The sequence below is a fragment of the Parasphingorhabdus pacifica genome (assembly GCF_054779195.1).
Genome location: NZ_BAAGYS010000007.1, coordinates 170,448 through 285,790 on the forward strand (window position 1 = coordinate 170,448; position 115,343 = coordinate 285,790).

A 115,343-nucleotide genomic window follows, 5' to 3' on the forward strand; every position below is an offset into this window, starting at 1 on the left:
CCCGGTCCCGCACCGGGCTCCTTCACCGGAGCTGGCCCGAGACCGATTCCGGACCGGTCCCGGGGCCGGTCCCGGGCCGATCTGCGACCACCCCGGGACCGATCAGCGGCCGAATCCGCGGATGCACCACCCGCTCGACTCGGTGACCGAACGCCCGATCGGCGGTTCCTGAAGCCGTTTTGGAGCGGAATCCTGGGACAACGAGCCGCCCGGAAAGATCGTTGAGGTTCGGCCGGGCCGAACTTTCGGCGTTTTTGGAACCCGTTTTTCGTTCTGCGAAAATCTGACCTTGTCGCCGAACGGTCATTCGCGCTCGGCGAGCTGTTGCCCCGAAGGGCTCCTGAGTCCCGCCAGCCGGTGCATCGCGGCATTCCCGCGATGCTCGAGCTCGTGCCGCGAGATCCATCCCGCCGCGAAGTGGCGGTACACCTGCGCCAGCATCACCAACTCGGCGAGGTAATCGGCCGACTCCCGTCGAGCCTCGGCCGACAGGTGCGGAACCAACCTGAGCTGGGAATTCACCACATCATCGAGCACCTGCGCCGAGCGCAGGGCCCGGCGCCCACGCCATCCCGGCCTCGACCGCGTCCGCTTCGCTCTCGCGCTCCTCATCGGCCCACCCCGTTGCCGTTTCACTGACGCTTGGCTGCTGCCCATATAGATACATCGTGCAAGGGGTTCTAGTCACGAAGAATGACGAAACCACGGCAGCACGTTGAGTATTTTCGCCCGATCGTTGGCATCAAGTCATCCGTCGCGGCAGGAGCGACACCCAAGGTCGGACGACCTTCCCGCGCCGCCATCCGACCCCGCAACCCGGCGCGACCTGCCGCAGCGCCGGTACTCCACGGTTGCTGTGCTCCACCGACGGCTCCACGGCACGGCACCACGGGCACGGCTCTCCACCAGGACCACCGAGCTCACCGCCGGACGCCCGCGGCGGCTCAGTTGTACGGCGCCCACTGGGCCGCGGTATCCCCTGCGCGCATCGACCGGAGCCTGCGCCCCAGCTCGTCCTTGACTCGGGGATTGCTGCCCAGGATCGGCAGCACACCCGCCGTGATCTTCAGTTCCCGCAGGTCGCGGAGCACCTGAAAACCGGGCCACGCGGTGATGTCGAACCCGTAGAACTCCGCCAGCTGCTCATAGCGCTCCGGCGGATGTCCCATCCGCAGCCTGCCCACCGCCATCGGCGTCAGGTCCCACTCCGGGGGCCCCACGCACAACGAGTCGAGATCGCACAACAGGACGCCATCCGGACCCGCGATCAGGTTTCCCAGGTGCGCGTCCCCGTGCACCAGCGAGCGGGGCAACGGGAACGACAGGTCCTCGAGCCTGCGCTCGATGTCGTCGCAGCGCTCCTCCAGGAAGTACCGATCCTCCGAGTCGAGCTGCTCGGCATCGACCAACTTCCTGCGCACGTCCTCCATCGGCTGCCATCCGGGCAGCGTCGCCGGAATCGGCAACGAGTGCACCTGACGCAGCAACCCGGCGAGGTCCCGCCCGGTCGGAGCAGGCCCGGAGTCGTCAACGGCCTCCCAGAGGGTCGCCAAATGCCCCCCGGCGTGCACCGGTTGTCGCACCCCCGGTAGCAGCCGAACCGCCGGAACCTGGTGCTCGGCGAGGCAGCGCGCCGCTTCGACCACGTTGACCGCGCGGTACGAGAAAGAGGGCGCGAGCACGATGCGCACGATCACCGGATGCTCGCGCAACCAGAAGACCCCGTTGTTGACGAACCGGACAAGACGCGCGCCACGGGAATCGAGCCCCACCGCCGCACATACCTCGTCCAGTGCCGTGGCCAGCTTGGGCTTCGTGTACCGGCCGTCCGATACGGGGCGCGTGGAGAAAGTCATGTTCTGTCAGCCTGAAACTCCGCTGGGCACAGCCGATGATGCCGAAGGCGGCAGGATCCGGTCCGGACCGCGCTGCGCCGACCCGACTCGGAAGGTTCGGCGCCCGGCAGTGCACAGCTCACGCCTCGCGGAACCGCCGGATCTGTTCGGACAGATCACGAGCATCGGAGTTCATCCGGTGCCGTCCTGCCTCCAGCTGCAGCGGCTTCAACCGGTCCGCCACGCGCGCGGACTTGACCTTCTCGCCGATCTGCAACGCGTTGCGACCCACCTTGATGCCCTGCTGCAGATCGCCCGCCCGGATGTGGTTGGTCGCTTGCAGACTCAGCCCGAACACGTGCGTGCGCTGCATGTCGGCGCCGTAGGCCTCGTTGCACTTGATGGTTTCGGCCACCGCGATCGGCGCGTACCGGTCCGGCTCGAAGACCGCCAGCGCGTCGTGCGCCGAGCCGATCATCCCGTGCAGGTCGTTCTCGTTGAAGAACCGCACCCAGTCCGGGGCCTCCGCGACGTCCGCCCGAGCGAACTCGTCCTTGGTCCGTCCGACCATCTTGAGCACCTGGTCGGGCTTGTTGAGCATGCCGTAGGCCCACGCCTCGTTCGCGCAGAGCACCGCGACGGTCAACGCCGAACCGGAGTCCTGCGCGGCGATCTGTCCCAATTGGAACAGCTTCAACGCCTCGTTCGGCTCCTGGTAGTGCAGGTACACGCGCCCCATCCGGTAGAGCACGCTCGCGACGAGGCTGTCGTCCTCGGCCTGCTTCGCGAATTCCAGCGCCTTGCCGAAATGGCCGCGTGCCGGGTCGAGCAGACCCGTGTCGAACGAGGTCCAGCCCGCGAGGCTGTGCATGTCGGCCAGCGACACGAACAACTTGCGTTTGACCTGTTCGCTCGCCCCCGCGTCCAACAACTGCTGTGCCCAGGAAAGCTGGGCTACGACCGCATCGCGGCAGGTACCGCCGCCGTAGCGGTAATCCAGGTCCCGCAACGCCTTCGTCGCGGCCTGGATCTGCTGCACGTCGGTCATACCGATGCGAACCGGCGCCGGAGTTTGGACGCTACTCGGCACCCATGATGTGCCTTCTTCCCCAAAAACCGCCGCACCCATCGTGACCGCCGCGGCATGCGACAGAAACTTCCGACGCTTCACCGACTCGTCCTCCTCAGCCTGGGGGTCGTCATCCGTTGTCGCGACCCTCATTGCCGTGGCCCCGTCGTAGGCGAGGCCCATGTAACCCCTCGGAATTCCGAGGCCATCGGCGATGCGGGCGAGCACGTCATAGGCCATGACCTGCCGACCCTTCAAGATCTCCGATACCTCGGATTGCGACTGCCCCGTCGAAGCAGCGATCTGGCGTTGCGAAACACCTATCCGCCGGAGCTGCCGGTAGATCTCGCTGATGTTCCGGTTGGCCAGTGCCTCCCGCATCTCCTTGCTGTTCCAGGCGTCGGGTGTAACGGGCGAGCCGTTGGAACCGATGGTGTTCATTTGGGCCCCCTCACGCTCTCCACGGGCGTCGGTCGCAGAGTAAGGGCAGCCTCGCGAGCCGGTGAAGTGCGAATCGGTAGAGGTGATCGGCAGGGGTGAAGTCCGCCGACCGTTCGTCGTTGCGGTCGGCCCGGTCATCGCCTGACGACTAGGCGAACCGGGTCTTGGCATTCCAATCTAGTCATGTAAGCAACCGAGCACGGAGAGGAACCCGGAAACCGTGGACTTCATCGACCAGGCGAGCCCGAGCAGGGCAGCGGCGCGTACCGACCGGGTTGGTCCGGTGCGTCGCTCGGCCGATTCGCGGCCGATGCCCGGCGATGGCCGCCGCTGGTGGCACGTCGATTGCCACGACGTGAAGAACACGCGCCGGACCCTCACCGTGCTGGCCAACCGGGACAGGGTGGTTCTCGTCGGACCGCCGGGCGATTCCGTTGCGCTGCCGACCGGCGGAGTCGGCGTGTTGAGCAGCGCGTTACGGAAAGCCGCTGAGCAGGCGAGAAAGTGACGGTGTCTTACGGTGGACGAGATTCTGGGTCAGGTGCTGCGCGACGCGGTGTGGGAGCGGCTCGATGTGTTGACCGAGCTGGCAAACCGCGCGGACGCCCCAGCCCTTCTCTCCGTAGCGCGATCCGAACTCCCTCGGCTGACCGAGGGGTGGCGGACGCTGCTGACCGCTCACGAACCCGACGAAAAAGGGAACTGTCCGGAGTGCTCGACCCGCTGGCGCCCACGGAAAGCACCGTGTTCGGTGTGGCGTTCGGCGTACGAGCACCTGGTCGCAGGAGCCCTTGCCCCTGATCCCGGACGGCACCCGCGCCCGGCGCACGCTCTGCGCCCGGCCGCGCCGGTGCCGTAAAGCCGGCGGACTCGGTCCCGGAAGAAACACCATCTCCCCGACCCGGAACCAGACCGAGCAACCGCCCGGTGGCCGACGATCGCAGGTCGTGACCCCCGACCGCGACGTGCCGATCGTCGGCCACCACAACAAACCCGACCGGCGGCCCCGCCGCCGGCGACCACAAGTACAGAGTGGACTCGATGCCGTGCCGGGCGAGCACGGCACGAGCAAGAACGTCCGCGGGCCGGTGCTGACGCACTCCCCTCCCCCGACCAGTGCCGGTCCGCGGATCCCAACGACTCCGGTTCCGTAACCCCGAACGGAACGCGGAGTGTGAAAGGCCCCGATACTCGTTTCCCCGGACGAGCATCGGGGCCTTTCAGATGTCCTCAAGTACCTCGTCGCACCGTCGGCAGGTCCGACAGGCCCCCAGTTCGAGAGGCCCCCGGTTGGAGTGACCCCCGGTTGGAGTGACCCGCAGTCCCACATGGTCCGTCGCCTCGCATGGCCGCGGTTCCGCGCGGTCAGCGGCGGGGATTACTTGCGGCGCAGGCGGATCCGGTCCGCGAACTCCTCGTTCAGCCGCAGTTTTCTGCCATGCAGGCGGGTGTGCTGCGCCGGAACCATCAACCACGGTTGACGCGGCCCCAATACGGGCGAGTACACCGGTACGAACCCCTGGTCGAGAAGCGACACCGAGAAGTCGATGGCAAGTCTCCCCCGCGGATCCGCCACTCCGGTGCCCTGCCAGGGGAGCAAACCGGAAGCTCCGAGGTAGGTGAACCCGCATCGTCCGGGCCGTGCCGCGCTCACCGTCAGCCTAACCCGGTCGGGGAACAGGTCGTCGTAGCCCAGTTCCTCATCGACTCGCATGATTGCCATGTATCGGACGACCGCGTGCCAAGCACGACGCAGCACGCCCGCCCGCGCTCGGATCACGTCCGGCGAGACGGTGCGATCGACGAGGTTGTAGAGGTCGGCGTAAACCGTGGTTGCCCAGCCGAGCCGGTCGGCACCGGAAGGCGCGGGCAGTGAAACCGAGTAGACCACCGACATCAGCATCTCCGGGAACAACCGCACCGACGGGGCCCATGGACCTTTGAGTCCCGCGGCATAGCTACTGATCTCGCCGAGGGTGCTCAGTGGAGCCTCGGTGATGTCGAAACGGGAGAGCAGACGGCCGAGCGACAGCCGGTAGCGGGCGATCCGCTCGCTCCGCTCGGTCGGCAGGTGTGGTCCGATCCGTTCGGTTGCGACCGCGTCGATCTCCTCGACTCGCGTGTCGGCCGCGAGCCCGACCATGTCGACGTATTCGCGCAGTTTGCGGCTGTAGGCGCCGGTGATGGCCTCGGGGCGGGGCCGGAAGTGCCTGCCGTCGGTCAGGATGTTGAACCGCAGGCCCGGTGGGTAGACGCCCCGCACCGTGCGCTGCAGTTCGCGCAGCCGCGCGAGCCCCCCGAGTTCGGCGAAGTCGGGCAGAGGCCCGGTGGCCTTCATCCTGTTCAGGCACTGCTTGACCGGAAATCCCAGCAGGACGACGTCGATCGGTTCCTGCTTCCGGACGAACGGCTCGGCATCCCGGCGCATGTCCGGAAGCTGGTAGTGGGAACGTGCTCCCTTGAAGAACTGCTTGCGGGTGAACACGTGGTGCAAAGCCCGGAGCACGTTTTCGGCCCCGTCGCCAGAATCGGACCCGTCGCCAGAATCGGACCCGTCGCCAGAATCGGACCCGTCGCCCCGGGGCGGGGCGTTCCGGCAGCCGTCCGGAACACCGAGGTCGAACTTCGCCCGAGCGTTGCTCGCCGTCCGGTCGGCCGCCCGATCGGTGTCGGCCAACAGGGTGTCCACGATGGACTCGGATTCGGACTCGGTCAGGCGCACCGACCAGCGCTCCGCGGACCGGTTCGGCCGAAGCGCACCGACCTGCAACTCCTCCAGCGAGTGCGCGTACGACAGCCCGCTGCCGGTCTGGTTGCGGCGTCCGGTCCTCGGCGAGGTCTCGAAGGTGGCGATGACGGCCGCGCGGTCGGCGACGGGTTGCTCCGGGTCGCGTTCAGTCGCCATACCGGGAACTTCCACCGCCACGGGACGCGCTCCGAGGAATTCCGCTGTGATCGCGATGCGGTTCTCCACCATGTCGTCGAAGACCGCCACGACGTCCATACCGGATTTCAGCGCGCGCAACCGCTCGACCTTCAGCTCGGAGATCGACCGCTCCCGGTTGTCCGGCATGCACACCAGCTGCGCGTCCGGAACGCCTTCCGCGGCGAGCACTTCCTTCGTGTACTCCCGAACCCGTTCGCGCCTACCGGTGCAGAAGACCACCCGGCCGCCCGCGTCGTGGACGTCCCAGACGAAGCGGGCCAGGCCCGCGTTGACCGTGTCGGTGCGCAGTTTGGACCAGGGCCGGGCGAATTCGCGGAAGAACTCCTCGTGGACTCGCCGCCAATCGACCTCCGGGTACTTCTCCCCGAGCCCGCTGGTCCGGACGAACGTGCGCCAGCCCGATTCCGCGTAGGTCGGCAGAACCGGCAGCGAACCCGGGTCGGCCAGCTCCGGGATGCCGTCGGGCGCTCCCGGCCGAGGGCCCGCGACCGCTCCGGCCGCGTCGAGGGTTCGCTGCAGCGGCACGATCCCGCACAGGTCCAGGTCGATGACCACCGCCGGCTGTAGGACCCGCGAGTTCCACCGGCGCTCGCGAGCCCGTTCCTGGACCGCGTGCAGGACTTCCTTGAGGACCGTGTCCTGCCCGGCCGGAACGGTGTGCGTGAAGTACCGGAGCGGTTGCTCGCAGGAGAGGAGTTCAGCGGTCCGTTCCCGCAGGTAGCGCAGTTCCTCGCCGGTCACTCGATCGACCGCGGCGCGGACCTGGCCCTCTGGGGCCGTCCGGGAACCGAAGTCGATGCCGGTGAAGGCTTCGATCAGCTCCTCGATCGTGCCGACCAGCGCCTCAACGCCTCGCCGCACCTCGTCGGACGTGGCCGACTCGGCGTCGCGGACCTGCTCGGAGTCGGTCACCACGATCCGTCCGGTGGACTGCAGCTCCGGTGACAGCTCGAAGCCGACACCGTGCTCGTCCAAACCGAACAGGCCGATCAGATGGGTGTCCAGCATCGTCCGGAAGCTGCGCAACAGTGGGCGGACCAGGTGCTCGACGAAGTAGTCGAGCTCGTCCTCCCGACGCTCGAAGCGGTTCTCGATCACGTGCCGGAGCAGAGCGGGGGTGCCGTCCGCTCGTGGCCGCACCATGGCAGCCAGGCCTGCGACCACGGTTCCGCCCGGATATGCCGGATGCTTCGGGGCCGGTTCGACGAGTCGGGTGAGCGCGGCCTTCCCGGTCACGCGATGCACCAGCGCGATCGGCTCCGGTCGCACCGCGCAATGCATGCGCAGCAGCGGATCGTTCTCGACGGCCGTGGTGAGCCGGGACGAGTTGTGCAGACGGCGCCGCGCAGCCGTCCGGTTCAGGCCGGTCGTGAGCAGGGCCTGGGGCGCGGCGGAGGCGGTCGGACCCCGCTCGGTCAGCTCGGAGATCGAAGGGGGGTGCGGTGGAGGCGGTTCGCTCGCGGGCAGCAGGACGTGGCCGCTGTCCGTCAATAGGTTCGAAAGCTCCCAGACCTCGTCCGCGGGTACGTTCGGCGCGGCTAATCGCTCCAGCTCGTCGGCGGGGAACCGGTCCCAGGCGAGTTGGTCTCCCGACCGGGCGGATTTCCCGTCCAGAAGATCGGTCACGTGGCGAAGCCAGCCGGGATCGTGCGAGCGACGGGTTCGACGCAGCCGGACCAGCGCACCGTACAGGTCGGCCCAGTTCGGGGCGTTCCCCAGCGGTACGCCGACTCCCGCGCCGCTGCCGACCAGCCGCAGCGCGTGCGAGTCGTCGCGTTCCACTCGCAGCTCGTACTCGCCGTGGTGGAGCAGTCGATTGGCGGCCGGGAGCGTCAGTGGGGACCACAACCCGAGGGCGCATCTCCCGGTGCGCGTCTCACCCGGTCGGTCTTCCGAAACCCTGCCTTCCGAAACCCTGCCTTCCGCCATCCCGTTCTCGGGAATCCGGTGTTCCGGCATCGGGTGTTCCACGCCGTCGGTTTCCGGTGTTCCGCTCGCGGGCCTACCGCCCTCCCGCTGTGCGTCGTTCCGCTCTTCGGCGGCTCGGTTACGCGGGGACGCCGTGGCCGTCACGCGGCCGGCACGCGGCGGTACGGCCGACTGGGAGCGAACGGTGGCGTGTGGGTTGCTGCGCACGGGGAGAGCACAGCACGCCGAAGAAGGACGTAACAGGAGGCGACGCCGCAGTTGCTCACGATGACCTTTCTGCGCGGATCAAGCCGGTCGCTTTCACGCTAGATAGTGACCGTGAGCGCTGACAACGTGACCGAACGCATATGGACTCGACTTGTCTTCCCGCCGATCCAGTGTTGTAGCGCACCTTCCGCTCGTCATCGGCCCGCGACCTGTGCGCCAATCGCCCCACCGCCACCTCAGCCGACAAGGTCAAGGAGTTCCCTTCAAAAGCACTCCTTCGTGCGACGGATATGTCGGCATGTCAGAAACCGCGTCCGGAAGTTCGCGAGGAGACTGGGACCACACAAGCCAGGACGTGCCGGCAGGCCTGTTCGGTCGACGCCGGAACGACGCGCCTACGGTGTGACGCCACGGCACGGCACCCGGGCCGTCGAACAGATTCGACGACCACCGCGAACGTCTCCCCCGAAAGAGGTTCACGGCCAATCGTCGGCAAGATGGTGCGCGAACATGATCAAGGAGTCGCCTTGCCCACCGAAGTAGCCCCCCTGCGTCGCAGGCCGGTTCAACAACGCAGTACGCAACGGGTCGAGAAGATGCTGGAAGCCTGCGCCCAACTCATCGACGAAGTTGGCTACGACGGCTTGACGACCACGCTCATCGCGGAGCGAGCAGGTGTCGCCGTCGGCTCGCTCTACCAGTTCTTCCCGGACAAGCGCGCCGTCGTGCAGGAACTCACGCAGCGAAACCTGGACCGCTTCGTGCACACGGTTTCCGAGCACTTCGAGCACACCGACTTCACGCACTGGTGGGACGCCGTGGACGCGGTTTTCGACGTCTACATGACCATGCACCGCGAGGTTCCCGCGTTCAGCCGGCTGCACTTCGGAGACGTCGTCGACCTGCGGCTGCTCGACGAGAGCAAGGACAACAACACGGTCATCGCCGAAAAGCTCACCGAGCTGCTCGTCGAGGAGTTCGACCTGGACTCCGCCGATCTGCAGATGCCGCTCTCGGTCGCCGTGGAAGCTGCCGACGCGGTGCTGAACCTGGCGTTCCGCCGCGATCCGTACGGCGACCCCGAGCTCGTCGCCGAAGCGAGGGAGATGGTGCGCGGCTACTTGGCAAACCGGATGCCGGGTGATCAGCCGAAGGATCTCCCCTCACCTCGATAGGTGGGCACGGCGTCGACGACCCGGCCCCGCTCAATCAGGTGATAGTGGGTGAACCGCTCGGCGAGTTCTCCTGCCTTGGCGTGGCGGAACCACACGCGGTCTCCCAACCGCAGTTCGGTGGCAGCGGCACCGGCCACGGGCGTCTGCACCTCACCCGCCGCCTCGGCGGGCAGCAACCGCAGCCCGTTCGGCAGGTGCGGCACCGGGAGCCGGTCCGCCCCGGGCGGGCCGGAGGCGACGTAGCCGCCGCTGAACAAGGTCGCCATCCCGGTTGCCGGTCGATGCACGACCGGCAACGCGAACAGGACCGCGGGGCGGGGCCGGAACGACCGGTAGGCGTCGAACAGCACGGGGCCGATCAGGCCGGACCCGGCTGCTACCTCGGTGACGGCCGACTCGGCGGCGGTGCGCTCCAGACTTCCGGTTCCGCCACCGTTGACGAACTCCAAGGGCGCCAGCGAACGCAGCATCTCGACCACCCGAGAGCGTCGTTCGGCCAGCTCGGCCGCCGAACGGCGTTGCATCCAGCGCAGGAGTGATCCGTGCAGGCGACTTCCGGGGGCGTCGCCGAGCCCGGCGATCTGTCCCTCGTAGGCCATCACCCCCACGAGGCCGCACCCGTTCCGGCGCGCGATCGCTTCGGCCAACCTGCGGGCTTGGCCGGGAGTGCGGACCGGTGAACGCCGAGTACCCACGTGCGGCCCGTACGCACCCAGCGGCCGCCAGGACACGTCGACTTCCAGGCACAACCGCAGCTTCGGCCGGTCGGTTCCGAGGACGGCGTCGAGGAGGTCGAGGTGTTGCGCGGAGTCGACCATCAGGGTGATCGATGCGGCCGCCGCGGCATCGGCGGCCAGTTCGCGCAGCGCGGCGCGGTCGACGGTCGGGTAGGCGACGAGGACGTCGTCGGCGATCCCCTCGCGGTACAGCCAGAGCGCCTCGTCGAGGCTGTAGGCCATCAGCCCGGCGAAGCCGGGCACGTCCAGAGCGCGGCGCAGCAGGTCCCTGCAGCGCACGGATTTCGTGGCGATCCGGATCGGACGGTTGGCGGCTCGGCTGACGAGGTCGTTGGCGTTCTGGTGAAACGCATCGAGATCAACCACGGCGAACGGCGGGTCGAGTTCGCGGGTGGCGGTTTCGAGGTCGGCGAACTCCTCCGGCACCTTCCGTGCGTTACCCATTCGCCCACGATAGGCATCTCGGTCTTGCTATGTGAATGAGATTCACATAATTTGCCCGGCACGCCACCCGAAGGATGCTGTGATGACGCGAGTCACGTGGAAGAACTGGGCGGGAACCACCACCGCCGGTCCCGGCAGCACCGCACGCCCCCGGGACGTCGACGAAGCCGCCGCGGTGCTCCGGGACGCGCGGCACCGCGGTTCGCGAGTACGTCCTCTGGGCAACGGCCACTCCTTCACCAGCATCGGGACACCCGAGAACGTCGGAATCGCGCTCGACCTCTCGCACTGGTCCGGTATCACGCGGGCCGACCAGGACACGGGACTCGTCACCGTCCGGGCGGGCACTCCCCTGCACCGGCTCAACCGCGAGCTCGACGACCTCGGTCTGGCGATGCCCAACCTCGGCGACATCGATCGGCAGACCGTCTCCGGGGCGATCTCGACCGGGACGCACGGAACCGGGGCCGCGCTCGGCGGGCTGGCTACGCAGGTGGAAGCACTGGAAATGCTGCTGGCGGACGGCTCCCTGCTGCACTGCTCGGCCACCGACAACCCCGAGCTCTTCAACGCCGCCCGCGTGGGCCTCGGCGCGCTCGGAGTGATCCACACCGTCACCTTGCGCTGCGTACCCGCGTTCGCCCTCGACGCCGACGAGCGTCCGGAACCGCTCGACCGCGTGCTGGAGAACTTCGACGCGCTCGCCGACCACAACGACCACTTCGAGTTCTACTGGTTCCCGCACAGTGCGAACACGCTGGTCAAGCGGAACAACCGACTCCCGGCCGACGTCGCACCCCGTCCGCTCGGGCGGATGCGCGGCTACCTGGAATACGAGCTGCTGGAGAACGTCGCCTTCGGTGGGTTGTGCCGCCTCGGGCGCGCTGTGCCGGCACTGGTGCGCCCGCTGAACCGGTTGGCGGGCGGAACCTGGTCGGCTCGTACCTACAGCGATCGCTCACACCGCGTCTTCGTCACCCGGCGCGGCATCAAGTTCGTCGAATCGGAATACGCGATCCCGCGCGAAACTCTGCCGGACGTGCTCGCCGAGCTCAGGGCGTCCGTACCCGGTATTGAACATCCGGTGATGTTCCCGGTGGAAGTCCGGGTCGCGGCCGCGGACGACATCTGGCTGTCGACCGCACACCAGCGGTCCACCGCCTACATCGCCATCCACCAGTTCGCCCGGATGCCCTACCGGCACTGGTTCAGCACCTTCGAGTCGATCGTCCGGCACGTCGGCGGCCGACCGCACTGGGGCAAGCTGCACACCCTCGACGCCGATGCGCTGCGCTATCGCTATCCGCGCTTCGACGACTTCAACCGGGTGCGGTCCGCAGTGGACCCGCAGGGGATCTTCCGAAATCCGTACCTCGACCGCGTGCTCGGCACCTGACGCCGAGGCACGCCCGACGTACTCAGCGCACCGCCGCGGGAACCGCACTGGAGATGGCGGTTTCGCCGTTGACGAGTTCCAGCGCGCGCCGTGCCGCCCGCGGCTCGTCGAGGAGTGCCACGAGGACAGCTCCGACATCCGCGCGCGTCACCTCCGCGCGCGTCACCTCCGCGCGAGGCACGGACTCCGCCAACCGGATCTTGCCCGTCGCGGGATCGTCGGTCAGCACGCCAGGACGCAGGATCGTCCAATCCAACGCACGCGCCCGGAGATCCTCTTCAGCCGCGCGCTTGGCATCCAGGTACGCCCCGAAGACCTCACCCACATCGGGCGGATTCGGCTTGGCCGTGCCCATCGAACTCACCTGCAGCAGCCTGCGGACACCGGCTCGCTCGCAGGCGTCGGCAAGCAGTTCGGCCGCGCCCCGGTCCACCGTTTCCTTTCGCGACACACCGCTGCCCGGACCGGCGCCTGCCGCGAACACGGCCGCGTCCGCGCCGGAAAGCCACTCCCGCAAGGTTTCCACGTCGATCGCCTCGAGGTCGGCGACCACGGGTTCCATCCCCTCGGCCCGCAGGTCGTCGGCGTGCTCGGGGTTTCGGATCAATCCCAGCACCGAGTCACCGCGCTCGGCCAGCAGCCGCCCGAAGTGCCGCGCGATCTTGCCATGTCCGCCCGCTACCACCACTCGCATGCGTACAGCCTAAGGAGTTCTCCGGGAACGCGTTCGGTCGCACGCAGCGTGGGGTGGGCAGCGTGGGGTCGGCAGCGTCGGGTCGGGGTCGGCAGCGTCGGGTCGGGGTCGGCAGCGTCGGGTCGCACGTGCACCGGGGCCGGGGTCGAACGAAGCGGGCCCGGCCCCGAGCACGACCACGGCACGACCACCTGCACGGCCGGTCACGAAAGCTCCGGAACACGCCTCACCAAACGGTGGGAGCCGGAACCTCCATCTCGAGCAGCTGCTCGTAGACGACCTCGTCGACCCACCTGGAGATTGCGGTGGGCTCGGCCGGCGGCGCGTCCGCGAAGGCACGCCCGGCCAGCTCCACCCGCACGTCCTCACCTTCCGCGCTCAGCACGGCGATGCCGAACTGGCGGGCTCGGATGAGACAAGTGGAAACGAAGTCCGCCCCTTCGGTGACGCTCCTGGGAATCACGATCGCCGTCGACGTGAACCGGGCGAACGGCACCGCAGCGGTCAATGCGCTGCGCCAGTGCCGCGCAGGCGCCAGCATCCCCACCAGGTTGGTGGCCGACGGTGGCACCCGCCCCTCCATCTCCGGCCACACCCAGGTGGCGATCTCGGTCCGATCCAGCACCGGCGCACTGCCGAAGCAGAGCCGCTCGGCGTGCGCGTCCGAGATGAGTTCGGCCACGGGGACGACATGTCGCCCGAGGAGCTTCACCGGCGGCAACACGCTGCCGCGCCATTCCAGCTGCTTCGCGGACAGTTCCGCGAGCGTGCCGATTGATGCTGGTAAGTCGAGTGAGGATCGAACTTCGGCCGAGCAGACCCGGATTTCGTTTTCCATCACGGCACGTCCCGGCGTTCCGGTCACGGCTTTCCGCCTCCCTCGATGCACTGCCCTCGTTGTCAAGCCCCCAGTACGTGCGTCTCCGACTAAAACAGCTCGACGAGGATTCCACTCCAGGTGACATGCCGCTCTGCGACCGGCGGCGCCGAGGAGTCGGTGACCGGTCGACGAGCGGCAACCCGACTTCAGCCCCGCGGTGCCGCCATTCAGGTGACGTCCGGTGAGCTTCGCAACCTGCTGACCGGCAGCGATCAGCAGTCCGTGTCGCCACCCTCGAGTTCGCGCTCGCCGAGTCGCCGCGAGATACCGTTCGCCGCGGGCAACAGCGGCCGCACCAACTTCCGGGGGTCCGCACGAACGCTGTGGGCCACGACGCCGAGAGCTGCGATGACCTCACCCGAGGCATCCCGGATCGGCACCGCCACCGAGCAGTTCCCGAGGGTCATCTCCTCGGTCGTCTGCGCGAAACCCCGCTCCCGGACGGATTGGAGTTCGCGTGCCAGCCGCCCGGGCTCGGTGATCGTGTACGGGGTCAGGCGCGCGAGACCCGGTCCGCAGTACTCGTGCACCAGGGTTGTCGGCGCGTGGGCCAGCAACACTTTGCCGACGCCTGTCGCGTGCAACGGGAGGCGAGCCCCGCTCCGGGAAACGATCGGCACCGAACGGGGCGCGGTCAACTTCTCCAGATAGACGGCGTTGAAGTCGTCGCGCACCGCCACGTGCACGTTGTCGTGCGTGTTCTCGCACAGCTCCTGCATGTACGGCAGCGCGGTTTCGCGCAGGTCGCGGTTGACCGGAGCGAGCGTGGCCAGCTCCCAGAGCCGCAACCCGATCACGTACCGCCCGTCGCGGTCCCGCTTCAGCGCGCCCCAGCTCTCCAGCTCACCGACGAGGCGATGGGTGGTGGCCAGCGGGACATCCGCACGGTGCGCGATCTCGGTCAAGGTCAGCTTGCGGTGCTCGGCGTCGAAAGCGGTCAGCACGCCGAACGCTCGTGCGATCACCGACCGCCCGGGATCACGACTGTTTCCCGCCATGCCTTCCTCCCACGCGCACCGACCGCTCCCGCCACCCGGCGCGAGATTCGCCTCCACGGTGCCCCGACGTGGCTACTGCCGAGAGATCGCCCGGGCGGCCGGGGCCATCCCGGCGCGGCCCATCCGGGACCGACCGACCGGCGATCACAGCTCGAGCAACGCGTTGAAATCCTCGGCGCTTTCCACATTGGCCAGGTGCGCCACGTGCGCCAGCACCTCGAGCCTGGCGTTGGAGCCGATCCCCGCCACGATCTCCTCCGCGTGCTCGGGCGGCGTGACCGGGTCGTCGGCACCCGCGATCACCAGTGTCGGCACGGAGATCGCGGACAGGTCCGATCGCAGGTCGGCATGCGCGATCGCTTCGGAGCACAATGCGTACGCCTCGTCGTCGGTGCTGGCCATCATGGCCGCGTACCCCGCCGTCTCGGCACCGTGGTGCTCACGGAAGTACGGGGTGAACCACCGCTCGATCGTGGGCGAGACGAGTTCACTGGTGCCGTGCTCCCGGGCGGCCTCCGCGCGCTCCAGTTCGGCGTCGCGATGGTGGAGGCATGCCGTGGTGCAGCACACCGTGAGCCGCTCCACGCGTTCCGGCTCGTGCGCTGCCAACCAGAGCCCGATCATTCCCCCGAGCGCTGCCCCGATGAAGGAGAACTTCCGCACGCCGAGGTGATCGACCAGCGCCAGCACGTCGAAGGCGAGATCCTCCAACAGGTACGGCCCCGGGGGTCGACGAGACCCGCCGTGGCCGCGTTGGTCGTACCGGATGACGCGGTAGTCGGCCTCCAGCAGGTCGAGTTGCGGGTCCCACATGTCCAGCGTGCAACCCAGCGCGTTGGACAGGACGACTACCGGTGCAGCCGCGTCCGCGCGGCCGGATTCGGTCCAGTGCAGACCGAGTTCCTCGCAGCTGGCCACGATTCCCCTTCCTCTCGACATATGCCGGTGCTTTCGGTGTTGTGCCGGTGCTTTCGGTGTTGTACCGGTGCCTTGGGTGTTGTGCTGGTGCCTTGGGTGTTGTGCTGGTGCCTTGGGTGTTGTGCCGGTGCCTTGGGTGTGGCTGGTGCCTGCCGAGGTCCTCAGGAGCTCTTCGGGCGAGTCAGGAACGTCAGCGGTGTTCCCCCGCGACGGACCGCAGCATCTCCAGGCTCGCGGAGGTGTCCAGGGCTTGCCCGACCAACCGGTCGAACACCTGCCCGTAGCCGTCCACCTCCACACCCTTGTCCAGGTACTGCGCTCCGGTCATCGACTCCAGGTAGACGATGTCCCCGCCGTCCTCGAATCCGAGGATCTGGAACTGATTTCCCATCACCGGATGAGCTCCCCCCTCGAACGGCAGAACCCGCAACTCCAGCCCGGGTTCTTCGGCCAGCCGCGCGAGGTGCAGGAGCTGCTCCCGCATCACCCCCGGTCCCCCGACCCGACGGCGCAGCACGGACTCGTCGAGCACCGCGCGCACCCGCGGCCCATCGGGCGCACTGAACAGCCGACGCCTGGCCAGCCGCAACCGCACAACGCGTTCGACGTGTGCCCGCCCGGCGCTCATCGCGCCTGCCTCGACCACGGCGCGTGCGTACTCCTCGGTTTGCATCGGGCCGTAGACGAGGTCGATTCCGAAGTACCGGATACTGCTCGCGGCGTCCTCCAGGCCGATGTACCGACTCGCCCAGGGCTCCACGGCCGAGCCGAACTCCTGCCACCAGCCTCTTTCCCTGGACTCCCGGCACAGCTGCAGCAATCGTTCGCGCTGGTCCTCGTCGTGCACCGCGTACAGGTCGAGCAGTAGCTTGATGTCGTTGGGATGGGAGCTGACCCGGGCGGTTTCGACATTGCTGACCTTCGCCGAGGACCACTCCAGCTGAGCCGCGACCTCGTCACCGGTGAGCTCGCAGGCTCGCCTCAGTCGCCGGAGCGCAGCACCGAGCTGGCGCTTCCGGCCCGTGGGACTGGCCTTGCGCACTCGCCACCTCCTTGCCCCGCCGGCCGCAGTCTGCCAGCGGAGCCGTCCCCTCCCGGCAGCATTCACACCAACGATATCTACTCAGCGTGAAATTTCATCAGTAATCTTCGTCTGCCCGGTTCTCGCGGCTTGTTGGAGGCGTGATGCGACAAACGGTGTACTGGCTCCTCGGGCCGGGTGCGCGGGTCCGGCACGCGGTGGAGTTCGGTCCCGGTTCGTTTCCCGGCGGTCAGCTGCTGCCGACAGTGTGCAACCGGTGGATCAAGGTTCCGTTCGGCGCGCCGAGCGGTGGCGAGGACATCAGCCGAAAGATCAACGAGCGGTGCGGTGAATGCACCGAGGCCATCACCCCGCACAAACCGTCGGAGGTGGTCTGGGACGCGTGATGCCCGGCCGCACGACCGCCCGGACTTCGCGGGAGATTCGCCGGGGCTTGCCGACCAATGCGATTCGTGGCAACCATCACGTTCGATCACGGCATTGCGCTCGTCACAACGTCGGCGTGTTCGCCAACGGCGATACCGGCCGATTACCTACGACGAACCGGACATCGAGCATCGAATGCCCCACGAAACGTTCGGGTGACTCGAATACTGCCGCGGAGAGTGAGCGATGCGCATCACGTCATTCGAACGCTGAACTCGACGACCGCTAACCAGCACCGAACGAGGATCTGAATCCGTACAAAACGAAAAATCCCCCCGGTTGAACCGAGGGGATTTCGAGTGGGCGAGGAGGGAGTTGAACCCTCACGTCCTTACGGACACACGGACCTGAACCGTGCGCGTCTGCCATTCCGCCACTCGCCCGTGGCTTGCTGAAACTCTATCCTGCCCGTTTTCAGCGCGAACACCGGGGGTCCGACTCGGATCCGGCTCTCGCCTTCACGCGTGTCCACCGGATTCTCCGGCCCCGCCGTTGGTCTGGCTCGTAAAGATTAGCACCCCACGAGACGCTGCCTACGTGGGGGGCACGACTTGTTGGGAACTAGGCGATGTCCCGGCCCGTTGGCACAGATACGATGGGGCACAGGAGTCGGACGTGTGGAGGGGATTGTCGTGGGCCTCGTGCAGCGCTTCGAGCGCAGGCTCGAAGGCATTGTTGGCAACAGCTTCGCACGCGTGTTCGGCGGAAAGGTCGTCCCGCAGGAGGTCGCCCAGACACTCCAGCGAGAAGCTGAGCTGCAGCTCCGTGAACTCGCCGGGGGTCGACTGCTCGCGTGCAACCATTATGTGGTTGAACTGAGCCCGTCGGATCACGAACGACTCACCGGCGAGGAAGTGCAGGTGACAGACCTCCTCGCCGACTGCGTTCAGGAGCATCTCACCGAGCAGGGGTGGGACACATATGGTGACGTCGTAGTCTCCCTGGAGCGCTCTGAAACGCTGCACACGGGACAGTTTCGAACCAGATCGACCGTCGACCCCGACGTAAATCGACGGTCGGCAACCCCTCGTACCGCAGGAGACCGACCCATGAGCCAGCCACCAGGCCACTATCCCCAGGGAGATCCGTACGGCCAGCAGGGGCAGTACGGCTACGACCAGGGCTACGGCCAAGGCCAGTACGGGCAAGACCCCAACTACGGCTACGCCCCGCAGCCGGGCTACGACCAGGGCTACGGCCAGCCTCCCCAGCCGGGATATGACCAGGGCTACGGCCAGCCGCCGCAGCCGGGCTACGGCCAGCCCGGTTTCGACCAGGGTTACGGTCAGCCGCCGCAGCCGGGCTACGACCAGGGTTACGGCCAGCCGCCGCAGCCGGGCTACGGCCAGCAGCCGGGCTACGACCAGGGCTACGCCCAGCAGCCCGGATATGGTCAGCCGGCCTACGACCAGGGCTACGGTCAGCCACCGCAGCCGGGCTACGACCAGGGCTACGCCCAGCAGCCGGGCTACGGCCAGCAGCCGGGTTACGACCAGGGCTACGCCCCGCCCCAGCCGGGATATGACCAGGGCTACGCCCCGCCGCCGCAGCCGGGCGGCGCCTACCCGCAGTCGGGTGGGTTCCCGGATCAGGGCTACGGTCAGCCGCCGCAGCCGGGTGGCGCCTACCCGCCGAGCGCTCCCGGTGGCTACCCGGACGCGATGCCCCGCCAGCTCACCGCGACGCTGCAGCTCGACGACGGTTCGAACCGCTCCTACACGCTCCAGAACGGTTCGAACGTGATCGGACGCGGCCAGGAGGGGCAGTTCCGCCTTCCCGACACAGGTGTCTCCCGTAAGCACATCGAGATCACGTGGGACGGCCAGAGCGCGATGCTCGCAGATCTCGGTTCTACAAACGGCACCACAGTCAACGGCACTCCGGTGCAGACTTGGCAGCTGGCGGATGGCGACGTGATCCGCGTCGGCCACTCGTCGCTGGTGTTCCGCAGCCAGGGCTGAGCATCACCACGGTCGGCGATCGACCGTGAGGTGCCGCTCGATAACGAGTAGGAGCGTTCACAACAAGTGCCAGAGCTGGTAATTCAGCTGACCAGAGCAGGGTTCGTTGCCCTGCTCTGGTTGTTCGTGCTGGCCGCGCTTCGCGTGGTTCGTTCCGATTTGTACTCCGCGTCGGGTTTGCGGGTTCCGATGCCCGGTGGCAACAAGGCACCGGCCAAGCCCGCCCGTGGCAAGAGCAAGTCACCACGTCAGATGGTGGTGACGCACGGTGCTCTGGCGGGCACTCGCATTTCGCTCGAAGGCCGGCCAATCACGATGGGCCGGGCGGATGACTCCACGTTGGTGCTCGACGACGACTACGCGTCGACCCGACATGCCAAGTTGTCCATGCGGGGCAACGACTGGTACGTGGAGGATCTAGGCTCCACTAACGGCACATACCTCGATCGGGCGAAGGTCACGGGGCCGACCAAGGTCCCGCTCGGCGTTCCGATCAGAATCGGCAAGACGGTGATCGAGCTGCGCTCATGACCCTCGTCCTTCACTACGCAGCCCGCAGCGACCGCGGCCTGGTGCGCTCGAACAACCAGGACTCGGTCTATGCCGGCCCAAGACTCCTCGCCCTCGCGGACGGCATGGGTGGCCATGCCGCCGGTGAGGTGGCCAGCAAGGTCGTCATCGCGGCGCTCGCGCCGCTGGACGACGACGAGCCCGGCGACGACCTGCTCGGGCAGCTCCGCGAGTCGGTGCTGTCCGGCGACAGGGCGATCTCCGAGCTGGTAGCCAGCGACCCTGACCTGGACGGGATGGGTACGACGCTGACCGCGGTCCTGTTCGCGGGTAGCAAGCTGGGGCTGGCCCACATCGGTGACTCCCGCGCCTACCTGGTCCGCGGCGGCGAGCTTTCCCAGATAACCCACGACGACACCTTCGTCCAGTCGCTGATCGACGAAGGTCGGATCACCGAGGAGGAGGCCGCCAACCACCCGCAGCGCTCGTTGCTGCTCAAGGCGTTGACCGGCCAGGAGCTGGAACCCAACCTCGCGGTGCGCGAGGCACGGGCCGGCGACCGCTTCCTGCTGTGTTCCGACGGCCTCACCGGCCCGGTCAGCGAGGAGACGATAACCGAGGCGCTGCGGATCCAAGACCCGCAACAATGCGCCGACCGGATGATCGAGCTAGCCCTCAAGGGCGGTGGCCCGGACAACGTCACGGTGATCATCGCCGATGTGGTCGACGTCGAATTCGGCGAGAACGCACCGATAGTTGGTGGTGCGGCGGGAAATGGCGATGAGGTCCCGCAGCCTGACTCCTCGGCTGCGAGGGCCTCTGCCGCGACCCGGCCGACAACACCGCAATCGGAGCGGTTCGAGGCCACCTCGCCACCGGCCGACGAGCGCCCGAAGCGCCGCTGGTTACGGGCACTGCTCGTCACCTGCGGCGTGCTGATCGTGCTGGCCGGGCTGGGCCTGGTCGGCCGCTGGTGGGTGCTCAGCCAGTACTACATCGGGGTCAACCAGGCCGACGATGTGGTCATCTACCAGGGCGTGCAGGGCAAGACCCTCGGCCTCTCGATGAGTTGGCAGGTCGAGGACTCGTGCCCGGCCGACGCATCCGCCGACTGCGAGACGATCGGGGTCAAAGACCTCCAGGAAGCACAGCGGAGCGATGTCATCAACGGCATCACCGATGTGAACGGCCTTGAGTCGGCTCGGGAGGCCATGCACCGGTTGCGCATGACCGCACTGCTGCCCAAGTGCGAGCCGAAGGAGGAGAAGCCGGGGAACGAGCCGGCGACTTCGGAACCGAGGAATCCGGATTCGCCGCAGGGTGACGCTCCCCCGCCGAACGGCGACCAGCCGCCCCCGCCGGGTGATCCGAGCGCGCCCGGTGACCCGAACGCGCCGAGTGACCCGAACGCGCCGCCGAACATGGACGATCCGTTGCCTCCCGAGGAACCGCAACCCCCGCGTGAGAACGCAACACCGTTGCACTCGGAGGAACAGACGCCGGGTGTCACTTGCCGGACGGTGAGCTGATGTCTCGACCGGCGCCCGCCGGAGAGCCTTCGACCAACTCCGCGAAATCCCCCCGGATCACCACCCGCCGGGGGACGGAGCTGTTCATGCTGGTCTTCTCGGCGGTCATCGTCACTGCCGCGCTCATGCTCGTGGAGATCAGCCAGGAGCAGACGCTCACGCGGCAGTTGCTCTACTACGGGTTCGCCTACCTCGCCGTTTTCGGAGCCGCGCACGCCGCGGTGCGGCGCTGGGCCCCGTACGCGGATCCGCTGATCCTGCCCATCGTGGCGTTGATCAACGGCCTCGGGCTGGTGATGATCTACCGCTTGGACATCGCCGAGGAGAGCGCCTTCACCCCGCGGCAGATCGCCTGGCTGACGGTGGGTTTGGTTCTGTTCATCACCGTGCTCGCCCTGGTCAAGGACCACCGCACGCTGGCGAAGTACGGGTACACCAGTGGCTTCGTGGGGCTTGCCCTGCTGGCCCTGCCCGGTTTGCTGCCGAGCGCGATCTCCGAGACCAACGGCGCCAAGCTGTGGATCAAGTTCGGCTCGCTCGGCCAGATCCAGCCCGGCGAGTTCGCCAAGATCCTGCTCCTGGTCTTCTTCGCCTCGTTCCTCGTGTCCAAGCGGGAACTGTTCACCACGGCCGGGCGACGCTTCCTCGGCGTCGACCTGCCTCGCGCGCGGGACATGATGCCCGTGCTGGTGGCGTGGGCACTGTCGATCTGCGTAGTGGTCCTGGAGAAGGACCTGGGCACCTCGTTGCTGTTCTTCGGAATCGTGCTGGTGATGCTCTACATCGCGACCGAGCGCGCGGTGTGGGTCGTCCTCGGTCTGCTGCTGTTCGCCGTCGGCATCGGCGTGGTCCTGGCGTTCAACCTCTTCGGCCACGTGCAACAGCGGATCAACGCCTGGTTGGACCCGTTGCACCACGAGGACGCCTACCAGCTCAAGCAGGCCCTCTACGGGATGGCTTCCGGCGGTATCGGCGGGAGCGGTCTCGGTTCCGGCCAGCCGTCGATCGTTCCGTACGCCAACAGTGACTTCATCATCGCCTCCATCGGCGAGGAGCTCGGTCTTCTCGGGCTGATGGGCGTGCTGATGCTGTACCTGCTGCTGATGATGCGTGGTCTGCGCAGCGCGTTGGCGGTGCGGGATTCGTTCGGCAAGCTCTTCGGCGGCGGGTTGTCGTTCACCATCGCCCTGCAGCTGTTCGTGGTCGCGGGTGGCGTCACGGGCCTGATCCCGCTGACCGGCCTCACCGCGCCGTTCCTTGCTTACGGGGGCTCGTCGCTGCTGGCCAACTACATCCTGGTTGCTCTGCTGCTGCGGATCTCCGACGCCGCGCGTCGACCGCAGACACCTGCGGCGCCGAAGCCGAAGCAGGCTCCGATCGCCGAAGCACATACCGAACTGGTGGAGCGTCCCCGATGAACAAGCCCTTACGTCGCGTGGCCATCGCCATGATGGCCATGGTCGTGCTGCTGATGGGCAACGCGACGTACGTTCAGGTGATCAACGCCGACACGCTCCGGAACGGTCCGGGCAACCAGCGCACGATGGACGACGAGTACTCGCGTCAGCGCGGTCAGATCATCGCCGGTGGCCAGTCGCTGGCCAGCTCCAAGGAGGTCGACAGTCCGCTGAAGTACAAGCGGATCTACTCGAACGGTCCGATGTACGCGCCGGTGACCGGCTTCTACTCGTATTCGTACGGTTCCAACGGCATCGAGCGCGCCAAGGACAAGATCCTCAACGGCACCGCGGACAGCCTGGCCTTCGACCGCATCTCGGACCTGCTCTTCGGGAGGGAGCCCAAGGGCGGCGACGTCGAGCTGACGATCGACCCGGCGATGCAGAAGACCGCCTACGAGCAGCTCACCAGCAAGGGTTTCGAGGGTTCGGTCGTGGCGTTGGACCCGTCGACCGGCGAGATCCTCACGATGGTCAACTCCCCTTCGTACGACCCCAACGGGTTGGCCTCGCACGACAACAACGAGCAGGCAGCGACGTGGAAGGAGTTCGAGAACGCCGAGGGCAACCCGATGCTCAACCGCGCGGTCTCGGAAACCTATCCGCCCGGCTCCACGTTCAAGCTGATCACGGCGGCAGCGGCACTGGACAACGGCTACAACGCGAACAGCAAGGTCACCGATGCCGCCTCCATCACGTTGCCGAAGACGAGTACGCCGCTGCCCAACTACGCCGGAAAGGTCTGCTCGGGCGACACGCTGACCGCCGCACTGGCCCACTCGTGCAACACCGCGTTCGCCGAGATCGCCGGGGATGTGGGGCCGGACAAGCTCAGGCAGACCGCCGCCGACTTCGGGATCGGCAAGGAGCTGGAAATCCCGATGAGCGTCGCGGACTCGGCTCTCGGGCCGATGTCCAACGAGGCCGCGCTCTACCAGAGCGGCATCGGCCAGAAGGACGTTCGGGTCACTCCGATGCAGAACGCGATGATGGTTTCGGCGATCGCCAACGGCGGCAAGCTCATGAAGCCCGAGCTGGTCAAGAGCACCCGGGCACCGGACATGGAGGTGCTCGACGAGCACGACCCGGAGGAGATGGGCCAAGCCGTCTCACCGGACGTCGCCAGCACGCTGCGCGACATGATGCTCAAGTCGGAGCAGAACACCAAGGGCTCCGGCAAGATCTCCGGTGTCCGGATCGCGTCCAAGACGGGCACCGCCCAGCACGGCGACCCGGAGGACAAGCCGCACGGCTGGTACGTGGCCTTCGCTCCGGCCGAGAACCCGCAGATCGCAGTGGCCGTCCTGGTGGAGAACGGCGGTGACGAGGGCGCGGAGGCGACCGGCGGCTCGATCGCGGCCCCCATCGGACGCGAGGTCATCCGTGCGGGGCTGCAGGGAGGTGGCTGATCCGTGCTGACCTCCGGCCAACTGCTCGCCGACCGGTACCGGTTGGAGCGGCGCGTCGCCGTCGGTGGCATGGGCGAGGTGTGGCAGGCCGTGGACGTTCGGCTGGATCGCACGGTGGCCATCAAGGTGCTCAAACCGGAGTTGTGCGGGGACGCCGAGTTCCTGCACCGCTTTCGGACCGAGGCAAGGATGACGGCTTCGCTCAACCACCCGGGAGTGGCCGCCGTCCACGACTACGGCGAAACGGCCGCGGTCGCCGACGGTCCCCAGGACACCGCCTACCTGGTGATGGAGCTCGTCGAGGGCGAACCGCTCGCGGCGATCCTCGCCAGAGAAGGGCGGATCAACACCGAGCACACCATGGACATGCTGGAGCAGGCGGGCAACGCGCTGCAGGCGGCACACGAGCGCGGTCTGGTGCACCGGGACGTGAAGCCCGGGAACATCCTCGTGACCGCGAACGGGACGGTGAAGATCACCGACTTCGGAATCGCGAAGGCTGCCGATGCGGCACCGGTCACCCGGTCCGGCATGGTCATGGGCACGGCCCACTACATCGCACCGGAACAGGCGCTGGGCTCCGAGGCGACCCCGTCCAGCGATGTGTATTCGCTCGCCGTGGTCGGTTACGAATGCCTCAAGGGTCACCGCCCGTTCCTGTCGGACAACGCGGTGACCGTGGCGATGATGCACATCCGCGAGGTGGCACCGCCGCTGCCGCCCGACGTGCCGCCGGGGCCGCGGGCGCTGATCGAAGCCACGTTGGTGAAGGACCCGCGTCGGCGATACGGCGCCGGAGGTGAGTTCGCCAACGCGGTTGCCAGTGTGCGCGCCGGTCGGCCGCTGCCCACTCCGGCGGCGATGGCTGGACCACTGCCACACCAGCGGCCTCCCCAACAACAACCCCAACAACAGCCCCAACCCCAGCTCCAACCGCAGCAACAGCAACACCCGCAGCAACAGCAACACCCGCAGCAACAGCCGCAGCCGCCCCTTGGCGCTGTGAACAGCGGCGCCCACCCGCTCCCGCCGGTACCACAGCCAACGCCCCCGCCGAGTGGGAATGCGCGGACGGGCAACACGTATCCTCCAGGAGCAGTACCCGCGCTCGCACCGGACGTCCGGCCGCGCCGCGGGAAGCGGGCCGGTTTGTGGGTATTGCTCGCGGTAGTGGTGTTCCTCGTACTCGTACTGGTCGGCGGGGTTGGAGTTTTCGTGCTGACGCAACTTCGCGCAGCCACGCCGACGAGTGCGGAACCGCACGCGGAGGTACTCGTGGCATCGCCTGTGGCGATCGAACCGAAGTGGGAAGCGGTCGACCGGGTGAACCGGACTGCGATGCGGCCTTCGCCCGCGTTCCCGCACCGCGGGCCCGGAACCGTTCCCGGCAAGAGACCCGTACGCCTGAACAACGAAGTCGGGGGGACCACGCACGCCGGTTGTGTCCACGGACAACGATCGACACAGCACTGCGGGTCAGCATGATGGGACGATCATTGACGAGGATCGGGACGACGCATCGATGAGCGAACCGCGACTTCTCTCCAACCGCTACGAGATCGACGACACGCTCGGCTATGGCGGTATGTCGGAGGTGCACAGCGGCCGGGACATCCGGTTGGGACGGGATGTGGCCGTCAAGGTGCTCCGTGCCGACCTGGCGCGCGACCCCACCTTCCAAACGCGCTTCCGCCGGGAGGCGCAGAACGCCGCGGCACTCAACCACCCCGCGATCGTGGCGGTTTACGACACCGGTGAGACCGACTCGGAAAACGGTCCGCTGCCGTACATCGTCATGGAGTACGTGGACGGCCGGACGCTGCGCGACATCGTCAAGTCGGAGGGACCACTACCGCCCCGCCGGGCGATGGAGGTCATGGCCGACGCCTCGGCCGCGCTCGACTTCAGCCACCGGCACGCGATCGTGCACCGCGATGTGAAACCGGCGAACATCATGATCACGCGCTCCGGCGCGGTCAAGGTGATGGACTTCGGTATCGCGCGGGCGCTCGACGACGGCCAGGCCTCCGTCACGCAGACCGCCGCGGTGATCGGTACCGCGCAGTACCTCTCCCCGGAGCAGGCACGCGGCGAGGCCGTGGATGCGCGCAGCGACGTCTACGCGTCGGGTTGTGTGCTCTTCGAACTGCTCACCGGCGAGCCTCCGTTCACCGGTGACTCGCCGGTGGCGGTGGCCTACCAGCACGTGCGAGAAGACCCTCGCAAGCCCTCCGACGTCACGCCGCAGGTGCCGGCCTCGCTCGATGCCGTGGTGCTCAAGGCACTGAGCAAGAACCCGGCCAACCGGTACCAGTCGGCCGCCGAGATGCGTGCCGATCTGGTTCGGGTGCTCTCCGGGCAGCGCCCGAAGGCTCCGATGGTCATGTCGGAGGAGGAGCACACCTCGATGCTGGAGCAGTCCGCTCCCACCGAGGCGATGGATCCGGGGGGCAGGCACCGGCCGGAGAGCACCGGCTACATCGCGGCCGAGGACGAAGCGCCCCGTCGGAACCGCAAGCACTGGCTCACCGCACTGGTCACGGCTGCCTGCGTCGGGGTGTTCGCCCTGGTCGCCTGGCTGGCCACCGGAATCTTCGACGAGGCGGACAACAAGACAGAGCTGAAGATGCCGGACTTCCGGGGGATGACCAAGGAAGCCGCCGCGCAGAAGGCCACCGCGGACCGGCTGAAGTTCGAGCCCACGACCTGCAACTCTTCCGCGGAGCAGGTCGGGATCGTGGTGGACCAGAAGCCGGCACCGCAGGTCACGATCGTGCGGGAGACGGACAGGGTCCAGATCTGCAGCGGTATCGGCCCCAAGGACGTCCAGGTTCCGGACCTCGCCGGGATGACCGTCGACGAAGCGTTCGCAGCGCTCGACAAGGTCAACTTGAAGATGGCTCCGACCCCCAACACGGTGGAAGTCGACGATCCGTCGCAGTTCGGCAAGGTCGTGGAGTGGGAACACCGCGGCGGCACGATCGGCGAAGGCTCGACGATCAACGTGACGGTCGGGCGCGAGGCCGAGCAAACCTCGGTCCTGAGCGTGGTGAACATGCCTTTCGAGTCGGCCAAGTCGGCGTTGGAGGCCAACGGGTTCACCGTCAAACGCGAGAACGAGGACTCGCACCAGCCGAGCGGAACGGTCATTTCGCAGTCGCCCGAAGGCGGTTCGCAGGTCAAACCGGGCAGCGAGGTCACGCTGGTCGTTTCCAACGGCTCGCAGCTCGAGATGCCCTCGCTGGTCGGCAAGTCGGAGAGCGAGGCGAAGAGCGCGCTCGAGGCGGCGGGCTGGTCCGGCAAGATCGTGACCGAGAAGAAGGCCACCACCAACGAGGCTCACGACAACAAGGTGGTCGAGAGCTCCCCCGCCTCCGGTGAAACGCTCGGCAAGGACCAGACGGTCACGCTCTACATCGGTGACTACGAGTCCACACCGTCGAGCCAGCCGACGGACGGCAGCATCTTCCCGCCGTTCGACTGAGCCTCGACCCCACGCGGAAGACTGACCGGAGGGGTGGGGCGGACCTGGTCCGCCCCACCCCTCTTGTCGTCGGCTGGGTGCTCTCGTCGGCTGGGCTCGTCGGCTGGGCTCGTCGGCTGGGCTTCGAACTCAGCGTCGCGCGGCCGCGGCGACGGCGCGGGTTTCGCGCTCCAGCTCGTCGATCACGTGCGGTCGGACCGGGTGTCCGGCTCCGGTCATCCAGTTGGCCAGCATCCGGTGCCCGCCGTCGGTCAGCACCGACTCGGGGTGGAACTGCACACCCTCCACGGGTTGATCGCGATGCCGCATGCCCATCACGATCCCGGATTCGGTGCGCGCGGTGACCTCGAATTCGTCGGAGACCGTGTCGGCCCGCACGATCAGCGAGTGGTACCTGGTGGCCTCGAAGGGCTCCGGCAAACCGGCGAACACACCGACACCCTCGTGCCGGATTTCGCTGACCTTGCCGTGCAGGAGTTCCGGAGCGCGCTCGACGACACCGCCCCACGCCGCGCCGATCGCCTGCAGGCCAAGGCAGACGCCGAACACCGGCCGGCCTTCGTGCGCACAGCCGGTGACCAGCTCCATCGTGCGACCGGCACGGTCGGGTGTGCCGGGCCCGGGGCTCAGCAGCACACCATCAGCTTCGGCAACGTCCTCGTCGGTCACCACGTCGTTGCGGCGCACCACGCAGTCGGCACCGAGCTGCGCGAGGTACTGCACGAGGTTGTAGACGAAGCTGTCGTAGTTGTCGACGACGAGTACACGCACCCCTACAGCCTATCGCGGCCGGTCGAGCGGGGTGCGCGTGGCGAGAACTCAGGTGGTCGTGACCTCGTTGAAGGGCAGGTTCGGCTCGAACGCGGGGAAGACGACCAACATCAGCAGCGCCACGACGACCACGATGAGAGCGACCGCCTGCGCGACTTTCGCCCCGATCGGTCCGGGCAGGCGACGCCAGATCCACGCGTACATCAGCCTTCCGCCACCTCCTCGGGCCGGAGCTTCGGATGGTCCGGATCTTTCGGGTAGCGCTTGGTCAGGACCCCGTGGACGATCAGCCGCTGTTCGGCCGAGTACCACGGATGGCAGGTGGTGAGAGTGATCAACCTGGTCCGCTGCTGTGCGGGAACGCCTTCACCGACCACGCCGGGAACGGGCATGATCACCTCGCCCTGCTCGGGAGCGACGATCCGCCTGCCCACGGCGTCCTCATACGGGCCACCGATGGGTGCCACACCTCGGCAACGCGGGTCGTCGCCGTGACCGTCCCACCCGTCGACCTCCTCGCGCATCGGCAGCACCCGGTAGACGTACCACTCGGAGGCCGTCTCCACGATCAACGCGTCGCACGCGCGCATCCGGTCGAGGTGCCGGAACGGTGCGCCCTTGCCGATCCGGTGTCCGGCGACCGCGAAGTTACCCCGCTCACCCGGCTGTGCGGTGGCGGAGTAATGCCCCGGCCCGGCCGCGAGCGTGCCCTGGTCGGTGCCCTCGAGGACGGTGAACCGCTGGTCGTTCAGCGCCGGGATGTGCAGGCGGGCGAACTCCTGACCCTCGCGGGGCTCGGCCGGAGTCGGGGCGGAGTCGTTCCACCGCTCTTCGAGGCGGGTGTTCGCCCTGTCCTGCTTGCGGGCCGAGAACCAGTCGGTCACGTAGAGCTCGTAGGCGACGAACAGCAGCAGGACGACACCCGCGGTGATCATCAGTTCACCCACCACGCGGACGGCCGTGCGCACGCGTGCGGCACGCTGGTCGGGCGGTGGCGCCTCGGCCGTGTCGGACGTACCCACGTTCTCCCTCTCACTCCGCGTGGATGTGGCACACCGGCACGAGGGGTGTTCGGTCGGTGCTGTGATTGCGTTAACGTGTTGGGTGGAAAACGAGCCGCATCGAGTCCGGTTCCGCGTCCGCCCGGAGCGACCTCGAACCGTTCGGGTACACGCCGTTCCTCGTTCGATGCGACCACGGCGATCAGCTGCCGATCTCGACCGAACCCACTGGCGAGGACACGATGCCCAAGTCCAAGGTCCGCAAGAAGACCTCCCCAGCTTCGACGGGAGACCGACGCACGCCGGTGAAGGCGAAGGCCGTCGGTCCGTCGCACCCGCTCTACGTCGGCGTGATGCTCGGCATGATGCTGCTCGGGCTGTTGTGGCTGGTCGTGAACTACCTGGCCGGCCAGAAGATCCCGTTCATGGCCGAACTCGGCGCCTGGAACTTCGCCGTCGGCTTCGCTTTCATGATCATCGGTTTGCTGATGACCATGCGGTGGCGTTGATCGCTAACCACACGGGTGTAGTTCATCCCCACTGTGGATAACTCCTGTGGATAACTCTGGGGACGAAAGTGGATGACGCTGTGGAAGGCCGGCGGCAACCCCTCCAGTGGTCCACTCCAGCGGGGGTGGTGACCTGCGGCTGGGGGCTCGCGGGTGCCGCCGCGCTGTGGTGGTGGTTCGCCGACTCGCCGGTTGATCGACTGTTCGTCGGCGTGTTGGTGCTGGTGCTCGCGACGGCCGCCACCATCGGCAGCGTGCTCCGCCCGCGACTGCTGGCCGACTCGCGGGGACTCACGGTGCGAAGTCTGCGCGGGTCCCGGCACTGGCCGTGGGCGGATGTGACGGTCCGGATCGCACGGGGCCAACGGCTCGGCAGAACCGTCGAGTCGTTGGAGCTCGACACCGCCGAGGGCGAGTTGGTCGTGCTCGGCCGAACCGAGCTGGGTGCCGACCCGCGGGACGTCGCCGACGCGCTCGACGAACTACGCGGTTGACGAACTACGCGGTTGACGAACTACGCGGTTGACGAACTACGCGGTTGACCACGCTGCCGTTGGGAAGCGCCGTCTGGAACCACCGCGAGCAGAGCCGCCCAGCGGGTCGTGACCGGGTTTCGCCGGCGCACGCGGGATCAGTCGACCCACCGGGCTCAGCCGGAGAGCACTCCGCAACTCATCTCGGGTCCCTGACCGAAGCACACGACGTTGCCCAGCTGCAGGTCCCGGGTGATCAGCACGACGACCAGCAGCACGAGCAATCCACCCAGCACACCCGCCTGGAACAGCGTCCGTCGCTCGCGCGGGGCGTACACGAGGGCCGCCGTCGACACGGCTCCCAACGCGAGGCCACCGAGGTGCCCGAGCAGGGAGATGCCGGGGATCGTCACGCTCAGCACCACGTTCAGCACGATGACGACGAGAACCGGGCGCAGGCTGACCTTCAGCCGCAGCGCGGCCACCGCGATACCGCCCATCAGGCCGTAGACGGCCCCGGACGCCCCGGCAACCGGCCTGGTCACCTCTCCGAAGAGGAAGATCGCGGCTGATCCGCCGAGCAGCGACAACACGTACACCGATGTGAAGCGCAGCCGCCCCAGCAGCATCTCGAGATCGCGACCGATGACCCAGAGGGCGATCATGTTCATGGCCAGGTGAACCAGCCCGATGTGCAGGAAGCCCGAGGTGAGCAACCGCCACCACTCGCCGCCGGCGACCAGGATCGGCCACAACGCGTAGGACGAGAAGGTCGCCGAGGCGTGGTTGGTCGAGGTGCTACCCGCCTGCACCGCGGTCAGCACGAAGATCAGGACGTTGATCGCGATCATCACCGGAACCACGACCGGCTTGGAGCCCAGTCGGGCCCCGGCGATCGTCACCGGGTTCCGCATGCCCCGCTGTCCTTCCGCGACGCAGTCGACGCAGTGATACCCGACCGAGGCTTCCCGGAGGCAGTCCGGGCAAGCCGGACGGTCACAGCGCGTGCAACGCAGTCCGGTCGGCCGGTCCGGATGCCGCACGCAGGCCGGTAAGGCCTGCGGCTCCTGGGGTGACCCGGACGTATCTGTCACGTCAGGACTCGCCGCGCTCCACGCTGACCTTCTCGATCACGATGTCGCTGACCGGACGGTCCATCTGGCCGGTTGCCGTGCTCGCGATCGCGTCGACCACGTCGCGCGACTGCTGGTCGGCCACCTCGCCGAAGATGGTGTGCTTGAAGTTCAGGTGCGCGGTGCGCGCCACCGTGATGAAGAACTGCGAACCGTTCGTGTTCGGCCCCGCGTTCGCCATCGCCAGCAGGTACGGGCGGTCGAACTGCAGCTCCGGGTGGAACTCGTCCGCGAACTGGTACCCGGGACCACCGCGACCGGTACCGGTCGGATCACCGGTCTGGGTCATGAAGCCTTCGATGACACGGTGGAAAATCACCCCATCGTAGAACGGGCCGGAGTGTTCTCCCCGGGCGTTCGGCCCGGTGTATTCCTGCGTGCCCTCGGCAAGGCCAACGAAATTGCCGACGGTTTTGGGCGCCTGGTTCGGGAACAGATTGACCCTGATGTCGCCCTGCGAGGTGTGCAGGGTGGCGGTCAATGTCGTCCCGACGAGCGATCCGTTGTCTTCAGCCACGTCGACCATCCTCCCATCGAAAGGCGCGAACGCCGTGTTCGGGTGCAGTATGGATGTGATCGTCCCGCAACGGGTGGCACCCGTTCGTCGAACGGGTGCCGCGGACGAGGACCACGACCGGCGAACGTCGGCCAAGGAGGCACACGATGGACGAGGTGAAGGCGATGGCCCGAGCTGGTGAGAGCGTGGGCAAGGCGGTCGGTACCGGAATGCGCACAGCGCGGAAGGGTGCCACCCGGGCGAGCCACGCGGGAGTCGAGATGTCCCGCCACGCCACGGCACGCGCAGAGCAGGAACTCGCGAGCCACGGCATCTCCGCCGACGAACTCCAGGAACGGCTCGCGCAGCGGGCCACCGGCATGTCCCGGGCGGACATCGCCAAGAAGGGCAAGCGGGCACGCAAGCGGTGGGAGAAGAAGGCCGAGAAGTCCCGCAAGCAGCTGTCGAAGAACACCGAACTGGCGCGGAGGGAACTCGCCGCCAAGATCGAGCCCATGCCGAAGAAGCGACGCAAGTGGCCGTGGTTGCTGCTCGTGCTCGCCGGACTGGCCGCAGTGGCGGCGGTGGCGCTGTCCCGGCGCCCGGAAGAGCTTCCGATCGCGGAAGCGGAAGAGGACCCGTTCGCGCCGAACGGTCGCCACTCGCACAACGGCAGCGCCCCGGCCGGGAGCTCCGGGGTCTCCGGTCGCTCCACCCAGCTGAACGCCGACTGGGAGGGGTGAGGACCCGAGCGGAGGGAGTTCCGGAGGCGGCTCGGCCCCGGGGCGGTGGCGCGGATCGGTCCGCGCCGCGAGCGGCCGCCACCGCTTCCGGAACTCCCCGTCTCCCGTCAGGATCCCAGCACCGGCCGTCAGCGCCCAGCTGCTCCCGTCAGGAAGCCAGCCGGGCCTGTTCCGGTTCCGCTGCCTCCACGGGCAGGGCCGGAAGCTGACGGCCGGTGCTGGGATCCACCGCGAGGGCATCGGTCTCGGCGGCCACGATGCGCGCGATCGTGTAACCCCGGTAGAGCGCGCGCAACGCCGTCACATCCGCGTAGCCGAGCGGGATCCGTACCGCTACCCGCTCGTGCGAGTAGCTCAGCGTCACGTCCGGTCCCTCGACGCTCAAGGTCGCCCGGTCGGGCAAGCACTCCGCGATGGGCGGCGCGACCTCGCTGCGCACCCTCGCCACGATTCGGTCCCAGTTGCTCAACTCGTCGTCACTCAGTTCGGCGGGCGGCCACTCCGGATGGTCACCGCCGCTGACCTGCTCGCCGAGAACATCCCGCCAGTGCCTGTCGGGGTCGACGGGTAAGACGTACAAATCGTAGGTCACGAGAACGTGACCTTATGGTGCCTGTGCCCCACAGGCGAGCCCCGGCACGGAATTTTCAAAAAGATCACATCGAGGTAGTTGACATGAGCACTCGCCCGACCGCTTCCAGCGCCGCGGCGCACCCCTTCTACGACATCCACGCCTCGACCCACATCGCGGCGCAGCCGTCCCACGTGTACGCGCTTGCCAGCGACATCACGCGGATGGGCGAGTGGAGTCCGGAGAACACCGGCGGTGAATGGACCTCGGACTTCCCCGGCGCCGTGGGGGCGCGCTTCCGTGGGCACAACGAGGCCGGCGGGCGGACGTGGACCACGGAGTGCGAGGTCGTCGCGGCCGAGCCGGACCGGCGCTTCGCTTGGGAGGTGCTGGCTGACACCCACGCGACCGGCACTGCCGTGTGGTCGTTCGAGGTCGAGGAGGACGCGGACGGCGCCCGGCTCACCCAGCGCTTCGTTCTGCAGGAGGTCACCGAAGGCTTCGCATCGGTCCGGGACCAGTTGCCACCCGAGCACGCCGAGAACTTCTTCGAGAACCGCGAGGCCGCACTGCGGAAGGCGCTGCAGCACACGATCGCGGGGATCAAGCAGGCCGCCGAGAACTGACGGGCGATCGCCCCGCCGTATCGAACCGACGTCCAGGGCCGCGAACCGGTGCTCGGTGCCGAACATCGATTCGCGGTCCCCGGCTCGCCGGGGTTCAGACTCACCGGGGTTCAGACTCGCCGGGATTCGTGCTCCGGATTCGAGGTCGCCGCTTCGTCCATCTCGCCAGGATCCTTCTCGCCAGGGTCTCCCTCGGCAGGGTGCCGTACGGCCGCCACGCCGAGCACGCCCAGCGCTCCGATCACGGCGAACGCGTAAAAGCCCCACGGGTGGGCGACGCCCGCGCTGAGCATCGCGCCACCCAGCAGCGGGCCGCAGATCGCACCGATCCGGCCGACGCCTGCCGACCAACCCAGCCCGGTGGCCCGGTTGCTCGCCGAATACACGCGGCCGATGTAGGCGTAGACCAGCACCTGGGAGCTGAACACGAAGCACCCGGCGATCAGCACCGCGACGTACACCCCGATGCCGGGCAGCTTGATGCTCAACAGCGCCAACGCGATCGCGGAGGCGGTGAACCAGCCGAGGGCCGCCGGGCGCACCCCGACCCGGTCGGCGACCGCACCGGCGACCACCAAACCGATTACCGCACCGACGTTCAGCGTCAGCAGCAACCCCAACGCCGTGCCCAGCGGGTAGCCTGCCGCCCGCATGATCTCCGGCAGCCAGGTGTTGAGGCCGTAGACCAGCAGCAACCCCATGAACGAGGTCACCCAGAACGCCAGGGTGGAACGCGTGAGGCCACCGCGGAACAACGAGGCGACCGTGCGGAGACCACCACTGAGATTGCGATCGGCGGTGCCGGCGTTCAGGAAGGACACCGATTCCGGCAGGTAGCGCACCATCAGCGGCACCAGCACCAGCGCCGGAAGGCCCCCCAGCACGAACATGCTCTGCCAGCCGAGCGAGGACAGCACCACGATCCCGAGCAGCGCGGTCAGCACCGCACCGACGTGGTAACCGGTCATGATCGTGGTGGTGGCGCTGCCATTCCGGCCCGGCTTGGCGAACTCGTTGACCAGTGCGATCGCAGTCGGCAGGCAACCGCCCAGGCCGAGCCCCGCCAAGAAGCGCAGCACGCCGAACACCAGCAGCGACGGCGCCACCGCGCACAACGCGGTCAGCAGCGAGAAGCTCGCCACCGCGAAGATCAGCGCCTTGCGGCGGCCGATGACATCCGTGACGGTGCCGATCGCCAGCGCCCCGATCGTCATACCGACCAAGCCGGCCGTGGATGCCACCGAAGCACTGGCCGGAGTGATTCCCCACTGGCCCTCGTCCAGCAGGACCGGCAGCACGCTGCCGAGCACCACCAGATCGAATCCGTCCAGCAGCACAGCGGCCCAGCACAGCGGCAGAACCCATCTGTTGTGCCGGGAGACGGCTTCACGGGTCGACATGACACCTCCGTTGGAGTCATCGGGTCGTGCCGGTGGACACGAAATTTCGCGGCCGCAGCGCGACTGCGCGTTGCCGGAGAATCGTGCACGCGCTAGGTCGCCACCCCGATGGCTTCGCTTCTGCTCAGTGGAAGCCGTTGCAGTTCCGGTACGCGGTTCCGTAGTGCCCGGCAGCTCGATGGGCTCGGTGCTCAGGACCAGCCATAGGTGAGCCGCCCGAACCTGGGATTCAGGACGAATCGGGTGGTTCCGCTGCAGATCAGTTCCTTGAGCAGCGCGCCGGACCGCCCGGTCACGGTCGCCGTGGTCGGCCGGTCCGCGAAATCGGTTCGCTGCCACAACGCTGATCGCCGCCCCAGACTGATGCACTGGCTGACGAACTTGGGACGCACCGGCGCGGGAACTGTTCGGTTGATCAGGTGCAGGACGGTTTCCGCAGCATGTGTGCCGAGCGGGATCGCGGCCTGACAGCTCATCCGCAACGAATGGGTGCGGATCCGCGAAGCGTCGCCCGCACCGACGATCGCGGGGACGCTCGTGCTGATCAGAGATGGGTGCAGTTCGAGCGCGCCGTCGACGTCGACGTTCAAACCGCTGTCGCGAGCCAGAGCAGGCACCTCGAACGTCGTCGTCGCGACGGACAAGTCGCTGGCGAGGGTCCGGCCGTCCTCCAACAGCACTTTGTCCGCTCGGATCTCGGTGACCGCGGTGTTCTCGATGAGCCCGACCCCCAGTGCGGTGAGGCGGCGCCGGATGTAGCGGCGTCCCTTGTCGCTCACTCCGCGGGCGATCGGTTCATCAGTCACCAACCGAACGCTCCGGTTACCGAGCTCGGCGAGTTCGGACGCGACTTCCACACCGCTCGGCCCTCCGCCGATGATCGTGATCGGCGCGCCGTCGGGCAGGCGGCGGAATCGTTCCCGCGCGGTGGCCGTGCTCTCGAGGTCTCCGACGGTCACCGCGTGTTCGCGCGCTCCCGGAATCCGGTCGAGTCCGGTGCGGCTTCCGACCGCGTAGACGAGGTGGTCGAACTCGAGGGACTCACCGCCCGCGAGCGTCACCACGTGGTCCTCGGCATCGATTCTCGTGGCCGAGTCCCGGACGAGGGTGGTCGATCGCGGCAGCAGCGACGGGAGCGGCACCGTCGCGGGATGATTGCCCGCCAGCAGCTGGTGCAGGCGAATGCGCTCGACGAAGTCGGCGCGTGGGTTGACGATCGTAACTTGCGGTGTACTCCGGGCAAGCCTCTTGGCAACACTCACCCCTGCATAGCCCGCTCCGATGATGACGACCCTCGGACTCATGGCCTTCCTCCTCTTCGCCCGTGCATGTCACCAACCTGACGAGGCAGCGTTCCGGAACGTGACCGGCGGCGCGGAGCAGCGCGGTTCGCCGGGGAAGGCGCCGAGCGCGCTGCGGCAATCACCGGGCGCGGAGAGTTGGCGGGTACGAGGAAGAACCAGGTGGACACAAAAAAAGACCAGGCCGTGTGACCTGGTCTTTCAGGGTGGAGACGAGGGGAATCGAACCCCTAACCCCCGCCTTGCAAAGGCGGTGCTCTGCCAATTGAGCTACGTCCCCGGCTCGATGCCGGCGACATCGCACCGGCCTTCTCGGCCGACGACGAAGCCGGTCATCGCTCCGCCCTCACAATTGAGCGGAAAGCCTGGTCCGGCTCAGATCTCGCCTGCGGTCGCCTCGCGCCAAAGGTCGGCTTCCGCCTTGGCAGCGCGATTACGCCGGACGACAAACAGAACGGCACCAGCAACTACAGTGAGTGCAAGCAGCTTCTTCACTTCCGGTCGCCTCCTAGCACGGCTGGATCCCGTGTGCACACGTTCAGATTAATCGTACGGGATTGTGGGCCTAGAAGGACTTGAACCTTCGACCTCTTCGTTATCAGCGAAGCGCTCTAACCGTCTGAGCTATAGGCCCGTTGCTGCGGTGACTCAAATACTACATGGACCTGACCGCCGTCCCGAAACGGGGGTGGCCTCCGGTGGTGATCGACTCCGTGCCGGGGCCGATCACCACCGAGGGATCACTCGCGCTCGGAGAGCGTGACCTCGACACCACCGGCGAAGTCGGCTGCCACGTTGTAGATGAACGCGGCGACCGTCGCCAGCGCGGTGAACAACACGATGTTGATCGCACCCACGATCGAAGCAACGCCGAACACCCGACCCGCACTGATGATCGGGTCACTGGCCGTGTTCTGGGGTTGGGTCAGATCACTGAACGTGCCGTTGAGCTGATCCCAGACGCCCATGCCGTCCAGCACTCCGTAGAGGACCGCGACAGCGATCATCCACACGAAGAACAACGCCACGCTGAGCACCAGTGCGAGCTTCAGAACCGACCACGGGTCCAGCCGTTTGATCTGCAGGCTGGCCCGGCGCGGCCCCCGGCTGGGTCGGCGTCCGGTGGTCGCGGACCCCGAGGCACCGGAACGCGCGCCCAGCCCGAAGTTCACCCGGCCGTCCTGGCCCGACGGCTGCTTGGGCAGCTCCGTGCGGACCGTCTCCGCATCCTGGCCCTGCTTCGGAATCGTCTGGGTCTGCTCGGCGTCGGCCGGGGACTGTCTCTCGGACTCCGCACCCGGGTACTGGGCGCCCACGGATTGAGCACCCGAGACCCGGGTACTCGACGAGGATGCCGGGTCGGTGCTGCCCTGCGGAGTCGACGGGGACTCGCCATCGGTCGTGACGGCGGTCCGCTGCCAGGGCGGAGGAGCCTCGGCTTGAGCGGTGTCGTCCCCGTCGGAGGCCGACGACGCACTGGTCGTCGTGTCGGCCTCCGATTCTCCGTTTCCGTCGGCGGCCGACGTGTCGGCCGACCGGGTGTCGGTGCTGTCCTCGGTCGATTCGGTCATGACCGAGGCCTGGTTCGCTTCCTGCTGCTGCGGAGACGAATCCGAGCGCTCCGGCTTGTCGGAAGGTGTCACGAGCGATCCTTCAATTGATCGTCGGCCTGTGGCTACTTCTGCTGCTGTTCCGGTCCGGCTGCATCCGGGTTGCCGGCTTCATCGGCGTTGCGCGCGACGGCCACCACCGATGGCCCATCACCCAGGTTCATCAGGCGGACGCCCTTGGTCTGCCTGCCTGCCTTGCGGACCTCCTTGGCGGTCGTCCTGATGATGCCGCCGGTGGAGGTGATCGCGTAGAGCTCGTCGTCGATCTCGACGATGAGCGCACCGACCAGCCTGCCACGCTTGTTGTCCTGCTGAATGGTCAGCACGCCCTTACCGCCCCGACCCTGGACCGGATAGTCCTCGATCGGGGTGCGCTTCGCATAGCCGCCGTCGGTGGCCACCAGCACGTAGCGATCGGGGCGGACGACGCCCATCGAGAGGAGCTCGTCGCCCGAGTTGAAGCGCATGCCCTGAACACCGGAGGTGGCACGGCCCATCGGGCGCAGCGCGTCGTCGGTCGCGTGGAACCGGATCGATTGGCCCTCGGCCGAAACGAGGAGCAAGTCGTCATCCGCCGAGCACAACACAGCTCCGACGAGTTCGTCGGAATCCTTCAGGTTGATGCCGATGAGACCACCCGAACGATTGGAGTCGAAGTCCGTGAGACGAGACTTCTTCACCATTCCGCTCTTGGTGGCGAGCACCAAGTACGGGGCGGCGGTGTAGTCCTTGATCTGCATGACCTGCGCGATGTGCTCGTCCGGCTGGAAGGCGAGCAGGTTCGCCACGTGCTGACCGCGCGCGGTCCGGTTCGCCTCCGGCAGGTCGTAGGCCTTCGCCCGGTACACCCGTCCCTTGTTGGTGAAGAACAACATCCAGTCGTGGGTCGAGCACACGAAGAAGTGCGAGACGATGTCGTCCTGCTTGAGCTGCGCCCCCTGCACGCCCTTGCCGCCGCGCTTCTGCGCGCGGTACAGGTCGGTGCGAGTTCGCTTCGCGTAGCCCGTACGAGTGATCGTCACGACGACGTCCTCGTCCGCGATGAGGTCCTCCATCGAGACCTCGCCCTCGAACGGCACGATCCTCGTCCGGCGGTCGTCGCCGTGCTTGTCGACGATGGCCATCAGCTCGTCGCGGACGATCCGGCGCTGCCGCTCGGGCTTGTCCAGGATGTCCTTGAGGTCCTCGATCTCGCGTTCGATCTCGGCGAGCTGGTCGACGATCTTCTGCCGTTCCAGGGCGGCGAGCCTGCGCAGCTGCATCTCCAGGATCGCGTTCGCCTGGATCTCGTCGACCTCGAGTAGCTCGATCAATCCCGACCGGGCGTCGTCGACCGTCGGCGAGCGACGGATCAGCGCGATGACCTCGTCGAGCGCATCCAGCGCCTTGACCAGACCGCGCAGCACGTGGGCCCGCTCCTCGGCCTTGCGCAACCGGTAGCGGGTGCGCCGGACGATGACCTCGATCTGGTGCTTGACGTAGTACCGGATGACCTGGTCCAGCCGCAGCGTGCGCGGCACGCCCTCGACCAGGGCCAGCATGTTCATCCCGAAGGTGGTCTGCAGCTGGGTGTGCTTGTAGAGGTTGTTGAGCACGACCTTCGGGATCGCGTCCCGCTTCAGCGTGAAGACGATCCGCATGCCCCGACGACTGTTCGACTCGTCGGCGATGTCCGAGATACCGGAGATCTTGCCGTCCCGGTGCATCGTCGCGATGCTCTCGATGAGGTTGTCCGGGTTCACCTGGTACGGCAGCTCCGTGACCACCAGCGAGGTCCGCCCCTTGGCGTCCTCCTCGACGTTGACCACCGACCGCATCCGGATGGATCCCCGGCCGGTTCGGTAGGCGTCGGCGATCGAGTTCGCACCCATGATCAGGCCGTGGGTCGGGAAGTCCGGCCCCTTGATCCGCTCGATCATCGCTTCGAGCAGTTCGTCGTCCGTGCAGTCCGGGTTCTCCAACGCCCAGACGACACCGTCGGCCACTTCCCGCAGGTTGTGCGGCGGGATGTTCGTCGCCATCCCGACCGCGATCCCGCCGCCACCGTTGACCAGCAGGTTCGGGATCCTAGACGGGAGGACGTCCGGTTCCTGGGTCCGGCCGTCGTAGTTGTCGGAGAAGTCGACGGTGTCCTCTTCGATGTCGGCGAGCATGTGCGTCGCCAACGGGTCCAAGCGGGACTCCGTGTACCTCATGGCCGCGGCCGGGTCGTTGCCCGGCGAGCCGAAGTTGCCCTGGCCGTCAACCAGCGGGTGGCGCATCGCCCACGGCTGGGCCAGGCGCACGAGCGTGTCGTAGATCGACGCGTCACCGTGCGGGTGGTAGTTACCCATCACCTCGCCGACGACGCGCGAGCACTTCACCCGGGCGCGGTCCGGCCGGAAGCCGGCGTCGTACATCGCGTAGAGCACGCGCCGGTGCACCGGCTTCAGCCCGTCCCGCACGTCCGGCAGCGCACGGGCGACGATGACGCTCATCGCGTAGTCGATGTAGGAGCGCTGCATCTCCTGCTGGATGTCGACCGGTTCGACCCGATCGCCTTCCGGGGGCAGGGTTTCGGTCATGCCCGTCCTTCTCGTTCGAGTTGAGCCGACCGTGCCGACTCAACGAGGGTGTGTTGGGGTCGCGCGCGGCTCAGACGTCGAGGAAGCGGACGTCCCTGGCGTTGCGGGTGATGAACGAGCGCCGCGACTCGACGTCCTCGCCCATCAGGACGCTGAACAGCTCGTCGGCGGTGGCGGCGTCGTCCAGGGTGACCTGCATCAACAGGCGGGTCGCCGGGTCCATGGTCGTCTCCCACAGCTCAGGGGCGTCCATCTCGCCGAGACCCTTGTAGCGCTGGATTCCGTCGTCCTTGGGGACCTTTTTGCCCTGGGCCGCCCCCTGCTCGAGCAGCGCGTCCCGCTCGCGGTCGGTGTAGGCGTACTCCGCTTCGGCGCGCGGCCACTTGATCTTGTACAGCGGCGGCCGGGCCAGGAACACGTGACCGTTCTCGATCAGCGGCCGCATGAACCGGAACAGCAGGGTCAGCAGCAGCGTCTGGATGTGCTTGCCGTCGACATCGGCGTCGGCCATCAGCACGATCTTGTGGTACCGCAGCTTCGAGAGGTCGAACTCGTCGTGGATACCGGTACCCAGCGCGGTGATGATCGCCTGGACCTCGTTGTTCTTGAGGACCTTGTCGATCCGGGACTTCTCGACGTTGATGATCTTGCCCCGCAGCGGGAGGATCGCCTGGTAGCGGGATTCCCGGCCTTCCTTGGCCGAGCCGCCCGCCGAGTCGCCCTCGACGATGTAGAGCTCGCACTCGTCGGGGCTGTTGGACTGGCAGTCCTTCAGCTTGCCGGGCAGGCCACCGATGTCCATCGCGCTCTTGCGGCGCACCAGTTCCTTGGCGCGCCGAGCCGCCATCCGCGCCTGGGCCGAGCCCACCGCCTTGTTGATGATGTTCTTCGCATCGGCCGGGTTGCGGTCGAACCAGTCGTTGAGCCACTCGAAGGCGGCGGTCTGGACGAACGACTTGACCTCGGTGTTGCCCAGCTTCGTCTTGGTCTGGCCCTCGAACTGCGGCTCGGCGACCTTGACCGACACGATCGCGGCGAGCCCCTCGCGGACATCGTCGCCGGTGAGGCTGCCGTCCTTGTCCTTGAGGAGCTTCTTGTCCTTGGCGTAGGAGTTGACGACCCTGGTCAAGGCCGCGCGGAAGCCCTCCTCGTGGGTGCCGCCCTCGTGCGTGTTGATCGTGTTCGCGAAGGTGTAGACCGACTGGTTGAAGCCGGAGTTCCACTGCATCGCGACCTCGAGTTCGAGACCGCTTCCGGAGGTGGTGAACGCGACCGGCTTCCGGTGAATCGGCTCCTTGGTCGCGTTGATGTGCTTGACGAAGTCCTCGAGACCGCCCGGGTATTGGAAGACCCGTTCCTGGGCGCGTGCCGTCGCACCCGAGGCATCCGCCCCGGCTTCATCCTCCTCGGCGGCCCGCTCGTCACGCATGACGATCGTCAGCCCCTTGTTCAGGAAGGCCATCTCCTGCAGGCGGCGGGCCACGGTCTCCGCGTTGTAGCGAGTGGTCTCGAAGACCTTCGGGTCGGCCCAGAAGGTGATGCTGGTGCCGGACTTCTTGGTGGCCTCACCCTTCTCCAGGGAATGCACGGGCTTGGAGTCCTCGTAGCGCTGGCGCCACACGGTGCCGTCCCGGCAGATCTCGGCTTCCAGCGTCGCCGACAGCGCGTTGACCACCGAGACGCCGACGCCGTGCAGACCACCCGAGACCGCGTACGAGTCACCGCCGAACTTGCCACCCGCGTGCAGGACGGTCAGCACGACCTCCAGGGTGGGCTTCTTCTCCACCGGGTGGTTGTCGACCGGGATGCCGCGGCCGTCATCGCTGACGCGCACGCCGCCGTCGGCCTGCAAGGTCACCTCGACCTTGCTGGCGTACCCGGCCATCGCCTCGTCGATCGAGTTGTCCACGACCTCCCACACCAAGTGGTGCAGGCCGCGTTCCCCGGTCGAACCGATGTACATGCCGGGGCGCTTGCGAACGGCCTCCAGGCCTTCGAGAACGGTGATGGAGGAAGCGCTGTATTCGTTCTTCTTCGATGCCACGGGCCTCGGTGTCTCCTCGACTCTGTGTCTCTGGTGGTCCGGAAATGGGCGAACCCGCGCACGCTGTGGCGGGACCGGGCCACTGCGGGTGCTTCGCGCAGATTCTCCGAACGCCTCGTTCAACGGCGCCGACGGGTGCGCACCCCGACGCGACCTCGCCTCGACGGCTGTCCCCGCCTGCCGGATCGCCGGAGTTCGGCCACCTGTGCCGCACCCCTTCACGCGATTCTACTGGTCGCCCCCGTCAGAAGCGGGGCAAGGACACCCCTGACTTGCTCACAGAGCCATGAAATCGATCCGGGACACCATTCGAGAGGCAAAAGCGGCTCCGGATCGCTTCGAGCGGCGATCGGAGCCGAGGCTAGCCGTAGGTGTCCCTGGGGCCTCGACCAGCGACGTGCCTGGGCCCGTGCCGCCAGCTCGGGGCGGCAGGCCCCTGCACCTTGATTCGACGGACCACGTCGTTGCCGACACCGTCGGCGATCCGCTTGATGATCTGACGTTGCAACAACCGCAACTGGGTCGCCCATGCCGTCGACTCCGCCTGGACGGTGAGCTCACCGTCCTTCAACGCGACCGGCGTCGTGTGCTCGGCGATGTCCCCACCGACAAGCGTCGTCCACCGGCTGAACACATGTCCGCTGGAAAGCTGGTCGGTCCAACCGCGCTGACTGGCGATCCGGGCGGCCAGTCGCCCCAACGGCTGCGGGTCGCGATCATCAACACCTGGCCCGGACCAACCGCGACGTCGCCGTTGACCTGCACCGACCCGACCGCGGCCGGGTTTCGCACGGCGTGATCCCGACTGTTCCTTGGCCGCCTTGAGCGCTGCCCTGGCCAAGTCCGGGCCGCGCAGCACGGCACCGTCCGACCCCACGGCACCGGAGTTCAGGTCCGCGGTTGTCGAAGAGTTATCCACAGGATCCACAGGGTTATCCCCAGATGTGGGGATCTTTCCTGAGACCCCGGTCACATATCGTGACGGGTCGGCAGCTCGCTCCGGACCACCCGACTCACTCGACACGGAGGACCTCCCCTTCCCGCACATCGAGCCGGACGCCCTTGAGCTCCTCCGGCACGTCCTCGGCCACCGCCGCGGTGACCAGTACCTGCTCGGCCCCGGCGACCAGCTCGGCCAGCCTCGACCGACGACGGCGGTCGAGCTCGGCGAACACGTCGTCGAGGATCAGCACCGGTTCCGCGCCATCCTCGGTCAGCAGGTGGTAGGAAGCCAGGCGCAACGCCAGCACGAACGACCACGATTCGCCGTGGCTCGCGTAGCCCTTCGCGGGGAGCTCCCCCAACACCAGTTCGAGATCGTCCCGATGCGGTCCCACCAACGACACGCCCCGCTCGATTTCCTGCGGACGCATCCGTTCCAGCTCCGCGAGCAACGCGGACTCCAGCACCTCGGCATCGGCACGCGGCCCGTCCGGCCGGCCGTAGCCGTCGGGCAACGCATCACCGAGGCTGCTGCGATAACGCACATCGGCCACCCGGCCCGCCGGGGTGCTGTCTCCCGTCGCCGCGACGCTGGCATAAGCACTGGTCACGTGCGGGGACAGATCCGCGACGGCGTTCAACCTGCCCGCCAGGAGTTGGGCCCCGTGCCGAGCCAGGTGTCCGTCCCACACCTCCAGCGTGCCCAGATCCGCGGCACCGGGTCCCTTCCGCGCGACGTTCGCCGATTTCAACAGCGCACTGCGCTGCTTCAACACCCGCTCGTAGTCACTGCGCACACCGGCGTACTTCGGTGCGCGAGCGACCAGCAGCTCGTCCATGAATCGACGTCGCTCACCGGGGTCTCCCCGCACGATCGCCAGGTCCTCCGGCGCGAACAACACCGTGCGCAGGACGCCCAGCACGTCGCGCGGCCTGCTCGCCGCGCCCCGGTTCACCCTGGCCCGGTTCGCCTTGCCCGGCGTGATCTCCAGCTCGACCAGCAGCTCGCGACCGCCGTTGACCACCGCGGCCCGCACGAACGCGCGCTGCGCCCCCTCTCGGACCAGGGGCGCGTCGCTGGACACCCGGTGCGAACCGAGCGTGGCCACGTAACCCACGGCTTCGACGAGGTTGGTCTTGCCCTGACCGTTCGCACCGACCAGCACTGTCGGGCCGGGCTCGAACTCGATATCCGCGAGGGGCCAGGACCGGTAGTCGGTGACTTGCAGATGGCGGACGTACACAGCGGTCCAACGTAGTTCGGGGGGAGGGAGACGGCGTGCGGAGCCGTGCGGAATGCGCTTCGAATCCGGTCCTCGACCTGCGAATCCGCAGCGGACGGGACCGCTCGAACGGTTCGCCCGACGGTGCGGTCGATTTGTCGACAAATCGACCGCACCGTGCGCCAACACCGGGAAACGGGCTGAGCTCGCCCGTATCGGAAGCGCGATGCCGGTGCTCGGCGAGCGGAACCCGCCGAGCACCGACCGAGTCAGTCCTCGCTCTTGTGCACCGTGTGGCCGCCGAACTGGTTGCGCAGCGCAGCGACCGCCTTCATGGCGGGCGAGTCGTCCTGCCGGGAAGCGAACCGGGCGAACAGCGAAGCCGTGATCACCGGTGTGGGAACCGCGTTGTTGATCGATTCCTCCACCGTCCAGCGCCCCTCACCGGAATCACTGACGTAACCCCGCAGCTGTTCCAGTTCGGGATCCTCTTCCAGCGCGTTGACCAGCAGGTCCAGCAGCCACGAACGCACTACTGTGCCGCGGCTCCATGCCTTGATCGTCGCGGGCACGTCGGTGACGACGTCCGAGGCAGCGAGGAGTTCGAAACCCTCCGCGTACGCCTGCATCAGGCCGTACTCGATACCGTTGTGCACCATCTTGGCGTAGTGGCCCGCACCCACGGGCCCCGCGTGCGCGAAGCCCTCGTCGCGGGGGCCTTCCGGGCGCAGGGCGTCGAAGATCGGCATCGCTCGCTCGATGTCCTCGACATCACCGCCCGCCATCAGGCCGTACCCGTTGGTCGCGCCCCACACGCCGCCGGACACACCGACGTCGACGTACTTGATCCCGTCCTCGGCCAGCTGGGCGGCGTGGGCCTGGTCATCGGTGAACTTCGAGTTGCCGCCTTCGATCACGAGATCTCCGGCGTCGAGCTTGCCCGCGAGCTCCTCGATCGTCTGCTGCGTCGGGTCCCCGTGCGGAACCATGACCCACACCACGCGGCCCGGCGCGAGTTTGTTCACCAGTTCGGCGATCGACCCGACGTCGCTGACCTCGGGGTTGCGGTCGTATCCGACGACCTCGTGGCCGGCCGCGCGCAATCGCTCACGCATGTTGAAGCCCATTCGGCCAAGACCGACAAGTCCCAGTTGCACCGGATCTTCCCTTTCGCGCGGTGTTCTACGGGGTTTCACAGCTGCTTCTGCTCAGGTGCCGGGCCGTTCGGCCGTCACGGGTGCGCTGCGGGCGAACCGATCAACCCGGCAATCGAACCGGCATCAGCAGGTAGAGGTATCCCGGCACCACTTCCCCATCTTCCCCGACGGGCTTGAGCAATGCCGGTCGATTGGATGTGGTGAACAGCATCTGAGCCCGGTCGGTCTTCAACGCGCTCAACCCGTCGAGCAGGTAGGCGGGGTTGAATGCGATCGTCAGCGGTTCGCCCGCGAGCTCGACCGGGAGTTCTTCCTCCGCGCTACCTTCGTCGTCGCCGCCCGCGGTCAGCCGCAGCCCCGCGTCGGAGAATTCCAGCCGTACCTGGGTTCCGCGTTCGGCGACCAACGAGACGCGCTTGATCGCATCGGCCAGCGGCGCCACGTCGACGATCGCGGTGGCCGCGCACTCGGAGGGCAGCAGCTGGCGGTACTTGGGGAATTCCGCGTCCAGCAGCCGGGTGGTGCTGCGGCGGCGGTTGCCGGACAACCCGAGCAGCCCGTCGCCCGACGCCAGCGAAACCTCGACCTTGTTGCCTCCGCTGCCCAGCGTCTTGGCCGATTCCGCCAGCGTGCGAGCGGGGACGAGCACGGAGGTGTCGGTGATCGAACTGCCGGGTTCCCAGGTGAACTCCCGCATCGCGAGCCGGAAGCGGTCGGTCGCGACCATGGTCAGCTGATCGTCGTTGATCTCCATCCGCACGCCGGTGAGCATCGGCAGCGTGTCGTCCTTGCCCGCGGCGATCGCGACCTGGGCGACGGCCTCGCTGAACACGTCGCCGGGGATGGACCCCGCGTGTTCGGGCATCGTGGGCAGCTCCGGGTAGTCCTCGACCGGCATGGTCGGCAGGCTGAACCGCGAGCTGCCGCACGTGATCGTCACCCTCGTGCCATCGACGGTCAGCTCCACCGGGCGATTCGGCAGCGCCTTGGTGATGTCGGCGAGCAACCGGCCCGAGACGAGTGTCCGCCCGGTCGAATCGATCGAAGCCTCGATGGTCACCTGCGCCGAGACTTCGTAATCGAAGCCGGAAATGGTCAGCGCTTCACCTGAGCTTGCGTCCAGCAGAACCCCGCCCAGGACCGGAACCGGCGGACGGGACGGCAGGCTGCGTGCGACCCAGGCGACGGCGTCGGCGAGACCGTCACGTTCGACGCGGATCTTCATGGGTGTCCTTTCGGGTTCAGCCGCTGGACGGCTGCCGGAGAACGGTGGCGGAGCCGGAAAGCTCTTGGGTACGGACTTGGCAAAGGTGCTGGCTCGGGCACGTGGTGCCGATCTTGCTCGTGCTTGGTGCTGGTTGCCCGTGCTCGATTTCCTGCACCGGTCAGCTGTGGAACCTGGTCGGTTGCGGAACCGGGTCGGCCGCGGCACCGGGCCGGTGCTGGCCCCACGTGGCTGCCGGGCCACATCGAGGTCCACTGGCATCGGCGGGAGTTCCACCGTAGAGCGTTCGCTGAGCGGCCCGCATCTGGGTCCGGGCATTCGAAGCGTGCTGTCCGGAGCGTTGCGTGACGGAGTTGTCCACTTATCCACCGCCCCTTCTTTTCTTTTTCTTTCTTCTTCAAAGAGAAGAAGAGTCAGACGTAGTAGTAGGTCCTGTGGATACTGTGCACAACCGTTGTCCTCGCAGGTCATACCGCGTGGTGCCATGTGGACGGACACTGGGAGTGATCGGTGGATAGTCCAAGCGATCGGTGGACAACTTCAGGCTCGATCTGATTTTTCCACAACCATCCACAGTTGTGCACATCTGCGTCCACAGTTTTCCCCCCGGTTGTCCCCAGGTGGCGGCCGTTGACCTCCCCACTCGATCAGGTTGTGGGCAAAATTGTGGGGTTCCTGTGGGCAACCGGGGGCCTGCTTGTGGTCAACCGGACCGTACCTGTGCACAGCCTGTGGATGGATTGGGGAAAACCGCTGGTCACCTTTGGGGAGAGCGCGCCTGTGGACATCTCGGCGCCGCGGCGGTTTTTCTGTTGGGGACATGAGGCGAAGGCCACTCTCCGCGACAGAAAAGTTCGCTCCTCGGTGGAGTGAGACCGGCGTGGAAGCGTACTGGCAGAGCTTTCAATGTCCGATAACGCCGTAATGTCCGGTTGTTTAACGGTCGGTGTGACCCATCGACGGCCCGACCGATGCGGAAAGTTTCTGTGGAAGGCCTGCGATCAGGCCGGTGCGGGGCGCCAGAAAGGTCGAGCGGGTCGCGGGAGTGGTGTGGGGTCGGCACTGTCGGTCTCACCGTCGGCCTCGCGGTCGGTGCTCACCTGACCCGCCCGTGCCCGACCCGGCAGGCGCACAGGGCAGGCGCACAGGGCAAGCGCACGGGGCGGGCCCCAGGGCAGGTGCAGCGGGCGGAACCCCGGGCCGAGCTGCACGGCCGGGAGCCACCGCGGTGCCCTCGGCCGCCCTACCGGACGCGAGAACCGGCGCCGGGATTTCTCTCGGAGGAGAGGGACGGGATCGTCGCGCCCCAGCAGAAAGGTTCGCCCGACTCCGGTCGGGCTCGTAGACCGGCCCGTCGGGCTGTGAGTGGGGCTGTGCGTGAAACGGAGTGCCCAGGTGAACAGCACCGCCGATACCGGTGTGCTCGCGGTGTGCGGGCGCCTGCGCCCGGAACCGGCCCGACCGCACGTGGCGGAGCAGATCGTCGGCGGACCGAGGACGCACCCCCACCGGCCCGGACCGGGCTCACCGCGAGCGGAACCTCACGCCGACCGGGACTGCTGCTTGATCCGAGAGGTGAGTTCCTGCACCTGGTCGTAGACCCGGCGCCGTTCGGCCATCTCCTTGCGGATCTTCTTGTCCGCGTACATGACCGTGGTGTGGTCGCGGCCGCCGAAGCTCTGGCCGATCTTCGGCAACGACGAGTCTGTCAGCTCCCGGCACAGGTACATGGCTATCTGCCGCGCTTGGGACAGCGCCTTCGTCTTACCCGGCCCGCACAGGTCGTCGATCGTGACCCCGAAGAACTCGGCGGTCACTCCCATGATGGTGGGCGCGGTGATCTCCGGGGTGGCCGAATCGGGGATCAGGTCCCGCAGGACGATCTCGGCCAACTGCACGTCCACCGGTTGCCGGTTGAGCGAGGCGAACGCGGTCACCCGGATCAGCGCACCCTCCAACTCGCGGATGTTGCGCTCGATACGAGCCGCGATGAACTCCAGCACCTCGGCGGGTGCCGCCATCCGATCCTGCGCGGCCTTCTTGCGCAGAATCGCGATCCGGGTCTCCAGCTCGGGTGGCTGGATGTCGGTGATCAAGCCCCACTCGAAGCGAGTCCGTAGCCGGTCCTCCAACGTGCGCAATCCCTTGGGCGGCCGGTCGGACGAGACCACGATCTGCTTGTTCGAGTTGTGCAGCGTGTTGAAGGTGTGGAAGAACTCCTCCTGGGTTCCTTCCTTGCCCTCCAGGAACTGGATGTCGTCCACCAGCAGCACGTCGACATCACGGTACCGGCGCTGGAACGCGACCTGCCGGTCGTCTCGCAGCGAGTTGATGAAGTCGTTGGTGAACTCTTCGGTGGAGACGTAGCGCACGCGGATCCCCGGGAAGAGGCGCTGGGCGTAATGGCCTACCGCGTGCAGCAGGTGCGTCTTGCCCAGCCCCGATTCGCCCCAGATGAACAGCGGGTTGTAAGCCCGTGCGGGTGCTTCGGCCGCCGCGACCGCTGCCGCGTGCGCGAACCGGTTCGACGCGCCGATGACGAACGTGTCGAAGGTGTACTTCGCGTTCAACCGCGTCTGCGAGGTCGGCGGTGCGTGCTTGGGCGCGGTGAACGGCTGGCCCTGCTGGGGTTCGGGGGAATCGCCGCGACCGAAGGTCGGCCAGATCTCGTTGGCCGCGTCGAGCGCGTCGCCTTCCTCGTCGACGACCTCGGCCTCGTCGTCGGAATCGTTCGGCGCGCCTTCTCCGGAGTCCTGCGGCGCCGTCCGGGGAGCGTCTTCGCGGGTCCGATCCGAATCATCGGGATCACCCACGGGGCGCTCGGGGTGGTCCGGCGCGCGATCGGCACCGGAGGCGTGCCCTATGGGCAACTGGAGTTCGGTGCCCGCGCGGTGTTTCCCCGGGCGTTCCGGAGCGGAGTCGTAGTCGGAGGCGGGTCGGTAGTCCGACGGAGCCGCGAAATCGGACGTGCTGGCGAAGTCGAGGGTGGCCGCCACGTCCGTGGTGCTCGCGAAGTCGGCGTTCGACGGGTACTCGGGATCCGGGTACCCGGAAGGGCGGTAGTTCGGAGCCGGGTAGTTCGAGGCCGGGTAGTTCGAGGGGGCGGGATACTCGGGGTACCCCTGGGACACCGGATGCTGGGACACCGGCTGGTGAGGTGCCGAATAGCCCGGAGCGGGTTGTCCCTGCGATTCCGGATATTCCTGCCCCGGATATTCCTGCCCCGGGTACTCCTCGCCCGACGGGAAGCTGGCCGCGGTTCCGTACTCGGCGTCTGCCGGGTACGGAGCGGAATGTTCGCCGGAGTGCTCCGGGGCGTAGGCGGAGTGCTTGGGGAGGAAAGCGGCGTGCTCGGACGCGTGATCCAGTTGCTCGACCGGGTGGTCGGCCGGGTGCTCGACCGGGTGCTCGACCGGGTGCTCGACCGGGTGCTCGACCGGGTATCCGTTGCCGCGCTGCTGTTCCTCGGGTGCTCCGTAGGTAGTGCGCTGGCGTTCCGCGGGTGGGTCTGCCCTGTCGGCCGGGTCGGCGACGAACGGCCCGGGGCCCGCGAACACGTCCGGGCGGGTGGACTGCGCATGGTTCGCCGGTGACGTCGCGATGTAGGGCGAGGCGTCGTAGGCGATACCGGTGTCGCCGTTCGGCCGCGAGTCGTTGCCTTGGGAACCCGCGACCGGTCGAGTCGGAGCGGGGACCGCTGTGTCCACCTTGACGGCTAGCGAAACGCTGCGTCCGAGTCGACGGGACAGCGCATCCGTGATGGGGTCCCGCAGCGCGCGTTCGATCGCTTCTTTGGCGAAGTCGCTGGGAGCTGCCAACAGGGCGGTCCCGTCCAGCAGGCCGATCGGTCGGGTCACGCGCATCCACGCGCGTTGTTGAGGCGACAACGTGCCCGAGGACAGCTCGTGCACCACCTCTTCCCAAATCCGACCTAGATCGGCTTGGTGGTCGGACACCGCTGGGCTCCCCTCCCCTCGCTGGCACGTGACCCGCGCGGTGGCCCCACACCACGACTGGATCGCGCAGTGGTGAGGTTGGCGTGGGTGATCAGGTACAACCCCTGGAGAACGGCCGTCCGTGCGGCTATCCACAGAGTTGTCCACAACTGTGTATGAAGGTACGACAGAGCGCCGTGGAGTCCCCCCTGGGGCCCCGCAGTACCTCTTGGCTGAGTGTCAGGCCGGTCTCGTCTCCACACGAACCGGTGCCTGGCGCTCTGGGCCCTCCGATCAACCCGGTGACTCCCGAACCGGGCTCGAACGCAGACGGGAACGCTAACAACGCGGGACTGGATCTTACAAGGTGGCCCGGCCGGTGCAGGCCGAAACGTGAATCGCGGCGTGCCGGTGGCGGTCTCACAGTGGCGGTATCGCAGAGGCGGCGTAAGGTGATGGCGGTGCGGGCCGGTCCGGGCCGGTGACCGGGCATTGCCGGAGCACGCCGGTGGGCCCGCCGTGATCGTGAATGTGGCAGGCTGACCGGAGGTCTCCGGTACCCCGGTTTTGAGTTGGTCGAGCGCACTGCGTACCCTCGGACAGTCCCCGCTTGACGAGCGGGCATGTCGCCGCGCTTGATTTCTGGATGATTCCGGGCGCTGTGCAGTGAACACCGGCCCCGGTGTCACCCGCACGAACTGTTCTCCGCCGACCTACGGCCTGGCGGAGGAAGACCACTGCGGCGATATTCGATCGACGAGTGGGACACCTGACCGAGCCATTGTGGCTATCCGTGGCCACTGTGCCTGTAGTAACCGGGAGATTCGACCGTGAGCAAGGGCAAGCGCACCTTCCAGCCGAACAACCGCCGCCGCGCGAGGAAGCACGGGTTCCGGCTGCGCATGCGCACCCGGGCCGGCCGCGCGATCGTTGCCGCGCGCCGTCGCAGGGGCCGCAGCCAGCTGACCGCCTGATCGAAGCGCGGTGCTTCCTGCGACAGCCCGGCTGACCAGGCACCAGGAGTTTCGCCTGGTGGTCCGTCGCGGTCGCAGAGCCGGGCGGAGACGTCTCGTGGTGCACATGTTGCGGCCTGATCCCGCGGCAGATGCCGGCCTCGACGTGGACACGCCCCGGCGCGGAACGCGATCGGGCGAAAACCGAACGTCACCGGAAGCTGATCTGGACACGGCACCCACCCGGGAAACGCCTCAACCGTCCCGGGTGGGTTTTGTCGTGAGCAAGGCTGTCGGGACCGCCGTGGTGCGGCACCGCGTCAGCCGCCGGCTGCGGCATCTCATGCGTGACCGGTTGCGGTTGTTTCCCGCTGGCACACTGGTGGTGGTCCGTGCGTTACCTCCAGCATCCACCGCCTCGAGCCGCGAGCTCGGCGCGGATATCGACGCTGCGTTGCGGAAACTTCGCGTTTTCCCGCCCGAGGGCCACGGTCCGCCTGCGGATTCAGCGTGATGACGAGGGCCGGGATGGCAGCGGATTCGGCACGTGGAACCGAGCGGGGCGAGTCGGCTCGGGTGAGCCCGTTCGCCTGGACTCTGTTGGCGCCGGTGTACGTGTACCGCAAGATCGTCTCACCGTTGTTGCCGCCGATGTGCCGGTTCTACCCGTCCTGCAGTGCGTACGCGGTCGAGGCGCTGAAAGAGCACGGGGCCCTTCGGGGCGGTTGGCTCGCCGCGCGGCGATTGCTGCGCTGCGGGCCTTGGCATCCGGGTGGGCTGGATCCCGTGCCGCCCCGGCGGGGTGCGGTCCCGGAGGCCGACGCCCCCGATCCGGCGGCCAGGACACGCGCATCCGACACCACTGCTGAGGAGTAGCTGTAGTGCTGGACTTCATCAACTACCCGGTATCGGCGATCTTGTGGTTCTGGCACCAGGTTTTCGGTACCGTGCTGGATCCCGCAGGCGGTTACACCTGGGCTCTTTCGGTCGTGTTCCTGGTGTTCACCCTGCGGGCGCTGCTCTTCAAACCGTTCGTGCACCAAGTGCGGTCGATGAAGAAGATGCAGGAGTTCGCTCCGCAGATCAAGGAACTGCAGACCAAGTACGGCGATGATCGTCAGCGCTTGGCGCAGGAAATGCAGAAGCTCCAGAGCGAGAACGGGTTCAACCCGATCAGTGGCTGCCTGCCGATGATCGTGCAGGTTCCGGTGTTCATCGGTCTGTTCCAGGTACTCAACGGTTTCAAACCCGGGGCCGACTCGAACTTCATCTTCGACGCGAACGGGGTCTCCTCGTTCGTGGCCGCCGACCTGTTCGGCGCCAACCTGGCGAACGCGATCGGCGAACCGGCCGAGGTACTCGCCTCGTTCTCCACGGATCGCACCTCGATGCTGATCGTGGGCGTGCCGTTGATGGTCGCTGCCGCCATCGCCACTCACTTCACCGCGCGGCACTCCGTGCAGCGTCAGACCGCTGACGCGGCGAGCAATCCGCAGGCCGCCGTGATGAACCGGATGGTGCTGTGGATTTTCCCGATGTTCGCGATCATCGGTGGCCCGTTCCTGCCGTTGGCGATCCTCATCTACTGGTTGGCGAACAACTTCTGGACGCTCGCCCAGCAGTGGGTCGTCTACCAGCGGATCGACCGGGAGGAAGCCGAGTTGAAGGCCGGCGCGGTGGTGAAGTCGACGTCGGTGTCGTCGAGCGCGGAAGCGCCCACCTCGAGCACCGATGCGCCCGCGCCGAACACCGATGCGCCGAGCACCGACGTCCCCGTTGCGACGGAGCCCGCTTCGAAGCCGGCTCCTGAAGACCAACCCGGTGAGGTCCCCGGGGCGATCGAAGACCGTTCCCGCGATGCCGATGGGCCGGGTGAGTCCCGGTGACGGTGTCGCGTACCCCTGGAGAGGAGCCACTCAGTGTCCGAAACTGTGCAGGAGTCGAGTGAAGCCGAGTCGGCCGTCGAGCCGGCTGTGGAGCCGGAGGGGCCGAGCAACACGGAGACGCTCTTGGTCCAGGAGGGCGATGTCGCCGGGGACTACCTGGAGAAGCTGCTCGACCTGCTGGACTTCGACGGTGACATCGACCTCGACGTCGAGGCCGGCCGTGCGGTCGTGAGCGTCGAAGGCGGTAGCGATCTGGAGAAGCTGGTCGGTTCGCGCGGGCAGGTACTGGAAGCCCTGCAGGAACTGACTCGGCTGGCGGTGCAGCAGGACACCGGTGTGCGTAGTCGGCTGATGCTGGACGTAGCCGGCTGGCGTGCGGGCCGCCGCGAAGAGCTGACGAACCTCGGCACTACGACCGCGCAGGAAGTGCTGGAGTCGGGCAAGTCCGCGCGGATGCGTCCGATGACCCCGTTCGAGCGCAAGATCGTTCACGATGCGGTGGCGGCCGTGGAGGGCGTGCACAGCGAGAGTGACGGCGAGGAGCCGAACCGTAAGGTTGTCGTCTTCAAGTCGGACTGACCGGAGCGATGCTGTTTCGGCAATGGTGCCCCCGTGGTCGCGATGACCGCGGGGGCACCATTGCGTTCGGCCCGTTTCACGTGAAACCCCTCCCCCCGGTTTCACGTGAAACGGGGCTCGCTCGAACTCGCCCGGCGGGGTGCCGGAAAGTAGTTTCACGTGAAACGCGAACATCAGGATGGAAGACTGTGACCGAAGCAGAAGGTGCGTCGAATCGGGTTCCGGACAACGCTGCGGAGGTGTTCGGAGAACGGCTCGCGCTGGCCGAGTCGTTCGCCGCGATGCTTCGGGAGCAGGGTGAGCCTCGCGGGCTCATCGGGCCTCGCGAACTCGACCGGTTGTGGGAAAGACATTTGTTGAACTCTGCGGTTCTCGCGGAGTTGCTGACACCGAATTGCAGCGTTGTCGACGTAGGCTCTGGGGCGGGGCTGCCGGGCATTCCATTGGCGATCGCTCGCCCGGATGTTGAGCTGACCCTGTTGGAGCCGATGGCCCGACGAGTTTCATGGTTGCAGGAAGTTATCGACGAACTCGGACTCGCCGTTGAGGTGATTCGTGGGCGTGCCGAGGAGGGGCCGGTGCGAAAGCAGCTCGCGGGGCAGGACGTGGTCACCGCGCGCGCGGTCGCTCCGATGGCTCGGCTCGCGAAGTGGTGCCTCCCCCTGTTGCGACCGGGTGGCCACCTGCTGGCGTTGAAGGGATCCAGTGCGGCCGAGGAACTCGAACGGGATGGATCGGCGATCAAGGGCGCCGGTGGCGGCCGAACCGAAGTGATTTCTTGTGGAGACGGAGTGCTCGACGTGCCGACGACCGTCGTACAGGTCGAACGGGCGGCCGGCGGCAAGGGAAAGGCTGCGGCCGCTCGGCGTCGTGACGGCGAGCGGCGGACGAGAAAGGATCGTTGACGGTGACGGAGTCGAACGGAGCTGGTCGTGTTCCACGTGAAACGAGGGGGCGTGCCATGGGTGGCATGCGCTTCCCCTCGTCCGGTGAGGAGGACGAGCAGCAGTCGGTGAGCGCTTTCGGCGCGGACGGTGTGGGCTGGACTCCCATCATGGAGGAGGCGGAGCGGGCCACCCGCGTGCTCCATCCCGAGACGATGCAGCTGCCTCGGCCTGATCGGCGCCGTGTCATCACGGTGGCGAATCAGAAGGGTGGGGTGGGTAAGACGACGAGCACGGTGAACCTCGCGGCGGGCCTCGCTCTGCAGGGGTTGAACGTGCTCGTGATCGACCTGGACCCACAGGGCAATGCGAGTACGGCGCTCGGGGTGGACCACCGCTCCGGCGTCGCCTCGGTGTACGAGGTGCTCCTGGGTGAGATCAGCGTCGCGGATGCGGCTGCGGAGAGCACCCAGTCGAGCAACCTGCACTGCGTGCCCGCGACGATCGACCTGGCCGGCTCGGAGATCGAGTTGGTCACGATGGTCGCTCGGGAGGGACGGCTGAAGGAAGCGCTGAACTCCGAAGCGATCGAACAGCTCGCACCGGATTACGTGCTGATCGACTGCCCCCCTTCGCTCGGCTTGCTCACGGTGAACGCGATGGTCGCCGCGCACGAGGTGTTGATCCCGATTCAGTGCGAGTACTACGCGCTGGAGGGGCTCGGGCAGTTGCTCCGCAACATCGAGTTGGTGCAGGCGCATCTGAATCCGGCGCTGTGGGTGTCCACGGTTCTGCTGACGATGTACGACGGGCGCACCAAGCTGGCCGATCAGGTGGCGAACGAGGTGCGGGGCCACTTCGGTGAACTCGCGCTGCGCACGCTTATCCCCCGCAGCGTGAAGATTTCGGAGGCGCCCGGGTTCGGTCAGACGGTGTTGACCTACGACCCGGGTTCACGTGGCTCGATGAGTTACCTGGATGCGGCGAAGGAGATCGCCGAACGTGGTTCCGAGAGGAAGACAGCATGACCGAGCGCAGGGGTGGCTTGGGGCGCGGGCTCGCCGCGCTGATTCCGAGCGGTCCTCAGGCTGAGGAGGGCGCGGAGGAAACCGCGGAGGGGGCCAGTCTTCGTGGGGCCGGGCGGGGGGTGAACTCCTCCCCTGCCGCTGCTTCCGTGGGTACTCGGGAGGATCTCCCCGAGGAGGAGCCCGTTTCACGTGAAACGGGCGGGGCGGTGGCCGGTGCGGTCTACCGCGAGGTGCCGATCGCGTCGATTACGCCGAACCCCCGTCAGCCGAGGCAGGTGTTCGAGGAAGAAGCGCTCGCCGAGCTCGAGCATTCGATCCGCGAGTTCGGGCTGATGCAGCCGATCGTGGTTCGTGAGGTCGGCACCGATCAGTTCGAGCTGATCATGGGCGAACGGCGTTGGCGGGCCTCGCAGCGGACCGGGCTCGACGTGATCCCGGCGATCGTCCGGCAGACGCAGGACGACGACCTGTTGCGGGACGCGCTGCTGGAGAACATCCACCGCGTTCAGCTCAACCCGCTGGAGGAAGCGTCGGCCTATCAGCAGTTGCTCGACGAGTTCGATGTGACGCATGACGAACTCGCCGACCGCATCGGACGCAGCCGGCCGGTCATCACGAACACGATCCGGCTGCTGCGCCTCCCCATGCCGGTGCAGCGCCGGGTGGCAGCGGGCGTTCTCTCCGCCGGCCACGCGCGTGCCCTCCTCGGCTTGGATGATCCGGAGGGGCAGGAGGAACTCGCCTCTCGGATCACCGCGGAAGGGTTGTCGGTCCGAGCGACCGAGGAAGCGGTGACGCTGAAGAAGAGCGACGGTCCGGCGAAGGAGAAGGCGGCTCCGCGCAAGCAGCAACCGGAAGCTCCGGGGCTCGAACGATTGGCCGATCAGTTGTCGGATCGACTCGATACGAAGGTGAAGGTCGAGTTGGGCCGTCGCAAAGGTCGGATCGTGGTGGAAGCCGGCTCGGTGGAAGACCTCGAACGCCTGTTTGAGTTGATGTTGCCGGATGGGCGGAAAAACCCGCTGGAATAGCGTGAACGATCACCCACCGCAGTTATGTCACGGTGACGATCCGGAGTTTCACGTGAAACCGGAACGGAACGGCGGCCTTTCGTGTCCCGGGCGACGCGACCCCTCTCCTCGCTCGGGCGAGTTCCCGGTTGAACCGCCCGACGGGACAACCGCCCGCGCGGCGATCGGCAGCGGCCCACAACAGACCGCTGCCGATCAATACCGCTACCGATCAATAGTCCCGCAGGATGCACCAGGGCGGCGATCAACGCCGACCCCGGTGCCGAACCCCGCGCGAGTCAGGATCGGGCGATCGCGCGTTCCACGAGCGTGCTGAACACCTCGCCGAGCGAGCGGCCGGACGCTTCGACCGCCATCGGAAGCAACGAGGTCTCGGTCAAACCGGGTGACACATTCACTTCGAGGAAGTGCGCCACACCGTTGCGGTCGATGATGGCGTCGGTTCGGGAAATGTCCCGCAAGCCCAGCAGCCGGTGCGCCGCCACCGCGAGGTCACCCGCCGCCGTAGCCGTCTCCGGCGCGAGCTTGGCCGGCGTCTGGTAGCTCGTGAGGCCGGCGGTGTATCGGGCGGCGTAGTCGTAGACGCCGTTGGCGGCTTCGATCTGGACGGCGGGCAACGCCTCCGGACCATCCGGCCCGTCGACGACACCGATCGCGACCTCGGTCCCCTCGATGTACTGCTCCACGAGCACGGTGTCGCCGTAGGACAGTGCACCGACCATCGCAGACGGGAGCTCCGCAGCATCGCGAACCACGTGCGCCCCCAGCGCGGATCCACCCTGGTCGGGTTTGAGCATCAACGGCAGGTCGAGCTTGGTCACCAGTGCGTCCAGCACGGCCTGTGCGCCGAGTTCCCGGAAAGTGGCGTGCGGAAGTACTGCCCATTCGGGTGTGGTCAGCCCGGCACGGGCCACCTCGCCCTTCGCGGTCGGCTTGTCCCAGGCCCGCCGACACGCGTGTGGATCGGTGCCCACATAGGGGATGCCGACCAGGTCGAGCACGGCCTGCACCGCACCGTTCTCCCCTTCGCCGCCGTGCAGCGCGACGACGACGGCATCCGGTCGTTCCTCCGCCAAGCGGGAGAGGAGGCGGGAGTCGGCATCCCACTCCGCGACGGTCATCCCCACCGAACGCAGTGCGGCCGAAAGTCGGCGGCCGGAACGCAAGGACACCTCCCTCTCGTGTGAAAGCCCTCCGGAGAGAACGGCGACCCAGCGATCGGACACTCTGCGAACACCCCTGAAAGTAGTAGTCCACTGAGCACCGGAATCGGCGCGCAGTGGACCGGTTGGAACTGGTTGGGAATATGTCGGTCACGCACTCACGCGGTGTCGGGAGAGGGCGCCTGCGGCCCCGGCACGGCACGCTGCGGCACGGTGCCGAATGTGCGGACCAACTCCATCTCATCGGTGAGCGTGTTGGCCAGCCTTCGCACGCCCTCCCGGATCCGCTCCGGAGTCGGGAAGCAGAACGAAAGCCGCATCTGGCGGCTGCCCAGGTGGTCCGAATAGAACCCGGTGCCCGAGGCGTAAGCGACTCGTTGGGTCACCGCGCGCGGCAGCATGGCCTTCGTGTCCACACCTTCGGGAGTGGTGCACCAGACCATGAACCCACCTTCCGGGTGAGTCCACGAGCACCCTGCGGGCATGTACTGCTCCAGCGAGCTCAGCATGGCATCGCGACGATCCCGGTACTGCTCCTGGAAGGCCTTGATCTGGCCCTTCCAGTCGTGCGTGCTCAGATAGCGGGACACGATCATCTGGTTCAACGTCGGCGGGCACAGCGTCGCGGATTCGGCGGCCAGTACGAGCTTCTCCCGCACCGCGTGCGGTGCGAGGACCCAGCCGACTCGGAGCCCGGAGGCGAAGGTCTTCGAGAACGATCCCAGGTAGACCACGTTGTCCGGGTCCATGCTGCGCAGCGCCGGGTAGGTCTGGCCGTCGAAGCCCAGCAACCCGTACGGGTTGTCCTCAAGCACGAGGATTCCGTTCTCGGCGCAGATTTCCAGCACCTCGGGGCGCCGGTCGACGGCCATCGTCACGCCCGCGGGGTTGTGGAAGTTGGGGATCGTGTAAAGGAACTTGATCTGCTTGCCCTGCTTTTGGACGTCCGCGATGGCCTGCCGCAGAGCGTCCGGCTGAAGCCCGTTGTCGTCCATCGCCACGTGCACGACCTCGGCCTGGTAGGCGGTGAACGAGCCGAGCGCACCCACGTACGACGGTCCTTCGGCGAGGATCACGTCGCCCGGGTCGCAGAAGATGCGGGTGACCATGTCGAGCGCCATCTGGGAGCCGACGGTGACCATCACGTCGTCCGGGTGGGCCGAAATCCCTTCGAGCGCCATGACCTCGCAGATCTGCTCGCGCAGCTCCGGAACGCCGTGGGCCGAGCCGTACTGCAAGGCCTGCTGCCCGTCGGTGGAGATCAACCGGGCCACCTCACCGGCGATCGAGTCGAGCGGCAGGGCGGCCAGGTTCGGCATGCCACCCGCCAGCGATACCACCTCGGGCCGGTTCGCCACCGCGAACAGAGCTCGAACCTCGGACGCCGTCATGCCGGCGGTGCGCTGTGCGTACCTCTCCACGTGGGTGTCGAGGTTGCGTGCCGTCGACTTCTCGATCGACGAGTCGCTGCCGTCGGTGGGCTTGCTGCCTTGGTCGGACATTCCGCCGTGATCGGACATTCCGCGCTCCGTGGCTCGGGTGTGCGCTGTGGTGATCGGACCATCTGCCGACGGGCCGATCGAGCGATTCTATCCGTGGTATCGCACCGAGCTCGCGGCCGTGTAACGGGAACCTCCCCAAAACCGGCCCGACAGTAAGCCATCTCACTCTTTGGAGGGTGCCTGGCGTGGGAGAGCGCCTTTCGGCGCACCGCACCTCGGCATATCCTGACCGCAACACCGCTTTCGCTCGTTGGGGGCGGATCCTTGCTGGTTCCAGGAGGTCAGGGTGTCGCGACGTGTCGTCGGAGTCACGCTGGACAACCTCGACCACCTGCCCCGTGCGTGTCGGCGCTGCGTGTTCTGGGAGCTGGCGCCGCATGTCCGGGAGCAGGCCGAGGAGTTCGGCGAGACCGCGTTGGAAAAAGAAGCCTGGGTTTCCAACGTCCTGCTGGAGTGGGGCTCGTGCGGGCGTGTCCTCTACGTGGACAACACACCCGCGGGTTATGCGCTCTACGCCCCTCCCGCGGCCGTGCCGCGAGCAGCCACGTTCCCCACCGGGCCGGTGAGCGCCGACGCGGTGCTGCTGACGTCACTGCGCATCGCCGCTGAGTTCGAGCACGGCGGGTTGGGCCGGGTGCTACTGCAGAACGTCGCCAAAGACCTCACCAAACGCGGTGTGAAGGCGGTGGAGGCCTTTGGCGACCTGCAGGAGGACGCGGGCGGCTGCGTGATCCCGGCAGGATTCCTGCAGCAGGTGGGGTTCAAAACGGTCCGGGAGCACCCGAAGTGGCCCCGGCTGCGCTTGGAGCTGCGCACCGCGATCTCCTGGAAGGAAGACGTGGAGGCCGCGCTGGAACGCCTGTTGGGCACGGTGTCGGTCAAGACGGCCGAACCGGCCCTGGGCTGACCACCCGACGCTCCCTCCCGGCGGTCCGACCCCAGCAGGAGGCAGGTCGTCGATTCCGCGCGAGGCTCCCGGGAGCCGGTCAGGCGCCTTCGGCCCGGGTGAGCTCGTAGCGCAAGAGGTCGTCGAAGGTGAACGTTCCGGTCGGTTGGTCGTCCTTGCCCAGCAGGTACAGACGCTTGACCGCCACGAGCAGCCCTTCGGCGATGACATCCCGGAATGCCGGGTCGAGGAGCCGGTGCCGGTCCTCCGCGTTGGTCAGGTAGCCGATTTCGACGCGCACCGCGGGCATCCTGGTCAGCCGCAGCACTTCCCACGTTTTCGGATGGGTGCGGCAGTCGCGCATGCCGGTTCGGGCGACGATTTCGCGCTGCAGGAATCCGGCGAGCGCTTCACCGACCGTGGAGGTCGTCCCGTTGCCGGTGCCGAAGTGGAAGCTGGCCACTCCCTGGGCCTGGAGTGACGCGTTCGCGTCCATGTGCAGCGACAGGAACAGATCCGCGTTGGCCTCGTTGGAGAACCCGGCCCGGTCCGCATCCGGCGGGCACGCGTTGGGCCCGCGCGAGATGAGCGCTTCCATGCCGGTGGCGACCATTCGCCCCTCGAGCCTGCGCGCCAGATCCCACGCCAGGTCGGCCTCCGAGACGCCTCCGATGGTCGCGCCCTTGTCGTTGCCGCCGTGACCGGGATCGATCACGATGCGCTTGCCGCGAAGTCGGGGGCCCGAGCGCCGCACCTTCTCCTGTTCGCGGAGGAACACCGGACGGCCCCCGCGCACCTTGGGGGCGAGTTGTTTGAGCGCGCGCAGGGTACTGGGGCCGCAGATGCCGTCGGCGTTCAGCCCGTAGTCGCTTTGGAAGCTGCGCAGCGCCTGTTCGGTCTCGATGCCGAAGACCCCGTCCGGGCGCCCGGCGTCGTAGCCGAGTTCGAGCAGGCGTTCTTGGAGGGCGAAGACGTCATCACCACTGACCGGTTTGGAAACCAGGAACGCCAGTGAGCGGTCACCCAGTCGCCAGCGGGCGTCGGTCAGCGCGCGGTAACTCGCGGGTCCGACGACGCCGTCGGTGATGAGGCCGCGTTGCTGTTGGAAGACACGTACCGCGTGTTCCACCGTTGCGTCGAACGTGGCGGGCCCAGGTTGACTGTTGGGCGTCGGCAGGAGACCAAGAGCGGCCAGCGTGTTCTTGATCTCGGCAACCGCCGGACCGACGTCACCGCGGTGGAGCAGCTGCATGTACTCCTCGCTCGATTCAGGCGCCGGCTGCGGGCCGGCGCGAAGGATGGTTGTCTCCCCCGGTGTCCAATTTCTGGTGACGAGCATTCAGCTGGGAAACCCGTCAATGGCAATTGTGCCTTGCCTTCCGCACTCCGGCGCTGCGGGCTACTGGCAAGTACCGACACCTGCGGCGACGCGTTGTGCCCGGCTGATCGCACGGTGTCCGTTTCGGTCCGGCGCATATACGACAACTCGACCCCACCGCCTTCCGCGTGTGGGGAGGACGGTGGGGCCGAGTTGTTCGGTTGCATCCGGGCGTCCGGCGCTGTTCGTGCGTCGGGCGGTGACCGATCCGGCTTTCGGAGCCGGGGGCGATCAGACGCGCGGTCAGCGCGGACGAGGACTCACCGGCGGCGGTGGAGCTGCCGGTTCACAGGTACTCGGACAGGTCCGAGAGCAGCGCGGCCTTCGGCTTGGCGCCGACGATCTGCTTGACGGGCTCTCCCTGGGAGAACAGCAGCAGAGTGGGAACCGACATCACCTGGTAGTCCCGCTGGAGACTGGGGTTCTTGTCGATGTCGAGCTTGGCGATGGTGATCTTGCCGTCGTGCTCGTCGGCGATCTCCTCCAGCACCGGCGCGACCATCTTGCACGGGCCGCACCAGTCGGCCCAGAAGTCCACCAGCACGGGCTTGTCGCTGTCGAGGACGATGCTCTTGAACGAGTCGGCGTCGACCGTCACGGTGTTGCCAGCCATGTTCATCTCCCTTGTCGTGAGTTGTGCGTCGGTCAGCGAACAGCTGCGGGGTCGGCGGAACCGGCACCGTAACCGCCGCCGACGAACTCGGCCGCGATGTCGGCGTGCTCGGCGGCATCCCGCTCGGCGAGCCACCGCTCGGCGTCGATCGCCGCGGAGCAGCCGGAGCCGGCCGCGGTAACCGCCTGGCGGTAGGTCTTGTCGACCAGGTCACCGGCGGCGAACACGCCGGGAACGCTGGTGTGGGTGGTGGGTTGGCGCACCTGCACGTAACCCTCCGAGTCGACCTCGAGCTGGTCGCGGACGAGCTGGCTGCGGGGGTCGTGGCCGATGGCCACGAACATCGCGTTCACCGGCAGCTCGGAGACCTCGCCGGTGACGGTGTCCCGCACCTTCAGCCCCGACACGGTGCCGTCGCCGACCACCTCGTCGACCACCGCGTTGGTGCGCCACTTGATCTTTTCGTTCGCGCGGGCGCGTTCGAGCATGATCTTGGAGGATCGGAACTCGTCTCGGCGGTGCACGATGGTCACCGAGCTGGCGAACCGGGTCAGGAACGTCGCTTCCTCCATCGCCGAGTCACCACCGCCGACCACGGCGATGTCCTGCTCGCGGAAGAAGAACCCGTCGCAGGTCGCGCAGGAGGACACGCCGCGGCCGAGGAACTCCTCCTCGCCGGGCACGCCCACGTACCGGGGTGCGGCCCCCATGGCCAGGACGACGGCCTTGGCGCGGTGCTCGACACCGTTGACCGTGACCGTCTTGATGTCGCCGGTGAGCTGCATGGCCTCGACGTCCTCGGCCCGCAGCTCCGCGCCGAATCGTTCGGCCTGGGAACGCATCTGCTCCATGAGCTCGGGGCCCATGATGCCTTCGCGGAACCCGGGGTAGTTCTCCACGTCAGTCGTGTTCATCAGCTCGCCACCGAACTGGCTGCCCTCGAACACGAGAGGTTCGAGCTCCGCCCGCGCGGCGTACACCGCGGCGGTGTAGCCGGCCGGGCCGGAGCCCACGATGATCAGGTTGCGGATGTCGTCGGTCACCGCGCCCCTTCCGTTGGTTATCCGCCGCCGCGCTCACTGCGCGCGCTGGTGAGGTCAACGCGATCCTATGCGCGTGTGTTCCCGATCAGTGCGACCCGTCACCGACCACGTCGGATGACCCTTCCGGAAGGACTCGCGGCTCGGGATTCAACCGCCGAACGTGGTGTCGGAAATGGTGGCCGGGTTGCCCGGCCCGCACTCGGGGCCCACGGTCAGGATGCGGAATTCTCCGATCTCGCCGGCGGGAAGGACCAGCGTCTGCCCTGGCCGCCCGTCCACGGTCACCGTCCGTGCCCCCAGCGGTTTGCCCGAATCGATCCCGTTGGCTTGCAGGCAGCCGACGAGTTTCTCCGGGTCGGACAGCGCGCCGAGCTGGTCGGCCCCGAACACTTCGTCGAACTGCTGCTCGCCGAGTTCACCGCCGCTCAATGCGAGCGGGGGCGAACTCTGGGCCGCGGGCGGTGCGGACCGGCCGGGCGGGTCGGCAGCCTGCTCGCCCTGGTCTCCCGGCATGGTCGCCAAGACCACCACCCCGGTGAGGGCGGCCGCGGCGAGAAGTCCGGAGCTCGCGGCCCACCACCGCCTGCGCTTCTTGCGGGCGGCGGCGAGGTCGATGACCTCCGCACCGGACGCGTCACCCCCGGCCGCGTGGCCGGTATCCGCGCGGTACGTAGCCGTGTTGCCCACAGCCGCGCTGTCGGTAGCGGAGTCGTGGAGCCGGCTTTCCCGGTCGTTCGATTGCGCGGGTGCGGTGTCCGCCGCTCGCAGGGTGGAACCGTCGTCCTGCTGTTGTGCCCGGCCCCGCGCTTCCGCGTCCAGCACCGCGTCGAGCCGCGCCGCGACCTCGGGTGGCATGGCCGGTTCCGGGAGGTCGGCGAGATCCTGCCCGACCGCATCGAGTGCCGTCAGGATCGCGTTCGCCTCGGCGTCGTCGCCCACCTGCCGACGGAGCTCGTCGGCTTCCTCCGGGTCCAGAACCCCCGCGTGCAGATCGGCCAGCAGATCGGGGGGCCAGGGTGGCCCCTGCGGCGCTCCGGCGCGCCGTTTCTCGCCACTCATAGTCCCTCCCGTCGACGCGTGGCCATGGCGTCATCTGGGACGTTCGCATCTGCACTCGGGTTCCGCAGGTGGCCCAGAAGTTTCGCGAGCCTCAACCGGCCCCGGGCACAGCGACTCTTCACGGTGCCCTCGGCGACTCCGAGGACAGCTGCCGACTCGGACACCGAATAGCCCTGCACGTCCACCAGCACGATCGCCGCCCGCTGGTCGTCGGGAAGCTCGGAGAGCGCGTTCCGCACGACCATCCGGGTGTCCTGCTCGTCGATCGCGTCGCGCGGTGTCGCGGGTTCGGCCGGACCCGTCTCGGGCAACGGCACGGTCGGTCGCGCCTGCCTCTTGCGTATCCGGTCGAGGCAGGCGTTCACCACGATCCGGTGCATCCAGGTGGTCACCTGAGATTCGGCGCGGAACGACGCGGCGTTGCGGAAGGCGGAGACCATCGCGTCCTGAAGGGCGTCGGCGGCCTCCTCGTGATCGCGCATGGTGCGCAGCGCCACGGCCCACAGCCGGTCTCGGTGTCGGCGGAACAGCTCCGAGAACGCATGCGGGTCTCCGTTGGCGTGCGCCGCGATGAGGTCGGCGTCCGATCTGGCGGGGACAGACACGGGTGCACTCTACTGATCGTGAGTGACCGGACACCCACCACACTGATGACGACCGGCATGGGAGCTGGTCGCAGAGCAGAACCACACGTGACCGGTGAGTGGCCTCAGCCCGCCACTCCCCGAACCGTGATCTCGTTGATCTGCGACTCGAACTTGCCGCCTTGCGGGGTGAGCTTGGTCAGATACACGATCAGATGGCTGCTCGGATCCCGGCCGTTCACCGGGACGGTGGTCGTGCCGTTGGTGAGGGTCGCGCTACCGATCACCGGAGCGGACTCGGGCGCGGTACCGGCACCCTCCGCCGCTCGGATCTCGACCTGGGTGCCCGGACTGGGAGAGTCGATCACGACTTCCCGCACCACGGTGGGTGCCTTCAGGGAGAGGCGTGCGCCGGTACCGGTCGTGATGCCGTTCGGACCGACCTGCTGGAAGTACCCGGCGGTGGTCCAGTAGGTGCCCTTGTCACCGTCGAAGAGGTACTTCACCCGATGCGGGCTGTCCGGTTTGCCGTTCTGGTTGACGGCCTCGCCGCCGGCGATCCCGACCGGTGTGGTCGGTTCCGGCGGTTGCTGCGCGGGCTGCCCGGTCTGCTCGTTGTCCCCGTCGTCGATGGTCAACGGTGGTTCATCCGTCTCGCTGGTGCCCGTGAAGATCCCGATCAGGTTCGCGGTCATCCAGCTGACCACCAGCAGCGTCGCGAGGGCCAGTACTCCGGCGCTGATCATCAGCTTCTTGCGCCGGGTCTGGTCCGGTTTCGGGTCGTCCCGGCTCCAGACTTCGGTGTCGCCGCTGCCCGCTCCCGCGGGTGCCGACTGCATGACCGTGGTGTCGGCCTCGACGGTGGCGTGCTGTTCGAGCACGCGCAGCACGGCCGCGCCGGTGCGCACACCACCATGGGTGCCGTTGGAGTCGGGGTTTCCGAGAGCGCGGACGGCGACAGTGGACAGCTCCAGCGGCACGCTCGGGCGCAGCGTTCGCGGGGCGACAACAGTGCCGTCGGGGCCGGTCGGGGCGACGGACAGGCCTTCCGGGCCGCCGTCGAGCGCCCAACGGCCGGTGAGTAGCAGGTAGAGCGCGGAGCCCAGTCCGCGAACGTCGTCGCTGGAAGTCGACCTGGCCAACGGTCCGGGGAACGCCATCCGGATCTCGCCTTCGGGCGTGACCCTGATCCGCTGCGGATGGTCGGCACCCAGCACCAGACCGGCGTGATGCGCGGCCTCCACCGCGGCCGCGAGCGGTTGCATCAAGCGGGACGCGGAGCCCGGCGGCAGCGGACCATCGGCCACCAGGTCGGTCAGGTCCGTGCCGTGGGTCCACTCGGCGATCACCACACCGAGGATGCCGTGCGGGTCACCGGACGCGGGCGTGACCACGTCCAGGACTCGGGCCACGCCGACGTGGTTGAAGGTGCTCGCGTGCATCGCGCGTTCGAGCGTCCGTCGCGCGTTGCCTGCGGCTTCGGAATCGGCCCGGTCACCGACCAGGATCGTCAGTGCGACGTCGCGGCCGAGGACGCCGTCCTTGGCCCGCCACAGATGTGCGTCACAGCGGCTGTCGATACCCACTGGTGCGAGCAGTCGGTACCTTCCGTGGTCCAACACCGCGCCGGGCGTGAGCCCGTGCTCGGGTGGGTCCTCGTTCACGACGCCGGACTCGTGGCTGTCCGAAACCTGCTTGCTCGGTTTGCTGCTCACCTGCCCTCTCCCACTCCTTCCGCTCCAACCGGGGGGCTCGGATTCCCCCTCCCCCACGGAAAGAGACTTCTCGGTCGAGGGTACGTGACGCGGAAGTCAACCACGACGCAGCAAACCGGTGAGCCGCCCGATCGCGGGTTGCAGTTCCCGCACTCGCAGGAGCCACATCAAGCCGAAGACGGCCAGGAGCCCGATCACGCTGCCCGCCAGGAGCTGCAGCCAACCGGTCCCGCCGCCGGCCGGGCCGGGGATCATCGCGTCGACCCCGACGGTCACCAGCCAGGCGAGTCCCCCGCCGAGTACCGAGGCGACGAAGGTCTTGCCCAGGGTGATCAGCAGCCGCCGACTCGCCAGCGGACCCAGCCGATACCGCAACCACACTTCGCCGACGAGCCAGCCGACGACGAAGCTGAAGGAGTTGATGATCGTGAGCGCGTAGAGCACGTTCGCCGTGTCCTCCAGCGCGAGCGACCAGAACGCCAGCGGCACCTTCACCGCCGTCATCACGATCATGATGAGCGTCGGGGTGCGTGCGTCCTTCATCGCGTAGAACACGCGCATCTGCATCATCGTGATCGCGTACGGCAGCACGCCGAACGCTGACACGGCCAGTCCGACACCGATCTGCTCGGCGCTGCCGCCGCTCTTGCCCAGGGCGAACAGCGCGAGGCTGGTGGGCACGCCGACCGCTGCCATGATCGCGCTGATCGGCAGCAGTGTCACGGTGCACATGCGGTTGCCCAGCGACAGGTCGTCGATGAGCCTGCGGTGGTCGCCTTCCGCTGCCGACGCGCTCATGCGCGGCAGGATGGCGGTCATCACCGAGAAGCCGATGACGCCGTAGGGCAGTTGCAGCAGCATCCAGACGTAGTTGTACTGCGACCAGGCTCCGGCGTCGGTGCCCGCGCGGCTCATCGCCATCAGGCCGAGCTGGCTGATGCCGACGTAGGCGAACATCCACAGGGCCAGCCCGCCGAACTCGCTCAGTCTCGGGTCCCAACCCCATCGCCACCGGAACCGGAAACCGGTCCGGCGCAGGGCGGGGATCTGGATACCCGCCTGGGAGACCACACCGCAGGTGACGCCGATGCCCAACGTCAGTAGATGGGCGTCGGTCATCTCCACCGGGTTGATCGTGATCTCACCGGGAAGCAGGTAGTAGATGCTCAGCGTGGCGATCACGACGAGGTTGTTGACCACGGGTGCCCAGGCCGGTGGGCTGAATATCTGCTTCGCCTGCAGGATCGCGCTGACCAGCGCACTCACGCCGTAGAAGAAGATCTGCGGCAGCAGCAGGTAGGCGAAGGCGGTGGCCAGCGTCCGGTTGGCGACGCCGCTGTCGGGCATGTAGAGCCAGACCAGCGCCGATGCCGCGATGACCGATAGCGCGGTCCCCACCGCGAGCAATACGCAGGACAGGGTCAGCAACCGCTGGATGTAGGCTTCGCCGCCGTCCGCGTCGGACTTCTCGGCGCGGACGAGTACCGGAACGATGACGCTGGTCAGCACGCCACCGATGAGCAGTTCGAAAACGCTGTTCGGCAGGTTGTTGGCGACCATGAACGAGTCGTTGATGACGCTGGTGCCGATCGCCCACGCCAGCATCAGCTTCCACAGGAAGCCGGTGATCCTGCTGGTCAGGGTCGCGACCGCCATCGACCCGGTGGCTTTGAGCAGCGAGCGCTTGCCGCTCGACGACGTGCGTATGACCTGGGTCTGCTCGGCGTCCTGGTCGGCGGCTTGGTCGAGTCCCGGTTCGGGAACGACCGCCGGGATGGGTTGGGTCGCCGCCGCGTGCCAGCCGGACGACTGCCCTTCCGGGCGCCGGATCGGCATCGTCGGCTGGGCGGCGACTCCGGGCGGCAGGTGCGTTCCACCGGCACTGCCGGGACCGGTCGAACCAGGGCGCGGGTGCGGATCTCCGGATGAAGCGGACCTTTCCGGCGTGCCTGGGTCGTTCGACAGGCTTCCGCTCAGTCGTGCGGTCCTGTCGCGGTACCCCGCGGGCCCGTCGTTGTCTCGGTTCACCAACTCATCCTTCGCTCACCCGAGAGGTGCCCGACACCCCTGTACATCGCCGCACAGGATGTCAGCCCCGGTCGTCGTCCCGTCCGTTGGTGGCGTCGTGGGGACCTCTGCCCGGTTCGCCCGTGGGCGGCAGTTCGTTCGTCTCCTCGGCCTCTGCTGCGCGGGGCTCACCGTTGTCGCGGGCAGTGCCGCTGCCGTCGTTGTCCTCGGCCACAGCACTCTCGCCGAGATCGGTGCCGGCACCGTTGTCGGCGGGCCCGGCGGCTCCGGAGGCAGCGCCCGCACCGTTCTTCCGGTCGTTGCGTGCTCGGATGCGTCGGACGATGCGCAAGGCGGACAGCACCACCAGCAGTGCGCCGGCGATGATCGTGAGCACCACGGTCAGCTGTCCGTAGGCGTTGGAATGGACCTGCAGTCGCCGGGGCTCGCCGAGTTGGGTGCCGTCTTCGGTGGTGATGGCGAGGTCGACGGTGAACTGTCCGGCCCGGTGCACCTCCGTCTCCAGCCAGATCGTGCGCCTGCCCTGCGCCGGGAAACGCAGCGTGCCCAGGTCCTTCGGTTCGATGCCGACCGTGCGGGGCACCTTGAGCTCGACCGAAATGGTGACCGGCAGGTTGTTCGTGACGGTCACCGGGATGTAGGCGTTGGACGAGGCCTGCATGATCGGCCGGAATTCGGCGAGCTGCACGTGCGACAGCACGTCTTCGATGGTGTCGCTCGCACGCCCGACCCAGTACCGGGAGGCTCCGGGATCGCCGCGCCAGGCGCTCGATGCGCCTCGGAGCAGCGCGTCCCGCAACGGGGTGGTCAGCTGGGCGGGGTCCCGGTTGACGGCCGGGTCCTTCTCGGAGGATCGGTAGAGGTCGCCGACCTTGAAGTTCTCGCGGGCGAGCTTTTCGAGGATCGGCTGTCTGATCTCGGCGTTCGCGGCGTTGCCCGGGTAGTCGAGGCCGACTTGCGGCAGGTCCTGGTGCGCCGAGTCGTGGTTCTCCCAGCCGTGGTCGGACGAGGGCAGGCCGGTCGGCTGGATGTAGCCGGTGTCGGCGAGGTTGCCCATGCCTTCGAGCAGGGCGCGCATTCCGTCGCCGCCGATGTTCCACCTGCGTGGTGGGGCGATGACGGAGGTGCCTTGGGTGGCGCCCTTGGTGGCGCGGAAGGTGAGGGCGCCGAGGGCGTCCTGCGCCGACAGCGGGCCGTTGTGCGGCGGTGAGAGTTCGGTGGTGCCCGCGACTCCGGACAGTGGATTCAGCGCGCGGGACATCAGCGGGTCGATCGGTTGAGCGATCGGACTGTTCCGGGTGTCGAGGCGGACCGGGCTGAGCGATCCCTGCGGCATCGCGAGTGCGGAGGGCCGCATGAGCATGGTGTGGATGCGCTTGTTGCCCAGGTTCTCGTCGGTGAGCTGGCCGGCTGCGGGCTCGTCGAGAGCACCGGCGATGGGCCACAGCATGTCCCGTCGGGGCTTCACGCCGAGCACTCGTTCGACGATGTCGGATCCGTCGAGCGCGCCCTTGATCAGGTCGGGCAGGTCGGCGCGGCCGAGTGCGGTCACGTCGACGTCGCCGAAGGGCAGCGAGATGACGCATCGTCCCTGGGTGACGGTCTTGAGCTTGTCCAGCCACATCTCGGCGCTCGCCGCGCCGGTGCCGGGTCGGGTGGATCCGTCGCGGTTGCGCACCTGGTAGCCGTCGATCATGGCGTCGACGGTGACGATCAGGTCCGGGTCCACCGCGAAGCACAGTGCGCTGCCCATCGGGGATCCGGAACCGGCCGAGTCGTCGACGGCTTGCAGGAGTCCGTGGAGCCGGCCACCGGGGGCGAGTGAGTCGGCGAGGTTGTCGTCGATGAGCACCGCCGGTTGCCCCGGCGCCGATTGTTGCTGCAGCCGGGGGAAGTCGACGACCGGCACCAGCATGGTGGTGGGAGTCGGTTCCGGTGGTGTGGTGGGCGGTTGTCCCGGGACAGCGGTGACCGGGAGCAGGAATCGCGCTTCGCCGATGCGTGCCCGGGAACCGTTGTTCGGCGATCCGTTGATGTTCAGCAGGATCGGGTGCACACCTGGTTCGGTGATCTGCAGCGAGTTCGCGTCGCCGGTGATTGGGATGCGCATTTCGAACTCGGTCGGTCGGCCGGGCTCGAGCGTGTCGACCAGCGGGTTGAACGACGGTGTGGTCGCGCTCGGCGCGTTCCCGCCGAGCGCTTCGTGGACGTCCGACTCCTCGCCCGCGGGATCGCTGCGCTGAATCCGGGCCTCGACCGCTTCGATCACCTGATCGCCGGTGTTGGTGAGGCGGCCCTTGACCGTCATTTCGGGCGGGGCGCCCGGACCAACCACCGAAGGGGTGACGTTGGTCACATCTACTCGTACTGTCGGTTCGTCGGACTGCGCTCTTGCCGTGGGCGCGCTGATCGATAACGCGCTGACCAGCAATACCGCCATCACGGCGGCTAGCAGAAACCTCACCCCGGCTCCGTCTCCGTTCCATGTGGCCGTGGCCCGACTGGGTTGATTTTCGGGTCTTCGACCTTGGCGTTCGGTGTGGCGCCCGCGCCGCCGAGCAGCGCGATCGCGTGCCGCACCAGCCGACGTTCGTCGGCGTAAGCCAGTACCTCGTCCAGTTCACCAAGTGGCGCCCACGCCACTTCGGTGACCTCCACGTCCTCGTCGGAAAGCTCTCCGTCGACAGCGTCCAGCAGGTAGTGGTGCACGGTCTTGTGCACGCGCCGACTGCCGGCCACGAACCAGTAGTCGATCATGCCGATGGGAGTCACCACTCGTCCGGTGATGCCGGTTTCCTCCGCGATCTCGCGCACGGCGGTCTGGTCCGGCGTCTCACCAGGCTCGATGTGGCCCTTCGGCAGCGACCACAGGAGTCGACCCTTGCGGTCCAGCCTCCCGATGATCGCAGCGGACCTTTTGGCTCTGTCGACCACCAGCCCCCCGGCGGAGGTTTCGTCGACTGTCCGCATCCTGCGGCGCCGGCGCCGGTTTCGGCGCCCCGGCTGAGCACCGCCGGAGCGGCCGGGCGACGGGGGCATGAGGTCGATGGTAGTGCGAGTATCGGTAGGCTCGGCGTTAGGCGAGCTCCGCCGAGGTTTCCGATGGATGTCTCCGCCGGTCGCTCCCGCCGGACGTTCTGCCGGACGTTCTTCCTGGCCGCAGCTGAGCAGCCGATACCCTGATGCATCGTGTCCCCTTCGACCCGCGATTCCGCCGACCGCGACGCCACCGGTAATGGCGTCACCACGAACGACAGCGCTGCCGACAACGTGGCTCGGGAGCGTGAAGCTCAACGCAACGCCGTCGTCGAGCTGGTGAAGGTCGCGCCGCTGGCCGGGGAGCTCGCCGAGCGGTTCGCCGCCGCCGGCCACGGGCTGTACCTGGTGGGCGGCAGCGTGCGGGACGCGTTGCTCGGCAGGTTGGGCACCGACCTGGACTTCACCACCGAAGCACGACCCGACGAGGTTCGGCGGCTGCTCGACGGCTGGGCCGAGACGGTCTGGGACACCGGGATCGAATTCGGCACACTCGGCGCCTACCGGCACGGCACGACCGTGGAGATCACCACTTTCCGGGCCGACAGCTACGACCGGGTCAGCCGCAATCCCGAAGTGGCGTTCGGCGACACCATCGGGGGTGACCTGCACCGCCGTGACTTCACGGTCAACGCGATGGCCGTCCAGCTCCCGGAACGCTCGTTCGTCGACTTGCACGGTGGGATGTCCGACCTGCTCGCCGGCCGGCTGGACACGCCCGCCCCGCCGGAGGAGTCGTTCGCCGATGATCCGCTGCGGATGATGCGGGCGGCCAGGTTCGTCGCGCAGCTCGGGTTCGAACCGGCACCGAGGGTGCTCCAGGCGATGCGCGACATGGCCGACGAGATCGCGCGGATCACCCCCGAACGGGTGCAGGTGGAACTGTCCAAGCTGCTCTGCGGCGCGTATCCCCGGCGCGGCATCGAGCTGCTGGTGGACGCGGGGCTGGCCGACCACGTGCTGCCGGAGCTGCCCGAGATGCGGCTGGAGATCGACGAGCACCACCAGCACAAGGACGTCTACCGGCATTCGCTGGTGGTACTGGACCAGGCGATCGATCTGGAGCGGGCGGACGATCCGGACGCGGAACCCGACCTGGTGCTGCGTCTCGCGGCCCTGCTGCACGACATCGGCAAGCCGGCCACCCGGCGGTTCGAGCCGGGCGGCGGGGTGAGCTTCCACCACCACGAGGTGGTCGGCGCGAAGATGACTCGCAAGCGGCTGCGGGCGTTGCGGTATTCGAAGGAGATCATCAGTGATGTCTCCGGTCTCGTCTACCTGCACCTGCGCTTCCACGGCTACGGAGATGGTCAGTGGTCGGACTCGGCGGTCCGGCGCTACGTGACCGATGCGGGCCACCTGCTGCCCCGGCTGCACAAGCTCGTCCGGGCCGACTGCACGACGCGGAACCGGCGCAAGGCGAACGCCCTGCAGCGCACCTACGACGACTTGGAAGCGCGGATCGACCGGATCGCCGAGGAGGAGGACCTGGCGAAGGTCCGCCCGGATCTGGACGGCAACGAGATCATCCGGTTGCTGGGGGTGGAGCCGGGTCCGGTGGTGGGCAAGGCGTGGAAGCACCTCAAGGAGGTTCGGCTCGACCGCGGACCGATGGAGCGGGAAGAGGCGATCGCCGAGCTCCGGTCGTGGGCCCGTGACCAGGGAATCGATCTTCCGGAGGATTAGCCCGCGGTTCCACTCGTTGTTCGTAGCCGCTAGTCATTTCCAGTATTAATACTGAGTAGTATCCCAGCGACCGCAGGCACGGAAGCTGCGGGCATCCGGCGGTCGGCGCCGTGCGGGGCGGGCACAACCTCGGAGCGTCTCGGCGGAACGGTACCTGCGACCACTACTAATACTCAGTGGCGCGACACCAGTGCTTGCATCGAGTGGTGACCACCTGCCGCCGACCTCGGCCGGATCTCTTTCACGGGTCCACTCCCGACAAGGGGGAAATCGGTGAGATCATGCGGGGGTGGGAACAGACGCGGATGTGGAGCCGGGGACGTTGCTGGTCGCTGCGCCACAGCTGCTCGACCAGAACTTTCGCCGGTCGGTCGTGTTCATCATCCACCACCGGGAGGAAGGCAGTCTGGGCGTGGTGCTGAACCGGCCGAGCGAGGTCCCGGTCGAGGACGTGCTGCCGCAGTGGGCTCCGCACGCCAGCGAACCGCAGTCGCTGTTCGTCGGTGGTCCGGTGGAGCAACGCACGGCGATCTGCCTCGCGGCGTTGCGGGCCGGCGAGAGCGTCGCCTCGGTTGAGGGCATGGTCGGCGTGCGTGGGCCGATCGGTCTCGTCGATCTGGAGAGCGATCCGGAGGAACTGGTTCCGCGCGCTCGCGGCCTGCGGTTCTTCGCGGGCTATGCGGGCTGGGAGGCCAACCAGCTGGCGGGCGAGATCGAGCGCGGTGACTGGATCCCGGTTCCCGCGTTGCCGGACGACGTGATCGTGGTGCCGGGCGCGGACCTGTGGGGACGGGTGTTGCGCAGGCAGGGAACTCCGCTCGCGTTCATGGCCACCCATCCCGGTGACGTCAAGCTGAACTGACCGGAAACTGAACTGACCGGAAACTGAACTGACCGGCCGGACTGCCAGGAGCCGAACTGGCCGGAAGTGGTCAGGCCGCCCCGCAGCAGCCGCCCGCGCAACCGCCGCAACCCCCGGCGGGAGCGGGTTCGGGCACGGTGGCCGCCACCTTGTCGCCGACGACGCCGCCTGCGCCGGTGAGCACGAAGACCCCGATCAGTCCCAGCGCTATGACCAGCACGACGCTGAACGTGGAGGCCAGCACGGGCAGCGAGGCACCGGAGAGCACGCCCACCCCGCCCGCGGACATCAGCGCGGGGGCGGCTGCCCGGTTGGCGAGGGTGAACGCTTCACCACTGCGCATCGCCGCTTCCGTGCGGACGCCGAAGTACCGGTTGACCGGGAGTTGCCCTCGGATCCCCCGCCAGCCGATGAGCAGCAGGGCCGCTCCGCCGAGAACGAGGATCGCGCAGAAGATCAGCTGAACAGCGAACACGAAGACAAGGGTAAGCCTCCATCCGGGCGCTACCTGCCGGACACCCTCGTGAGATGAGCTGTACCTCATGAGAAGACACCTTCTGGGCGCGAGCGCGCCCGCGGTCCTGTGCGTGGCCGCGATGATCGTTCCGGCGACCGCTCCGGCCGAAGCGGCCACCGACCAGCGGGTTCGGCTGCTCGGGTCGACCCGGCTGCCACACGCGATGGAGTTCGAGCAGACCACGGTTGGTGGGCTTTCCGGGATCGACTTCGACCGGCGAACCGGTGAGTGGGTGCTGATCAGTGATGATCGTTCGGAACGTCAGCCCGCTCGCTTCTACACAGCCGACATCCCGGTGGGGCCCGAGGGCGTCGGGCCGGTGGAGTTGACCGGCACCGAACCGCTCCGGCGTCCCGACGGCACGGTGTACCCGCCGTTGGAAGGCGGCGACGGTTCGACCGTCGACCCGGAGGAGGTCCGCGTCGATCCCCGGCACGGTGACCTGTGGTGGACCAGCGAGGGTGAGCGGGACGAGCGGTTGATCGATCCGGCCATCCGCGTCGCGGGAACGAGTGGAACCTTCCGGGACGAGCTGCGGCTGCCGGACAACCTGCGGATGGGTGAGCACGCGGGGCCGAGGCAGAACGAGGTCCTGGAGGGGCTCACGTTCGCGGCGGGCGGTGCGCTCGTGGTCAGCGCGATGGAGGGCCCGCTGATTCGGGACGGCGAGTCGCCGACGACCGAGCACGGTGCGCTCTCCCGGATCACCGTGCAGGAACGTTCCGGTGAGGTGCTCGGCCAGTTCGCGTATCCGCTGGACCCCGTGTTCGCCGAATCGCCCACCGGAGGGTTCAGCAACAACGGGGTGTCGGCGATCCTGGGCACCGCCGATCCCGCCAGGTACCTGGTGCTGGAACGTTCGTACGTGACCGGGGTGGGCAATTCGATCCGCATCTACCAGGCCGACGTGCGGGGTGCGACCGACGTGGCGGACGTGGACTCGCTGGCCGGTGAGCAGGTGCGTCCGGTGCGCAAGCGGCTGCTGGCCGACCTTTCGGAGTTCGAGCTCCGGGTGGGGCCGGTCGACAACGTGGAGGGGATGACCTGGGGGCCGCGCCTGCCCGGCGGCGAGCGCAGCCTGGTGCTGGTCAGCGACGACAACTTCTCCCCCGGTCAGCAGACTCAGCTCATCGCGCTGGCGGTCCGGTGACCCGAGTTTGGTGCCGGTCCGGTCGAGCCGTTGGACTGAGCGAGTGCGGGTTCGGATGTGCCGCCGGACGTGCTCCCGCGTCCGCGCCGCCCGACGTTCGGTCCTCGGCTCACCGGAGGGCGGCCTGCCGAGCCTTGATCGCAGGTCCGGCAAGGGCGGCGGAAAGCCGATTTCCCCAGCGCGTCACACTGGAAGGAGGAATCCGCGCGTTCGCGAGAAGGCAGGGAAGGACCCCAACCGATGAGTGGCCAGGCAGAGGGCTCGAACAACGGGAGCACGGATGAGGCTCCGCAGTTCCGCTACACGGCGGGAACGGCGGCCGAGATCGAACAGCGCTGGCAGCAGCGCTGGGAGGAGCTCGGGACCTTCCATGCTCCCAACCCCGCCGGCCCGCTCCAGGGCGAAGTTCCCGGGGAGAAGCTCTTCGTCCAGGACATGTTCCCGTACCCCTCGGGCGCCGGGTTGCACGTCGGTCACCCGCTGGGCTTCATCGGCACGGACGTCTACGCCCGTTTCCACCGGATGTTGGGGCGGAACGTGCTGCACACGATGGGGTTCGATTCGTTCGGGCTGCCCGCGGAGCAGTACGCCGCGCAGACCGGCACCCATCCGCGGACGACGACCGAGCAGAACATCGAGCGCTACCTGCGGCAGATCCGTCGGCTGGGCCTGGGCCACGACGAGCGGCGCCGGGTGGCCACGACCGACATCGAGTTCTACCGCTGGACGCAGTGGATCTTCCTGCAGATCTTCCACTCCTGGTACGACCCCGAAGCCGACGGAGGCAAGGGGCGCGCGCGGCGGATCAGCGAGCTGGAGGGGCAGTTCGCCTCCGGTGAGCGGGCGACTCCCGACGGCCGGGCGTGGGCGGAGCTCTCCGGCACCGAGCAGCGCGAGATCATCGATTCCTACCGGTTGGTGTACCTGTCTGAGGCGCCGGTGAACTGGGCCCCGGGCCTGGGCACGGTGGTGGCGAACGAGGAGGTCACCGCCGACGGCTTGACCGAACGCGGCAACTTCCCGGTGTTCCGCCGCAACCTCAAGCAGTGGATGATGCGGATCACCGCGTACGCCGACCGTCTGGTCGACGACTTGGACCGGCTGGATTGGCCGGAGAAGGTCAAGTCGATGCAGCGCAACTGGATCGGCCGGTCGCACGGGGCGAACGTGGTGTTCGGCCTGGATGGGTCCGCGGAGAGCATCGAGGTGTTCACCACTCGCCCGGACACGCTGTTCGGCGTCACCTACATGGTGCTGGCGCCGGAACATCCGCTGGTGGACGAGCTGACGGCGACCGAGTGGCCCGCCGACGCACGTGATTCGTGGACCGGCGGCGAATCCACCCCGGTGGAGGCGGTTGCCGCGTACCGGCGGTCGGCGTCGATGAAGTCCGACCTGGACCGTCAGGAGAACAAGGAAAAGACGGGTGTGTTCACGGGCGCGTGGGCCACCAACCCGGTGAACGGAAACCGGATCCCGGTGTTCATCGCCGACTACGTGCTGATGGGTTACGGCACCGGCGCGATCATGGCGGTCCCCGGCGAGGACGCGCGCGACTGGGAATTCGCGCAGGTCTTCGGTCTCCCGGTGGTGCGAACGGTGCAGCCGCCGGAGGACTTCGACGGCGGCGCGTTCACCGGTTCGGGGCCGCGGATCAACTCGGCCAATCCCGATGTCGGGCTGGACATCAACGGCATGGAGCTCGACGAGGCCAAGGCCGCCGTCACCGGCTGGCTGGAGTCGAACAAGCGGGGTTCGGGCACGGTGCAGTACAAGCTGCGGGACTGGCTGTTCGCGCGGCAGCGGTACTGGGGCGAGCCGTTCCCGATCGTCTACGACTCCGAGGGCACCCCGTTGGGCCTGCCGGAGGACCAGTTGCCGGTGGTCCTGCCGGACGTCGCGGATTACTCGCCGCGCACGTTCGACCCGGAGGACGCCGACAGCCGTCCCGAGCCGCCGTTGGCGAAGGCGACGGACTGGGCCGAGGTGGAGCTGGACCTGGGTGACGGGCTCAAGCACTACAAGCGCGACACCAACGTGATGCCGCAGTGGGCCGGGTCCTGCTGGTACCAGCTGCGCTACATCGACCCGAACAACGACGCGGCGTTCGTCGACCCGGTCAACGAGCAGTACTGGATGGGTAAGCGCCCGGAGCAGCACGGCGACGACGACCCGGGTGGGCTGGACCTGTACGTCGGCGGGGTGGAGCACGCGGTGCTGCACCTGCTGTACTCCCGTTTCTGGCACAAGGTGCTCCACGACCTGGGCTTCCTGGCTTCGGAGGAGCCGTATCGCCGGTTGTACAACCAGGGCTACATCCAGGCTTACGCGTTCACGGACTCGCGCGGCGTCTACGTGCCCGCCGAGGAGGTCGAGGAGCGGGACGGCAAGTTCTTCTTCCAGGGCGAGGAGGTTCGCCGCGAGTACGGGAAGATGGGCAAGAGCCTGAAGAACTCGGTGTCGCCGGACGAGATGGCCGATACGTACGGTGCGGACACGTTGCGCCTGTACGAGATGGCGATGGGTCCGTTGGACGCCTCACGGCCGTGGGCCACCAAGGACGTGGTCGGTTCGCACCGGTTCCTGCAGCGGGTGTGGCGCAACGTCGTCGACGAGAACACCGGCGAGCTGCGGGTCAGCGACGAGCAGCCGGACCTGGAGATGCTGCGGGCGCTGCACAAGACGATCGCCGGCGTGCGCGAGGACTACGACGAGCTGCGGTTCAACACGGCGGTCGCCAAGTTGATCGAGCTGAACAACCGGGTGACGAAGGTGTACGGATCGGCGGCGGGCACGCCGCGCTCGGTGGTGGAGCCGCTCGTGCAGATGGTGGCGCCGTTGACGCCACACCTGGCCGAAGAGCTGTGGTCGCGGCTGGGGAACCCGGCGAGCTTGGCGCACGGCCCGTTTCCGGTGGCCGATGAGGAGTACCTGGTCGAGGACACCGTGGAGTATCCGATCCAGCTCAACGGCAAGGTGCGTTCGCGGATCGTGGTGCCCGCGTCGTCGGGTGACGAGGAGATCCGTTCGACCGCGTTGGCCGACGAGAAGGTGTCGGCGGCGTTGGACGGCAAGGAGCCGCGCAAGGTGATCGTGGTGCCGGGCCGACTGGTCAACATCGTCGCCTGATCGGGTTCGCCCCGCGTTCGGCAGGTGCGAGCAAGGGAACCTTTCTGTCACATGTGGAAGGAATGTTCCCTTGCTCCACCCGTGCGCGGCTTCCGGTGGCGCGGTTCCGGGGTCTTCGGCCGTGGTGCGTTCGAGTGCGCGGGCGGGGTGGATGTGTGGGGGTCAGCTCACATGGCAACCCTACTCGTGAGTAACTAGGCTGACGCCCAGCTTTGATCCGCTCTGGAGGCCCCGATGGATACCCCTGACATTTCCGCCGACTTCGACGCGGCAGAACTCGCGAAGGTCCTGGACGGGCGCTGGGCCGACGTTCGTGCCCAGGTCCGCAGGGCTCTGCAGGACACGGACCTCCCGCCGGGGGACCACCTCGACACCGAGCGGCACCGCGCGCAGACGTTCGAGCAGCTGCAACTGCTGACCAAGAGCGGTATCCCCGAACTCGGCTTTCCCGCGGCGCAGGGCGGCCAGGGCGACACGGGCGGTTCGGTGGTGTCGCTGGAGATGCTGGCCGGCAACCTGTCGCTGATGGTCAAGTCCGGTGTGCAGTGGGGACTGTTCGGTGGCGCGGTGCAGGCGTTGGGCACCGAATCCCACCACGAGCGCTACCTCCGGCGGATCATGGACCTGGAGCTGCCGGGCTGCTTCGCGATGACCGAGACGGGTCACGGGTCGGATGTTCAGCGGCTGCGCACGACCGCCGCCTACGATCCGGATACCGGCGAGTTCGTGCTGCACACGCCGCACGAGTCGGCCCGCAAGGAGTACATCGGCAACGCGGCGCGGGACGGCCGCATGGCCGTGGTCTTCGCGCAGCTGATCACTCGCGGCGAGCGCCACGGCGTGCACGCGTTCATGACACCGATCCGCGATGCCGACGGGAACACCTGCCCCGGCGTGCACATCGAGGATTGCGGCCGCAAGGCCGGGTTGAACGGGGTGGACAACGGCCGGATCACGTTCGACCAGGTGCGGATCCCGCGGGAGAACCTGCTCAACCGCTACGGCGACGTCGATGCCGACGGCACCTACCACAGCTCGATCGAGAGCGAGAACAAGCGGTTCTTCACGATGCTGGGCACACTGATCCGCGGCCGGGTCTCGGTGGGCGGCACCGCGGGCAGCACGACGAAGTTGGCGTTGGAGATCGCGCTGCGCTACGGCGATGTGCGCCGCCAGTTCGAACGGCCGGGTACGCCGGACGAGACGGTGGTGCTGGATTACCTGGGGCACCAGCGCAAGTTGCTGCCCGCGCTGGCGAAGACGTTCGCGCTGCACTTCGCGCAGGAGGAACTCGTTTCGACGCTGCACGACGGGCCCGAGGACGAGCGCGCGCAGCGCGAGCTGGAGTCGCGCGCGGCGGGTTTGAAGGCGATGACCACGTGGCACGCGACCGAGACGATCCAGGCTTGTCGCGAGGCGTGCGGTGGCGCCGGTTACCTGTCGGAGAACCAGTTGCCGCAGTTGAAGGCGGACACCGACGTGTTCACCACGTTCGAGGGTGACAACACGGTTCTGCTGCAGCTGGTGGCCAAGGGGTTGCTGACCAACTACAAGGACCAGTTCGACGAGCTGGGCACGGTCGGATTGGCACGGTTCGTGGCCGATCAGTTCGTGGGCACGGTGATCGAGCGGACGGCTGCGCGGTCGTTGGTGCAGCGGCTGGTGGATGCGGCTCCCGGCCGGGACGAGGAGGACGAGGTCTTCGACCGGGGCTGGCAGGTGCGCATGTTCGACGAGCGCGAGAAGCACGTGCTGGATGGCGTCGCCCGCAGGTTGCGCCGCGCCACCGGTAAGGACGCGGACCCGTTCGAGGTGTTCAACAGCGCGCAGGACCACGTGTTGCGCGCGGCGCGGGTGCACGTGGATCGGGTTGTGTTGGAGGCGTTCGTCGCGGCGATCGAGCGGTGCCCGGACCAGGAGACGGCGGCGGTGCTCAACCGGCTCTGCGATCTCTTCGTGCTGGCCAACATCGAGGAGGACCGGGGCTGGTTCCTGGAGCACGAGCGCCTCACGCCGCGCAGGTCGAAGGCGGTGACGGAGGCGGTGAACGCGTTGTGCCAGGGGTTGCGCCCGCACGCGGTGTCGCTGGTGGAGGCGTTCGGCCTTCCGCGCCAGTGGCTCACGGCTCCGATCGCCACCGGAGCCGAGTCCGCCCGCCAGGAGGTGCAGCGGGAGCACGACGCATCGGCTTGATCCCGGGGCGATGGGCGTCACCACACCGGCGATCACCTCTCGGCCGGATGTGGTGACGCCGTCGGGTGCTCGACCGCGATCGGGCTCAGCGTGGGCCGTTCGCGACGCCTGGAACAGGGTTGATTACGCAGTGGAGTTGAACTCCGTGCGTTGAGTCACAGGTCACGGTTTGATCTCACCCAAACGGGTAGCTTACCGCGACATGGCACCTCCCCGTTTGCAACGTTGTGTGATTACCGCAGGTGTGACTGCTCTGTTGTTCGGTGCGGGCGCGGCCACCACGGCGACGTCCGCGCTGGCGGCGGACCCCGCGCAGGAGGCTCGCGTGGTCGAGTTGGTCAACGAGGAGCGCGCCGCCGCCGGTTGCGGTGCCCTCGCCCCCGACGGCCGATTGGCCGAGGCGTCGAACCTGCACAGCAGCGACATGTCCGATCGCGACTACTTCTCGCACACCTCCCCGGAGGGCGACACGTTCGTCCAGCGTGCGGAGCGCGCCGGCTACCCGTCGCCGGGTGCCGAGAACATCGCGCAGGGACACACCAGCGCCGAGCAGGTGGTGGACGGCTGGATGGGTTCGCAGGGCCACCGCGAGAACATCCTCGACTGCTCGCTGCGGACGATCGGCGTCGGTGTGGACCACGACGGCTGGTACTGGACCCAGGTCTTCGGCTACTGATCGCCCCGGCCGCCGGTGCTTCCCCTGGCGGTCGGAGCTCCAACGGATCGGTCGCCGGGCACGATCACGCCCGGCGACCGGTGATCCGCACGGCGAGCCCGTTCTGGTTCACTTGACCCGGTGTTGTCCACCGCAACCGTCCGAACCGGACTGACCGGACATGTGGGAACCGGTCGCGCGCCTGACGACCACATGTCGGCCGACTGGCCGGGCCCGAACCGAGTGCGTGTCCGCCACGCCCTGCCGTGGGCGGTGGCGGGACTGTTTTTCGCGCTGTACAGCGCCGTTTCGATCCGCGAGCACCACCGGATGCGCTCCACCGGATACGACTTGGGGATCTTCGAGCAGATCGTCCGGTCCTATTCGGAGGGTCGCGCTCCGGTCAGCGAACTGCTCGGTCCGGGCGCGAACGCGCTGGGCGACCACTTCCACCCGATCCTCGCGCTGCTGGCGCCGCTGTACCTGGTGTGGCCGTCGGCGGAGGTGCTGCTGCTGGCGCAGGCCGCGCTGCTGGCGTTGGCGATCGTCCCGCTGATGCGGTGGGCGACCCGTGAATTGGGCGTGCGGGCCGCGCTGGTCGTGGGTTTCGGGATGGGCGCTTCGTACGGTTTCCAGGGCGCGGTCGGTTTCGATTTCCACGAGGTGTGCTTCGCCGCGCCGTTGCTCGCGTTCTCGCTGGAGGCACTGGGCGAGCGTCGTTGGCGCAGTGCTGCCGCGTGGGCTTTGCCGTTGTTGTTGGTCAAAGAAGATCTGGGGCTGACGGTCGCGGTGCTCGGCGGGTACCTGCTGTACCAGGGGCAGCGCCGGGTCGGGGCGGTGGCGGTTTCGGCCGGGGTGCTGGGTTCGCTGGTCGAGATCTTCGTGTTGATCCCGTGGTTCAATGCCGATGGTGGCTACCGGCTCTGGGAGAACTTCTCACCGGATTTTTCCGGTTCGCTATTTCGGGTTCCGGTGGAGCTGGTCACGCCGGACATCAAGGCGCAGACCTTGGTGTTGTTGCTCGCGCCGACCGCGTTCGTGGCGTTGCGTTCTCCGTTGTTGTTGTTGGCGGTGCCGACCCTGCTGTGGCGCCTGCTTTCGTCCAATCAGTCCTATTGGGACACCGAACATCACTACAGCGTGGTGCTGATGCCGATCGTGTTCGCGGCGTTCGTGGACGCTCTGACCCGGTTGCGCCAGGTGTCGCCGACCGTGTTGGCGGGTTCGGTGCTGGTGACGACGGTGTTCTTGCCGTCGTTGCCGCTGGCGTCGTTGTTCGAGGCGCAGACGTGGCGCACGGATGCCCGGGTGGTGGCCGCGCGGCAGGTGCTGGACCGGATTCCGGACGGTGCGTCGGTGGCGGCCTCGAACATGTTGGTTCCGCAGTTGACGAGTCGTTGCGAGGTTTCGGTGTTTCCGGGCTATCCGGACGATTCGTTCCGCACGGAGTGGATCGTTTCGGAGGCGGACCCGCCTGCGCGGTGGCCGGTTTCGGCCGACGCGGAGCGCGAGTACCTGCGGAAGGCTCGGGACGCCGGTTATCGAACGGTGGCCGATGAGGGCGGTTTCCTACTGCTGCGCCGGTGACCTCCTGCGCCGGTGACCTCCTGCGCCGGTGACCTGTTGCGCCGGTGACCTGTTGCGCTGCTGACCTGTTGCGCTGCTGACCTGTTGCGCTGCTGACCTGCTGCGCTGCTGACCTATCGCGCCGCTGACCGGTGGCACCGGTGGTGCTTGTGCCGGACATCACTGCGGCATGTGGGGGTTTTTGCCCGGATTCCGCTCCCTCGCGCGGGCCGCTGGGTCAGGGTGGTGCGGCATTTGTTCGATTCCGAGGCGAGAGGCGGATATGCGGTCGTTCGTGGTGGTGTCGTTGTTGGTCGTGGGCCTGGCTGGTTGTGGAACGGTGACGGTCGGCAAGGGCGAGGTGGAGTCGCAGATCTCGGCCCAGCTGGAGCAGAAGGTCGGCCAGGCGCCGGATTCGGTGACGTGTCCCGGAGATCTGCCCGCCGAGGTGGGCGAGACCATGCGCTGCGAGCTTTCGGCGGGTGGCGAGAAGTTGGGCATTTCGACCGAGGTGACCGAGGTCGACGGCACCGACGTCCGTTTCGACATCCAGGTCGACGAGAAGTAGCCCCACCGGCGGCCGGGTGTGTGCTCCCCACCGCACCACGTCCCGGAGCGGTGGGGATTTCTGCGGCCGGAGGCCGGTCGGATGCGGCGCGGATGCGTCCCTCACGGATGCGTGATCGCCGGAGTGGTTGTGGTCACAAACGTTCGAAGGCGATTCGCACCCGAGATCGTCTGTCGCATCATGGCGCGAGGTCCGAGATAGATCATGAACGATCGTGGCGGGGCAGTGTTCGTTCCCGTACGTGCTGATGTGCGGCGAAGGGTTGGGCGTGCCGGGTCTTGATGCTGGTGGGCGGCCGCGTGGTGGAGTCGCCGCCCCGCCGGGGACTCCGTCGGTGTCCGGCGATGGCACGGGTGCCTCCCGCCTGCCGCGCGTGGTGACGTTCTCCGGCACGTTGCTGGAGTCCGGTCCCAGCTCCGCAAACCCCACACCTGACCCGGCCCCCGCGCCCGCGCCGCCCGAGGCGAACCGCCCCGCCGCTACGACGCCGACGCCACCGCAAGGTGATCCGGTGTTGGTTATGGCTGCGCGTCGGTTCATCGATCGGCCCGCTGGGGAGGCTGATCCGCACCTGGTGATGGCGACGTTTCGGCGGTCGTCGGTGTACTTGCTGCCGGATGCGGCCCCGCTGCGTCTGGAGGACGGCGGTGTGTGGCTTCCGGTGTTTTCCACTCCGGCCCAATTGGTGGCTTTTTGCGAGGCCAGTGGGGTGGGCATCGGCGGTGATGGGTCTGTGGATTGGGTGTCGCTTCCGGGAGAGCGGTTGCTGGAGCATTACCTGCCCGCCGGGTGCGGCGTGGTGCTCGATGTGCTCGCACAGCACATGCTGACCATCCCCGGGGTGTCGGTCGAGGGTGAGGACGGTGCGGATGCCTGAGGGTTTTTCGGTCGATTTGGCCAGCATGCAGAAGGTTATTGACGGACATCAGGAGGCCATCGACACGCTGGCCGGCGTGGTTCCGGGCGGCTCGTACATGGCGAAGGGCGGCTCGGCGCAGGGGCTGCGTTCGATGGATGCCTCGCGTGACGATCTCGGTGAGGACCAGGAGCTGCTGGCTGCGTTCACCGGCTTCAACAGCGATTGGATCTATGGGCTGGGCAGTCTGCTCAAGACCGGTGAGGGAATTGTCGAGCAGCTCACCGAGGCGATGCGGTCGTATCAGGGGCAGGAGAGCGCGGTAACCGATCTGTTGCAGGACGCGTGGCTGGCGTTGTGGTCGCCGGATCACACCAAGTCCGGCGAGACCATGTCGTGGAGCGAGGTGGATCGGGAGGTCCAGCCGGATTGGGGCGGTTGGGACCAGATCGATGACGATATCGGCGACTCGATGGGCTCGATCGGCGACGACGTCGGCGGGGTGGTCGATGGCGCGACGGACGTCTGGAACTCGGTTACCGGGGGAGGCCGGTAGTGGGAGTTTTCGGGGGTGAGGAACCTGCGCAGCTGGGCGAGACGGACGATCCCACCGAGCTGATCCGCGGTAAGGCCTCTGGGGTGGCCGACAAGGCTCGCGTTTACCGCGGGATCGCCGAGGGCATCGGTGATGCCGCGGCCGGTTTGTCCAAGTTGGATGATTCGGCGTGGACGGGTGAGGCCGCGGATGCCTATCGCCGCGCCAATGAGCAGGAGACGCCGCGCTGGAAGGAGGCCGCGACCGCGTACTCCGAGGCCGCCCGTGCGTTGACCGACCACGGTCACGTGATCACTTCGGCGCAGCAGGGAGCGGCTCGCGCGATCGAGCTGTGGCGTCAGGCCGAAGCCACCACGAAGCAGGCTCGCGCGCAGCATGAACAGCAACAACGCTCTGCCCCGGCGGATGCGCCGCCGGTGCCGTTCGATGATCCGGGCAAAGCGGGTCGGGCGGAGGCCGAGGCGGTCCTCGCGGATGCGCGCCGCTCGATGAAAACGTCCTCGGCGACCACCGCGGATGCGTTGCGGCGTGCTCGTGACCGGGCGCCGGACCCGTCCATGCTCGAAAGGGCGTGGGGGCTTGTCCAGGACCAGTTCTCGCCGATGGGGGAGGTTGCGGGCAGCCTCGCAGGTGGTATCGGGGGAGCTCTCGGCGAGATGGGCGTGGGGTTGATCACCAATCTGTCGAGGCCGGTCCATCTCGTGACTCATCCGGCCGAGACGATCTCGGCGGGGGCGAACATGGCGGCTGGGGTCGTCAGCATGGCTGCTCATCCGGGTCAGACGTTGACCGGGATCGTCGGGACGTCGGCAGAGTGGCGCAACGATCCGGCTGCCGCGTTCGGCAAGGCGTGGACCAACGTCGGTTCGATGTTCACCGGTGTCGGGACGGCGGGGAAGGTCGGGGCGACCCTCGGCAAGGTCGGACGGCTCACGCCTGATGCCCCGAATCCGGACGCCCCGAAACCACCGAACACACCGAACACACCTGGCAGTCCGAAATCCACGCCCCAGCCGCAGTCGCCCCAGACACCTCAACCGCCCCAGCCCCAGCCGCAGCAGCCACCGCCATCCCCTCCCGGCGGCACGCCCTGGAACCAGCCCGGCGGCACGCCCTGGAACCAGCCCGGCGGGGACGGGCTGGGGAGTTCCCAGTACACGCCGGTGCAAGAGCCGCCAGCTCCGCAGCGCGGTGGGTCGGAGGACGGGTTTGCGCGGCCGTCCGGAGATGCTTCGGGCGGGACGGACACCCGCCCCGAAGCCGCCGAGGCTCCACCTGGTCCGTCGCAGCACCGCGCCCCGGACCGGTTCGGCGACATGGGCGGCCCCGACAGTTGGCTCGATGACGGCACCGGAAGCGGCCCGGACTTCGACGATTGGGACGACGGCGGCCCACTCGGAGACCGGGGCAATGGCCCAGCCTCGGAGCCTGTGACCCGGGAGTCCTCGGAGCAGGTCGACGGGCGTCCCGAACACCAGTCCGACGAGCCGCGCCAGGAGCAGCGGCACGAGGACCCGGCCCCACAGCGGGACCACGACGAGACGCCGGGCCCTGCCTCGCAGACACCCGAGCCGGAATCGCACGGCGAATCCCGCCACGATCTCTCGGATGAGGACCGGCAGACCTATCGGGAGCGTATCGAGATGCGCACCGGCGACCCGTTCGATGAGAGCGTGGCCCGACTCCGCGACGAACACCCCGAACTCGCGCACCTGGACGACGAGGAAGCGATGGGCCTGCGCCGCTATATCGGCGAGGACGCCAACACCCTCAATCGCACCTTGCGCGAGGGGGACGCGATCGATCGTGACTACCTCAGTCCCGATGCCAACGTGCTGCGCAGTGCGCTGGACGACATGCCCCGCGTCGACACTGCCGAAACCCCGAAAGCATTTCGCGACATGGGCGTCAGCGACGAGCAATTCGCGGAGGTGCTGGAGCGCTACCGTCCCGGTGCGACGGTGGAGGAGCCAGCGTTCACCTCAGCATCGAAGGACGTTCCGCCGGAGTATTTCGGTGCCAGCCCCGACAAGCCCAACCATGTCCGGTTCATCATTGAAGAACCCCAGCACGCTCGGGACTTCGAACCCACCAACCCGGACGAGCGCGAAATGTTGTGGCAGGACGGCAACCGCTTCGGCGTGCGTGACCTCGAAGAGGTAGGGGACGTATTGCATATCTACATGCGAGACCTAGGACAAGGAGATTAGGAGCTATGACGCCTGAAGAGCGCAAGGCACTGATCCGCCAGTACGTACCCAAGCGGGAAGACCTCAGTCCCGAGGACCGAGCGCGGACCGAGGACTCGCGGCGGTACACCGACGAGAAGATTGCCCGCGGCGAGGTGCTGCAGTCCTGGAGCAAGGACAACACCCCGATCGGCCTGAACAGCAACTTCGAGCCCTTCCCACTTACCGGCCCGGAGCAGGAACAAGACGCGGGAAATGACGACCAAGCGCAGCGGGATGCGGGCAACGGCGACGCCCGGCAGTGAGCCCGCTTGGTCTCGTCGCAGAGTGGCTCGTGCGTCGTAGCTGGTGCGTCGGGGATCGTTGCATGTTCGGGTGCGGCACGGAGTTCCTGGTGGACAGCCGCATCTGCGACCCGAGTACCGACACGTGGCAAATCACTCTGATTGACCCGCCGAAGTGAGGTTGCAACATGGATCATGACGAACTGGTCAGGAAGTATCACACGCCTCGGGAAGAGCTGGACCCGGAAACACGAGCCAGGCTCGATCGGCAAGACGCCGTGAGGGCGGAGCGGTGGGAGCGCGGTGAAAGGACGCCGGAATCCCTGATACAGCGGCATCTCAGCGAAACCCCCCTCCCTCCAGAGGGGTCGCCGAGAGACCTCGTCCGCCGCGAAGCCCGCGAAGCCCGCGAAGCCCGGCGAGGACCAGCAGGGTGAGGACCAGGAGGGTGAGGACCAGCAGTGAGTGCCCGGCCGCGCCGCACGGTGGTTGGCGGCGCGTAAACCGGCATTTTTGAGTTCAGGCCCCATCTCCACCAACGGAGAGGGGGCTTGGCAGTGCTCCAGCTGGACAGCTAACTGCGCGCCGATTCTTCGTACAGTCGGGCCCGTACCTGCGCATAGGCCATCTCGACAGTCAGGCGGCACACCGTCGTTCAGGTGCCACATCTACATGCAGGGCCAAGGTCAGGGAAGGTGAGCTATGACTCCTGAGGAGCGAAAGGCGCTGATCCGCCAGTACGTACCGAAGCGGGAAGACCTCAGTCCCGAGGGCCGAGCGATGGCCGAGGACTCGCGGCGGTACACCGACGAGAAGATCGCGCGCGGCGAGGTGCTGCAGTCTTGGAGCAAGGACAACACCTCGATCGGCCTGAACAGCAACTTCGAGCCTTTCCCACTTACCGGCCCGGACCAGGAACAAGACGCGGGAATCGCGACGACCTGTTTGAAACCGGAGCCGCGCCGCGGAACCCAGAGAACCTGGACCTTGACGACTACACCAAACACGACACCCCATCAGGCTATGTGTCGTGGTCCCGTGACCAGGACGTCTGGCTGCAGTTCGCCGACCGCCAGTACATGTACGTGACCGACGCGCCGGGCGGTATTGACGTCAACGCCAGCGTTGACAACCACGGATACGCCCGCCAAGAAGAGATTGCGGCGCCCGGTGGGACCGCGGCCGAGCGCATCGTGGGCCGGTATCGAATGATGACGGACCCGACAACCGGCCTGCCGGTTCCTAGCGATGAGTTCGAACCCAACCCGCACTACGGCAAACAGGGGGAAAGATGACCACCATGCACGACGACACCCCTCTGCCGACCCCAGAGATCACCGACGCCATGCGCGAGCAGGCCCGGTCACGTCCGGGCGCACGCGTCTACGTGATGGATCCCGAGTTCGACGCGAACGGCGAGGTGCCGCCGTGGGGCATCCGGGGAGCGTTCCCTGCTGACCCCACTACGGGGGAGCTCGCACACGCGCAGTGGATACCGAACCCCAATTACCGGCCAGGACCGAAGCTGCGCGGGTGGCCCGAGCCAACAAACGCCATCGAGCGCGCATTGGAACTGGCCGCCAGCGGATACAGCCGTGCCGATGGGCTACTGCGCGCCCTGGCGGCAGCCGATGCGCACCTGAGCGTGATAACCGACATGCAGAACCCCAACCAGATACCGGTTGTCGCCGACCAAGACGGGCGGCCCGTCCTTCACGCCTACACCAGCGACAACCGCGTACCACTGCAGGTCACCGCGGGAGGTTCGCGGATGCCGGTGCGTGGCCTGGTCAAGGTACTCGACGCACCGGATATGCAACTGGCGCTCAACACCGACTCTCCGCCGGGCCTTGTCCTGCCCGGTCGGGACATCGTGTCCGCGATGATCGCCATACGCAGGGACGAGGCTCAGCAGTAAGCGCACCGCCCGCTGCAGGTGAGGGGGACTGATGGCCGAGGTGATGACGACTCGCACTCCGGTCGAGGCACTGCCGGAGCTGTTGCGTCGCACCGCTGGCCCGGCCGAGCCATGTCGCCGTAGGCGAGCCATCGGGGACAACCCCGGTCAGCAGCGGTTGCTCGACGAGATCCGCATGTCCAACCCGGGTATTGCACACATTCCGGATGAAGAGCTTGCCGGGATGAAGCGCTATACCGAGATTCATCACCAGGACTGGAACGAGGCCCTGCGTGATGGGGACCCGGCGGGGTTGGAGAAGCACGATGTGGAGATCAAGAACGCTGTCTCGGGCATGAACAGCTGCCAGACTGGCAACCCGAACCAGGACAGCAGCTGTACCGAGGGATCGATGTCGCCCCAGAGGATCTGCCCGCGATGCTGGAGCGGTACCAATCCGGCGAGGTCGTGGAGGAAGCCGCGTTCACCAGCGCGGACAAGGCCAACCCGTTCCCCGGCAACGTGCAGTTCGTCATCAATGAACCACAGCACGCCAAAGACCTGGAGTTTCTCAACCCGTATGGGGGCATGGAAGAAGCAGGATGGATGCCTGGTAATCGCTTTCAAGTCGACGGTGTTGTGCCCAACGCTGACGGCACAGGGTGGGAAATCTACATGCGAGATCTAGGAAGGTAGCGGTAGAGAATGACGCCAGAAGAGATGATCAAGCGGTTCGCCACCAACCTCGACGATCTGCCTCCCGAGCGGCGCGCTCGGATCGAGGCGGCGTCCGAGCAGCTACGCGAGAAGAAGGCGCGGGGCGAGTACGCCACCCCCAAACCGGGGGACAACTTCCCTATCGGCATTGATGACAACTTCAAGCCGTTCCCCGTGCGCAAACGCCCCGGAGAGCAAGGACAAGAGCCGGACGACAGCCATGGGCAAGGGTGAACGACCGAAACCGAGGCAACGTCGAGTTCGTGATCGACTCCGCGCAGGGGCGCAATCTGGGGTCCATGGATGCGGCCCAATCCGAAGTGCTGTTCGGGCGCGGCACGGAATTCCTGGTGAAGGGCGTACCTATGACCCGAGTACCGACACGTGGCAAATCCGTCTAACTGACCCGCCGAAGTGAGGTTGCAACATGGATCATGACGAACTGGTCAGGAAGTACCACACCCCCCGGGAACAGCTCGACCCGGAAACACGAGCCAAGTTCGATCGGCAAGACGCCGAGAGGGCTGCAAAGCGAGAACGCGGTGAGTACGTGCCGGAATCCCTCATGCAGCGGCATCTCAGCGAAACCCCTCTCCCTCCAGAGGGATCGCCGGCAGACCTCGCCCGCCGCGAAGCCCGCGCCGCCCCCGAAGCCCGCGAGGACAACGGCGAGGACCAGGAGTGACCCTCGGGCTCCTGCCATGGCGGTGATCGCGGACGTGGGTTGAGCGCGGCACGCAGGGAGGCCATGGACGGGCACGAAGTGGCATCGGCGGCGGCATGCGTCGGCGCTCGGCTGGGCGGCGGGGGTGACGTTGCTGCTCGGCCTGTTGGACATGGTGGGCCTGTCCCAAGAGCCGCCACTCACCCACGGGCTGTGGTTGTTGTTGGTGTTCGTGTTGGCGGCAGGTTTCTGGGAACTGGTGCATCTGCTTACTCGGGACAAGCTCCTCGGACGCGACTCGAATTCCCGATGAGTGACAACCTGGGCGGCCGTAGTTGTACGAGTCCGGGAACCTGCTGGTCAAAGCCAGTTTGAGTTCCGCTTCGCGGCTGAACGGGATGGCCTGGCGGTCCTTTGATGAGGCCCATTCGGACGTTCGGGTGAGTTGTCGGTCACGTCCTTTTTGCCCTGCTGTTTTCGAGACAGGAGCGGTGCGATCTCGATAGTGTGATCCTTGCTGGTTGGGCGGAGGTCGGTGGCTGCTGGCCTCCGCTCGAAGTGTGTGGTGAGGGGAAGGCACCGACATGCTCGACGACATAGGTTCAGGTTTCGCGAAAGCTCAGGGCGCGCTGGCGGAGGCAAGCAAGCAGACCAGCTGGATCAACGAGCAGGTCAGCTCCGGCCAGCTACGCATGAACCCCGAAGCAGCCGAAGCCGCCGCCAAGCACTGCGAAGACAGTGCCGATGAGGTTGGTCGAATGGCGAGGGACTACAACCAGATTGACCGTGTGCGTGGTCTCGGTGACTATGAGTCTTCTGTATCCCTGACTCATCACTTTGAGCAGAAGGCAAACCAATCGGGTTCTGGCGCGGTAGACCTTCTGCGTGACCTGCAGACGGAGATGCTTAACCAGGCCGACGCTTTCCGGAACGCGGCGAAGGATTACCGTGCGACTGATGAGCAGATCGCGGATGACTTGGGAAGGGGATCTCAGTGAAGAATTTTTCGCGGTCAATCGTGGTCGCGGCAGGAGTGCTGGCTCTCGGCGGGTGCGCCGCGGGCGGATCATCTGACGAGGAAGCGCAACCTTCAGAAGAGCAGCGTTCAGCTTTGGCCGGTGTGGATCCGTGTTCGATCCTCACGGAGGAGCAGGCGACTGCTGCGGGTCTTCCATCCGGCGGAGAGCCTGTTGAGCAATATTCGTTCGAACCTGGTTGTTCGTACCAGGGAGACGAGATGTTGCTTACAGTGTATCGCAATGCCGAACAGACTCTCGACGGCTATGGTACTCAGGATAATTGGGCAGACTTCCGCAAAATGGACGTGAATGGTCGTCCTGCTGCTGAAGCGACCACAAATGCGGCGGCGAATCAGGATATGTGCACGACGATGCTCGCGGCTGGTGGTGGTGTCGTTCTCGTCGATGCGCAGTCTACCGATCCGCGTGAGCCGTTCGACGCGTGTGGTGAGTCGTTGAAGATCGCGGAGCAGATCGAGCCGAGTCTGCCGGAGTGATGAGGAAGGCGCTGACGCGTGAAGATGGTGCTGCGGCCGTCGTTGGTTGCTGTTGTTGCGGGGCTGGCGCTGGCAGGGATGGCGGCGTGTTCGCAGGACGGGTCGGCTGGTGAGGACTCGGACTCCGCTGCACTGCAGGGTTCGGCTCCGGCGGAATTGGATCCTTGCTCGGTTCTGAAGCCGCAGCAGGCAACAAAAGCGGGTCTGCCCGCGCAAGAGGAATTCGAGGACCAGATCTCTTCTGAACCTGGGTGTCGTTACCAGGGTGAAGAAAAGATGATAACGATCTTCCGTAACGCGGAGAAGACGCTCGATGAATATGGGCAGCAGGAAAATTGGGGCGAATTCACGAAAACCGATGTAAATGGGCGTCCGGGAGCGAGGGCGGTCGACTCTGCTGCCACGGATGATATGTGCACGACGATGCTCTCAGCTGCTGGTGGTGTGGTCGTGGTGGACGCGCAGGCTGCTGATCCGCGTGACCCGTTCGATGGCTGCGGTGCGTCGCTGGATATCGCCGAAACGATCGAGCCATCGTTGCCGGAGTGACTAGTTGGGAGGGTTGCCTCGTTGATCAGGGCGACCTCCTAATTCCGGTTGATCGTGATTCTGGGGGCTAACTGGTGAGTGGATTCGCTCGGTCGCTGACGCTTGGTGTCAGCGTTCTGGCGGTGTTGGTGGTGGCCGGGTGTTCCAGTGGATCGGATGCGTCCTCTGGCGAGGTGGAGCATTCCCGTTCAGCGTTGGCAAACCTGAAACCATGTTCGATCACGACACCTGAGCAACTTTCAGCTGGGGGTTTTCAAACTCCAGGTGAGAAGATTGAGCAGTACGAGTCGGAACCTGGTTGCAGCTTCTCGAATGGTGCCGACGGTATGCGAGTTAGCCTCTTTAAGAACCAAGAGGAGACGGTGGACTCCTATCGCCAGAGTGGCCGTTTCGATGAGTTCACCATGATTGACGTGAACGACCGGTCAGGAGCCCAGGCTGTTAGTGCTGGCGCAGCGGCGACAGGTGTCTGCACGACGATGCTCCCTGCTGGTGGTGGCGTCGTTCTGGTTGATGCCATTCCGAATGACCCCAGCGCATCGTTCGATGGTTGTGGCGAGTCATTGAAGATTGCGAAGCAGGTTGAACCCAATCTGCCTGAGTGACGTAGGAAGGCGTTGACGCGTGAATAAGGTGCTGCGGCCGTGGATGGTGGCTGTTGCGGGACTGGCGCTTGCGAGTGTGGCGTCGTGCTCGTCGGGGGGATCAGCTGATAAGGGTGGCGGTTCCGGTTCCCCGGAGCCGCAGGGATCGGCTCTGGCGAACCTGGATCCTTGCTCGATCCTCACGCCGCAGCTGGCCACAGAGATGGGTCTTCCTGCCGAGGGTGAACTTGATGAGCAGATCTCATCGGAACCCGCATGCCTGTACGACTCCGGGCTAGAGGGCGGAAAACTGATCACCATTAATCGCAACGCGGAGAAGACACTCGAGGAATACGGGGCTCAAGACAACTGGGGAGTGTTCAAGCCGATCGAGGTAAACGGACGGTCCGCAGCTGAGGCGATCAATGAGGTCGCAATGGGCCAGGACTTGTGCACGACGATGCTCTCGGCTGGTGGCGGTGTCGTCCTGGTTGATGCGCAGTCAACGGATCCTCGTGAGCCGTTCGACGCGTGTGGTGAGTCGTTGAAGATCGCGGAGCAGATCGAGCCGAGTCTGCCGGAGTAACTGGTTGGGAGGACCTTCAGCGTGTATCAGGTAGGTCTTTCGCAACTTCGGTTGATCGTGAGTCTGGGGGTAACTCGTGAGTGGATTGGTTCGGTTGCTGACCTTTGGTGTCAGCGGCCTGGCACTGTTGGCAGTAACAGGGTGCTTTAGCACATCGGGTGCGTCCTCTGACGACGCTGGCCAGCCACGTCCAGCCTTGTCCGAGTTTGAGCCGTGCACGGTGATGAAGCAGAAGCAGCTCGATGCACTAGGAGTAGAGTCCGAGCCCCGTGTCATCGATCCCGTGGACTCGGAGACGGGGTGTTCCTTCCGTGGTGACACCGTGACAGTGACCGTCTTGAAGAATCCGACGTTGACTTTGGCCGAGTACGGCCAGAAGTCGACGATCGAGAATTTCAGTGCGAGGGATGTCAACGGACGTGAGGGCGCGACCGCGAAAACCGTTGGGGCCACGGATGACATGTGCACGACGATGCTTTCGGCTGGTGGCGGTGTCGTCTTGGTGGACGCACAGGCTTCGGATCCGCGTGAGCCGTTGGACGCGTGTGGTGTATCGCTGGACATTGCCGAAACAATCGAGCCAGCGTTGCCGGAGTGACCAGTTGGCCGCGGGGTGGTCGGCGGAGTCGGGATGGCCCGGTCCTGCGCGAGAATTCCCCCGGTTGAACACTTCGAATGCTCGTGTGGGAGTCCGTCCGCGTCCCCCGCGCCGCTGGTGCTGGTCAGGGCGTCAGGTCGGTGAGGGCTTGCCCGGTCGCGGGGTCGAAGGGGACGGATTCGTGGTCGTGGGTGATGAGCCATTGCCCGTCGGTGCGTTGGCATCCGAGGGTGGCGCGCACCCACATGCTCACTTCGTCGCCGGAGACGAGCGTGCCGCTGACGTGGTAGACGAAGGAGCAGAAGCCGATGTCGCCGTTGGCGGCGATGCGGAGGTCGTGGACTTCGTAGCCGATGTCGCTGCTGTAGGCGTCGAACCAGGCTTGGGTTTTCTGCTCGACCGCGTCGCTGCCGTGGGAGCAGAGGGGCGCCAGCACGTCGAAGGTGACGACCTCGGGGTCTTGGCGTGCCGCCAATGGTTCGGGGTTTTTGGCGTGCACGGCTGTGATGCGTTCCAGCACCACTTGGCGCAGCTCTTCTTCCGCGTCGCTGTGTTCTTGCCCGGCAAAGCTCATTCGAGCACCCCCTGGTCTGCTCGTTTCACCGCGCGACGGCTGCGAGTTTAGGTCCCGCAGCGCTTGTCGGCTGAACTTCGGAGCTGATTTCCGGGCGCTCGGGGCCGGCGAAGATCCCGGTCGGGTCGCTGTCAGACGCCGGTGACGCCGTCGATGCGTTCGCGGACGAGGTCGGCGTGGCCGCAGTGGCGAGCGTATTCGGCGATCATGTGGGTGTAGATCCAGCGCAGGGTGACGTGCCCGTGGGGGAAGGGGCTGGTGTCGTCGAGCGCGTGGGCGGCGCAGTTCTCCCGCGCTCGGTCGATCTCGGCTCGCCAGATGGGCCGCGCCGCTGCGTAGGTGTCTCCCGTGGCCAGAGGGAAACCCTCGTCGGCGCTGCTTTGGCGGTCGGAGTCCGGGTCGAAGATGAACGGGATGTCCTCTTGGACGAGGATTCGCCGGAACCAGGTCCGCTCGACTTCGGCCATGTGTCGGACGAGGCCGAGCAGCGTGATCGGTGATGGTGCCGCGGACGCGCGGCGGAGTTGTTCCTCATCCAAGCCGTCGCATTTCTGGGCGAGGGTGGCGCGGTAGAAGTCGAGCCAACTCTCCAGCGAAGACCGCTCGTCGGAATCGAGCGGAGGCATGGCGCGTTCCGGATCACTCATGGTCGCCATCGTGGCACGGGTGTCCGACAACGCGGCCGCAACCGACCGGGATTTGATCTTGTGGATGTGCGGTTGGTTGTGTTCATTGGGTGGTTGTGGTGTCGCGATCCGTGCCAGGCTGGGTTGATCTTTTTTCGCTTGGTGGGGGTTGAAGTGGGCAACGAGGTCGGGCAGGTCGCTGGGCACAGCGTTCAGGCTGGCGAGGTGCATGGAGGTGTGCATTTCCACGCTCCGGTGGGGCAACGGCTGGTGCCTCGGCAGTTGCCCGGCTCGGTGCGGCATTTCGTCAATCGCAGTGTTGAGCAGGACGCGTTGACGACGTTGTTGGCTGGCGTGCGTCCCGAAGGTGTCGTGTTGTTGTCGGCGATCGACGGCACGGCCGGGGTCGGCAAGTCGACGTTGGCGGTGCATTGGGCGCATCGGATGCGTGATCGGTTCGAAGATGGCGAGTTGTACGTGAACTTGCGGGGGTTCGACCCGGTCGCGGAACCGATGGGTATTTCTGAGGCTTTGGGTGTTTTCTTGGCCGCGCTGGATGTTCCGGCGGATCGCGTTCCTGCTGGGGAGGATGCACGGGCGGCGTTGTTCCGGTCGCTGGTGCACGAGAGGCGAATGCTGATTTTGCTGGACAACGCGCGTTCGGCGGAACAGGTTCGCCCGTTGTTGCCGGGGTGTCCGACGTGCCTGGTGCTGGTGACGAGCCGGAATCGGTTGGAAGACTTGAGGGTTCGGGAGGGTGCTTCGCGGATGACTTTGCGCGTGTTGGATCCGGTGGAGTCGCGTGATCTGCTGGTTCGCTATCTGGGGCGGGAACGGGTTGATGCTGAGCCGGCGGCTGCGGATTCGCTGGTTGCGCAGTGCGCTGGATTGCCGTTGGCGTTGGGGATCGTGGGGGTGAGCGCAGCCGAGGACCCCGATTTGTCGTTGGCGGAGCTGGTGGAGGAGCTGAACGACGAGGCGGAGCGGCTTGATGCGTTGGACGCCGGAGGTGAGACCGGGGTTCGCGCGGTGTTTTCGTGGTCGTACCGCTCGTTGTCGGCGGAGTCGGCGCGGTTGTTCCGGCTGATGGGGTTGCCGACGGGCGCGCATTTGAGCCTGGACGCGGCGGCGGCGTTGGCCGGGCTCCCGAGGCGCAAGGCGCGGACGCTGTTGGTGGAGTTGAGCAAGGCTCACCTGGTGGATCAGCAGGACGGGCGATACGGATTCCACGACCTGTTGCGCGCGTACGCGGCCGAGTGCGCGGGAGCCGACGAGACCAGCGAGGAACGAAAAGCAGCACTACGCCGCCTGTTCGACTTCTACCTGCGCACCAGCCACGCGGCGGACGTGATGCCCGAAGCAGATATAACTGGACTGAGTTTCGATGACGACGACGAAGCGATCAGATGGTGGGAGCGAGAACGTGGGAACCTGCTGGCGGCGATCAAGCAGGCTGATGCTTTGGGGAATCACGCACATGCGTGGCAGCTTCCTCGAAGCCTGTTCTACCTCTTCCATCTTCGTGGTTATACGGAGGATTGGCTCGCAACCTACGACGTTGGAATTCGGGCCGCTCGGCAGCTGAAGGAGCAGGTTGCCGAGGCACACTTGCTGCATGAGCTCGGAATCGCCCATTACGACATGAAGGACTTCGACGCTGCTGCGAGCCACGCGGAGCAAGCCGTCTCGTTGTTCGATGCAGTTGGAGACCGCCGTGGGGTCGGCGAAGTTCTGATCGCTCTTGGGCATGCCTACATGGATGGTGGCCGATACACCGACGCTGTAGACCCGCTGAACCGGGCGCTCGAAGTCGCCCGTGAACTCGGCAATCGCTACGGCGAGGGACTAACGCATGGTGCGTTGGGTTTGCTCCATTCGAAGCTCAAAGACTTCGAGGCGGCATTCCCGCACTTCGAGGAGGCATTGCGCATCGATCGGGAGGTCGGTGAGGAGATCGGCGAAGGGTTCGTCCTGAACAACCGGGCGGATGCGTACGTCGAGTCCGGCCAGATCGAGGCCGCAGTCCATGCGTATCGGGAAGCTTGCGGGTTCCGCCGGAGCATCGGCCACAGGCAGGGCGAGGCCGCGAGCCTACGGGGTCTGGGAACTGCTTTGCGGAAGTTCGGCGATCCCGAAGGCGCTCGGGAGGCTTGGCAACAAGCAGTCGTGATGTTCGACGAGCTTGGCCAACCCGAGGCCGTCGAGATCCGAACTGATCTTGCAGGTCTGGAGTCGCGCTAAACCGGCAATAGGTGCTGGAGGTGATCTCGCTGGGAGAGGGAAGCAAGGGTGGCCCCTCCAGGATTAGGTGTGCTCATCTGTCCCCCAGCGCTGGATCAATCCCGGCTCACTCCTGCGGCAGTTTCGCCGCCACCAGTGGCGCAGCCTGCTCGACCATCTGGCATGCAGTCTCGGTGCCGCTTCTCACACTCGCGTCAATGGCGACGGATTCGGAGGCTCCGACTGCGAGCGCCACTGTGCACACACTGCCCGTATTTCCCGTGACCAATTTCGCATCGCGACCTTCGATCGTGGTCGCTTTCGCCTCCCCATCCGAGAAGTTCAACTCGTTCAGAGACCGATCCGTGTTTAGCGAGATGTTGAGCCGGCCAGAGTCGAGTCGCCAACGACAAGATTCGGCGCCAGCCACGCTCTTCGACTCACCAGCACCTTGAACCCCGAATCCGGAGGCTTCATCAGCCGTCATCAACGCACAAGGATCCGTTCCGACGAGAGACGGTTGACCACCGCCTTGGGTTTCTTCAGTTGCGCTCGTCGGTCCAGCAGTATCTTGCTGGGCCGGAGGGTCCTCGGTGGAACCTCCGCACGCTGACAACGTCAGCATCGACACACCAAACACGACCGCTGCGGCCCGTGTAACCATCCTGCTCACGCTTCCTTCTCCAATCTCACATCTGCACGCCGAAGTTGCTGTTACCGTCATCTACCTCTTGGTAGAGAGCAATGCCCTTCTTTAACGCCTCAATCACCTTCGGAGCACGCTCGCGCAGCTGGATGACCAGCTCTTCGTATGAACGACCGTCTCCGCCTGAAGCAACTTGCTGATTGAAGTCAGAGATGGCTTGCCCAGCAGGGCTATCGCCTAGCGGAGTGCGCTGCTTAATCGACTCTAAGTCCAGCTCCATGTCGTACGTGAAGTCTTCGACTTCTTGGAAGATCTTGATCAGCTCGTCACCCGCTTCGGGCGTGACCTGGAACTGGCCCTTGTTGGCCGAGTCGATGACGCCCTGCATGGCATCGTTCGTGGCAGCGAGGTTGGCACCAGCACTCATCGCTTCGGGCATCCCGACATCTCCCCCAGATCGGACTGCATGTGGCGCCCGGAACATATCACCGAAGAGTGACACTCAGTCGTGAACGAGATATTCTCCGTATTAGGGATTTACATCACGCCCGGACAGCGGTAGTAGTTTGTCCAGTTCCGCGCCACAGCACCGGAATCCGCAGCCCAACCACCCTCCGGCTGCCTTGCTACAACTTCGCCCTACGGCAGCTTCGCCGCCACCAGCGGCATCGCCTGTCCAGCCCGCTGGCAGGCGGTCTCGGTCTCGCGTGCCGTGGTATTTACGGAAACCGAGGAGGTGTCGGCAACCGCTGGTCGCAGGCCACGGCCAGCACGAGGCCGAGCTGCTGGGTTTCGAGCTCGGTGCGTAGGGCGGGGTTGGTGTCGTAGACCTCGTCGGCGGCCACCCACCGGGCGGGCATTCCGGCCTGCACGGCTCGGGTGATCGTGCGGGCGGCCAGTTTGTGGTTTCGTGGCGAAGGCGACCTTGTCGGACACGCCCACAGCCGTGCGACGGTCGGCATTCTCGGTCCAACACCGACAGCGAGATCGCGTACGTCATCACGGATCGCGTCGGCGTCCCAGCGGGCCTTGCGCAGCAGGTGTTGCATCCCGACCGGGGACATATCACTGGCGTGTTCGGCCAGAGTCCAGCAGTTCTTCCGTGGCAGATCAGATACCAGGCCCTGCACCAGCGCCCGCGCGCTGCCGTGTCTCGATGCGGGCGAACTGGCCTGCCACCCGGCCCATGAGCAGGTCCCGTTCCGTATGCCAGCCAGCAGGGCCTACGTGGCACCCGCAGCCATCACGCGATGGCCGCTCTACTGTGCACAGACCCTCACCAGCGCCAACCCAAAAGTCCGGCTGGAGTATTAGGACTTCAAGGTGTTGACGAACGCAACCCACCGTTCGGGGTCGAAGTTGAGCGTTCCTCCAGAGCGGTTCTTGGTGTCGCGGACACCAACGGCCTGAGGGGTCATAGCAACTTCGACGCAGGCAGCGGCGTTTGAGGAGTAGCTGGACGTGAACCAGTAGGTATCGCGTAAATCAGACACTCGTTCATGTTATGTCCTTGAGCGCGCCTTCGATTAGCTCGATTGAACCAGCGCGGTCCTCTGCTTGAGCGAGTGACTCGGCGTAGGTCTGGCTGTACTGGTTCACGCGGGTTGGGTTTTCGATCAGACCCCATGAAGTCACGGTCTCTTGCCAGCCAAGGTCCGGAAGTTGGTGCTCGGCGAAGCTCAACAGATGGAACGTTGATGCGCCCAGTGCGCCGTGGCTCCCCGAGGAGAAGGGCAGCACGTGGAGGCAGAGCGTTTCCGGGCATTTCTCGATCAGGTCGAGCAGATGGCGGAGTTGTTCCGCGAGGACGGTCGACCCTCCGACGAGCTGTTTCAGCGCAGCTTCGCTAATGACCGCTGTCAGGTGCAGCGGGTCGTCATCGGTGAGCCGTCGCTGCCGTAGCTGACGAACCCGAACCCGCTTGCTTGCTTCCGAAGTGCGGGTATTGGGGCGGTCGCTTGTGACTATGGCGTGTGCATACGCTTCGGTTTGGAGCAGTCCGGGAATGATCAAGCTTTCGTGCGTGCGCACCGATTCGGCCCCGTACTCCAGGCCGAAGTAGCGCAGGATCTCCGACTCGAAGATCCCCGAAAAGTCCGTCCACCACGCCCGTTGGTCGGCGCGCTCCCTGAGTGCGAAGAGGCTGTTCATCTCCTTCTTGGGGATCCCGTAGGCGTCACCGGCCTTAACGATCTTGTCCTCGCTGAGCTTGCGCCTCCCGTGTTCGACGTCGCTCAAGAAGTTCTGGGAAAGGGAGAGCTGCTTGGCGGCCTCAACTCCCTTGAACCCGGCAACTTCCCGAGCTTCTTTCAGATACAGGCCGAGTTCCCAGGTGGCGACAGCGGAAGACGTGGGTGGCATTGAATTCCTCTCGGGTTCGCGCGACCGGGGCAGCGTACGAAACAACATCCCGTACACGATCAGGGAATGTCATGAAGCGATATCTCAGCAATATAGTTGGATCTTGACGGCAGTCCTCTGCTGCTTCCTTCCTTCTCCCCGACAGCGAGGACTGCCGTCTCCGACCTGGAGGTGCGTGTGGCGGTGAGTCCGCAGTCAGCTGGTCCGATCGCGTTTTGGCGTCCGGTAGAAGGTGCCCGACACGGGATGTCCGGCGAACGCTTACCGCGGCCCGGTCAGGAGCGCGATGCGTTGTGCGGCAAGCGGATCACCATCACCGAACCGTCCGTTGTGGACTGGCTAGCACCCACCTGCGCGGAATGCTGGACACAGGCGAAGAAACTCCGCGACTCCCCGCGCTCCTGAACTCGCCTGAACGCCGCTTTCCCGGCACTTGGACCGATTTCCGGACTTCCAGACCGGCGCGGCGGGCCGCACCACCTTCCCCGGACCGCCGCGCCCCTCTCACGTGCACCTCGACCGCGAACACGGAGAAACCGATGAACACCCATGCGATCGTGACCATCGCCAACGACCCCACCAACGTGCTCACCGTCATCGGCATCATCACCGCCCTCGCCACGGTCGGCGCATTCCTGCCCGTGCGAACCGGAAACGGGCAGCACGCCGGAGCCGGACCCGGCGCCGTCGGCGTGTGGCACGTTCGCGACTACGCGCCCCCGCGCGCAACAGCCGCCGCTGCCCGCCCGGCCGCCACGAACAGCTCACCCGCCGAATCGGCACCACACTGCGACACCCAGCCCATCGGCGAGCGCCGCCGCGAGCGCACGGCCACGCCGAACCCCACGGCCGACCTGCCGCCCCCGCTCGACCAGGTCATCGACCCGCAGCCGGTGCTGTACAGCTACCGCGACCTGTACCGATACGACAGCACCACCCGCGAAATCCCCAAACCCGAAGCGTTCGACACCATCGGCCTCCGGCTGCTCGACACACCCCACAGCGTCGAACAACCCCAAGAACCCGCTCCCGCCATCGGACGCTGCTGCAACACCACGCGCCGGTCAACCGCCCGAAAGCTCGACGCTCCCCGAACGACCGCGTTCGAACAGCTCCTCGACCAAGGCATCCGAGCCGCCCTCGACCCCAACCCCTACATCGGCAGGCACCGACTGCACACCGCAGAACCCCGACGCGGCCTCGCCCACGCCGCCTGACCCGGTGCTACGGCATTACGCCGCCAACCACCCCGGGAAGGTGGAACCCGCTCCCAAAGCTCCCGTGCGTCAGGGAAGCCGCGCCCGTTCCGCGAGAATCGGTGCGGTCCGGGCCGCGGGCCTCTCCGCGTTCAACCGCCGATTCACGAACAGCACGCCCTTTACCATCAACCCGATCGCGGCCATATCAACGAAGGTCCACCACGACAGGAAACCGTGCGGGTGCTCGTGCGACCACACCAAACCGGTCGCGAAAGCGCCGCCGAACAACGACAGCAGCAACAACATCCGCAAGGTGGGCATAACAACCTCCGAGAACACCGCGCTCGCCCACTCATGGTGACGAGCCGACTACAACGCCACCCGCCACACTCGCCACCGGCCATGAGTCAGCTCTGAACCCGTGATGAACGGTTTTTCATCGGAGTCGACACGTCACCCGATTCGGCTTGACCAGGCTCGACGGGCTCGAAGGTCACGACAGCACTGGACTCACCCTGGCCCGGAGCTTCACCCGCCAACCACAGCGTCTCGAGGAAACCGCAGTTGGTCCAGGTACCGGCGAAAAGCACGAAACAGCCCGGGTCCGACTGGTGGTCCTGCGCCCAGGACAGAGCTTCACGCACATCACAACCGTTCAACACGTAGTTGCTCATGGTCGTGCCCTGGCGCTCACCGTGCTCGTCGTAGTGCCACGACCACAGCTCAACCAGGAACGAGGGGTGCTCCTGCCGGTCACACACCAACCGGTCGTCGAACTCGGCTATATCCATAACTCCCTACGGCCGGTCTTTCCGTACACCGCTCGCGGACAGAATGATCGAGACTCAGTGCTGGTGGTCGGTTCTGATGCGCCAATGCTGTTCGGACGTGTCGGCCCGAACCTCGCCGCACGACCCCGAGAATGTGCACCAACCGAAACTGACCCGCGTGTTCTGCGGGGAACCACCAGGCCAGGCCGCTCAGAACTGGACGTGCTGGAGGTGCTTGACCAGCTCGGCCGCCACCGGGTTCGCACCGCCACTCGCGGTACTCGTCACCAAGGCCGTGCTGACCTGGCCGACGAGCCGACGCAACACGCTCCGCTGCGGCTGCACGCCCTCGCACTCCCGCAGTGCCCGTCCGGCCTGCTTGCGCACCGCGCGCTCGGCGCGGGAGCCCAACCCCGCCTCCGGCAACCGTTCCAGCACGGTGCGCAGCGCCCGCCGCACCTCGACCATGTGAGCGTCCACACTGGACGGTCCGGTGTTGCTGGTGCCCGCTTGGACATCGCCGTTGAACACCGTCGATCGCTGCACGTAGTAGTGCACGCGGTTCCCGTGGTACGCGGAATCGGTGCCGCGGAGAGGTGCCGGTCGCGGTGGGCGTTCGCCGGGGCGACGCATCCGGCGGGACAACTGCTCATCGACCTGCTTGGCGATCTGCTCGGTCAGCCGGCGCCACCGGTCATCATGCTCGCCGCAACCGCAGCTCTCCTGTTCAGGCATCAGAAACGTCTACCCCCATCCATCCGGTTCACTCCTGTCGTGCACCCCCGAACGCACTGCAACCAGCTAACCGCGTTCCGCGATCAGCTCGCCACGAAAACGGGCGAAACAACGCCGAGCGGCTACCCCACGTCCACGAACGGCGAGTGAACTTCAGTCCTACAGATCACCCTCGGCGCACAAGCCGATCGAATGAGTGACAATCGTTCGGCGCAGGGCAACCAATTCGGGGACCAACGACACCCCAGGCCAACACGTAGCGGAAGGGCCCGCTCCCGGGGGTAAAACACGTTGCAGCCGGTCGAGCCGGGTGCAACGGTACGCACATGTCCGAATTCCTCAGCTCCGCCGAGATCGCCGAGCGCACCAGCAACGCGGTCGACGCCGCCGTCTCAGCAGCCCGGGAGCTGGGAATCGACGCGACCGACCCGAAGATCCTCCACGACGCGTTCTCCGTCGTCGTGCACCTCGCACCGTCACCCGTGGTGGCGCGAGTGCCCACCGTGCTGCCGCCGACCGAAGACCTCGCCGCGCAACAACAACGCCAGCGCACCGAACTCCACGTCTCGGCATGGCTGCACGAACGCGGAATCCCCGTCGTCGAACCCAGCCCGCTCGCGCCGCGTGAACCCGTGCTGCGCAACGGTTTCTCCCTGACCTTCTGGCGACACGTCCAACCGCGCGAAGACGCCGAACCGGACTACGTGGCAAACACCGTCCTCGTCGCCCACCTGCACGCGGCCCTCCGCGACTACCCCGGCGAACTCCCGTTCCTGTCCGGGATCGAACCCACCATCGAGCAGGTCGGCGACTTCCTCGCGCAACGACCCGACCTCATCGACCCCGCCGACCTGGACCGTGCGCGGCGGGAATGGGCCACCATCGCCCCGCTGATCGAAAGCCGCGAGAAGTTCGAAGCCGCCTACCCCGGTGCGGACGTGCAACCCATCCACGGCGACGCACCCGCCTACAACATCATCGACACCAGCGGCGGAAAGCTCCACGCCGACTTCGAAACGCTCACCAGCGGACCCGTCGAATGGGACCTCGCCCAGTTCGGCCCCGAAGCCGCCGCCCGGTACAACACCACCGCGGCCGAACTCGGCATCCGCGGCGTCGACGACGAAGTTCTCCGGCTCATGGACAGGATCGGCAACCTCCGCGGTGTCGCCTGCCTCGCCCTCGCGCCGCAACTGCCGATGCTCGTCGACGCGCTCAAACCCCTCCTGGACGCCTGGCGGAACACCACCAGCGCGTGACCCGGGCGGGGACGACCGCACCGCGTCCGAACGGGGCAGGACGGATTCGTCCACCTGGATGCTCGTGCGCGAAGCCGCCGCGCTCGCGAACCCGGCCCGTCACGCTCGAATGCGGCATCGGCACCTGGACGGGCCGTGACATCGAGAGCGACTGGAGCACAAGTGAACAGACTGATCCGCGCCGGGACCCTCACAGCTTGTACCGGACTCCTCGCGACGAGTCTCACCGGAGCCACCGCATTGAGCGTCCAAGCAAGCGAGGCCCGGGCCGCCGACACGAGCAATCCGGTCTACTTCGTGCACGGGTACAACGAGAACGAGAGCACCAAGTGCCAGGGTGACGGCAACGGCGTGTTCAGCAGCGCCCTCGGCTACTTCGACGAACGCGGCTGGGACGGGCCGGTCGAAACGATCGGTTACTACGCCGGCGACCGGAACTGCAAGAACCTCAAGGACTTCAACGGAGACGGTGAAGGGGCCGACGCCACCACCGGAACCCGCATCAAACACATCGCGGCCGACCTCGCGCACTACATCGACAGGACCGGCACAGCAGCCGAACCCGTCGACATCGTCGCCCACTCGATGGGCGGGCTGGTCACCCGAGTCGCACTGATCGGATCCGCGCACGGCTGGGAAGGTTTCCCCGCCGGCGGCCTGCACGTCGACGACGTCGTGACCCTCGGCACGCCGCACCAAGGCGTGCTCAACAAGTTCTACGCGGACGATCGCACCGACACCCAGTGGAAGTCGATGGACCCCGATTCCGAGTTCATGCGGGTGCTGCACGAAAACCCGCTGCACGAAGGATCGCTCGACGACGTCGAATGGAGTTTCGTGGCGTCCAACGAGGACGACACGGTCTCCGGCGAATCCGCCATGGACAAGACCTACTTCGCCGACCACAAGTACCTGTACCGGGGCGGGGACACGGAAGGCGAAGTGACCCACGGCAACATCCGGAAACTCAAGGACGGCGAGTACAACCTGCGGTACTGGCACCACAGCAGCGGTGAGTCGAAGGACACCGAAAACGGCTGGTCACCAGTGAAAACCGCCTACGAGGCAGTGTCCAACGACGGTTGGTGAGCCGCTCTCGGAACCCGGCGTCGCCGCTGCCCGTCGATCCACCGCGGATCGACGGGCAGCGACCGCCCGGCTCAGGAGGCGTCCCGGTCGGCGCCGTTGACCGGCGGACTCGGCACGCACGGCGGCTCCACCGCGCTGTCCGGATCGAGCGCGTTGACGACGAACTGCTCAGCGCGCCGATCGAACGAGATACCGAGGTGGTCCGTCGCGTTCAACTCGCAGCCGTCCTGCAACAGGATGTTCGTGACATTCGGGCCGTCGAGGAAAGCCGACGTGTGCGGGGTGACGACCTCGTCGTAGCGGGTCTGAATCACCGTGTAATCCACCCCGGGGACCGTCTCGCGGCCCGCGTTCAACTCGTCGAGGAACCCCGAGTCGTACATCTGATCCCGGACCGAATCGCCCAGTCCCAGCCGCAGCAGGAGCGGAACGCCCGGCAGCAGCGCGAGACCGTGCACGCTCGTCCCGTGGTTCGACGGCGACAACCCCACCAGCTTGTCGACCTTCTCCTCGCCACCGAGGAACTTCAAGTAGTGGCGGGGCATCATGCCGCCCTGGGAATGCCCAACCAGATCGACCTCGTCAGCCCCCGTCGTGCCCAGCACGGCATCGACGAAACCGCTCAACTCGGCGGCGGACCGCGCGACGGGAGCCGTGCCGCCGGTCGGAAACGCTCCCGGCAATCCCACACCGAGGCCCGTGTCCTGGCCGAAGTTGAAGGCGAAAACGCAATGACCCTCGTTGGCCAGGCGTGGCGACAACGAGAACCAGTTGTAGGTCATGTTCTCGACCGTGCCGTGCACCAACACCACCGGATTCGGGTGCTCCGGAGACGGGACGCACGTCCAGTCGTTGGCGCCCGCCGGTGGCGTGTCCGGCCGCAGCGTCGCGTTCGCCAACGCGGCCACCCCCGAGTTCACCACCGGAAGCTCGGAATCCGGTTCCGCCGTGGCGAGTGGCGCCGGTGCGCTCACCGTCACCAACGCGACCATCGCCGTCAGGACCACGCCCAGCCGCTTCGGCGCGAACCGGTTCGAGCGCGCGTCGTTCGCCATGGAACACATCCGATCCGTGCCTGCCGCACACCGACGTCGAAGAGTCGGAAGCTCAACAGCGCACGACCGCACCGAGTGCCGCAAACGTGGCGTAGATCACGAATTTAATTCGGTGGTGAAAGTCGACTTCTCCGGAGATCGAGACGCGGTGGAGCGTCGGGCGTCAGTCGCCGATGCCGAGATCGGCGGCGAGCTCGCCCAACATCGAATCGAACAACCGATCCGCGTGGTGCACGTCGAACGGGAAGCGCCCGAAGACCTCCAACGCCACGTGCCCGTAGAGCCGGACCCACCACGTGAGCAGGAAGTACACCGCGTCCTCGTGCAACGCCTCCGGCGGCACCTCGATGCCCTGCACGGAGAACGCGGTCGCCAGGGCCTGCTGGTTGTCCGCCAAATCCGGCCGGGTGCCCGCCGGGAAGCTCTCGTAGCCCACCCTGAACGCGCCCTCGGTCATCAATGGACCCACGATGCCCAGAAAAACGGCGGCGAACTGGTCGGTCGGACCACCGTTCGCCACCGAGGAACCGGTGTCCTGCTGCGGAGTGGCGAAGACCAGCGTGAACTCCTGCGGATGCGCCAACGCCCAGTGCCGGAACGCGCGGCACACCGCCGAGACCTTGTTCCAGTACTCCTCGGCAGGCACCGATTCCAACAACTCCGCCAGCTCCACCGCCAGATCGGCGCAGATGTCGTCGCACAGCTGGCGAAGCAGATCCTCGCGGGAATCGTAGTAGCGGTAGAGCGCCGGGGCGGTGATCCCGAGCTCCCGAGCGATGGCACGCAGGGTGACTGCGTCCCGCCCGTGTTCGGCGAGTAGCCCCCGTGCGTGTTGCCGAATCTCCGTTTCGGTTGCCGCACGAATACGCTCGCGCCGAGTGACCTCAGTCATGTGTCACTCCATCGAGTGCTGCGGCCGTTGCTCCTCGTTCGCGCTGCAAACAGGAGGAGTTAACGGCGTTTAGGTCGTTGACGGTGTTCACCTCACAGTAACCGGTCGTCATCACGACCACCAGCGAGTTCAGCAGGACAAGCGGTGTTCGGGGCCTCATGAGGTCCACGAGACACGGTGCCGCACGAGGGTCGACCGCCGAGAACAGTCCGGCCCCGGTGTGAGGAGATCGAGAGACGCGGGAACGATGTGGACGACGGAGGTCGAGTTTTCGGGGCGCGCATTCGCTCCGGCCACGACTTCCCGTAGTGGAAAGGGGAACGAAGATGGAGATCGGCCAGGAAGCCTCGCAGCAGGCGGGTCAGCAGCCGGAAGTCGTCGTCTACACCCGGCCGGGATGCCCGTTCTGCACCTCGCTGCGGGCAGGACTGCGCCGCCGGGGGCTCGAATACCGCGAGGTGGACATCTGGCAGGAGCCGGGAGCAGCGGAGACCGTCCGCTCCATCGCCGACGGCAACGAAACCGTCCCCACCGTGGTGATCGGCGAATGGAACGCGGTCAACCCGGCCACCGAAAAGGTGATGGCTGCGGTCGCCGAACACGCCCCCGAGCAGCTGCCCGAGAACGAGCCCGGTCTCGTCGACGGCACCCTGCGGGCGCTCGGGTTGCGCAAGAACGAGAGCTGACCGCCGGACCGTCGTCGCGACCGGGATTGGGCATCGGCCGTCGGGGCGGTCGAGGAATATCAGGGCCGACCGCACGGGGGGCGTTGCGGCCGGCCACTGACTGGTTGCGATCGCCGATGGCGCGATACCGGCGAGCATCAACCAATCCAGTTTGACGCTCGCCTCCCCCGTGAGGATGGGTGCAAAGGTCAAAGTACCCCCGAACGGGTGCGTACTTTGATCTATCCGGGTTACCTGGCAGTGTCGCCGCCCCGCGGATCGTGTCGGCTGTCGACCGGATCGGCGGGCCGGTCTGCGGTCTGCCGGTCTGCGGTCTGCCCGTCCGGAGTCTGCCCGTCTGGAGTCTGCCCGTCTGGAGTCTGCCCGTCTGGAGTCTGGCGGTCGGCGATGCGGCGTGCGTACCAGGTTCCGCCTGCCAGCAACAACAGTCCCGCCGCGAGGAAGGTTCCCACCCTGGCAAAGCCGTCGAGCGCCGAGACGTCGAACAGGGCGAGCTTGGCCAGCGCGGTGAAGATCAGGACGAAACCCGCGAGCCGGTGCGGGCCGGAGCGGAGACCGCGCAGCAGCAGCACGAACGCCGCAAGCAACCACGACACCGTGATCGCGCCGTGTCCGGCCAGAAAGCCCGTCGTGGTGGGTGCGATCGCCAGGAAGCTGCTCAGCACCGCACCGCCGCTGCCGTAGAGCAGTGCCGCCGCGGGCAACAGCAAACCAGGATGCCTCGGGGGAACGACACCCAACCCGACCGCCGAACGGGTCAGGACCAGTGCCGCGAGCCCGATCAGCGCGAACGCCGCGATCCCGGGAAGAACGGAACCCCACCGGATTAGTCCGTCCACAATGTACGGTTCGGCGGGAAAGCTCGTGAACAGCATCGGCGGCACGTCCAAGGTGGCCGCGAGAAGCGCGCCCGATCCACCGTAGACCAGCGCGGTCAGCAGAATTCCCTTGCCGCGCAAGCGAACCGCCAAGATGCCGAGCGCGACCGACTGGGCCAGCAGGGCCGGAGACCGGGCGGAACCGTCCAGGGCCGTCACCGACAGTTGCAGCAGCGCCAGCGCGGCCGCGCCACCGGCGGCGATGCCCAGCGGCCGGGGGACGAGCCGGTTGAACAGCAGTCGCTGCCCGAGCCACACGGCCGCGTACAACACGATCACGATCCCCACCACCACGGACCCCGCCCAGCGTGGCAACAGGGGCGCCACCAGCAGGGCCGGGGAGCCGGCGGCCAGCAGCAGCACGATCGACACCGGATCCCGCGGCCTGCGGGTCGACGTGATCACGGCGAGTGCGATGCCGGTGACGGCGACCGTCGTCGCGGCCCAGGCCGCGGGCCACGGTGGTCCGACCGTGGCCGCGTGCGCGTTGGCGACCAGCGCGGAAAGCACCGCGGGCAGCGCCGAAACGACCGTCAGAACCGGCCAGCCGCGACGCATCTGCACCGGCATGGCCGCCAGCTTGAGCATCACGAGAAAGCCGGTCAGCAACGCCATCGACGTTCCGGGCGCCCCCAGCTGCGATCCGAAGAGCAAGGGTGCGCACACCGCGCATCCCAGCACGACACCGACCGCGAGCGGCTGCGAAGTCCAGCGATCGGCGATCCACAAGCCACCACCCGCGAGCGCCAGGGCCGCCACCAGGCCGCCCGGTGGGGGAAGGAACCCGTAAAGAGCGGTCGCGGCGATCACGTCGAGATAGAGCGTCGCGATGCCGGTCGCGACCAGGGCGGCCGACATTCCGGCAGCCGACCGGCGGTGCACGTGCCTGCCCGCGATCGGCAGCGCCAAGCCCAGCGCGGCACCACCCACGACCCGCCCCAGCGGCCCGAGCCAGCCCTGCTGGACTGCCATGACCAGCAGCAGAACGATCCCGAGCAAGGTCACCGCGCCGCCGGACCAGGCCAACAGGCGGATGCCGTGCCGGGACGTCCAGTGCAGCACGCGGTCGAAGACGGGTGGCTCCGGAACGGCCGGTCCCCGCCCAGTGGCCTGCGGGCCGGCGGCCTGCTCGGCAGCGGACGGCCCGGCGGTGGACGGCTCGGCGGCGGGTGGATGCGGCGTCCGACTCGCCGGGTTCGGTTCTGCCCGCGACCGCGCGGCGGCACCGGATTCGCCCTGTAGCGACCGGTCGGGCCACGGTCCGCCCTGATGCGGGTCGACCCCGGCTGCCTGGGCAACCGGGGTCCGGGTGGATGGGGCGAAGCTCGTGTCGACGGGCTCACCTCTCGGGTAAACCCAGGAGTTCAGGGCGTCGGGAGTGCTGGTCGGTCGAGTGAAGCTCGTGTCGACCGGTTCACCTCTCGGGTAAACCCAGGAGTTCAGGGCGTCCGGGGTGCTGGTCGGTCGAGTGAAGCTCGTGTCGACCGGTTCACCGAGCAGTGGAACGGGTACAGCCCGTCTGGCCCTGGTCGGTGGTGGTAACCGATCCGACGCCGAACCGCTTTCGGGGGAGTGATCCGGCTCGCCCCGCGTAGTCTCGACATCGGCGAGCCGCTCGAGGATCTGCTCGCTGAAGCGGCCGAGTTCGGTGCTCATGTCCGCGAACATCGTGGCGATGTCCTCGATCGGCCTGGTGATCGTCTCGCCGGGCTCGTCGGTTCGGGGCCGGGTCGACTGCTGGGTCGTCTGCCGCGTTGTCATGGATCAAGCGTGCGGTTCGGGACCCCGCTGTCGGATCCGTGCGAATACTCAGAAGCTACTCATGAGTAATGGCGCGAGCTGCGCGAACCGGGTGCGTAGGAGCACCGAACTCACCGGGGGTGCACCTGCCGGGTCTCGGAGCGGCGGCCGAGGCGGCGATGAATGCCTAGGATCGGTCCAATCTCCCGCCGAGAAGAGTATGGTTCATACCAATGACCTTGTTGAGTGGTGTAGGAGTCAGCCCCGGTAAGGCGTCCGGCCCCGGGATCGTCGTCGCGGAGCCGCTACCGGAGCCCGCCGCCGGTCCCACGCCCACGGACCCAGGCGCCGAGGCATCGCGCATCGCCCCGGCGGCCGCCGTCGTCGCCGAGGAGTTGAACCGCCGAGCCGCCGAGCACGCAGAAGGCGAATCCCGGGCCATCCTCGAAACCGCGGCCGCCATGGCCCAGGACCCGGCGCTGGTATCCCAGGCGGAAAGCCTCGTGACCGGGCGAGCCCTGTCCGCACCCCGAGCCGTGTTCGAAGCCGCCAACGGATTCGCCGAAACGCTCCGGGCCACCGGCGGTTACTTCGCCGAACGCGTCCGCGACGTGCACGACATCCGGGATCGGATCATCGCCGAACTCATGGGCGTGACCCCACCCGGCGTTCCCGAACTGCACGAGCGCGGCATCCTGCTCGCCCGCGACCTCGCGCCCGCCGACACCGCCGGGCTCGACCCCGAACTCGTGCTGGCCATCGTCACCGAGGAAGGCGGACCCACCAGCCACACCGCGATCCTCGCGCGCACGCTCGGAATTCCCGCGGTCGTGGCCGTCCGAGGATTGCTCACGGCCGGAGAGTTCGCCGGGGTGACAGTGGACGGCGACGAAGGCACCGTGGACATTTCCACCGAACCCGTGGCCGTCCGAGTCGCCGAACGCCACGCCGCCGCCCACTGGAACGGCACCGGTGCGACCGCCGACGAGCACGCGATCGACGTGCTGGCCAACGTGGGATCGATCGCCGACGCCCGAGCCGCGGTGGAATCCGGTGCGCAGGGCGTCGGCCTGTTCCGGACCGAATTCTGCTTCCTGGGCGCGGGAAACGAACCCGAGGTGGCGGCCCAGCGCGCCGCCTACGCCGAGATCCTCCGGCCGTTCGCGGGCAAACGCGTCGTGGTGCGCACCCTCGACGCGGGCGCCGACAAGCCCCTCACGTTCCTCGAACCCGAATCCGAACCGAACCCGGCGCTCGGGGTGCGCGGCCTCCGGGTCGCCAACGACCAGCAGGGCGTGCTCACCCGACAGCTCGAAGCCATCGCCGGGGCGGCCGACGACTCGGGAGCCGCGGTTTCGGTGATGGCCCCGATGGTCAGCAGCGCCGACGAAGCGGTCTGGTTCGCCCAGCAGGCCCACGCCGTCGGCTTGGACCGCGCGGGAGTCATGATCGAAGTTCCGGCGGCCGCACTGCGCGCGCGGGAGATCCTCGAAGGTGTCGACTTCGTCAGCATCGGCACCAACGACCTCTCGCAGTACCTGTTCGCCGCCGACCGCATGCTCGGCCACCTCGCCGAGTTCAACGATCCGTGGCAACCGGCGTTGCTGCAGCTCATCGGCATCATCGGCAGGGCGGGCCGCGAGCTGGGAAAGCCCGTCGGCGTCTGCGGCGAGGCCGCCGCCGACCCGCGACTGGCGGGAGTCCTCGCCGGACTCGGCATCACCAGCCTGTCCATGACCCCCGTCGCCGTACCGGAGGTGGGAGCGGCCCTCGCGCGGCACGACCTGGCCGACTACGAGCGGGCAGCCGAGGCCGCGGTCACCGCGGTCCGTCCCGACGAGGGACGTCGCGCCGCCCGCGACGTGCTCGGCTGACCGTCGCCCCCTCCTTTCGTTCACCAGCGCCGGGCAGGCCGCACCGATGCCCGCGTGATCACGTCCGCCGCCGGCTCCCCAAGACAGGCCGCATCAGATCACGCAGGTCGTCGGACGGCGAGATGCCGAGTTCGCGATCCAGCAGCTGCTCGTAGCGCTGGTAATGCCGCACGGCCTGCGCGGTGTTCGACTGCTGGAGCAGCACCTTCACCACCGCGCAGTGCGCCGTCTCCCGGAACGGCTCCACCACCGTCGCCGCCTGTGCCACTTCCAAGGCCACCCCCAGCTGCCTCGACTGCACCAGGCGCTCCGCCGCCACTTCCAGCGCGTGTACCTGCAACTGCTGCAACCGCTCCCTTTCGGCGATGACCCAGTCGTCGTACCAACCGGGAAGCAACGCCGCGTGGTGTGCGAGCGAATGCCCGATCTCCGCCCAGTCGGACGCCGCGGCGGATTCGTCCTGGATCAGGTGTCGACCCGTCGAGATCAACGCGTGCACGTCCACCGACACCCGTGGCCCCAACTCCACCTCGTGGGCGGTGCAGGTGAGCACCCCGGGAGCACGTCGCCGCACCCGCCACAGCGTGGTGCGGAGGCTGGCCAGCGCGCTCTGGTCGTCGTTGTCCGGCCACAGCACGCCCGCCACGTGATCCCGCTGGGAACGGCCGCGCAGCGCCAGTAGCGCCAACAACCGCTGCCCGTTCGCGGGAACGGCCAGGTCCACGCCCTCCTCCTGCAATGACCACCCGCCCAATAAGGCCAACCGCAGCGGCCGGCCTTCCTGCGCACTCGACCTCAACCGTTGCTGTGGGATCGGGCGCACAGAACCAACAGTCA

At 67.1% G+C, this 115,343-nt stretch carries 108 protein-coding genes, 3 tRNA genes and 1 pseudogene (1 of these 112 only partly in view); 56 read left to right on the top strand and 56 right to left on the bottom strand.

Annotation, left to right across the window (positions count from 1 at the left end):
- Positions 1-303: 303 nt before the first annotated feature.
- From ACYVAN_RS10195 to ACYVAN_RS10205, 3 genes are all read right to left on the bottom strand, one after another.
- Complete coding sequence (locus ACYVAN_RS10195) at positions 304-612, bottom strand: hypothetical protein (RefSeq protein WP_460958121.1); 309 nt, start codon at positions 610-612, stop codon at positions 304-306.
- Positions 613-944: 332 nt separating this feature from the next.
- Positions 945-1,856 (bottom strand): phosphotransferase family protein, encoded by a 912-nt coding sequence (locus tag ACYVAN_RS10200; RefSeq protein ID WP_460958123.1) that lies wholly within the window; start codon positions 1,854-1,856, stop codon positions 945-947.
- A gap of 118 nt (positions 1,857-1,974) precedes the next feature.
- Complete coding sequence (locus ACYVAN_RS10205) at positions 1,975-3,345, bottom strand: helix-turn-helix domain-containing protein (RefSeq protein WP_460958125.1); 1,371 nt, start codon at positions 3,343-3,345, stop codon at positions 1,975-1,977.
- Between the two features lie 220 nt (positions 3,346-3,565).
- Between ACYVAN_RS10205 and ACYVAN_RS10210 the strand changes: the two genes are divergently transcribed.
- Positions 3,566-3,853 (top strand): hypothetical protein, encoded by a 288-nt coding sequence (locus ACYVAN_RS10210; protein WP_460958127.1) that lies wholly within the window; start codon positions 3,566-3,568, stop codon positions 3,851-3,853.
- A gap of 870 nt (positions 3,854-4,723) precedes the next feature.
- Here the strand turns inward: ACYVAN_RS10210 and ACYVAN_RS10215 are convergent.
- Complete coding sequence (locus ACYVAN_RS10215) at positions 4,724-8,428, bottom strand: L-tyrosine/L-tryptophan isonitrile synthase family protein (protein ID WP_460958129.1); 3,705 nt, start codon at positions 8,426-8,428, stop codon at positions 4,724-4,726.
- A gap of 527 nt (positions 8,429-8,955) precedes the next feature.
- Between ACYVAN_RS10215 and ACYVAN_RS10220 the strand changes: the two genes are divergently transcribed.
- Positions 8,956-9,603, top strand: a complete 648-nt coding sequence (locus ACYVAN_RS10220; protein WP_460958131.1) for a TetR family transcriptional regulator — start codon at positions 8,956-8,958, stop codon at positions 9,601-9,603.
- Here ACYVAN_RS10220 and ACYVAN_RS10225 read toward each other — a convergent pair.
- Positions 9,573-10,784: an amino acid deaminase/aldolase gene (locus ACYVAN_RS10225; protein ID WP_460958133.1), complete on the bottom strand. Its 1,212-nt coding sequence runs from the start codon at positions 10,782-10,784 to the stop codon at positions 9,573-9,575. The two genes, ACYVAN_RS10220 and ACYVAN_RS10225, sit on opposite strands and share 31 nt — an antisense overlap.
- A gap of 82 nt (positions 10,785-10,866) precedes the next feature.
- Between ACYVAN_RS10225 and ACYVAN_RS10230 the strand changes: the two genes are divergently transcribed.
- A complete protein-coding gene (locus tag ACYVAN_RS10230) occupies positions 10,867-12,180 on the top strand; it encodes a D-arabinono-1,4-lactone oxidase (RefSeq protein WP_460958135.1) in 1,314 nt (437 codons plus the stop codon).
- Between the two features lie 22 nt (positions 12,181-12,202).
- Here the strand turns inward: ACYVAN_RS10230 and ACYVAN_RS10235 are convergent, their stop codons facing one another.
- The 5 genes from ACYVAN_RS10235 to ACYVAN_RS10255 form a co-directional block, all read right to left on the bottom strand.
- Positions 12,203-12,874 (bottom strand): SDR family oxidoreductase, encoded by a 672-nt coding sequence (locus ACYVAN_RS10235; protein WP_460958137.1) that lies wholly within the window; start codon positions 12,872-12,874, stop codon positions 12,203-12,205.
- A gap of 226 nt (positions 12,875-13,100) precedes the next feature.
- Positions 13,101-13,739 carry a hypothetical protein gene (locus ACYVAN_RS10240; protein ID WP_460958139.1) on the bottom strand — a complete coding sequence of 213 codons (639 nt, stop codon included), beginning with the start codon at positions 13,737-13,739 and terminating at the stop codon, positions 13,101-13,103.
- A 227-nt stretch (positions 13,740-13,966) separates the two neighbouring features.
- Entirely contained in the window at positions 13,967-14,752 is a 786-nt protein-coding gene (locus ACYVAN_RS10245) for an IclR family transcriptional regulator (protein ID WP_460958141.1), read from the bottom strand.
- 144 nt (positions 14,753-14,896) lie between these two features.
- The gene (gene pcaD / locus ACYVAN_RS10250) at positions 14,897-15,670 is read right to left on the bottom strand and encodes a 3-oxoadipate enol-lactonase (protein WP_460958143.1); all 774 of its coding nucleotides are present in this window, start codon (positions 15,668-15,670) and stop codon (positions 14,897-14,899) included.
- A gap of 190 nt (positions 15,671-15,860) precedes the next feature.
- The gene (locus ACYVAN_RS10255; RefSeq protein WP_460958145.1) at positions 15,861-16,712 is read right to left on the bottom strand and encodes a helix-turn-helix domain-containing protein; all 852 of its coding nucleotides are present in this window, start codon (positions 16,710-16,712) and stop codon (positions 15,861-15,863) included.
- Positions 16,713-16,855: 143 nt separating this feature from the next.
- Between ACYVAN_RS10255 and ACYVAN_RS10260 the strand changes: the two genes are divergently transcribed.
- Positions 16,856-17,098: a hypothetical protein gene (locus ACYVAN_RS10260; protein ID WP_460958147.1), complete on the top strand. Its 243-nt coding sequence runs from the start codon at positions 16,856-16,858 to the stop codon at positions 17,096-17,098.
- Between the two features lie 340 nt (positions 17,099-17,438).
- On the opposite strand, the gene ACYVAN_RS10265 is transcribed toward ACYVAN_RS10260, so the two are convergent.
- Positions 17,439-17,521: transfer RNA gene (locus ACYVAN_RS10265), tRNA-Leu, on the bottom strand.
- A 312-nt stretch (positions 17,522-17,833) separates the two neighbouring features.
- On the opposite strand from ACYVAN_RS10265, the pseudogene ACYVAN_RS10270 reads away from it, so the two are divergent.
- The 8 genes and pseudogenes from ACYVAN_RS10270 to pknB form a co-directional block, all read left to right on the top strand.
- Positions 17,834-18,064 (top strand): annotated as a pseudogene (locus tag ACYVAN_RS10270) (DUF3662 domain-containing protein); the annotation flags it as partial.
- 123 nt (positions 18,065-18,187) lie between these two features.
- On the top strand, positions 18,188-19,099 hold the full coding sequence (locus ACYVAN_RS10275; protein WP_460958715.1) for an FHA domain-containing protein: 912 nt from the start codon (positions 18,188-18,190) through the stop codon (positions 19,097-19,099).
- 66 nt (positions 19,100-19,165) lie between these two features.
- On the top strand, positions 19,166-19,630 hold the full coding sequence (locus ACYVAN_RS10280) for an FHA domain-containing protein FhaB/FipA (RefSeq protein WP_460958149.1): 465 nt from the start codon (positions 19,166-19,168) through the stop codon (positions 19,628-19,630).
- Complete coding sequence (locus tag ACYVAN_RS10285) at positions 19,627-21,138, top strand: PP2C family protein-serine/threonine phosphatase (protein WP_460958151.1); 1,512 nt, start codon at positions 19,627-19,629, stop codon at positions 21,136-21,138. The genes ACYVAN_RS10280 and ACYVAN_RS10285 overlap by 4 nt, the downstream gene beginning before the upstream one ends.
- A complete protein-coding gene (locus ACYVAN_RS10290; protein ID WP_460958153.1) occupies positions 21,138-22,556 on the top strand; it encodes an FtsW/RodA/SpoVE family cell cycle protein in 1,419 nt (472 codons plus the stop codon). The genes ACYVAN_RS10285 and ACYVAN_RS10290 overlap by 1 nt, the downstream gene beginning before the upstream one ends.
- On the top strand, positions 22,553-24,004 hold the full coding sequence (locus ACYVAN_RS10295; RefSeq protein ID WP_460958155.1) for a peptidoglycan D,D-transpeptidase FtsI family protein: 1,452 nt from the start codon (positions 22,553-22,555) through the stop codon (positions 24,002-24,004). Before ACYVAN_RS10290 ends, ACYVAN_RS10295 begins: the two co-directional genes overlap by 4 nt.
- A 3-nt stretch (positions 24,005-24,007) precedes the next feature.
- The gene (locus tag ACYVAN_RS10300) at positions 24,008-25,489 is read left to right on the top strand and encodes a serine/threonine-protein kinase (RefSeq protein WP_460958157.1); all 1,482 of its coding nucleotides are present in this window, start codon (positions 24,008-24,010) and stop codon (positions 25,487-25,489) included.
- A 37-nt stretch (positions 25,490-25,526) separates the two neighbouring features.
- The gene (pknB, locus tag ACYVAN_RS10305; protein ID WP_460958159.1) at positions 25,527-27,488 is read left to right on the top strand and encodes a Stk1 family PASTA domain-containing Ser/Thr kinase; all 1,962 of its coding nucleotides are present in this window, start codon (positions 25,527-25,529) and stop codon (positions 27,486-27,488) included.
- Between the two features lie 129 nt (positions 27,489-27,617).
- Here the strand turns inward: pknB and ACYVAN_RS10310 are convergent, their stop codons facing one another.
- Genes ACYVAN_RS10310 through ACYVAN_RS10320 form a run of 3 tightly spaced genes read right to left on the bottom strand, consistent with a single transcriptional unit; the run spans position 27,618 to position 29,281 of the window.
- Positions 27,618-28,259, bottom strand: coding sequence for an aminodeoxychorismate/anthranilate synthase component II (locus tag ACYVAN_RS10310; protein WP_460958161.1), 642 nt, complete (start codon positions 28,257-28,259; stop codon positions 27,618-27,620).
- A gap of 48 nt (positions 28,260-28,307) precedes the next feature.
- On the bottom strand, positions 28,308-28,463 hold the full coding sequence (locus ACYVAN_RS10315) for a hypothetical protein (protein ID WP_460958163.1): 156 nt from the start codon (positions 28,461-28,463) through the stop codon (positions 28,308-28,310).
- Positions 28,463-29,281: a class E sortase gene (locus ACYVAN_RS10320; RefSeq protein WP_460958165.1), complete on the bottom strand. Its 819-nt coding sequence runs from the start codon at positions 29,279-29,281 to the stop codon at positions 28,463-28,465. The genes ACYVAN_RS10315 and ACYVAN_RS10320 overlap by 1 nt, the downstream gene beginning before the upstream one ends.
- A gap of 221 nt (positions 29,282-29,502) precedes the next feature.
- Between ACYVAN_RS10320 and crgA the strand changes: the two genes are divergently transcribed.
- Positions 29,503-29,769 (top strand): cell division protein CrgA, encoded by a 267-nt coding sequence (gene crgA, locus ACYVAN_RS10325; RefSeq protein ID WP_460958167.1) that lies wholly within the window; start codon positions 29,503-29,505, stop codon positions 29,767-29,769.
- A gap of 68 nt (positions 29,770-29,837) precedes the next feature.
- Positions 29,838-30,263, top strand: coding sequence for a PH domain-containing protein (locus tag ACYVAN_RS10330; RefSeq protein ID WP_460958169.1), 426 nt, complete (start codon positions 29,838-29,840; stop codon positions 30,261-30,263).
- Positions 30,264-30,418: 155 nt separating this feature from the next.
- On the opposite strand, the gene ACYVAN_RS10335 is transcribed toward ACYVAN_RS10330, so the two are convergent.
- Both ACYVAN_RS10335 and ACYVAN_RS10340 read right to left on the bottom strand, forming a co-directional pair.
- On the bottom strand, positions 30,419-31,156 hold the full coding sequence (locus ACYVAN_RS10335; protein WP_460958171.1) for a rhomboid family intramembrane serine protease: 738 nt from the start codon (positions 31,154-31,156) through the stop codon (positions 30,419-30,421).
- Positions 31,157-31,337: 181 nt separating this feature from the next.
- Complete coding sequence (locus tag ACYVAN_RS10340) at positions 31,338-31,892, bottom strand: peptidylprolyl isomerase (protein ID WP_460958174.1); 555 nt, start codon at positions 31,890-31,892, stop codon at positions 31,338-31,340.
- A 146-nt stretch (positions 31,893-32,038) separates the two neighbouring features.
- On the opposite strand from ACYVAN_RS10340, the gene ACYVAN_RS10345 reads away from it, so the two are divergent.
- Positions 32,039-32,614, top strand: coding sequence for a hypothetical protein (locus tag ACYVAN_RS10345; RefSeq protein WP_460958176.1), 576 nt, complete (start codon positions 32,039-32,041; stop codon positions 32,612-32,614).
- 148 nt (positions 32,615-32,762) lie between these two features.
- Here the strand turns inward: ACYVAN_RS10345 and ACYVAN_RS10350 are convergent, their stop codons facing one another.
- A complete protein-coding gene (locus ACYVAN_RS10350; RefSeq protein WP_460958178.1) occupies positions 32,763-33,206 on the bottom strand; it encodes a hypothetical protein in 444 nt (147 codons plus the stop codon).
- A gap of 83 nt (positions 33,207-33,289) precedes the next feature.
- Between ACYVAN_RS10350 and ACYVAN_RS10355 the strand changes: the two genes are divergently transcribed.
- The gene (locus ACYVAN_RS10355; RefSeq protein WP_460958180.1) at positions 33,290-33,811 is read left to right on the top strand and encodes an SRPBCC family protein; all 522 of its coding nucleotides are present in this window, start codon (positions 33,290-33,292) and stop codon (positions 33,809-33,811) included.
- Positions 33,812-33,921: 110 nt separating this feature from the next.
- Here the strand turns inward: ACYVAN_RS10355 and ACYVAN_RS10360 are convergent, their stop codons facing one another.
- From ACYVAN_RS10360 to dnaA, 13 genes are all read right to left on the bottom strand, one after another.
- Positions 33,922-35,211, bottom strand: a complete 1,290-nt coding sequence (locus tag ACYVAN_RS10360; protein WP_460958182.1) for an MFS transporter — start codon at positions 35,209-35,211, stop codon at positions 33,922-33,924.
- 191 nt (positions 35,212-35,402) lie between these two features.
- Complete coding sequence (locus ACYVAN_RS10365) at positions 35,403-36,515, bottom strand: NAD(P)/FAD-dependent oxidoreductase (protein WP_460958184.1); 1,113 nt, start codon at positions 36,513-36,515, stop codon at positions 35,403-35,405.
- Between the two features lie 204 nt (positions 36,516-36,719).
- Positions 36,720-36,792: transfer RNA gene (locus ACYVAN_RS10370), tRNA-Ala, on the bottom strand.
- A gap of 95 nt (positions 36,793-36,887) precedes the next feature.
- Positions 36,888-37,007 (bottom strand): DLW-39 family protein, encoded by a 120-nt coding sequence (locus ACYVAN_RS10375; RefSeq protein ID WP_460958186.1) that lies wholly within the window; start codon positions 37,005-37,007, stop codon positions 36,888-36,890.
- Positions 37,008-37,072: 65 nt separating this feature from the next.
- Positions 37,073-37,146: transfer RNA gene (locus ACYVAN_RS10380), tRNA-Ile, on the bottom strand.
- Between the two features lie 106 nt (positions 37,147-37,252).
- Positions 37,253-38,155, bottom strand: a complete 903-nt coding sequence (locus ACYVAN_RS10385) for a DUF3566 domain-containing protein (protein ID WP_460958188.1) — start codon at positions 38,153-38,155, stop codon at positions 37,253-37,255.
- A 32-nt stretch (positions 38,156-38,187) separates the two neighbouring features.
- Positions 38,188-40,686 carry a DNA gyrase subunit A gene (gene gyrA, locus ACYVAN_RS10390; protein ID WP_460958190.1) on the bottom strand — a complete coding sequence of 833 codons (2,499 nt, stop codon included), beginning with the start codon at positions 40,684-40,686 and terminating at the stop codon, positions 38,188-38,190.
- A 70-nt stretch (positions 40,687-40,756) separates the two neighbouring features.
- Positions 40,757-42,730, bottom strand: coding sequence for a DNA topoisomerase (ATP-hydrolyzing) subunit B (gene gyrB, locus ACYVAN_RS10395; protein ID WP_460958192.1), 1,974 nt, complete (start codon positions 42,728-42,730; stop codon positions 40,757-40,759).
- Between the two features lie 361 nt (positions 42,731-43,091).
- Entirely contained in the window at positions 43,092-43,658 is a 567-nt protein-coding gene (locus ACYVAN_RS10400) for a DciA family protein (protein WP_460958194.1), read from the bottom strand.
- 85 nt (positions 43,659-43,743) lie between these two features.
- Positions 43,744-44,916, bottom strand: a complete 1,173-nt coding sequence (recF, locus tag ACYVAN_RS10405) for a DNA replication/repair protein RecF (protein WP_460958196.1) — start codon at positions 44,914-44,916, stop codon at positions 43,744-43,746.
- Between the two features lie 248 nt (positions 44,917-45,164).
- Positions 45,165-46,052 carry a phosphogluconate dehydrogenase (NAD(+)-dependent, decarboxylating) gene (gene gnd, locus ACYVAN_RS10410; protein ID WP_460958198.1) on the bottom strand — a complete coding sequence of 296 codons (888 nt, stop codon included), beginning with the start codon at positions 46,050-46,052 and terminating at the stop codon, positions 45,165-45,167.
- Between the two features lie 100 nt (positions 46,053-46,152).
- The gene (gene dnaN / locus ACYVAN_RS10415; RefSeq protein WP_460958200.1) at positions 46,153-47,277 is read right to left on the bottom strand and encodes a DNA polymerase III subunit beta; all 1,125 of its coding nucleotides are present in this window, start codon (positions 47,275-47,277) and stop codon (positions 46,153-46,155) included.
- Positions 47,278-48,818: 1,541 nt separating this feature from the next.
- On the bottom strand, positions 48,819-51,233 hold the full coding sequence (gene dnaA, locus ACYVAN_RS10420) for a chromosomal replication initiator protein DnaA (RefSeq protein WP_460958202.1): 2,415 nt from the start codon (positions 51,231-51,233) through the stop codon (positions 48,819-48,821).
- 809 nt (positions 51,234-52,042) lie between these two features.
- Here dnaA and rpmH point away from each other — a divergent pair.
- From rpmH to ACYVAN_RS10460, 8 genes are all read left to right on the top strand, one after another.
- Positions 52,043-52,186, top strand: a complete 144-nt coding sequence (gene rpmH, locus ACYVAN_RS10425; protein WP_460958204.1) for a 50S ribosomal protein L34 — start codon at positions 52,043-52,045, stop codon at positions 52,184-52,186.
- Between the two features lie 10 nt (positions 52,187-52,196).
- Positions 52,197-52,679, top strand: coding sequence for a ribonuclease P protein component (gene rnpA / locus ACYVAN_RS10430; RefSeq protein WP_460958206.1), 483 nt, complete (start codon positions 52,197-52,199; stop codon positions 52,677-52,679).
- Positions 52,679-53,041, top strand: coding sequence for a membrane protein insertion efficiency factor YidD (yidD, locus tag ACYVAN_RS10435; protein WP_460958208.1), 363 nt, complete (start codon positions 52,679-52,681; stop codon positions 53,039-53,041). Before rnpA ends, yidD begins: the two co-directional genes overlap by 1 nt.
- A 5-nt stretch (positions 53,042-53,046) precedes the next feature.
- On the top strand, positions 53,047-54,051 hold the full coding sequence (yidC, locus tag ACYVAN_RS10440; RefSeq protein ID WP_460958210.1) for a membrane protein insertase YidC: 1,005 nt from the start codon (positions 53,047-53,049) through the stop codon (positions 54,049-54,051).
- Positions 54,052-54,084: 33 nt separating this feature from the next.
- The gene (locus ACYVAN_RS10445; RefSeq protein WP_460958212.1) at positions 54,085-54,630 is read left to right on the top strand and encodes a Jag family protein; all 546 of its coding nucleotides are present in this window, start codon (positions 54,085-54,087) and stop codon (positions 54,628-54,630) included.
- A 188-nt stretch (positions 54,631-54,818) separates the two neighbouring features.
- Positions 54,819-55,535 (top strand): 16S rRNA (guanine(527)-N(7))-methyltransferase RsmG, encoded by a 717-nt coding sequence (gene rsmG, locus ACYVAN_RS10450; RefSeq protein WP_460958214.1) that lies wholly within the window; start codon positions 54,819-54,821, stop codon positions 55,533-55,535.
- Between the two features lie 194 nt (positions 55,536-55,729).
- Positions 55,730-56,542, top strand: coding sequence for a ParA family protein (locus ACYVAN_RS10455; RefSeq protein WP_460958717.1), 813 nt, complete (start codon positions 55,730-55,732; stop codon positions 56,540-56,542).
- Positions 56,539-57,573 (top strand): ParB/RepB/Spo0J family partition protein, encoded by a 1,035-nt coding sequence (locus ACYVAN_RS10460; protein ID WP_460958216.1) that lies wholly within the window; start codon positions 56,539-56,541, stop codon positions 57,571-57,573. Before ACYVAN_RS10455 ends, ACYVAN_RS10460 begins: the two co-directional genes overlap by 4 nt.
- A 278-nt stretch (positions 57,574-57,851) precedes the next feature.
- On the opposite strand, the gene ACYVAN_RS10465 is transcribed toward ACYVAN_RS10460, so the two are convergent.
- A complete protein-coding gene (locus ACYVAN_RS10465) occupies positions 57,852-58,799 on the bottom strand; it encodes a D-alanine--D-alanine ligase family protein (RefSeq protein WP_460958218.1) in 948 nt (315 codons plus the stop codon).
- 95 nt (positions 58,800-58,894) lie between these two features.
- Positions 58,895-60,256 (bottom strand): aminotransferase-like domain-containing protein, encoded by a 1,362-nt coding sequence (locus ACYVAN_RS10470; protein WP_460958220.1) that lies wholly within the window; start codon positions 60,254-60,256, stop codon positions 58,895-58,897.
- A gap of 268 nt (positions 60,257-60,524) precedes the next feature.
- Between ACYVAN_RS10470 and ACYVAN_RS10475 the strand changes: the two genes are divergently transcribed.
- Positions 60,525-61,145, top strand: a complete 621-nt coding sequence (locus tag ACYVAN_RS10475; protein ID WP_460958222.1) for a GNAT family N-acetyltransferase — start codon at positions 60,525-60,527, stop codon at positions 61,143-61,145.
- Positions 61,146-61,224: 79 nt separating this feature from the next.
- On the opposite strand, the gene ACYVAN_RS10480 is transcribed toward ACYVAN_RS10475, so the two are convergent.
- From ACYVAN_RS10480 to ACYVAN_RS10520, 9 genes are all read right to left on the bottom strand, one after another.
- Positions 61,225-62,376, bottom strand: coding sequence for an N-acetylmuramoyl-L-alanine amidase (locus ACYVAN_RS10480; RefSeq protein ID WP_460958224.1), 1,152 nt, complete (start codon positions 62,374-62,376; stop codon positions 61,225-61,227).
- A gap of 412 nt (positions 62,377-62,788) precedes the next feature.
- Positions 62,789-63,121, bottom strand: coding sequence for a thioredoxin (gene trxA, locus ACYVAN_RS10485; protein ID WP_460958226.1), 333 nt, complete (start codon positions 63,119-63,121; stop codon positions 62,789-62,791).
- 26 nt (positions 63,122-63,147) lie between these two features.
- Positions 63,148-64,158 (bottom strand): thioredoxin-disulfide reductase, encoded by a 1,011-nt coding sequence (gene trxB, locus ACYVAN_RS10490; protein WP_460958228.1) that lies wholly within the window; start codon positions 64,156-64,158, stop codon positions 63,148-63,150.
- Positions 64,159-64,305: 147 nt separating this feature from the next.
- Entirely contained in the window at positions 64,306-65,217 is a 912-nt protein-coding gene (locus ACYVAN_RS10495; RefSeq protein ID WP_460958230.1) for a hypothetical protein, read from the bottom strand.
- Positions 65,214-65,822 (bottom strand): RNA polymerase sigma factor SigM, encoded by a 609-nt coding sequence (sigM, locus tag ACYVAN_RS10500; RefSeq protein ID WP_460958232.1) that lies wholly within the window; start codon positions 65,820-65,822, stop codon positions 65,214-65,216. The genes ACYVAN_RS10495 and sigM overlap by 4 nt, the downstream gene beginning before the upstream one ends.
- 104 nt (positions 65,823-65,926) lie before the next feature.
- Complete coding sequence (locus ACYVAN_RS10505; RefSeq protein WP_460958233.1) at positions 65,927-67,516, bottom strand: protein kinase family protein; 1,590 nt, start codon at positions 67,514-67,516, stop codon at positions 65,927-65,929.
- Between the two features lie 96 nt (positions 67,517-67,612).
- A complete protein-coding gene (murJ, locus tag ACYVAN_RS10510) occupies positions 67,613-69,544 on the bottom strand; it encodes a murein biosynthesis integral membrane protein MurJ (protein WP_460958235.1) in 1,932 nt (643 codons plus the stop codon).
- A 61-nt stretch (positions 69,545-69,605) separates the two neighbouring features.
- On the bottom strand, positions 69,606-72,008 hold the full coding sequence (locus ACYVAN_RS10515) for a DUF6049 family protein (RefSeq protein ID WP_460958237.1): 2,403 nt from the start codon (positions 72,006-72,008) through the stop codon (positions 69,606-69,608).
- Positions 72,005-72,583 (bottom strand): NUDIX hydrolase, encoded by a 579-nt coding sequence (locus ACYVAN_RS10520; protein ID WP_460958239.1) that lies wholly within the window; start codon positions 72,581-72,583, stop codon positions 72,005-72,007. Before ACYVAN_RS10520 ends, ACYVAN_RS10515 begins: the two co-directional genes overlap by 4 nt.
- Before the next feature lie 150 nt (positions 72,584-72,733).
- On the opposite strand from ACYVAN_RS10520, the gene ACYVAN_RS10525 reads away from it, so the two are divergent.
- Together ACYVAN_RS10525 and ACYVAN_RS10530 are read left to right on the top strand one after the other, a co-directional pair.
- Positions 72,734-74,266 carry a CCA tRNA nucleotidyltransferase gene (locus ACYVAN_RS10525; RefSeq protein ID WP_460958241.1) on the top strand — a complete coding sequence of 511 codons (1,533 nt, stop codon included), beginning with the start codon at positions 72,734-72,736 and terminating at the stop codon, positions 74,264-74,266.
- 289 nt (positions 74,267-74,555) lie between these two features.
- Positions 74,556-75,128, top strand: coding sequence for a YqgE/AlgH family protein (locus tag ACYVAN_RS10530; protein WP_460958243.1), 573 nt, complete (start codon positions 74,556-74,558; stop codon positions 75,126-75,128).
- A gap of 70 nt (positions 75,129-75,198) precedes the next feature.
- On the opposite strand, the gene ACYVAN_RS10535 is transcribed toward ACYVAN_RS10530, so the two are convergent.
- Positions 75,199-75,603 (bottom strand): SdpI family protein, encoded by a 405-nt coding sequence (locus tag ACYVAN_RS10535; RefSeq protein ID WP_460958245.1) that lies wholly within the window; start codon positions 75,601-75,603, stop codon positions 75,199-75,201.
- A gap of 67 nt (positions 75,604-75,670) precedes the next feature.
- Here ACYVAN_RS10535 and ACYVAN_RS10540 point away from each other — a divergent pair, with 67 nt between their 5' ends.
- The 22 genes from ACYVAN_RS10540 to ACYVAN_RS10645 all read left to right on the top strand — a co-directional run bounded on the left by ACYVAN_RS10540 (position 75,671) and on the right by ACYVAN_RS10645 (position 95,902).
- Entirely contained in the window at positions 75,671-76,795 is a 1,125-nt protein-coding gene (locus tag ACYVAN_RS10540; RefSeq protein WP_460958247.1) for an esterase-like activity of phytase family protein, read from the top strand.
- A gap of 240 nt (positions 76,796-77,035) precedes the next feature.
- Complete coding sequence (gene leuS / locus ACYVAN_RS10545; RefSeq protein ID WP_460958249.1) at positions 77,036-79,924, top strand: leucine--tRNA ligase; 2,889 nt, start codon at positions 77,036-77,038, stop codon at positions 79,922-79,924.
- Between the two features lie 234 nt (positions 79,925-80,158).
- Positions 80,159-82,117, top strand: coding sequence for an acyl-CoA dehydrogenase family protein (locus ACYVAN_RS10550; protein ID WP_460958251.1), 1,959 nt, complete (start codon positions 80,159-80,161; stop codon positions 82,115-82,117).
- Between the two features lie 244 nt (positions 82,118-82,361).
- Positions 82,362-82,793 (top strand): CAP domain-containing protein, encoded by a 432-nt coding sequence (locus ACYVAN_RS10555; protein ID WP_460958252.1) that lies wholly within the window; start codon positions 82,362-82,364, stop codon positions 82,791-82,793.
- A gap of 120 nt (positions 82,794-82,913) precedes the next feature.
- Entirely contained in the window at positions 82,914-84,359 is a 1,446-nt protein-coding gene (locus tag ACYVAN_RS10560; protein ID WP_460958254.1) for a DUF2079 domain-containing protein, read from the top strand.
- Between the two features lie 262 nt (positions 84,360-84,621).
- Entirely contained in the window at positions 84,622-84,906 is a 285-nt protein-coding gene (locus ACYVAN_RS10565) for a DUF4333 domain-containing protein (RefSeq protein WP_460958256.1), read from the top strand.
- A gap of 511 nt (positions 84,907-85,417) precedes the next feature.
- Positions 85,418-85,783: a hypothetical protein gene (locus ACYVAN_RS10570; RefSeq protein WP_460958259.1), complete on the top strand. Its 366-nt coding sequence runs from the start codon at positions 85,418-85,420 to the stop codon at positions 85,781-85,783.
- A 25-nt stretch (positions 85,784-85,808) separates the two neighbouring features.
- The gene (locus ACYVAN_RS10575) at positions 85,809-86,318 is read left to right on the top strand and encodes a hypothetical protein (protein WP_460958261.1); all 510 of its coding nucleotides are present in this window, start codon (positions 85,809-85,811) and stop codon (positions 86,316-86,318) included.
- Positions 86,318-88,528 (top strand): WXG100 family type VII secretion target, encoded by a 2,211-nt coding sequence (locus tag ACYVAN_RS10580; protein ID WP_460958263.1) that lies wholly within the window; start codon positions 86,318-86,320, stop codon positions 88,526-88,528. Before ACYVAN_RS10575 ends, ACYVAN_RS10580 begins: the two co-directional genes overlap by 1 nt.
- Before the next feature lie 5 nt (positions 88,529-88,533).
- Positions 88,534-88,812, top strand: a complete 279-nt coding sequence (locus ACYVAN_RS10585) for a hypothetical protein (protein WP_460958265.1) — start codon at positions 88,534-88,536, stop codon at positions 88,810-88,812.
- An 821-nt stretch (positions 88,813-89,633) separates the two neighbouring features.
- A complete protein-coding gene (locus ACYVAN_RS10590; protein WP_460958267.1) occupies positions 89,634-90,086 on the top strand; it encodes a scabin-related ADP-ribosyltransferase in 453 nt (150 codons plus the stop codon).
- Positions 90,083-90,709 carry a type VII secretion system-associated protein gene (locus tag ACYVAN_RS10595; protein ID WP_460958269.1) on the top strand — a complete coding sequence of 209 codons (627 nt, stop codon included), beginning with the start codon at positions 90,083-90,085 and terminating at the stop codon, positions 90,707-90,709. The genes ACYVAN_RS10590 and ACYVAN_RS10595 overlap by 4 nt, the downstream gene beginning before the upstream one ends.
- 417 nt (positions 90,710-91,126) lie before the next feature.
- Positions 91,127-91,384 carry a hypothetical protein gene (locus ACYVAN_RS10600; RefSeq protein WP_460958271.1) on the top strand — a complete coding sequence of 86 codons (258 nt, stop codon included), beginning with the start codon at positions 91,127-91,129 and terminating at the stop codon, positions 91,382-91,384.
- A 9-nt stretch (positions 91,385-91,393) separates the two neighbouring features.
- The gene (locus tag ACYVAN_RS10605; protein WP_460958273.1) at positions 91,394-91,639 is read left to right on the top strand and encodes a hypothetical protein; all 246 of its coding nucleotides are present in this window, start codon (positions 91,394-91,396) and stop codon (positions 91,637-91,639) included.
- A gap of 193 nt (positions 91,640-91,832) precedes the next feature.
- The gene (locus ACYVAN_RS10610; RefSeq protein WP_460958275.1) at positions 91,833-92,090 is read left to right on the top strand and encodes a hypothetical protein; all 258 of its coding nucleotides are present in this window, start codon (positions 91,833-91,835) and stop codon (positions 92,088-92,090) included.
- A gap of 124 nt (positions 92,091-92,214) precedes the next feature.
- On the top strand, positions 92,215-92,382 hold the full coding sequence (locus ACYVAN_RS10615; RefSeq protein ID WP_460958277.1) for a hypothetical protein: 168 nt from the start codon (positions 92,215-92,217) through the stop codon (positions 92,380-92,382).
- Positions 92,383-92,653: 271 nt separating this feature from the next.
- A complete protein-coding gene (locus ACYVAN_RS10620; RefSeq protein WP_460958279.1) occupies positions 92,654-93,067 on the top strand; it encodes a hypothetical protein in 414 nt (137 codons plus the stop codon).
- On the top strand, positions 93,064-93,585 hold the full coding sequence (locus ACYVAN_RS10625; RefSeq protein ID WP_460958281.1) for a DUF3558 domain-containing protein: 522 nt from the start codon (positions 93,064-93,066) through the stop codon (positions 93,583-93,585). The genes ACYVAN_RS10620 and ACYVAN_RS10625 overlap by 4 nt, the downstream gene beginning before the upstream one ends.
- A 24-nt stretch (positions 93,586-93,609) precedes the next feature.
- Entirely contained in the window at positions 93,610-94,134 is a 525-nt protein-coding gene (locus ACYVAN_RS10630; RefSeq protein WP_460958719.1) for a DUF3558 family protein, read from the top strand.
- Between the two features lie 74 nt (positions 94,135-94,208).
- Complete coding sequence (locus ACYVAN_RS10635) at positions 94,209-94,739, top strand: DUF3558 family protein (protein WP_460958283.1); 531 nt, start codon at positions 94,209-94,211, stop codon at positions 94,737-94,739.
- Positions 94,740-94,758: 19 nt separating this feature from the next.
- Entirely contained in the window at positions 94,759-95,304 is a 546-nt protein-coding gene (locus ACYVAN_RS10640; RefSeq protein WP_460958285.1) for a DUF3558 domain-containing protein, read from the top strand.
- Positions 95,305-95,380: 76 nt separating this feature from the next.
- Positions 95,381-95,902 carry a DUF3558 family protein gene (locus ACYVAN_RS10645; protein WP_460958287.1) on the top strand — a complete coding sequence of 174 codons (522 nt, stop codon included), beginning with the start codon at positions 95,381-95,383 and terminating at the stop codon, positions 95,900-95,902.
- 124 nt (positions 95,903-96,026) lie between these two features.
- Here ACYVAN_RS10645 and ACYVAN_RS10650 read toward each other — a convergent pair whose 3' ends face one another.
- Both ACYVAN_RS10650 and ACYVAN_RS10655 read right to left on the bottom strand, forming a co-directional pair.
- Positions 96,027-96,476: a YybH family protein gene (locus ACYVAN_RS10650; RefSeq protein WP_460958288.1), complete on the bottom strand. Its 450-nt coding sequence runs from the start codon at positions 96,474-96,476 to the stop codon at positions 96,027-96,029.
- Positions 96,477-96,607: 131 nt separating this feature from the next.
- Positions 96,608-97,345 carry a DinB family protein gene (locus ACYVAN_RS10655; RefSeq protein WP_460958290.1) on the bottom strand — a complete coding sequence of 246 codons (738 nt, stop codon included), beginning with the start codon at positions 97,343-97,345 and terminating at the stop codon, positions 96,608-96,610.
- Between ACYVAN_RS10655 and ACYVAN_RS10660 the strand changes: the two genes are divergently transcribed.
- Complete coding sequence (locus ACYVAN_RS10660) at positions 97,340-99,343, top strand: ATP-binding protein (protein WP_460958292.1); 2,004 nt, start codon at positions 97,340-97,342, stop codon at positions 99,341-99,343. The genes ACYVAN_RS10655 and ACYVAN_RS10660 overlap by 6 nt on opposite strands.
- Positions 99,344-99,449: 106 nt before the next feature.
- Here the strand turns inward: ACYVAN_RS10660 and ACYVAN_RS10665 are convergent, their stop codons facing one another.
- The 5 genes from ACYVAN_RS10665 to ACYVAN_RS10685 form a co-directional block, all read right to left on the bottom strand.
- The gene (locus ACYVAN_RS10665) at positions 99,450-99,986 is read right to left on the bottom strand and encodes a DUF3558 family protein (RefSeq protein WP_460958721.1); all 537 of its coding nucleotides are present in this window, start codon (positions 99,984-99,986) and stop codon (positions 99,450-99,452) included.
- A 25-nt stretch (positions 99,987-100,011) separates the two neighbouring features.
- Positions 100,012-100,407 (bottom strand): hypothetical protein, encoded by a 396-nt coding sequence (locus ACYVAN_RS10670; RefSeq protein ID WP_460958294.1) that lies wholly within the window; start codon positions 100,405-100,407, stop codon positions 100,012-100,014.
- 280 nt (positions 100,408-100,687) lie between these two features.
- Positions 100,688-101,032: a hypothetical protein gene (locus tag ACYVAN_RS10675; RefSeq protein ID WP_460958296.1), complete on the bottom strand. Its 345-nt coding sequence runs from the start codon at positions 101,030-101,032 to the stop codon at positions 100,688-100,690.
- Between the two features lie 246 nt (positions 101,033-101,278).
- Complete coding sequence (locus tag ACYVAN_RS10680; protein ID WP_460958298.1) at positions 101,279-101,461, bottom strand: DUF397 domain-containing protein; 183 nt, start codon at positions 101,459-101,461, stop codon at positions 101,279-101,281.
- 4 nt (positions 101,462-101,465) lie between these two features.
- Positions 101,466-102,329, bottom strand: coding sequence for a helix-turn-helix domain-containing protein (locus tag ACYVAN_RS10685; RefSeq protein WP_460958300.1), 864 nt, complete (start codon positions 102,327-102,329; stop codon positions 101,466-101,468).
- A 183-nt stretch (positions 102,330-102,512) separates the two neighbouring features.
- Here ACYVAN_RS10685 and ACYVAN_RS10690 point away from each other — a divergent pair, with 183 nt between their 5' ends.
- The gene (locus ACYVAN_RS10690) at positions 102,513-102,734 is read left to right on the top strand and encodes a zinc finger protein (RefSeq protein WP_460958302.1); all 222 of its coding nucleotides are present in this window, start codon (positions 102,513-102,515) and stop codon (positions 102,732-102,734) included.
- A 134-nt stretch (positions 102,735-102,868) separates the two neighbouring features.
- A complete protein-coding gene (locus ACYVAN_RS10695) occupies positions 102,869-103,546 on the top strand; it encodes a hypothetical protein (protein WP_460958304.1) in 678 nt (225 codons plus the stop codon).
- Positions 103,547-103,615: 69 nt separating this feature from the next.
- Here ACYVAN_RS10695 and ACYVAN_RS10700 read toward each other — a convergent pair whose 3' ends face one another.
- The 3 genes from ACYVAN_RS10700 to ACYVAN_RS10710 all read right to left on the bottom strand — a co-directional run bounded on the left by ACYVAN_RS10700 (position 103,616) and on the right by ACYVAN_RS10710 (position 105,033).
- The gene (locus tag ACYVAN_RS10700) at positions 103,616-103,849 is read right to left on the bottom strand and encodes a hypothetical protein (protein ID WP_460958306.1); all 234 of its coding nucleotides are present in this window, start codon (positions 103,847-103,849) and stop codon (positions 103,616-103,618) included.
- An 86-nt stretch (positions 103,850-103,935) separates the two neighbouring features.
- On the bottom strand, positions 103,936-104,319 hold the full coding sequence (locus tag ACYVAN_RS10705; protein ID WP_460958308.1) for a hypothetical protein: 384 nt from the start codon (positions 104,317-104,319) through the stop codon (positions 103,936-103,938).
- A 189-nt stretch (positions 104,320-104,508) separates the two neighbouring features.
- Entirely contained in the window at positions 104,509-105,033 is a 525-nt protein-coding gene (locus tag ACYVAN_RS10710; RefSeq protein ID WP_460958310.1) for a hypothetical protein, read from the bottom strand.
- Positions 105,034-105,359: 326 nt separating this feature from the next.
- Between ACYVAN_RS10710 and ACYVAN_RS10715 the strand changes: the two genes are divergently transcribed.
- Positions 105,360-106,292, top strand: coding sequence for a phosphotransferase (locus tag ACYVAN_RS10715; RefSeq protein ID WP_460958312.1), 933 nt, complete (start codon positions 105,360-105,362; stop codon positions 106,290-106,292).
- A gap of 240 nt (positions 106,293-106,532) precedes the next feature.
- Positions 106,533-107,381 (top strand): esterase/lipase family protein, encoded by an 849-nt coding sequence (locus tag ACYVAN_RS10720; protein WP_460958313.1) that lies wholly within the window; start codon positions 106,533-106,535, stop codon positions 107,379-107,381.
- Between the two features lie 71 nt (positions 107,382-107,452).
- Here ACYVAN_RS10720 and ACYVAN_RS10725 read toward each other — a convergent pair whose 3' ends face one another.
- Complete coding sequence (locus tag ACYVAN_RS10725) at positions 107,453-108,436, bottom strand: esterase/lipase family protein (protein ID WP_460958315.1); 984 nt, start codon at positions 108,434-108,436, stop codon at positions 107,453-107,455.
- A gap of 163 nt (positions 108,437-108,599) precedes the next feature.
- Positions 108,600-109,328, bottom strand: coding sequence for a TetR/AcrR family transcriptional regulator (locus ACYVAN_RS10730; protein WP_460958317.1), 729 nt, complete (start codon positions 109,326-109,328; stop codon positions 108,600-108,602).
- 326 nt (positions 109,329-109,654) lie between these two features.
- Here ACYVAN_RS10730 and ACYVAN_RS10735 point away from each other — a divergent pair, with 326 nt between their 5' ends.
- Positions 109,655-110,014 (top strand): glutaredoxin family protein, encoded by a 360-nt coding sequence (locus ACYVAN_RS10735; protein WP_460958319.1) that lies wholly within the window; start codon positions 109,655-109,657, stop codon positions 110,012-110,014.
- A 230-nt stretch (positions 110,015-110,244) separates the two neighbouring features.
- Here ACYVAN_RS10735 and ACYVAN_RS10740 read toward each other — a convergent pair whose 3' ends face one another.
- Complete coding sequence (locus tag ACYVAN_RS10740; RefSeq protein ID WP_460958321.1) at positions 110,245-112,653, bottom strand: DUF2339 domain-containing protein; 2,409 nt, start codon at positions 112,651-112,653, stop codon at positions 110,245-110,247.
- Positions 112,654-112,865: 212 nt separating this feature from the next.
- Here ACYVAN_RS10740 and ACYVAN_RS10745 point away from each other — a divergent pair, with 212 nt between their 5' ends.
- Positions 112,866-114,506 (top strand): phosphoenolpyruvate--protein phosphotransferase, encoded by a 1,641-nt coding sequence (locus ACYVAN_RS10745; protein ID WP_460958323.1) that lies wholly within the window; start codon positions 112,866-112,868, stop codon positions 114,504-114,506.
- A gap of 58 nt (positions 114,507-114,564) precedes the next feature.
- On the opposite strand, the gene ACYVAN_RS10750 is transcribed toward ACYVAN_RS10745, so the two are convergent.
- Positions 114,565-115,343: the 3' portion of an AfsR/SARP family transcriptional regulator gene (locus tag ACYVAN_RS10750; RefSeq protein ID WP_460958325.1), read on the bottom strand. 1 nt of this gene lie beyond the right edge of the window; the window shows 779 of its 780 coding nt (coding positions 2-780); only part of the start codon is in view: it crosses the right edge, with 2 bases visible at positions 115,342-115,343; its stop codon occupies positions 114,565-114,567.

Excerpts from the sequence above, each read along its gene's own strand:
- ACYVAN_RS10195 (WP_460958121.1), bottom strand. The coding sequence starts at position 612 with ATGAGGAGCGCGAGAGCGAAGCGGACGCGGTCGAGGCCGGGATGGCGT.
- ACYVAN_RS10200 (WP_460958123.1), bottom strand. The coding sequence starts at position 1,856 with ATGACTTTCTCCACGCGCCCCGTATCGGACGGCCGGTACACGAAGCCC.
- ACYVAN_RS10205 (WP_460958125.1), bottom strand. The coding sequence starts at position 3,345 with ATGAACACCATCGGTTCCAACGGCTCGCCCGTTACACCCGACGCCTGG.
- ACYVAN_RS10225 (WP_460958133.1), bottom strand. The coding sequence starts at position 10,784 with ATGGGTAACGCACGGAAGGTGCCGGAGGAGTTCGCCGACCTCGAAACC.
- ACYVAN_RS10230 (WP_460958135.1), top strand. The coding sequence starts at position 10,867 with ATGACGCGAGTCACGTGGAAGAACTGGGCGGGAACCACCACCGCCGGT.
- ACYVAN_RS10235 (WP_460958137.1), bottom strand. The coding sequence starts at position 12,874 with ATGCGAGTGGTGGTAGCGGGCGGACATGGCAAGATCGCGCGGCACTTC.
- ACYVAN_RS10245 (WP_460958141.1), bottom strand. The coding sequence starts at position 14,752 with ATGGCGGGAAACAGTCGTGATCCCGGGCGGTCGGTGATCGCACGAGCG.
- ACYVAN_RS10260 (WP_460958147.1), top strand. The coding sequence starts at position 16,856 with ATGCGACAAACGGTGTACTGGCTCCTCGGGCCGGGTGCGCGGGTCCGG.
- ACYVAN_RS10275 (WP_460958715.1), top strand. The coding sequence starts at position 18,188 with ATGAGCCAGCCACCAGGCCACTATCCCCAGGGAGATCCGTACGGCCAG.
- ACYVAN_RS10285 (WP_460958151.1), top strand. The coding sequence starts at position 19,627 with ATGACCCTCGTCCTTCACTACGCAGCCCGCAGCGACCGCGGCCTGGTG.
- ACYVAN_RS10290 (WP_460958153.1), top strand. The coding sequence starts at position 21,138 with ATGTCTCGACCGGCGCCCGCCGGAGAGCCTTCGACCAACTCCGCGAAA.
- ACYVAN_RS10295 (WP_460958155.1), top strand. The coding sequence starts at position 22,553 with ATGAACAAGCCCTTACGTCGCGTGGCCATCGCCATGATGGCCATGGTC.
- pknB (WP_460958159.1), top strand. The coding sequence starts at position 25,527 with ATGAGCGAACCGCGACTTCTCTCCAACCGCTACGAGATCGACGACACG.
- ACYVAN_RS10315 (WP_460958163.1), bottom strand. The coding sequence starts at position 28,463 with ATGTACGCGTGGATCTGGCGTCGCCTGCCCGGACCGATCGGGGCGAAA.
- crgA (WP_460958167.1), top strand. The coding sequence starts at position 29,503 with ATGCCCAAGTCCAAGGTCCGCAAGAAGACCTCCCCAGCTTCGACGGGA.
- ACYVAN_RS10335 (WP_460958171.1), bottom strand. The coding sequence starts at position 31,156 with ATGCGGAACCCGGTGACGATCGCCGGGGCCCGACTGGGCTCCAAGCCG.
- ACYVAN_RS10345 (WP_460958176.1), top strand. The coding sequence starts at position 32,039 with ATGGACGAGGTGAAGGCGATGGCCCGAGCTGGTGAGAGCGTGGGCAAG.
- ACYVAN_RS10355 (WP_460958180.1), top strand. The coding sequence starts at position 33,290 with ATGAGCACTCGCCCGACCGCTTCCAGCGCCGCGGCGCACCCCTTCTAC.
- ACYVAN_RS10360 (WP_460958182.1), bottom strand. The coding sequence starts at position 35,211 with ATGTCGACCCGTGAAGCCGTCTCCCGGCACAACAGATGGGTTCTGCCG.
- ACYVAN_RS10365 (WP_460958184.1), bottom strand. The coding sequence starts at position 36,515 with ATGAGTCCGAGGGTCGTCATCATCGGAGCGGGCTATGCAGGGGTGAGT.
- gyrA (WP_460958190.1), bottom strand. The coding sequence starts at position 40,686 with ATGACCGAAACCCTGCCCCCGGAAGGCGATCGGGTCGAACCGGTCGAC.
- dnaN (WP_460958200.1), bottom strand. The coding sequence starts at position 47,277 with ATGAAGATCCGCGTCGAACGTGACGGTCTCGCCGACGCCGTCGCCTGG.
- yidD (WP_460958208.1), top strand. The coding sequence starts at position 52,679 with ATGACGAGGGCCGGGATGGCAGCGGATTCGGCACGTGGAACCGAGCGG.
- ACYVAN_RS10455 (WP_460958717.1), top strand. The coding sequence starts at position 55,730 with ATGCAGCTGCCTCGGCCTGATCGGCGCCGTGTCATCACGGTGGCGAAT.
- ACYVAN_RS10460 (WP_460958216.1), top strand. The coding sequence starts at position 56,539 with ATGACCGAGCGCAGGGGTGGCTTGGGGCGCGGGCTCGCCGCGCTGATT.
- ACYVAN_RS10470 (WP_460958220.1), bottom strand. The coding sequence starts at position 60,256 with ATGTCCGATCACGGCGGAATGTCCGACCAAGGCAGCAAGCCCACCGAC.
- ACYVAN_RS10480 (WP_460958224.1), bottom strand. The coding sequence starts at position 62,376 with ATGCAGCTGCTCCACCGCGGTGACGTCGGTCCGGCGGTTGCCGAGATC.
- trxA (WP_460958226.1), bottom strand. The coding sequence starts at position 63,121 with ATGAACATGGCTGGCAACACCGTGACGGTCGACGCCGACTCGTTCAAG.
- ACYVAN_RS10495 (WP_460958230.1), bottom strand. The coding sequence starts at position 65,217 with ATGAGTGGCGAGAAACGGCGCGCCGGAGCGCCGCAGGGGCCACCCTGG.
- ACYVAN_RS10520 (WP_460958239.1), bottom strand. The coding sequence starts at position 72,583 with ATGCCCCCGTCGCCCGGCCGCTCCGGCGGTGCTCAGCCGGGGCGCCGA.
- ACYVAN_RS10540 (WP_460958247.1), top strand. The coding sequence starts at position 75,671 with ATGAGAAGACACCTTCTGGGCGCGAGCGCGCCCGCGGTCCTGTGCGTG.
- leuS (WP_460958249.1), top strand. The coding sequence starts at position 77,036 with ATGAGTGGCCAGGCAGAGGGCTCGAACAACGGGAGCACGGATGAGGCT.
- ACYVAN_RS10550 (WP_460958251.1), top strand. The coding sequence starts at position 80,159 with ATGGATACCCCTGACATTTCCGCCGACTTCGACGCGGCAGAACTCGCG.
- ACYVAN_RS10565 (WP_460958256.1), top strand. The coding sequence starts at position 84,622 with ATGCGGTCGTTCGTGGTGGTGTCGTTGTTGGTCGTGGGCCTGGCTGGT.
- ACYVAN_RS10575 (WP_460958261.1), top strand. The coding sequence starts at position 85,809 with ATGCAGAAGGTTATTGACGGACATCAGGAGGCCATCGACACGCTGGCC.
- ACYVAN_RS10585 (WP_460958265.1), top strand. The coding sequence starts at position 88,534 with ATGACGCCTGAAGAGCGCAAGGCACTGATCCGCCAGTACGTACCCAAG.
- ACYVAN_RS10595 (WP_460958269.1), top strand. The coding sequence starts at position 90,083 with ATGACCACCATGCACGACGACACCCCTCTGCCGACCCCAGAGATCACC.
- ACYVAN_RS10600 (WP_460958271.1), top strand. The coding sequence starts at position 91,127 with ATGCTGGAGCGGTACCAATCCGGCGAGGTCGTGGAGGAAGCCGCGTTC.
- ACYVAN_RS10605 (WP_460958273.1), top strand. The coding sequence starts at position 91,394 with ATGACGCCAGAAGAGATGATCAAGCGGTTCGCCACCAACCTCGACGAT.
- ACYVAN_RS10610 (WP_460958275.1), top strand. The coding sequence starts at position 91,833 with ATGGATCATGACGAACTGGTCAGGAAGTACCACACCCCCCGGGAACAG.
- ACYVAN_RS10620 (WP_460958279.1), top strand. The coding sequence starts at position 92,654 with ATGCTCGACGACATAGGTTCAGGTTTCGCGAAAGCTCAGGGCGCGCTG.
- ACYVAN_RS10630 (WP_460958719.1), top strand. The coding sequence starts at position 93,610 with ATGGTGCTGCGGCCGTCGTTGGTTGCTGTTGTTGCGGGGCTGGCGCTG.
- ACYVAN_RS10650 (WP_460958288.1), bottom strand. The coding sequence starts at position 96,476 with ATGAGCTTTGCCGGGCAAGAACACAGCGACGCGGAAGAAGAGCTGCGC.
- ACYVAN_RS10655 (WP_460958290.1), bottom strand. The coding sequence starts at position 97,345 with ATGCACACCTCCATGCACCTCGCCAGCCTGAACGCTGTGCCCAGCGAC.
- ACYVAN_RS10665 (WP_460958721.1), bottom strand. The coding sequence starts at position 99,986 with ATGGTTACACGGGCCGCAGCGGTCGTGTTTGGTGTGTCGATGCTGACG.
- ACYVAN_RS10670 (WP_460958294.1), bottom strand. The coding sequence starts at position 100,407 with ATGCCCGAAGCGATGAGTGCTGGTGCCAACCTCGCTGCCACGAACGAT.
- ACYVAN_RS10675 (WP_460958296.1), bottom strand. The coding sequence starts at position 101,032 with ATGTCCCCGGTCGGGATGCAACACCTGCTGCGCAAGGCCCGCTGGGAC.
- ACYVAN_RS10685 (WP_460958300.1), bottom strand. The coding sequence starts at position 102,329 with ATGCCACCCACGTCTTCCGCTGTCGCCACCTGGGAACTCGGCCTGTAT.
- ACYVAN_RS10695 (WP_460958304.1), top strand. The coding sequence starts at position 102,869 with ATGAACACCCATGCGATCGTGACCATCGCCAACGACCCCACCAACGTG.
- ACYVAN_RS10700 (WP_460958306.1), bottom strand. The coding sequence starts at position 103,849 with ATGCCCACCTTGCGGATGTTGTTGCTGCTGTCGTTGTTCGGCGGCGCT.
- ACYVAN_RS10705 (WP_460958308.1), bottom strand. The coding sequence starts at position 104,319 with ATGGATATAGCCGAGTTCGACGACCGGTTGGTGTGTGACCGGCAGGAG.
- ACYVAN_RS10710 (WP_460958310.1), bottom strand. The coding sequence starts at position 105,033 with ATGCCTGAACAGGAGAGCTGCGGTTGCGGCGAGCATGATGACCGGTGG.
- ACYVAN_RS10715 (WP_460958312.1), top strand. The coding sequence starts at position 105,360 with ATGTCCGAATTCCTCAGCTCCGCCGAGATCGCCGAGCGCACCAGCAAC.
- ACYVAN_RS10725 (WP_460958315.1), bottom strand. The coding sequence starts at position 108,436 with ATGGCGAACGACGCGCGCTCGAACCGGTTCGCGCCGAAGCGGCTGGGC.
- ACYVAN_RS10730 (WP_460958317.1), bottom strand. The coding sequence starts at position 109,328 with ATGACTGAGGTCACTCGGCGCGAGCGTATTCGTGCGGCAACCGAAACG.
- ACYVAN_RS10735 (WP_460958319.1), top strand. The coding sequence starts at position 109,655 with ATGGAGATCGGCCAGGAAGCCTCGCAGCAGGCGGGTCAGCAGCCGGAA.
- ACYVAN_RS10740 (WP_460958321.1), bottom strand. The coding sequence starts at position 112,653 with ATGACAACGCGGCAGACGACCCAGCAGTCGACCCGGCCCCGAACCGAC.
- ACYVAN_RS10745 (WP_460958323.1), top strand. The coding sequence starts at position 112,866 with ATGACCTTGTTGAGTGGTGTAGGAGTCAGCCCCGGTAAGGCGTCCGGC.